This window comes from Brucella gallinifaecis, from assembly GCF_006476605.1.
Taxonomy (GTDB): Bacteria; Pseudomonadota; Alphaproteobacteria; order Rhizobiales; family Rhizobiaceae; genus Brucella; species Brucella gallinifaecis.
In genome coordinates, this window is record NZ_ML636804.1 from 230,500 (window position 1) to 345,842 (window position 115,343).

Here is a 115,343-nt window from a genome sequence, read left to right on the forward strand (position 1 = left end):
ACATTTTGATGTGTGCAGGTCAGGCCGGAGAGATACCACAATACTGGCACCGGACCATCCTTTGCCTGTGGTGGCATGAAAACAGCAAAACTCATGTCGCATTGAGTGGTTTCGCTTTTATGGCGATAGACGCCTTGCGTTCCACCAAAGCATTTTGCAGTCGAAATTGTTTCCATGATTGATCATGACTCCCGGAATAGCTTAACCAAGGGCTACAGCGACATTGACCGTTGCAGCCACAAGGACAGTGTTGAAGAAGAATGACACGACGCTGTGCAAAAGCGTCACCTTTCGCATTGCGGTTGTGGTCACATTGGTGTCGGATGTTTGTGCGGTCATACCGATGATGAAAGCATAATAGGCAAAATCCCAGCCAGAGGGTTGCGGCGTTTCGGGAAATGCAAATCCACCGCGTACAGGGCTGGCATGTGCCGGATCCTTTCCGGCCGGCTCTGTTGGCTGCCAGTATAAATGCGCGTAGTGGATTGCTGTCATCATGTGAATAGTGCACCAGCCAAGTGGCACCGAAGTGAGCGTGACGATGAGGGCAATCAGGCTGGCTTCCGGTTTTTGATTGATCAGTACAAACAGCGATATGATCGCAACCAAAACGGTGGCAAATGTCACCAGAAAGATGATCCATGCCGGCTCATCCGCTGTGGCTGCATGTTTCTTGAGAAAGGCTGCGGTCAGCTTCGGCAAGGCACAAAGCGCCAGGATCAGATAGATCAGAAAAAAACAGTTTGCTCCGATGACCGGGGCAAGCTGTCTGTCCAGAAACCAGGCTAGAATGAAACCCAATGCACCGCCAATGGCTGCGATATAAAACGACATATGGCGGTGCAATAAAAACATCTGGTAGCACTTTCTTGCGGATCTGACCCTAGGCGGATTCTAAGCGCATATCGACATGCGGGATACCATCTTCGAGATATTCATCCGAAATGACGACAAAACCGAATGCGCCATAAAATTTTTGCAAATGGCTTTGTGCATTCAGTTCAATGGCAATGCCCGGAAAGTGGTCTTGCGCAAAAGCAACCGCCTCTTTCATGATGCGATGACCAAGTTTGTAACCCCGATAATCAGCGCTCACGACAACCCGCCCGATCTTCGCCGGCTTGCCATCCGCTTCCGGTGGCAGAACCCGCAGACTTGCTGCAAGTTCCTCACCATCCAGAACGCGCAATTGAAACGCATGATAATCCTTGCCGTCGATTTCCGGGTAGGCGCAATTCTGCTCGACCACGAAAACATCCACACGCAGCTTCAATATTGCATAAAGTGCGCGTGGGGTCAGCTTGTCGAACTCATCCCAATGGGAAATGAAAAGCTTTTCGCTCATCAGTAGACAATCACCGAACGGATTGATTTTCCTTCATGCATCAGGTCGAAAGCCGTGTTGATTTCATCAAGCGGCATGGTGTGGGTGATCAGGCTGTCGATGTCGATCTTGCCTTCCATATACCAGTCAACGATTTTTGGCACATCGGTACGACCGCGTGCGCCACCAAAGGCCGTGCCTTTCCAGACGCGCCCGGTGACAAGCTGGAATGGGCGTGTGGCAATTTCCTTGCCTGCTTCAGCAACCCCGATGATGATCGATTCACCCCATCCGCGATGGCAGCATTCCAGTGCCTGACGCATGACATCGGTATTGCCTGTGGCATCGAATGAATAATCCGCACCGCCATCGGTCAGGTCCTGAATGGCCTGAACCACCTTGTCATTGCCCACTTCGCGCGGGTTGATGAAGTCGGTCATGCCGAATTTCTTTGCCATTTCCACCTTGGATGGATTGATGTCCACACCGATGATCTTGTCAGCGCCAACCATGCGTGCGCCCTGAATGACATTAAGACCAATGCCGCCAAGACCAAACACCACGACATTGGAACCCGGGCGAACCTTGGCTGTATAAATAACTGCGCCAATACCCGTGGTCACACCGCAGCCGATATAGCAGATCTTGTCGAAAGGCGCGTCTTCGCGGACCTTGGCGACAGCAATTTCCGGCAGAACGGTGAAGTTGGAGAAGGTCGAGCAGCCCATATAATGGAACACCTCGCCCCCATCACATGAGAAGCGCGATGTATTGTCGGGCATCAGGCCTTGCCCCTGTGTCGCGCGGATCGAGGTGCAAAGGTTTGAGCGCTGTGACAGGCAGGTTTTGCACTGGCGGCATTCCGGCGTGTAAAGCGGGATCACATGATCACCCGGCTTGACCGATGTCACACCGGCACCCACTTCGCGCACAATACCAGCCCCTTCATGGCCGAGAATGGCGGGAAACTTGCCTTCAGAATCAAGGCCTGAAAGCGTATAGGCATCGGTGTGGCAAACGCCGGTCGCCATGATTTCGACCAGCACTTCGCCAGCACGTGGGCCGCCGATTTCAACGGTTTCGATAGTGAGCGGCTTTTTTGCCTCCCAGGCAACGGCTGCGCGTGACTTCATGTTTGCAATCCTTTTTTCCGTGCGCCCTATTTCAGATAGGTGCGCAAAATCCGCATGATTTCGTCGATTTGTGTATCGGGATCAGCCACTGCATTTTGCGCTATGGTCTCACGGGCCATTGTTTCACGGGCTTGCCCGCGATTTTGACTGAATGTCTCGCGAAAATGGCTCTCCAGCACTTCCGCCATCAATCCGTTGGCAGCCCCCCGCAAGGCGGCAATCTGCTGCAACAAGGCAGCACATTCCGTGCCTGCTTCCACCGCGCGTTCCAGAGCTTCAGCCTGACCCTTGATGCGTTTTAGTCGCGTCAGGGCGCGTTTTTTATCTTCCGGTGAGTGCGGCATGAAATCTCCCGATTTTCACAAAACCTATATACTCTGGGGGAGTATGTCAATTGCTCATAAAATAGCTTTTTTCAGAATGCTATTCTCTCTCAATGTCAAAACGAGAATGGATCATATCTGCTCCTGTGTGATAAGCAGCAGAGATAATGCCTCAACCACGGACACTCTTTTGACGCGCTTGCCCGATCTTCCCGTTACCCGCATATTGCCGGAGCTTGATGCCGCCATGAACGCGCATGCCAGTGCTGTTCTGGTTGCGCCTCCCGGTGCGGGTAAGACAACGCTGGTGCCGCTGCATTTTTTGCACGCGGACTGGCGGGGGAACGGCATGATCGTGCTGCTTGAGCCGCGTCGCTTGGCAGCGCGTGCGGCTGCACGGCGTATGGCGCAATTGCTTGATGAAGAGCCCGGCGAAACGGTCGGCTATCGCATGCGCCTTGAAAGCAGGGTTTCGGCCAAAACCAGAATCCTTGTCGTCACCGAGGGCGTTTTTACGCGTATGATCCTTGATGATCCTGATCTCAAGGGTGTTGCCGCGGTTTTATTCGATGAGTTTCATGAGCGCAGTCTTGATGCCGATTTTGGTCTGGCGCTGGCGCTTGATGTGCAGTCAGTCCTGCGCGATGATCTCAAAATCCTTGTCATGTCGGCAACGCTTGACGGCGCACGTGTCGCTTCACTTTTAGGCGATGCGCCGGTTGTTAAAAGTGAAGGCCGTGCCTTTCCCGTCGATATTCGCTATCGCGAACGCAAAGCCGACCAACCTATCGAAGATGCGATGGCAGGCGCCATTCGCGAGGCTCTGGCCGATGAAACCGGCAGTATTCTCGCTTTTCTCCCCGGTCAGGGCGAGATCGAACGCACAGCACGCATGCTGGAAAGCTTTCTGCCTGCCAATATCATTCTGGCTCCGCTTTATGGTGCAATGGAGGGCAGTGCACAGGATGCGGCGATCAAACCCGCAATGTCGGGCCACCGCAAGGTGGTGCTGGCGACATCGATTGCCGAAACGTCCCTTACCATTGATGGGGTAAGAGTGGTGATTGATTCAGGTCTTGCGCGTCTGCCAAAGTATGAACCCGCCACTGGCCTCACGCGCCTTGAAACCGTACGAACATCACGCGCCAGCGCTGATCAGCGTGCCGGTCGCGCTGGTCGTACAGAGCCGGGCATTGCCATTCGCCTCTGGCATCAGGGACAGACCGCAGCACTCCCTGCCTTTTCACCACCGGAAATTCTGGAAGCCGACCTCTCTGGTCTTGTGCTGGATGCAGCCGCATGGGGTGTGACAGATCCCGCAACATTGCCACTGCTCGACGCGCCACCGGCGCCGGCCCTGAAAGAGGCCAAAGCGCTGCTTATCCGGCTTGGTGCGCTTGATGATGCAGGGCGTTTGACCGCAGATGGCGAGCTCATGCGCTCACTGGCACTCCCTGCACGACTTGGCGCCATGGTGGCAGAGGCTGGTAAACGCGGCGAGGCTTTGCGGGCGGCAGAGCTGGCCATGCTTTTGACGGAGCGTGGTCTGGGTGGCAATGATATTGATCTCGACATGCGCATGTCACGCTTTCGCAATGACCGCTCTGATCGTGCGCAACGCGCCAGAAATCTTGCAAAACGTCTGAGCGCCAATGTGCCGAACAAAGGCCCGGCAGCCGGCTCTTCTATCGGCCGTATGCTGATTGATGCTTATCCCGACCGTATCGCCAAGGCGCGTGGCATAACGGGACAATTTCTGCTGGCCAATGGTCGCGGCGGCGAGCTTGACCCTGCTGTCAGTCTCAGCCGTGCGCCATGGCTGGTGGTGACTGACATGTCGGGCAAAGCGGGCAGGGCGCGTATTCTGTCTGCGGCGGAAGTGACGGAGACGGAAATCCGTGCAGCTCTGGGTACGAGAATAAAAAGCGGACGGCAGGTTGTTTATGATGCTGAAAAAAACGCATTGCGTGCGCGTGAAGCGGTGCGGATCGGTGCGATTGCTCTTTCAGAAAAGCCATTGGCCGCACCTTCAGGGGTGAGCGCCGATGAAGGTGTGATTGCGGCCGTGCGCGAACATGGTCTGCAAATCCTGCCATGGGGCAAGGATACGCAAATCCTGCGCCGTCGTCTGGGCTGGCTTTATCGTGGCCTTGGTGATCCGTGGTCGGCCATGGATGATGATACTCTCATTGAACGCCTTGATGACTGGCTTTTGCCCTTTCTTAACGGCGAAGCGCAACTTGACCGCATCCCGGCCCATGCGCTTAAAAATGGCCTGATGAGCCTTGTACCTTTTGATATGCAACGAAGCGTCGAAAAACTGGCGCCAACACATTTTACCGTTCCGACCGGCTCCCATATCCCGATCCGCTATGATGCAGAGGAACCAGTCCTTGCGGTGCGTGTGCAGGAGCTTTTTGGCCTCGACACGCATCCGGCAATCGCCAATGGCAATGTGCCGCTTTTGCTGGAATTACTGTCACCCGCCCATCGTCCAATTCAAATCACGCGCGATTTGCCTAAGTTTTGGCAAGGCTCATGGGCTGATGTGCGCTCTGATATGCGTGGGCGTTATCCGCGTCATGTCTGGCCTGAAGATCCGGTGAATGCGCAAGCGACACGCAGGGCCAAACCGCGCGGTACATAATTGCCTGCGACGGGATGACACAGTTTTTCTTGCATTAAGCCTGCACCTTGGCACATAAGGGGCCAACAGGGGTGATCATGCACGCAGAATTTGACAATCGCGCTTCCAATCTTTCACGCAGACCGCGCCTCACCACATTGGTGCGCCTGCGCTGGCTGGCCATTGCCGGGCAGACGGCAGCCGTCATGTTTGTGGCGCTTTATCTGCAATTCAGCTTCTCGATCAGTATTTGTCTTGCGCTGATTTCAGCCTCCGCATGGCTCAATCTCTATCTCGCCTTTCATTTTCCAAACAATCACCGGCTGAACCCTGATGCTGCAAGTCTGGTTCTGGCTTTTGACATTCTGCAATTGGCAGGTCTGCTTTATCTGACGGGTGGCGTGCAGAACCCATTTATCATTTTGATGATTGCGCCGGTTATCATTTCTGCGACCTCACTTTCAGTCCGGCACACGCTGGGACTAGCTTTGCTGGCCGTGTTCTGCACCTCGTTTTTGATATTCTATCACCTGCCTTTGCCATGGTATCCTGGTGAGACGCTGGTGCTGCCCTTCCTTTTTGTGGTGGGCATCTGGTGCGCGATTATCTCGGCTTTGGGTTTTACCGGTGTTTATGCCTATCGTATCGCCGAGGAAACGCGCCAGCTCGGAGACGCTTTGACCGCGACCGAATTGATTTTGCAGCGCGAACAGCATTTGACTGCCCTTGATGGGCTTGCTGCTGCCGCCGCGCATGAGCTTGGCACACCGCTTGCGACCATCACGCTGGTGGTCAAGGAAATGCAGCGCACTTATGCAAAAAAGCCCGATAGCGATCCTGCACTGGCAGAAGATATTGCGCTGTTGCAATCTCAGGCCGCGCGTTGCCGTGAAATCCTGCAACGCCTGACCAGTCTTTCTTCTGAAAATGAAGAACATATGTCGCGTCTTCCATTCTCGTCGCTGGTTGAGGAGGTGATTGAACCGCATCGTAATTTTGGTGTTGTGCTTGATGTAGTAAAAATGGAAGGCCCAAAGCCTGAGCCGGTTGTGCGGCGTAATCCGGGCCTGCTTTATGGTCTTGGAAATTTGATCGAAAATGCCGTCGATTTTGCGCGTAATGAGGTCTGTGTGACATGGGGCTGGACCGACACCACGGTCTCGGTAACGATCCAGGATGATGGTGAAGGCTTCAAGCCGGAGGTTCTTGACCGAATCGGTGAGCCTTATATGACCAGTCGCGATAACGCTCATAATGGCGGTGGCGGACTGGGTCTGGGTCTTTTTATCGCAAAAACCTTGCTTGAGCGCTCAGGCGCGCAGATCAGTTTTAAAAATCGTAAAAATCCGGGGCAGGGGGCTGAGGTCAAAGTGGTTTGGCCTCGATCAGCATTCACTGTAAGATAATGAATACATTCGATAATCTTCGATATTTATTTGATCTTTGCTTTGCAGTGACGCAAATTTAATGCAACTCTTTCACAGGGTTAATTGTAAAAATTCTTTGCAAATACAGGCGTTTGTCCTGTCTTGATTTATTATTTTTTGCTTGGATTGCTTCAATAATTCAATGGCTATTTGACTTTTTGACGCAGGGGTATCAATAAAGAAACAAAAATTCAGGCAGGAAGCACCCATGGAAGACTTGAAGCAGGAAGACACCGAAGCCATTGGCAACGATCCGACCCTCCTTCTGGTTGATGATGACAAGCCATTCTTGCAGCGTCTTGCCCGTGCCATGGAAGGGCGCGGGTTTCAGGTGACGACTGCGGAATCGGTTGAAGAAGGCATCGCCGCTGCAAAACTCGCAGCCCCCGCTTATGCGGTGGTGGATATGCGCCTTGGTGACGGAAACGGCCTTGATGTGATCGAAGCCATTCGTGCCCGTCGCACTGATACCCGTGCCATTGTACTTACCGGTTATGGAAATATTGCAACTGCTGTAAATGCGGTAAAGCTTGGTGCGATTGATTATCTGTCCAAGCCAGCCGATGCGGATGAGGTCTTTGCAGCGCTTACCCGGCGTCCGGGCGAAAAGGTTGCACCACCGGAAAATCCGATGTCTGCCGATCGTGTTCGCTGGGAACACATTCAGCGGGTTTATGAAATGTGCGAACGCAATGTTTCCGAAACTGCACGTCGGCTCAATATGCATCGGCGTACCTTGCAGCGAATTCTGGCAAAGCGTGCTCCCCGTTAGTCAATGGGGCTAGTCAATGCACTAGTCAATATTTGCTTCGGGTATCTCCAGTCCTGCAAGTTCTGCAATTGTAAGTCGTGCGGCGCTTACTCGTGCAAAGCGCAGCATCAGTGCTTTGCGGGTTGCACCGGGAAGTTTGTGTTCGGGTGCATCACGCAATATTTCCGCGCCATAACCATCCGATAAAATGAATCCGCAATCTTTCGGGAAGATATCGCTTGGCACTGTTGGATGGGTGGCAAAGAACAGCCTGTCGCAATGGTTGCGATAGTCCGGCCATTTGCGATCAGCCTTCCAGTCCTCGATTGAAGATTTGATTTCGACAATCCAGATTTCGCCTTTGCGACTGACGGCAATCAGGTCCGCACGCCTTCCCGAAGCCAGGGACAATTCAGGCAAGACGGCCAGTTCCATTTTCAGAAACAGACGTTGCACACCGCGACGAACAAGCATCGCATTTTCGGATTGCCGTCCGTCAAAAAGTGGATGGGTTTGTTTTGGAATCACAATTGGCATTTGTACATTTTGTGCAGGAAAATTGCCCGAAACAACCGCCAAAAGCCGCAAAACCTGCGGCTAATCTGGCGCAATATTATGGTAGTGATGGCAATAAAGTGGCCAAATAATGTCTTTTTCAATTTACGGTTAACGAGTGGTTAATAATACTCCCTCATCTTTGTGAGTGAACGAGCGATTCGCTCTTGCCGATGGCCCATTCCAATCCGGGGAAAATATATGAAGTCTCGCGTCTTGCAGCTAACCTCAGCCCTTCTTCTTGCCGGTGCACTAGCTGGTTGTTCTACAGTCGGAGGGACTTTCTATACTGCATCCTATTCTTCAGTTCGTGATGCCGGTTATACGATTCCAGCTATTCCGAATGAGAAAATCCCGCAGCAATATCGCCGTCAGATCGTCAAGTACAAGACCAGTGAAACGCCCGGTACAATCATCGTCGAAACAGGCGAAAAGTTTCTCTATCTCGTCCTGCCGGATGGTAGGGCCATGCGTTATGGCATTGGTGTGGGGCGCGAAGGTTTTGGCTGGAGCGGGACGGCACGGGTTGCGATGAAACGTGAATGGCCGACCTGGACGCCGCCGGCAGCCATGATCAGACGCCAGCCGGAACTGGCAAAATATCGCAATGGTATGGGTCCCGGTCTCAAAAACCCGCTCGGTGCACGTGCCCTTTATCTCTATAACAAGGGTGGAGATACCGGTTATCGCATCCACGGGACGCCGGAATGGTGGTCTATCGGTAAGGCCATGTCATCGGGCTGCGTGCGTATGATGAATCAGGATATTCTTGATTTGTATGAACGCACGGAGAAGGGCGCAAAGGTTATTGTTCGATAATAAAAAATAGACTGGCACGGGATTTGAAATTAATTTCGTGCCAATTCTGAACTAATATTATATTGTAGTAATTCAATTTATTTCGTTTTTTATTGTAATTCAATTAAGTAAATATAAGATGAGATAATATCTTTTCTGCCATCTGTTTGAATTACTATTTCGATTAATATTTTATTATGAATTTTCGTATGCATTCTTCCAATTGAATTGAATGATAATTATATTAATTATGAAATAATGCATATGATTTACTGTTAGTAGTTTTATATATTTTATATTAGTTATTTATTATATGCTAATATAAATGATATTTCAAAACATTGTGATTACACGCTTTGATTTTTTTAACTATTGGTCTATTTATTAATACCAGAAAATAGCTTTTTATATAAGGTGGTTGTAATATAATGGAAGTATTGCTTCGCTATGTCCGTGGTGGAAAGTTTTTCATCTCTAAAGTGGTTGCCAATCTTTCAAATGATCTGCAAAGTTTCAATAAATGGCGGGGCGGGCGTGTTATCAAGTCCAGGGGCCGTGTTGTAAGCTTTGCGTCACATATTGCATTTTGTTTGCTGATGCTGATGGCGCCCGCATCGGGCGAAGCGCTCTACTGGGATGCGAATAAAAGTGATCCGGGTACTGGCGGTAGCGGTGTCTGGAATCTGAGTAATTCCTTTTGGAGTGCGAGTAGTGATGGTGTCTCGGGTCCTTATGCTTCATGGGATAATGCAGGGCTAAACACGGCAGTATTTGGCGGAGTTGCAGGGACTGTTACTGTTGGTGGCAGTGTAACTGCCGGTGGCCTTGATTTTGAAACGACAGGATATTCGCTAACCGGTGGCACAATAACACTGGCCGGTGGCACGCCTGCAATTTCGGCAGCCAGAAATACTGTAGCGACAATAGGTTCTGTCATTGCAGGTTCGTCTGGTGTAACGCTTGATGGATTGGGAACAGTTTATTTCACTGGCGCCAATACATTTACCGGAGATATATTCCTGCAATCAGGTATTTTTCAGGCCAAAAATAGTTCAGCATTTGGTAATGCATCAAATATTTTAAGGGTTAAGGGAGATTCAACTTTAAGGGTTGATGAAAACTCGCCGACCAGATCTGTTATTGTTGATAATGATGTAGATTTACTGCTTACAGGAAATGGTACTGGATCTTTACAGTATAGTGGTGGAGGAAATATTTCTTTAACCACTGGTGTCAGGATGACGAATGACGCCAATAATTATACTGGAAGCACGGCTTTTAAAGGCCAGAACAATGGTACTGCCAGTATTTATTTCTCATCAGTTCGTAATTTGGGGGAGGCGAGCGCATTAGGCGCTCCAACTACTGTTGAAAATGGAACGATTGAATTTTCAGGCGGCTCCCAATATTCAGATCGTATTTTTTATACTGGTAGTGGCGATAGTTCAAATCGCAACTGGGTGTTTGCTGGGTCCACGCTTCGCCGGTTTACCAATCAGGGTACTGGAACGCTTAAAATAACGGGAGATATACTTCTTAACCGTAGCACAAATTTTGACTCAACAAATAATGGAGCCGGATTTGAGCTTCTTGGTGTTATTAGTGGTGGAGAATCTGCAGAATTAGGATTGGCACCTTCATCTGGCGGTACTATTGTACTTGGCTATAATAATACATATGCTGGAAAAACAAATATTACCAATGGAACGGTTATTGTCTCATCTCTCGCCAATACTGGTTCCGCAAGCTCGCTTGGAGCAGGATCTTCGGTCGTTTTAACTGGTAGTACTCTGTCATATACCGGAAGCGGGAGTTCAACAGATCGCAATTGGGATATTTCCAATGGTACTGTTCTGTCCAGTGGGACGGGCGGAGTAACATTGACCGGTAATGTTGTTCTGTCGACATCAGGGGGAAAACAAGGTCTGGAACTTGGCGGCAGTTTCACTGGCGTGAATACAATTTCAGGCGTGATGAGTGGCGCTGGTACGATTACGACGAGCGGTTCCGGTACCTGGGAATTCAGCGGGTCGAGTACGCGAACCGGTAATGTTGATATCAAGAGCGGGGTGCTTCGGCTGGGAAGTGCTTCAGGGCTTGGTACTGTCAACAATCTGACTGTAACTGGCGGTACTCTGGACCTGAATAACTATGATTTGACATCTGGTACTCTATCGGGCGGCAACAGCACTATCTCGCTTGGATCGGGCACGTTAACAACAGATTCCTCGGCAGCGTCTACTTATTCTGGTTCTATTACCGGAACGGGTGGTTTTGCAAAACTGGGTCAGGGAACCTTAACTCTGACTGGCGAGAATACATATACCGGTAGGACAACGATTTCCGGTGGAACTCTGGCTCTTGATTTTTCTGCTGCAGCTGCGCCGCAATCCAACATATTATCCCCTTCAACATCGGTTTTCCTTGATTCCGCAGGGTTGAGAATCATCGGTGGGACTCAGGCGGGAAGTCAGACTTTTGCTTCTGTAGATATCGTAGCTGGGTCTAATTTGATTGAATCAACCCTGGGTACAGGCGGTTCAATGGCCGTCAATTTGGGTGCGATAAATTATACGTCAGGTGTCGTTAATTTCGTCATGCCTGCCAATGGTAGTTTTCATACGTCGAATCCTGATGGCAAATTGGGTGGCTGGGCGATGATTGATAGCACTGACTACGCCAAAGTGGTGAATGGTGTGATCGTACCCTTTGATGAGACAGATTATTCATTGAAGGATAATGCGGCAATCTGGCAGACAGGCGATATAGTAAGCGATTCAGGTGGTGATCCCAATACGCCATTTTACGGTACGGTCGGAAGTTCTGTTACGCTGCAAGGGCTACAATATACGGCTGCGGCGGCATCAACCGTCACAATAGCCAATGGCCAGACACTGGGTGTTGATGGCTCGATCATGGTCAGTTCAAATGTTGGTAACAAGGCGCTCAGGATAACGGGTGGCCAAGTGACCGGCGGAACGGCGAATGTTTTTGGTGTTCAACACAACAGCACAGGTACTTTTACTGTCAGCTCAACCATTGTGGACAATGGCAATCCCGTTGAATTTGTCAAATCCGGTACCGGCAAGGTTATACTTGGGGCGAGCAATACCTATACTGGTGCGACGACGGTTGGTAAGGGTACACTATCCGTCAGCACTATCGGCAATGGCGGCGTTGCGAGTAGTATTGGTGCTTCCTCAGCGGACCCTGAAAATTTACGCATCCAGAATGCAACTCTCGAATATACAGGTAATTCCGCCCAGACTGACCGTGGCATAACACTGGTCGAAGTGACCGGGCAGCCAAGCAATATTTCTGTAACGAAGGCTGCTGAAAATTTAACTTTGAGCGGAAAAATACTGGGTGAAGGAGATGCTTCTCTTAGTAAGCTTGGTGCAGGGCGCCTGACGATATTGGGGACAGAAAATGATTATTCTGGCCCTACGATTGTCAAGGCTGGAACTCTCGATGTCATGAGCATCAAGAATGGGGGCGAGGTAAGCAGTATCGGATCCTCAAGCGGAGATTCTGATAAGCTTGTTCTTGCTGGTGGTACCTTAAATTATAGTGGTGGTACTGCGTCCTCAAATAGAGGTTTTACGCTAGAGGCTAACTCAACATTTGGCGTATCAGACAGCGCTAGTACCTTGACAATGAGCGGCCGCGTTGTGGGGAGTGGCCGCTTAACAAAAAGCGGCAGCGGCACTTTGGTTCTATCGGGAACCAATAGTTTCACGGGCGGCAGTGAGGTTGCAGCCGGAATCTTGCGTGCTGGCGCGGTGAATGCTTTGGGAACCGGCGCCCTTAAAGTCGATGCCGGTGCAACTGCTGATCTGGCCAATTATAATAATACGGTTCAAAATCTGAATGGTGCCGGTGAAGTTAAACTGGGTTCAGCGACCCTGACGGTTCAGGCTCATGGAACCTTTACGGGAAGCATTAGCGGCTCTGGTGGCTTGCGTGCAAATGGCAATACGCTGACCTTATCGGGCTGTAACAGCAGCTATACGGGCGCCACGCTGATTGCAAATGGCACTCTTTCCACTGACTGTCTCAAGAATGGCGGAGAGGCGAGCGGTATAGGTGCGTCATCCGCTGCCGCGAATAATTTGCGTCTCGAAAATGGCACGCTTATCTATACGGGTGGCAGTGTCGATACTGACAGAGGTCTCTCACTCACCGGAAATAACAGCACTATTTCGGTTGCAGATATCAACACAGTGCTGGAGTTTAAAGGAACGATTGTCAGCAATGTTCCAACTTCCGGAAATCTCGTGAAGCTGGGTGATGGTACGCTCGTACTCTCTGGCAATAATCAATATGGTGGCTCGACCTATGTGCGTGGTGGTACTGTGCGTGCCGGGTCCACGTCAGCTTTTGGCAATAGCTCCGGTGGCCTCTTTATGGATAGGGCGAATGGCATTGCTGATTTGAATGGTTTCAGCAATGCTGTTGGTTATCTTAGCGGCGGCTCCACGTTAGAGCAAACTGGTAATATATCGCTGGGAACGGCAACGCTGACCATTAGTGATGGTCGTGGTCAAACCTATGCGGGCATGATTTCAGGCGCTGGCGGGGTTGAAAAGGCAGGCGTTGGATCGCAGACACTGACTGGTCTGAACAGTTACACTGGCTCAACCGTGCTGACGGGTGGCGTGCTGATTGTTGATACGATCAGGGATGGAGGCAGCAACAGTTCAATTGGCGCCTCTGGTGCACAGGCCGGCAATCTCACGCTCAATGGCGGCGAACTGTCTTATATTGGTGATGGCGACACGACGGATCGTCTTTTCACACTTGGTAAATCAAGCGCGATCTCGTCTTCTGGTACAGGAGCGCTGGTATTCAACAATACTGCAAGCATGGCTTTTATCAGCCCGGATACTTCAGGCACGCTTACGCTGGCGGGGAGCAATCAGGACAGCAACATTTTTGGAATTAAAATTTCCGATAATGGGACAGCACAGACGTCATTAATAAAAGACGGCAGCGGAGTCTGGAATGTTGCAAACGCGGCCAATAGCTATACCGGTTCGACTTCGATTGAAGAAGGCACGTTGCAGGTTACAAAAATTGCAGATGGTGGTCTGGCGAGCAGCCTTGGATCATCCTCCAGTGATGCTTCAAATCTGATCATCCAGGATGGCGGCATATTGAGCTATGTCGGTTCCGGTGACACGACCAATCGTCGGTTTTCCCTTGGGGCCGGGATAACGAGCATTGATTCATCCGGGTCTGGTGCGCTGGTCTTTTCCAACGATGCCGCCGTTGAAATGCTGAATTCAGGCCAGCCACATATTTTTGTTCTCAAAGGATCAAATACGGGTAAAAACACGATGGCTGCCGCTGTCACTGATTCAGGGGCAGGCGTTACATCGCTTATCAAGAATGATAGCGGCACCTGGGTTCTGACGGGGCAGAACACCTATTCCGGTGTCACAACTATCAATGATGGTGATCTCGTTGTTGGTGATGGTGGAACAACGGGCAAGCTGGGCACGGGCGCAATAACCGTAACCCTTGCGACTTCAAGGCTTTCGATTAATCACAGTAATACGGTGACGATTGAAGGGGCGCTGGCTGGTGATGGCGAGCTTGCTCAGATTGGAACGGGAATGACCGTTCTGACATCGAGCGATAATTCAATTGGCAATACAATTATCACTGCCGGTGAACTGGATGTTGCCGGAAAACTGGAAACGGACAGTTTTCAGTTGAGCGGAAATTCTACGCTGAGCGTCACCGGCACGGTTGAAGATAGAACCGGTGGCACGACACTCGTTTCAAGTGCAGGCGGTAACAGCACCATTAACGTTGCGAAAAATGGTATGTTGCGTGCGCATGGTGATCTTGGTGATGGATCAAATACTGTCAATTTGAGCGGCACACTTGATACAGGGACTGATACCAGGCTGACCCTTGGGTCAAATGACGACAAGCTTGTTCTCAATGATGGTTATGTTGTTACTGGCGAAGGCATTGACGGGGGCTCTGGCAACCACGATGTGCTTGAGGTGAACACCACTGTGGGCCAAACGCTCGCAGGAGCGCAGTTTATAAATTTCGATGACTTGCAGAAGAATGGTAGCGGAACGCTCACTCTCACTGGAACTCATGCCTATGCGGAGGGTGTGAGTGTCAATGCAGGCACATTGCAGATTGGCACGGGTACAACGGCGACAACACTTGATGCTGATATCAAAAACAGCAGCATTGTTGATTTCGCGCTCGATAATAATTTTTCCTATTCGGGCGATATTTCCGGAACCGGAACGGTTCAAAAGACCGGAACGGGTATCACAACACTTTCCGGCACGAATAGCTATGAAGGTGATACAGAGGTTCTCGCAGGTACATTGCTGATCGATGGAGATCAAACGGGTGCCACCGGGCAGACGGTTGTTCACGATCTTGCAACGATTGGCGGCAGCGGAACCATTGGCGGTGATGTTGAGATCCAGAATGGCGGCACAATTGATGCCGGTTTCACAGGTACTCAAACCAACACCTTGACGATCAATGGCAAGCTTGCACTCAACCAGAATTCCAATATCCATTATAATCTGGGCGACAAGGATGCCATTGGTGGGCCTCTTAACAATCTGATAGACGTCAAGGGCGGCCTTATTCTCGATGGCAAGCTTACTGTCACACAGACGCCCGGCGGCGTGTTCGACTTCGGTGTTTATCGCCTGATCAATTATCAAGGCACATTGACTGACAATAGGCTTGAAACAGGCAATGCCAATTACGCTATTCAGACGGCGATCGCCAATCAGATCAATCTGGTGAATTCTGATGGTCTGACGCTGAGTTTCTGGGACGGTGATGCCGGTCCTCATGCCAATGGCACTGTTAATGGCGGCAATGGCACCTGGCGTGTATCGGGCGACAGCAACTGGACTGATGCAGATGGAAATTACAGCGCAGCCTTTGCCAATGGCTCGGCGGCAATTTTCCAGGGAACCGCTGGCACTGTCATCGTCGATGACGGAAATGGTCAGGTTGAAGTCAAAGGCATTCAATTTGCAGTCGATGGCTATGTGGTGCAGGGTGACAGCCTTGCTCTGGCAGAGGCATCCAACATAATTAAAGTTGGCGATGGCTCTGCTGCTGGAGCAGGCTATACGGCAACAATCAATTCCGTGATTTCTGGTACGGGAGCACTGGAAAAGACGGAAACGGGCACGCTTGTTCTGGGTGGTGCAAACACCTATCAGGGCGGCACGAAAATCAGTGCTGGTGTGCTTGCCATAGCCAGCGATAATAATCTTGGTGCCAGCGCTGGCGAGATAACGCTGAATGGCGGCACCTTGCGTACGACCTCCAATATGACAACGGCGCGTGCCACATCCATTCTTGCCACAGGCGGTACAATTGATACTGCTGGTGATCTTGAGATCAGCGGAACTGTTTCAGGTGCAGGTACGCTGACCAAAACGGGTTCGGGGACGCTCACCCTGAGCGGTTACAACGACTATGCCGGTACCATTATCAATGGCGGTGCGGTATCGGTTTCGGCAGATGATAATCTCGGTATCGCAACCGGTAGCGTCATTATAAACGGCGGTACGCTGCAAGCTGCGACGGCATTTTCCTCTGCACGGTCTGCTGTTTTGAATGCACAGGGCGGGACATTCCAGACGGATGGGTCTCTTAGCTGGTCTGGCGTGGTTTCGGGTGCAGGCGCTCTGACCAAGAGTGGAGCCGATGCGCTGATATTAACCGCTGAGAACACTTATATGGGTGGCACCACCATTGATGCAGGTCGCTTGCAGATTGGTAATGGCGGCAATACCGGCATGATTAATGGCAATGTCATCAATAATGGCGTCTTTGCCTTCGACCGGCTTGATGATGTGACCTTCAGCGGTGCTGTTATGGGAACTGGATCATTCGAGAAGTCTGGTGGGGGAGCGCTTACACTGACTGCCACGAACAGCTATACGGGCAATACAGACGTTTTAAATGGTGCACTCTATATTGATGGCAATCAGGCACTTGCAACGGGCGATACAACTGTAAAGGCTGGTGCAGCGCTCGGTGGTACGGGCACTATTGGCGGGAATGTATATATTGAAGCCAATGCGACGCTCACCCCGGGCGATGCCGGTGATAAACCGGGCACATTGACGATTAACGGCAATCTCGTTCTTGATGCTGCCTCAAGTCTTGATTATCGGTTTGGACAGCATGATGTGGTTGGTGGTGCCTATAATGACCTGACCATCGTGCGTGGCGATCTGACATTGGCTGGTCAGATCAATGTAACTGAAACAGTTGGTGGTGACTTTGGTGCGGGTACTTATCGCGTCATAAGCTACGAAGGTACGCTGACTGATCATACGCTCTCCACAACATCTCCAACCTATGTCATCCAGACGGCGGACAAGGGTGAAGTCAATCTTGTTCGTGGTGCAGATGGTATTCGCAACTTCTGGGATGGTGGAAGTTCTTCAGCTGTGAATAACAATACCGTTGATGGCGGCGCTGGTATCTGGAGTCTGGATGCTGCAAACACGAACTGGACGGACACAGACGGCATATTCAATGGCGCTTATGATAGCGGTCAGAATGCCTTCTTTGGTGGAACAGCCGGAGTGGTGACTGTTGATGAAACCGCAGGTGATATTGTGGTTGGCGATATGCAGTTCTCCACCTCTAACTATGTGGTTGAAGGGGACAAGATCGAACTTGGCAACGCGCAAACCAATCTGCGTGTTGGTGATGGAACGGCTCAAAGTTCCGGGTACAAGACAACAATCAAATCTGCTTTGACGGGCGACAGCACGCTTGTGAAGAATGATCTGGGTACACTTATTCTTGAGGGTGCAAACACCTATACGGGTGGAACGATCATCAGAAATGGTGTGCTTCAGATTTCTTCTGATGGAAATCTGGGTGCAGCAGGGACGCTTTTGACCTTTGATAGCGGCACGCTGATTAATACGGGCGAGATGACCTCCGACCGTCAGATCAATCTGATCACCAGGGGCAACTTCAACACAAATGCAGATTTGGCATTGAGTGGTGTCATTGACGGTGCTGGAGGTCTTACCAAGAATGGTGCCGGCGCTCTGACCTTGTTTGGAGACAATGCCTATAAGGGTGCTACGAGTGTTAGTGCCGGCTCTCTATGGGTGAATGGCGATCAGTCGGCAGCAATGGGTTCTGTTCAGGTTTCGACTGGCGCGATTTTAGGCGGTTCCGGTACAATAGGTGGCAATGTTGATATCGCTGATGGCGGAACGCTTCAGGCTGGTGCTGCTGCTGATCAGGTCGGTACTCTGACAATTGGTGGCAATCTTGTCCTTGGGCATGACGCGAGCGTAAATTTCAAGCTGGGCTCAGCCAATGACGTTGGCAGTGCACTCAATGACCGGATTATCGTCAAGGGCGATATTACTCTGGACGGTATGCTCAATGTCAGTGTCAGCGATGGCGGCACATTTGGGGCGGGTGTCTATCGTCTGTTTGACTATGACGGAAAACGCTATGGTCCCGGCTTCACTCTCGGCAGCATGCCAACGGGTGATGCTTTTGTGCAGACCTCAGTCGATCATCAGGTCAATCTCGTTTCAACGAATGGACTGGTGCTCAATTACTGGAATGGCAATGCGCAGGATCGTCAGGCAAACACGGTCAATGGCGGCAGTGGGGTCTGGCAGTCGCATTACGGCAATGATAACTGGACGGATGCTGATGCGCTTGTCGATGCGCCGTTCACCGACAATTCTTTTGCTGTGTTCCAGGGCAAGGCAGGCACAGTCACCGTGGATAATTCCACTGGTCAGGTTCAGGTCAGCGGTATCCAGTTTATGACCGATGGATATCTGGTAAACGGAGATCGCATCGAACTGACAGGAAACCCGACGATCCGGGTTGGTGACGGCACCAGCTCAGGCGCTTCCACAACGGCTGAAATTGCATCACAATTGTTTGGTGACACGCATCTGGTGAAGGATGATAATGGAACCCTGATCCTGAGTGGCGACAATAGCTATAAGGGCGGCACGCAAATCAAGGCCGGTACATTGGCGGTTTCCAAAGACAGCAATCTCGGTGCTGCTGCTGGGGATGTCTCGCTCACGGGTGGTAATTTGCGTGTGCTTTCAAGCTTTGAGAGTGATCGAAAGCTCAATGTGATCAATAGCGGTGGCATTTCGGTTGATGAGGCTGCGACCCTTGGCTGGAATGGCGAAATTTCTGGCTCCGGCACTTTTGACAAGTCCGGCAAGGGAACATTCACTGTCAAATCCAACAATGAAAACTTCATGGGAACGCTTGCAGTTAATCAGGGTGCTCTTGAAGTCGATGGTGCGCTTTGCGGTATTGTCAATGTCAATTCCGGTGGCCGTCTTCAGGGAACAGGTTCGGTATGCAGCGTCAATAATTTCGATGGCGGTATTGTTGGTCCCGGCAACTCGATCGGAACCCTGACTGTTCTGGGCAATTATGTCGGTGCAGGCGGCACAGTTGAGATTGAAACCGTGCTCGGTGATGATAATTCTTCAACTGATGTGCTCAAGGTTCTGGGCAATACATCCGGTAACAGCAATGTCAGGGTTGTGAATATTGGTGGCACTGGCGGCCAGACCGTCAATGGCATCAAGATCATTGATATTGCAGGCGCTTCGGATGGCGATTTCAAACTGGTTGGCGATTATGTCTTTCAGGGTGATCAGGCTGTTATTGGCGGTGCCTATGCTTACCGTCTTTACAAAAACGGTATTGATAGCCCGACTGATGGGGACTGGTATCTGCGTTCAGCTCTGATTGATCCGACTGATCCCACGAATCCAGTCGATCCGACCACACCGCTTTATGCGCCGACCACACCGCTTTATGAAACCTATGCTCAGGTCTTGCAGCGTTTCAATACGCTTGGAACCTATCAGCAGCGCACGGCAAACCGTCGTTGGACGGATAATATGGGTGGCGTAGAGAGCGCTGGTAAACAAGATCGTCAGAACGGCCATGCTATCTGGGCACGTATCGAAGCCTCGCATACGAAATATGCGGCCCATGACAGTACAACAGGCACCAGACATGATGATACGCTCTGGCGTATACAGTCAGGCATGGATGGCCTTTTTTATGGAGGCGCAGATGGTACGCTTGTCGGTTCGCTCATCGCAAATTTCGGTACGGTCTCGTCCGATGTCTATTCGGATTTTGGTTCCGGGACGATCAGCACAACCGGTTTTGGTATCGGGGCCACAGCCACCTGGTATGGTGATAACGGCCTGTATATTGATGCGCAGACTGGCATCAATTGGTATATGAGCGATCTGGAATCTGCGAGAACTGGCACTGAGCTTGTTAATAACAATAATGGCTATGGTTTTGCAGCCAGCCTTGAAGTGGGCAAAAATATTGCAATCGATGAGCATTGGAGCATTACGCCACAGGCGCAACTCTCCTATTCACAAGTCGATTTCAGCAGCTTTGGTGATCGTTACGGTTCAAAAATCTCGTTAAATCGCGCCAATAATCTGGTGGGCAGACTGGGTGTCTCGGCAAATTACAGCGATCAGTGGGCTGATCAAAAAGGCCGTGCGATCAAATCGACCATTTATGCAGCCGGTAATTTTTACTATGATTTTGTCGGTGGAACACGGGTTTCGGTTGCGGATGTATCTTTCGCAAATACGAATGCTCCGCTCTGGGCCGGTGTTGGCATTGGTGGGTCATTGAATTGGGCTGATGGTCAATATTCGCTTTATGGAGAGGTCACGACGCAAACCAGTGTCGAAGACTTCTGGAAGAGCAATAGCCTTGGCGTGAAAACCGGTTTCCTGGTGCATTGGTAAGAATAGAAAAAAGAGCGCATCCCGAAAAGTGGGAGCCGGTTTTCGGCAAAGATGCGCGTTAGAATAAAAAAGAGCGCCGATCTGGTTCTGTCAGATCGGCGCTCTGCTGTTAGATAAGCCTATCTTATATCTGTTCGACCTGCTGCACTTCCGGCACAAAATGGCGCAGAAGGTTTTGAATGCCGTGCTTGAGCGTTGCGGTCGATGACGGACAGCCAGAGCAGGCACCCTTCATGTGCAAAAACACCGTACCGTTTTCAAAGCCGCGGAATGTGATGTCGCCACCGTCCTGAGCCACAGCCGGGCGAACGCGGGTTTCGATCAGTTCCTTGATGGTTTCAACGATTTCGACATCGGCTTCATCGAAAAATTCTTCTTCACCATGGTCGTCACCTGCGCTGGCGGCAGAATTACCCGCCATAACATCGGCGCCCGACATGAAATGTTCCATGATCGTGCCAAGAATAGCAGGCTTCAAATGCTGCCATTCACCGTCTTCTTTGGTGACAGTGATAAAATCAAAGCCAAAGAAAACGCCGGTTACACCGGGAACAGCAAACAGTTTTGCGGCCAGTGGCGATGTATTGCCAGCACTTGCTGCATCGCGGAAATCCGCAGTCCCCTCGGGCATGACGACCTTGCCCGGCAGAAATTTCAGGGTTGCCGGGTTCGGCGTAGTCTCGGTCTGGATGAACATATCCGTTCTCCGCTTTAAATATCGTAAGCTTTTGTTAAGCAGGGATGCGCATTAAAGCAAGCCTCATCATAGGGGCCGCTTGCATGTTAAGATCAATATAGGGTGATTATGTCACCGCATCAATGTCGGCATCCGAAAGCCCGGCGGGGATGACGGTCACAGGAATCTGGAATTGGGCGCGATTGGCCAGAGATTGTACGAGAGGGCCGGGCCCTTCATTGCCGGAGCCTGCTGCAAGCACCAGAATTGCAATGTCCTGATCATCATCGATGAGGCTCGACAGTTCTTCTGTGATGCGCCCTTCACGAATGATCAGTTCAGGGTCTATGCCCTGTTGCGCACGTATAATGGCCGCGAATTTTTCGAGCGTGGAACGTGCACGTTCTTCGGCTTCTATACGCATGATTTCGCCAACGCCCAGGATTTGCTGAAAATCAGAATTGTCGATGACAAAAAGCAGAACCAGTGCACCATTTGAATTTTTGGCGCGGCGCGCGGCATAGGCAACGGCGCGCCCACATTCCGGCGTTTCGTCAATCACGGCAAGAAATTTGCGGCGGTGTCCGGCTTCCCGGCTAAGTCGTTTTGATACCATGGCGATAATGTGGCATTGCGAAGCACTGCCCGCAAGCGGGCAGTGCAGGAATTTTTGACAGGTCTAGTCTTGCAACCAGCCGATAATGTCACGCACATGACGCATATTGGCCTCAGCAATCGTGCTTGCGCGTTCGCCGCCATCTTTGAGCACATTGTCAATATAGGCCGGATCAGCCACCAGACGGCGCATTTCATGGGTAATTGGCGATAGTTTTGAAACTGCAAGATCAGCAAGGGCTGATTTGAATTCGGAGAACTGGCGTCCGCCGAATTCGCTTAAGATTTCTTCCTTCGATTTTGATGAAAGCGCTGCATAAATGCCGACGAGATTGTCGGCTTCCGGGCGACCGTTCAACCCATCGACTTCGGAAGGCAGACCATCGGAATCGGTTTTTGCCTTGCGGATCTTCTTGTTGATGGTGTCTTCATCGTCGATCAGATTGATGCGTGACAGGTCTGATGGGTCTGATTTCGACATTTTCTTGGTGCCGTCACGCAATGACATGATGCGCATGGCAGGGCCGGAAATCATCGGCTCGGTCAATGGGAAGAAACCTGAAACCTGTTCGTCACCCACCTGCATATCCACGCCGATGCCAAGTGAGGCAATCCGCTCGGAATAGTCATTGTTGAATTTCTGCGCAATGTCGCGCGTCAGTTCCAGATGCTGTTTCTGGTCTTCGCCGACAGGCACATGGGTTGCGCGATATAGAAGAATGTCGGCAGCCATCAGGCTCGGATAGGCGAAAAGACCGAGCGAGGCATTTTCGCGGTCCTTGCCAGCCTTGTCCTTGAACTGCGTCATGCGGCTCATCCAGCCGATACGCGCCACACAGTTGAACACCCATGCAAGTTCTGCATGTTGCATCACGCGGCTTTGGTTAAAGACGATGCTGCGTTTGGGGTCGATGCCTGCAGCGAGAAATGCAGCCGTTACTTCGCGCGTGGACTGCATCAGCTCGAGCGGATCAGGCGAGACAGTCAAGGCATGCATATCGACAACGCAATAAATGCATTCCTGCGTTTCCTGAACCTCTACCCACCGCTTGATGGCACCCAGATAATTGCCGAGGTGAAGATTTCCGGTCGGCTGAACGCCGGAGAAGACAAGCGGCTTGAACGTGCTCATGATGTTATCCTGATGTTGGCCTTTGCCGGTGGAGAGCAAAGGGTCTTTATTTGATGCGGTGTTTTCGCAGACGCATGGCTGCCTTTCAAGAGCAATTATATTTTGCTCTCCGGCTCTTTTTTCACGGCCCCACGCTTGATCCCGCGACGGATCATGGCCGTGTTTGCACCGCCAAGGCCAAAGGCCAGTGCAAAATAGACGACCATGGCTACGATCACCATAATAGACAAGGTTCCGGCACGCACACCAAAAGATGCTGCTGACGAAAGCTCATATGCAAAATAGCCCATGGCAAAATGAATGCCGGCAGCCATGATTGCGGCTGCAATCAGCAGGCGCGGGATGCGGGTCAGCAAGGCAATGTCATTGCCCCAGTGTCTGCGCTTGACGAGCGTTGCAAACAGCAAAGCTGCATTGACCCAGCCCGCTGTGATTTCTGCAATGGCAATGCCAGTTGGTCCCATGCGCGAGAAGAGTATCAGCGCCAGCGTTATATTCACAGCAACCGAAATTGCAGCGAAGATCATTGGCGTTCGCGTGTCTTCACGGGCAAAAAAACCGGGAAGGAAGGCTTTGATCAGCACATAGGCAGGTAGACCGATACCATAAATCGCCAGAATGCCGGAAACAACGATTGTTGATTGAGCACTGAACTGCCCGCGTTCAAATAGCAGTCGCACAATCGGTTCCGACATGACCAGAAGGGCAGCGGCTGCGGGAAGGGTGAGAAACAGCGTGAACTCGACCGAGCGGTTTTGCAGGTTCGATGCTTCCTGCATATGCCCGCCGCGTAAAGCGCGTGAGAGTTCGGGCAGCAGCACGGTCGCAACCGCAATCCCCACCACACCAAGAGGAAGCTGGTAAATGCGGTCGGCATAGACGAGCGAGGAAACAGCCCCCTCCATACCGGAGGCAATATTGGTATTGATCAGCAGATTGATTTGCGTGATGCCGCCGGTGATTGCGGCTGGAAATGCCAGAATGAGCAGGCGTTTGACGCCGGGTGTCAAACGCGGGCGGCGGAAGCTGATCTTGATGCCTGCAACGCGCACGTCGATCCAGACGATAGCGAGCTGCACCAGACCTGCGGCCATCACCCCCCATGAAAGCACATAGCCGACTTCAAGCGCGTCATAGCCCTGCCACCATGCAAAAGCCAGAACAGCAATCAGGATAATATTGAGAAACACCGGCGCAATCGCCGCTGCAAAATAGCGATGCAGCGAATTGAGCATGCCTGCCATCATCGAAGCCAGTGACATACAGGCGAGATAGGGGAACATGATGATCGCGAGCCGCACGGTATTGTCGAATTTTACCGGATCATCGGTAAAGCCCGGCGCAATCACCGTGCGCACGATAAAGGGCATGGAAAGTTCCATGGCAATGGTGATGAAAAGCAGGACCGTAAAAAGAACGCCGAACACTTCTTCAGAAAAACGGCGTGCTCCATCAAGGCCGTTCTTTTCGATCTCACCCGAAAACAGCGGGACAAAGGCAGTATTGAACGCGCCTTCGGCAAACAGCCTGCGAAATGTGTTTGGAAAACGGAAAGCCGCATTGAATGCATCTGCAACCGGACCGGTGCCAAGCGCTGCCGCCATGAACATTTCACGCGTGAAGCCGAAAATACGGCTCATCAGCGTGCCAGATGCAACAGTTGCGAATTTTTTGACCAAACTCATAGTCTTGAAATACCTGTATTATGCAGTTGCGCGGCCATTGGCTTTTGCAACATTTTCGCCACCCAGCAGGCCCAGAAGCTTGCGCCTGATATTGCCCTGCCGGGTTGCGTTTGAAATCTTGTGTCCTACGAGATCGGTGACGTAGAAACTGTCGATCACTTTTTCTCCGAAGGTTGTGATATGTGCAGAAGCAATATCCAGTGACAAGTCGGAAATAAGGCCGGTCAGTTCTGACAAAAGGCCGGGACGATCAAGGCCTTCCACTTCGATGACCGTAAATTTGTCAGAAAGTGTGTTGTTGATTTCCACGCGCGGCTCCACTTTGAAAGCCTTTGCACCACGCTTGGGCTTGGTCCGTCTGGCAAGAACATCCGGCAGATGCGCTTTGCCTGACAGCACATCTTCGATCACCTTGCCCACACGTTCAGCGCGGCGGCGCTCGTCTTCGTCGGTGTCGAATTCGCGATTGATCAGGATCGTATCAAGGGCACGTCCATCACCTGTGGTGAAAATCTGCGCATCGACAATATTGCCGCCAGCAGCCGCACATGCCCCGGTGATGATTGATAAAAGCCGGGGATGATCGGGGGCAAGCACGGTAATTTCCGTCACGGCTTCAAATGTATGTGGTTTGGCCATGGTCGCCAATGCACGGCCATTGCGATCAGCTTCGCGGATGAAATGCGCATGGCGAAGCTGGTCCTCAAGGCTGACGGTGAGGAAATAATTGGTGTAATGCAGACCAAGATAGGCGTCACGTTCGGCTTGCGGCCAGTCGTTCAGCTTTTCAGCCAGCGCTTCGCGTGCCTGCCGGTCGCGATCAGCGCGTGGCAGTTTGGAGAAACCACCTGTGAGCACCAGTTCCGTTTCGTAGTAAAGCGTGCGCAGAAGCTGGCCTTTCCAGCCGTTCCACACGCCGGGACCAACCCCCTTGATATCGCAGACCGTCAGGATGAGCAGAAGCTTCAGCCGCTCCATGGTCTGTACCGTATCGGCAAAATCGACGATTGTTTTGCGGTCGTTCAAATCGCGTGACTGGGCAACCATGCTCATGGTCAGATGTTCACGCACCAGCCATTCGACGGTTTTGGTTTCTGAAGGCGAAAGGCCGAAACGCGGGCAAAGCTTTCTGGCAATACGTGCGCCTGCAATCGAATGATCTTCAGGCCGCCCTTTGGCAATGTCATGCAAAAGCATGGCGACATAAAGCAGGTTGCGGTCGCGTTTAAGGGTGGAGATCAGCTGGTTGGCCAGTGGATGTTCATTATCCAGCTCGCCATGCTCAATTTCGGAAAGCACCGCAATACAGCGCAAAAGATGCTCATCAACCGTGTAGTGATGATACATGTTGAACTGCATCATCGCGACGATTTTACCGAAATCGGGGATGAATTTACCAAGCACGCCCGATTCATTCATGCGGCGTAAAATGAGTTCGGGATTGCGCGGTGATGTCAGCACTTCCAGAAACAGCTTGTTGGCTTCCGGGTTTTCGCGCAGCTCTGCATTGATCAGTTTCAGCGAGCGGGTGAGCTGTTGCATCGCATCGGGGTGAAACTCCAGCCCCAGCCTGTCTGCCAGGTGAAAAATACGGATGATATTGACCGGATCGCGTTTGAACACATCTGCGTCGGCAATATTGATGCGATGATTTTCCGAGATAAAATCACTGCTTCCGGCAAGCTTGCGCTTGCGGTTGGAAAAGGTCAGAAAAATACGATTAAAGCCCGGCACATGCTTGGCCTGCTCTTCTTCGAGCGCCGCACAAAGAATGCGCGTCAGATCGCCCACGTCTTTTGCGACGAGGAAGTAGTGCTTCATGAAGCGCTCGACATAGTTCTGGCCGGGATGCGCTGTATATCCCAGACGCTGCGCGATTTCCGGCTGTATGTCGAAGGACAGGCGCTCTTCGGCCTTCAGCGTTGCAAAATGCATGTGGCAGCGCACAGCCCAGAGAAAATCTTCGGCCTTGTTGAAAAGCTTCAGTTCTGCGCGTGACAATACGCCAAGCTTGACCAGCTCTTCCTTGCTTTTGACGCGGTAGAAATATTTGGCAATCCAGAACAGCGTATGCAGATCACGCTGGCCACCTTTGCCTTCCTTGACATTCGGCTCGACCAGATAGCGGGTTTCGCCCGCTTTTTTGTGGCGGTTATCACGCTCGGCAAGTTTGGCCTGAATGAATTCAGGACCGGTATTCATCACCACTTCTTCGTCAAAACGCGTGACAAGCGCATTGAACAGATCACGATTGCCGATGATGAAACGCGCATCGAGAAGTGCGGTACGGATTGTCATATCTTCGCGCGAAAGGCGGATGCATTCATCGATATTGCGCGTGGAATGCCCGACTTTCAGCCCCATATCCCAGAGCATATAGAGCATATATTCTGCGACCTGCTCGCCCCATGGGGTTTGCTTATAGGGCAGCAGAAACAAAAGATCGATGTCGGATCCGGGTGCAAGTCCGCCGCGGCCATAGCCGCCTACGGCCACAATCGCCATATTTTCGGCTTTTGATGGATTGAGCGCCGGATAGGCTTTGGTGCTGGCAAATTCAAACAATATGCTGATCAATGTATCCATCAGATAAGACAGCCGCCGCACACAAAGCGTACCGCCGCCATCTTTCATCAGCATGTTTTCCGCATTGTCGCGGCCACGGGCAAGCGCGTCTTTGAGCGCATGCAAAACCACCTTGCGAACAGGCTGGCTTGTATAGTTTTCGTCGGCTGAATCCGCCAGCTCGTTGATCTTGCGGCGCAGCGTTTCGGGATTGACGATGTCTTCAAGCTTCAGGTCGTGTGCGCTCATGCGGCTTGTATGTCCGGCGTGTTGGGAAAAGACTGACGGAACTATCCTATAGCCGGTTTTAAATTGTATGAATATACCAACGCTTGTCGCGGAAAAGTGGTCCCGGTTTTCGGGTAACGACAAGCGCATAAAAAGAAATGGCCGGGGGTTTCCCGGCCTTTAGCATTTTCAGTTACCGGCATTATAGGCCGCGATTGCAGCCATATTGACGATATCGGTATCTTTTGCGCCGATGCTGACGATCTGTGCCGGTTTGTCGAGACCGACCAGCAATGGACCGATAATGGTTGCACCACCCAGTTCCTGAAGCATATCGGCGGCAATGGATGCAGAGTGATTATCCGGCGTCACGATAACATTGGCCGGACCCGACAGGCGGATGAAAGGATAACGCTCCATCAGCTTTGGATTAAGAGCCACATCGGCACTCATTTCACCGTCAAATTCGAAATCGACATGGCGGGTATGGAGGATACGGACTGCATCCTGAATGAGGGCCGAGCTTTCGCCGACCATATGGCCGAATGTTGAAAAGGCTGTGAGTGCAACGCGCGGCACATAGCCCATGCGGCGTGCCATGCTTGCTGCTTCAACAGCAATATCTGCAAGCTCTTCAGCTGTTGGCTTTTCATGAACGGCAGTGTCGGCGATGAACACGGTACGGCCACGGCACAGCGCAATGGAAACACCGACCAGACGATGCCCCGGCTTTGAATCGATCACACGACGCACATCCTCAAGGCCGGTTGCGTAGTTGCGTGTTATGCCCGTCACCATGCCATCCGCATCGCCAAGCGCCACCATACAGGCCGCAAAATGATTGCGGTCATTGTTGATCAGGCGATGGCAATCGCGTGCCAGATAGCCTTTGCGTTGCAGCTTCTCATAGAGATAATCGGCATAGGCTGTGTTGCGGCTCGAAAGACGGGCATTGATCACTTCAATGCCGGGCCGGTTGAGATCAAGACCCGCTTCCTTGGCCGTTTCTGCCACGCGCTCTTCGCGGCCCACCAGAATGGCTGTGCCGAGCCCCTGATTGACGTATGAAACAGCCGCACGCATGGTTGGCTCTTCTTCGCCTTCGGCAAAGACGATGCGCTTTGGCTGACGGCGCACCCGCTCATAAATTCCGCGCAACGTGGACGCAATCGGATCACGACGCGCAAGCAGTTCGCGCTTATAGCCTTCAATATCGTCAATCGCCCGACCGGCGACACCTGTTTCCATGGCCGCCTTGGCAACGGCTGCGGAAACAGTTGCCAGCAAACGCGGATCGAATGGCACTGGAATTATATATTGCGGACCAAAACGCGGGCGGCTGCCCTGATAGGCGGCAACCACATCATCAGGCACATCTTCACGCGCCAGTTCTGCAATGGCATAGACGGCTGCAATCTTCATCTCGTCATTGATCGTGGTCGCACGTACATCGAGCGCACCACGGAAAATATACGGGAAACCGAGAACATTATTGACCTGATTTGGATAATCCGAGCGTCCGGTGGCAACGATTGCATCATCACGCACTTCGGCCACATCTTCCGGTGTGACTTCCGGGTCTGGATTGGCCATGGCGAAAATGATCGGATTGGGCGCCATGGAGCGCACCATTTCCTTGGTCAGCGCACCTTTTGCTGAAACGCCAAAGAAAATATCGGCATCTTTCATCGCGTCTTCGAGCGTGCGCTTGGATGTCTTGATGGCATGCGCCGACTTCCACTGGTTCATGCCCTCGCCGCGGCCCTGATACACCACACCCTTGGTATCGCAGAGTGTGACGTTTTCCGATGGAAAACCTATAGCTTTGATGAGTTCAATACAGGCAATGCCTGCCGAACCTGCACCATTGCACACAAGCTTGGTATTTTTGATGTCGCGCCCTGTCAGATGCAGCGCATTGATCATGCCTGCTGCGGCAATGATTGCTGTACCATGCTGGTCATCATGAAAAACCGGAATATCCATCACTTCGCGCAAGCGCTGTTCGATGATGAAGCAATCCGGCGCCTTGATGTCTTCGAGATTAATACCGCCAAAGGATGGGCCGAGATAGCGTACCGCGCCGATGAATTCTTCAATATCAGTCGTATCGATTTCAAGATCGATGGAATCCACATCCGCAAAGCGCTTGAACAGCACCGCCTTGCCTTCCATGACGGGCTTTGAAGCCAGTGCGCCGAGATTACCAAGCCCCAGAATAGCCGTGCCGTTGGAAATGACCGCAACCAGATTGCCCTTGGCTGTATAATCATAGGCAGCGGCAGGGTTGTCAGCGATTGCCTTGACCGGTACAGCCACACCAGGCGAATAGGCTAGCGACAGGTCGTGCTGCGTGGTCATCGGCTTGGTGGGATTGATTTCCAGCTTGCCCGGGCGACCGTGGGCGTGAAAGTCGAGCGCTTCCTTCTCACTGGCTGTGGGTGTGCGTTCTGGCGTGTTGCCCTTCGGCGTCGAGACTGGCATGTTCCCTCCGGTTTCTTCTGCGGGACAAATTCGATAGCGCCAGTCCCGGGAAGTGTAAACAGCGCATTTTGGAATAGATATTGATCCTCAAAAGCATGGTATTATTCATATTGTGTCTTTAAATGGATTTAAATCGCAATAAATGAAGGTTTGGCATGGAAGCGAAGGTCGAAGAGAAACAGTTGGAGGCGGGAGAAAATACCACGCAGGAAACCGTTATTCGCCTCACCCCCATGATGGAACAATATATCGAGATCAAAGCTGCGAATGTTGATTCGCTGCTTTTTTATCGCATGGGCGATTTTTATGAGCTGTTTTTTGATGATGCGGTCGAGGCTTCAAAAGCATTAGGCATCACATTGACCAAGCGCGGCAAGCATCTGGGTGATGATATTCCGATGTGCGGCGTGCCGGTTCATGCCTCCGATGATTATCTGCAAAGGCTGATCGCCAAAGGCTATCGCGTTGCGGTCTGTGAACAGATCGAAGACCCTGCGGAGGCCAAAAAGCGCGGCTCGAAATCGGTGGTTCGCCGCGACGTGATCCGGCTGGTGACACCCGGCACCATTACCGAAGAGAAATTGCTTGATCCGTCAGAGGCCAATTATCTGATGGCGCTTGGCCGCACCAAAGGTGATGGTGCATTGGCGCTCGCATGGATCGATATTTCGACGGGTACTTTTCGCGTGTCGGAAACCACCGAAGACCGGCTTTTTGCCGATGTTGCCCGTGTTGACCCGCGTGAACTGATCGTGGCGGATACGGCATTTCATGATGTTGATCTGCGCCCGATCTTTGATCTGATCGGCAAGGCGGTCATTCCGCAGCCTGCAACCCTGTTTGACAGTGCTGCGGCTGAAAATCGTATCCAGCGCTATTTCAATGTTTCAACACTGGATGGTTTTGGTCAGTTCAGCCGGTCTGAACTTTCGGCCATTTCCGGTGCCATTGCCTATATCGAAAAGACGCAGATTGCCGAGCGGCCGCCTTTGATGCGGCCTGAACGCGAGCAGGAAGGCGGAACGATTTTCATCGATCCTGCCACCCGCGCCAGTCTTGAACTGACCCGCACCATGTCGGGTAATCGTGAGGGCAGCCTGCTCAAAGCCATTGATCGTACAGTCACGGGTGGTGGTGCGCGGCTTCTTGCCGAGCGTCTGACGGCACCTCTGACCGACCCTAAGGCGATTGCGGAGCGTCTTGATGCTGTTTCATGGTTTTTGAGCGAGCAGTCTTTGTGCGAAGGGCTGCGGCTGGAACTTAAAGGCGTGCCGGATATGCCGCGTGCATTGTCGCGTCTGGCAGTCGGTCGTGGCGGTCCGCGTGATCTGGGTGCTTTGCAGCGTGGCTTTGAAGCGGCCAATGGCATTGCATCGCTTCTTGAAGGCGCATTTCTGCCCGATGAGCTGGCTCAATCCCTGGAAGCAATCGAGAGATTGCCGTCGGGCTTTGCAGCCCATATTGATCGCGCACTTGCTGACGAAATGCCTTTGCTAAAGCGTGATGGCGGGTTTGTTCGCGAAGGCTATAATAGCGAACTCGATGAAATGCGTGCACTTCGTGATCAGTCACGCCGTGTCATTGCCGGGCTTCAGGCGGATTATATCGAGGAAACCGGCATTAAAACGCTGAAAATCAAGCATAATAATGTGCTTGGTTATTTCATCGAAGTCACCGCCAATAATTCAGGCGCGATGACTGATACCGATCAAGCCAAAGGCCGGTTCATTCATCGGCAGACCATGGCCAATGCCATGCGTTTCACCACCACCGAACTGGCGGAACTGGAGAGCAAGATCGCCAATGCCGCCGATCGTGCGCTTTCCATTGAATTGGCAATTTTTGAGGAATTGACTGCAGAAGCGGTTCACCACGCCGATAGCATCCGTGCTGCCGCTGCTGCCCTTTCTGTCTTTGATGTTTCTGCTGCTCTTGCCGTGCTTGCCGAAGAGCAGGGCTATTGCCGTCCGCTGGTTGATGACAGCCTGTCGTTCAACATCGTCGCCGGTCGTCATCCGGTGGTGGAGCAGGCATTGCGCCGTCAGGCTGCCAATCCGTTTGTCGCCAATGATTGCGATCTTTCACCGCAAACAGATGGTGGAAATGGCGCAATCTGGCTGCTGACTGGCCCGAATATGGGGGGTAAATCGACCTTCCTGCGCCAGAATGCACTGATTGCGATTTTGGCGCAGATGGGATCATTTGTCCCGGCAGGCGCGGCGAAAATCGGGGTGGTGGACAGGCTTTTCAGCCGTGTCGGTGCGTCAGATGATTTGGCGCGTGGGCGTTCGACCTTCATGGTGGAAATGGTTGAAACAGCCGCCATTCTCAATCAGGCAGGCGAGCGTTCATTGGTCATTCTCGATGAGATCGGTCGTGGAACGGCAACTTTTGACGGGCTGTCCATTGCCTGGGCAGCGGTCGAATATCTGCATGAGAAAAACCGTTGCCGCGCATTATTCGCAACGCATTTTCATGAAATGACGGCGCTTTCTGAAAAGCTCGACCGTTTGTCAAATGTGACGATGCGGGTCAAGGAATGGGACAATGATGTTGTCTTCCTGCATGAAGTGGCCAAGGGTGCGGCTGACCGGTCCTATGGTGTGCAGGTTGCGCGTCTGGCAGGGTTGCCAGAGGCTGTCGTCAATCGTGCACGTGATGTGCTGCATCAGCTTGAAGCCGGCGAAACCTCCGGCAAGGCTGACAGGTTGATTGATGACCTGCCGCTGTTTTCAGTCGTGCTGCAACAGGAAAAGCCAAAGCCGCAAGCGAGTGTAAAAGACAGTGAATTGTCGAAGGCGGTTGCCGAAATAAGCCCGGATGAGCTGACGCCGCGTGAGGCGCTTGAGCTGATTTATAAGCTTAAAGAACTGGCGGGCAGGGCGTAAGGGCACAGCCCAGTCTGTTTGAGATTCTGGTTATGGTATGCAGAAAAGCGCCATTTGCAGGCCACCAGAACCAGAATATCTACAGACTAGACGAAGCGGTTAGCGTCCGCCCCGTAATACGTGATGTAGCGGCTGGAAATTCGTTCGATCGGCAGGATGATAAACACATCCGTGGTGCCGAAAGCCTCATCGATCACAGCGCCATCACCGATCATCGCGCCAAGGCGTAAGTAACCCTTCACCAGTGGCGGCATGGAGAACAGCGCAACTCTTGTATTGATTGCTTCCTTTGGCATCAGGTCCATGGACTGATAGCGATGCGGGAGCGCACGCACATCCCAATCCGGTGTTGCACGGCAATTCTGATGCAGGAACGAAAGCCCGAGCGCATGGGCTGCAGGCACGGCACCATGGAATGACGCACAGCCAAACATCACATCAATCGAATGGCGGCGGCAATAGGCCCATGCCCCCTGCCAGAGCAGCTCGACGGTCCGCTTGGAACGGTATTCCGCCTTCACGCAGGAGCGGCCAAGTTCGAGAAGCTTCAGATCAGGACGCGAAAGCGCCAGACGCTGCACATCATATTCATCTGCCGAATAAAAGCCGAGGGCTTTTTCAGCCTGTTCGCTGCGCATCAAACGATAGGTGCCGACAATCTGCTTGTGCTCAGGCACAGCCAGCGCGGTATCGTAAACCAGAAGGTGATCGCAAATCGCATCGAAGCGGTCGGCATCTTTCAATTCAAATTCTTCGATGCTTTCCTTGCGGGCGCCCATTTCTTCAAAGAAGACACGAAACCGCAATTCCTGTGCCGCTTCAATTGCGTCACGGGAGTTGGCAAGTCTTACTTCAAGCGACCCGATGCGCCCCAGAACAATAGGATCGCCTCCAGCTGCGAAGAGTGTCTTTTGTGCGTCTATGCCCGACATAATCGTATCATCAATGATTTGCTGGCTCATTCCAAGCAGTGTTGACATGATGATAGGCTCCTGATCCCGTTTTCACGCATTTCTGAATGCTCTGCTCAAGCAACGGGTGATTTGTTCCGTTTATGCCAAAGCAATAGGCTATCAGTGCTACGCGAGGATGACAGAAGCATGTCACCATTGTGTCAATTGGGTTGGTCTGAACTTATCCCCTTCAAAAAACTGTTAAAATTAATATGCAAACTATGACAAAGAATTTGTGCGATCAAGAGCTTCAGCAGGGCTATTTAATAGGGTTCTAATGCATGGCCTTTTCACGTCGCCAGCCCAGAAATTCTTCCAGAATGATCAGTGCAGCACCAATAGTGATGAAGGTGTCAGCCAGATTGAAAACGGCAAATGACCACGCAGGCAGGTGGAAGAGGATATAATCAACCACATAGCCATTCATCACGCGGTCGATGAGATTGCCGATGGCGCCACCCACCACAAGCGCAAAACCATAGCGGGCAAAGATACGATTGACCGGGTTTGTCCACCACAGATAAAGTACGAAAACAATAACTGCTGCGGTGATCGCAACCAGTCCCCAGTCATGCAGCCATGCCAGCATCGAGAAGGCAATGCCTTCATTATGGGTGCGGAACAGCGCGAGAAACGGCAGAATATCAATTTGCTGGCCGTAGCCCATGCGGGTTTCGACCAGATATTTGATGCCCTGATCAAGAATCACAGCGATAATGACAACGAGAAACGACGACATAACCGCATGGCGCTTCATCCGCTGGACCTTTCATCAAGAGTGAGTGCTTCACGGCGAATTTCATAAAGCATGACGCCGGTAGCAATCGCGAGATTAAGCGAATCAGCCCGGCCCGCCTGCGGAATACGCGCAAGCTTGTCACAGCTTTCGGCCAGATTATCCGGCAGCCCCTGCTGCTCATTGCCCATCATGAGGATGACCGGCTTTTTGGCATAGGGAATGGTGCGATAATCAACAGCACCTTTAAGATGTGTGCCAACCAGAAGCCCGGAAAAACCTTTTCGCCAGTTGAGAAAATCCGTTTCCGTTGCCTTATAGAGTGGCATCGAGAAAACCGATCCCATGGTAGCGCGAACGGTTTCCAAAGAATAGGGGTCGGTGGTGTCGCCGATCAGGATCACGCCTTTGGCACCAACCGCATCAGCAGTGCGGATGACCGTGCCCAGATTGCCCGGATCGCGCACACGATCAAGGGCGATGTAAACATCATTGCCCTTTGGCCTGAGATCTGAAAGCGGCTGATATTGCTGTTCAAAAACGCCAACCACCATCTGCGGATTATCGCGTCTTGTGATGGCAGCCATGATTTTTTCGGTGACTTCCAGCACCAGTCCGCCCTTGGCAAATGTACGGGCCGCAACCTGCTCGACCATCTTGTTGCCCTTGGCCGACTTGGCAAATACCAGTGTCCTGATGCGCCAGTCCTGCTCAAAGGCATCAATCACGAGTTTCAGACCTTCGGCCAGAAATACGCCCTGCTGATCGCGATATTTTTTCAGCGCCAGCGAACGCAGGTCTTTGACAATCGGATTGGTCAGGCTGGTGACTTCCTTTACCTGACCCACGCGTGACCCGCTCTGATTATTGCCGCTTCTGGAGATTTCGTCGTTTCGGCTCATTTTGCTACCCAGCGGCTGAACATGGAAGTGGAAAGTGCACGTTTTGAGGCACGTTCGCGAAGAATAAGTTCGCCCGATTCGACCGTTCCGCCAAGGCCCGTGAAACGGTCGCGGACCAGCTCGTGAATGGCGAAGAAGGAAGCGCGGATCGAATAGGCGGTCAGAATGACAGCCAAAGCTTTTGGCGAAAGAATTGCGCGACACGTATCGACCATTGCTGGCAGATGCTCGAACAATTGCCAGACTTCACCGTTCGGACCACGGCCATAGGCGGGCGGGTCAAGCAGGATAATGTCATAGCTGTTTCCGCGGCGCTCTTCACGGGCCACGAATTTCATCGCATCTTCGCAGATCCAGCGGATTGGCTTGTCGGAAAGTCCGGCCATTTCCTGATTTTCACGCGCCCAGACGATTGATTTTTTGGAAGCATCAACATGGGTGACTTCGGCACCTGCCCTTGCAGCTACAAGAGAGGCAACCCCTGTATAGCCGAACAGATTGAGCACTTTCACGCTACGGCCTGATTGCGCTGCATCACGGATGAGCCTGTCCATATAGGACCAGTGCGCTGCCTGTTCCGGGAAAACACCGACATGGCGGAACGAGGTGAAACGGCCATGAAATGCAATGCCGTCATGCTGCATATGCCATGTTTCGCCCAGCGTTTCACCCTGCGGAATTTTTGGAAACGCCCAGCGTCCCATGCCTTCTTCATCGGTATTGCCGGTAAAGACTGCATCGGCCTTGTCCCATTCGCTTTTTGCAAGACTTGGGAGCCAGATGGCCTGACCTTCCGGGCGGATGATGCGATAGGGACCATATTGTTCGAGCTTGAGACCATCGCCACTGTCGAGCAAGGCATAATCATCCGACGGCGCAGTTTCGAGAATAACCGGCGCATGCTCGTCGGGACGCTCACCATCATAGGCTTTGATTATGCGTTGAGGGGCCGCAATTTGCTTTTCTTCAGCCAGTTTTTGAGGTGCTTTGGCAAATTGCGGACGCGGCTTTTTGAAGAACGAGCCTTTGTCGTCAGGCTTGTTTCCCTGTCTTGCAACTGAGCGCGGTTCCTCATGTCTAGCGCGGCCTGAACCGCGCTGCTCTTTACCGCCTGTTGGCTTTTTGCCTTTTCCTTTTGGCGCCTTCACCCGAAACTCCGTAAATTATTTAGGGGTTAGGTATGGCAAATGAACTCAGAACGAAAGTGAAAAAACAAAAAGTCGCAATCAGACCTTGGTGAGAGGACCGGAAGCATGGCGTTTTTCGGCAGTTTCTGCCCGATCGAGAAGCTGCGAGGTTTCCTTTTTATATGCACGATTGCGGCGGCGATGCTTGCCCTGCGCCAGCCATGTGACAGCAGCGCCGATCAGGGCGCCAAGAATAAGCGCACCAAACAGCCATATGAACAGCGGAGCCTGATAGGTCAGCGCCGGATTTCCGGGGTTGAATGGGTCAATCGTCAGGCCAATCGATTGACGATTGGCCACCGACAGGGCGATCAGGATAATCGCCAGCGGTACAAAAATGACAATTGTTACAATGCGTTTTGCAGCCATGACGGATCAGATAGCACCGTTGAGACGGTCGCGCAGTTCCTTACCCGTCTTGAAGAAAGGCACCCACTTTTCTTCAACTTCCACCGTGTCGCCGGTACGTGGATTGCGTCCGCTGCGGGCAGGGCGGTTTTTCACCGAAAATGCACCAAAACCACGAAGCTCGACGCGGTTTCCCTCGGCAAGGGCATTGGTGATTTCGTCAAAAACCGCGCCAACGATGTTTTCGACATCGCGTTGGAAAAGATGTGGATTGCGGCTGGCAATAATCTGAACGAGTTCCGATTTTATCACGGCTTTAAACCCCTGTGGTTTGTTGTCCGATGAAAGGACTGAAATTATTTGCCGGGTTTGGCGCCCGGCGTTCCGTCAACGTGCCAAACGGAGAGAAGTCCGTCAAGGAAGATACGATCTTTTGCGATCTCATTCAGTAATCCATTGGCTTCCTGAGGCAAGCCCAGAAATTTTGCACCGGCATGAATAATGAGATCGCGCAGGGAAAAACCGGTCTCGCTGCTGACCGGTTTCCATTCCAGTTTTGGCAGATCCTTTGAAATACCCTTGGATGTCAGCCACGCAACAGCTTCTTCTTCTCCGCCAAGTCCATCGATCAGCTTTTTCTCAAGCGCCTGACGCCCGGTAAAGACAGCGCCATTGGCAAGTGCAAGCGCTTCTTCATGCGTGAAAGAACGGCGCTCCTGCACAATTCCGACAAACCAGTCATAGGAATCCATGATCATGCTGCGGATCATGGCCTTGGCTTCCTCGCTGGCCGGGCTGAAATAATTCGGCTCTGCCTTGAGTGGTGAAGATTTGATGGTTTCAATCTTCACACCGACCGTATCGAGCAGTTTAGAAAGATCGGGATACTGAAACAAGACGCCGATTGAACCAACAATAGACGCCTGATGTGCGATGATATGATCCGACCCGCTGGCAATCATATAGCCGGCAGAGGCTGCCAACGTGCCAACCTGCGTCACGACGGGCTTCTTTTTGGCAATCTTACGAACGGCTTCATAAATGGTTTCGCCGCCGACCGTGGTGCCGCCGGGAGAATCAACAATGAGGATTACGGCTTTGACTGCATCATCATCTGCAATTTTGTTAAGGCGCTTGAGAAGTTCTTCATTTTCAAAAATGGTGCCTTCTATGCGCACTTTCGCAACATGGGATGCCGCAAAATCCGGGCCACGCATGGAATAGAAAGTGATTGCGGCGATCAATCCTGCCAGTAGAAGCAGAAATGCGACCCGCCATATGGTGAGCTTTCTGCGCAGTTTGCGTCTTTCGATCAGCGCTTCGGCATCTTGAGCCATTCGGTCCATCCAGTTTTAAAAATACTATCAATATAGCGCATGTATGAACTGGAATGGTGCTGCGCGGCAAGTACTTTGCACAATTTGCTGCCATGAAGAGGCTGCTATAACAAAATACAAACATGTGTTAACAAGGATTTGATCGAGAAAGTGTTTTTCTGAAAACCCGAAAAAAGGGCCTTTTTTCCGGTTTTTCTGGCTGTTGCAGCAATTTTGCATGGCAGGTGCGATGTTATGTGTCGTATATTCGTCTTGAGTGTCAGGCTAATGCACCCCAAATAAAACATATTGGTCTTAAATAGCTGGGGCCTCAAATAACTTGAACCTCAAACAGCTTGGGCTGATTGCAGTAGCTCTGGATGAAAATATCAGGCGATAATATTCATTCAGGAAGATTTGTTAAACGCTTTGGCAATATAGCCAGATTTGATGATGTAGAGTAACCAAAGAAGACCATGAGCGCTGACACACCACATATTCATGTTTCGCAGGGCGTGGCCATTTCGGCTTCCGCTGGCGCTGGCATGCATTTTGGAGCGTCTGAAAAGGCGGCGTCTATGTTTAGGGCCGCGCAGCGCCATTCTGTGCGGGTGCGTGTGCTCAAAACCGCCTTGCCTGTTGCAGCTATCATGGTTGGAGCTGTGTTTTCATGGTATACATTTCTTGCCACTCCATCTGCGCCGGTTAAAGTCGAGGTGAATAATGGCGGCGAGAGCGGGAAGCTTGTTATGAGCAATCCGCAGCTCAACGGCTATACCAAGGATAATCGCCCCTATTCAATGATTGCGGCAAAAGCCGTGCAGGACGCCAAAAACAGCGGTTCGATTGCGCTGGAAGGCATTTCGGCGCAATTGCCAGTCGGTGACAAGGGAAGCGCAAAAATTGAAGCAACCTCCGGCGTTTACGATAATGCGAATGGCCGTTTGCAACTTGATAAGGATTTTACTGTTACCACCGACGAAGGCCTGCATGCCGTGATGAGCAATGCGGATGTTAATCTGAAAAGCGGACAGGTAACAACAGATAAGCCTGTTGATATTCGCAATGGCAGCACACAGATCAGTGCCCAGAGCATGCAGATCAAAGAAAGTGGCAAGGTTGTCATCTTTGAGGATAAGGTGCATGTCGTTATTGACGGTGATACAGTTTCAGGTGAAAAAAAGCCTGAAAATGATCGTGCTGGATAAGTGCTGAAAAGCAGCGCAGCTTTTTGTTGCGCTTTTTGGCTGATGGCTATTTGTTTTATACGCAGTCAGATATTCCTGTCTGGCTGCATTATGTTTAGGGTCCAGACCCTTGGATCAAGGTCAGTTTCCGACCTGATCTGTGACTGACCTTTGCCTGAACTTTGGTTATGAGAGGTTGATCGACTTTTCAGAACCGTTTATGCGTCAGGTGATTATAGATTGCGCTGGACCTGACCCCGAGGTGGGGTCTTTGGGGGAAGTACAAGCGATGGAACGCGAGACGGGCACGATGAACAAAAGCATGAAGACTCGCATTTTGCGGATGGGATTTGCAGCTTTGGCGCTTGGTCTCGTTGTTGCACCGGTTTCTGCGATGGCTCAGGATAGCCAGCAGGTTCCATTTGGCAGCCTCAAGCTTTCCGATGGCAAAAATCCAATCAAGATTGATGCAGACAAGCTTGAAATGCTCGACAAGGAAGGCAAGGCCATTTTCACCGGCAATGTTTCCGTCGTGCAGGGCGATGCGCTGTTGAAAACGGGCAAGATGATTGTCTTTTATAACAAGGATGCCCAAGGCGAGGATGGTAAACCCGCTGGCGGCACTGCGGGCTTGAGTGGCGCAGGCATTGATCGCCTTGAAATCAGCGGCAAGGTTTATCTGAAATCCGGCACCCAGGTTGCGACCGGCGATACGGGCACTTATGACGGCAAAAGCCAGGTCATGGTGTTGCATGGCCAGAAAGTCGTCATGACCGATGGTGATAATGTGGCCACCGGCTGCAAGCTGACCGCCAATATGGGGACGGGCAAGGCTTTTCTTGAAAGCTGCAAGGGCCAGAGCAATGGCCAGAGCAAGGGTCGTGTATCAATCATCATGTCGCCCAAGGACCAACAGCAGGGCGGTGCCGCGCCCAAGTCGAAATAATCGGAGCGCGGGTGGGATTGTTCTGGAACAGGAAAACCGACGAGCCGCAGGCCGTCTCTGAAAGTGCTGCTTCATCAGCCGTCGATGGTATGATGCCGTCGCAACCGGGCAAGGAAACACGCCTTAAGGGAACTCTGGTGGCACGTGGGCTTTGCAAGAGCTATCGTGGACGGCAGGTCGTCAATGGCGTTTCATTTGGTGTGCGTGCTGGCGAAGCTGTCGGTATTCTCGGGCCAAATGGTGCCGGCAAAACAACCTGTTTCTATATGGTGACTGGACTTGTTCCGGCTGATGCCGGTTCGATTGAAATTGATGGTTTTGATGTAACCTCCATGCCGATGTATCGTCGCTCACGGCTTGGTATTGGTTATCTGCCGCAGGAAGCTTCGATTTTTCGTGGCCTGTCGGTTGAAAATAACATCAAGGCCGTGCTGGAAGTGGTCGAAAAGGACCGCAAGAAGCGTGCAATGGAACTTGATGCGCTTCTTGAAGAATTTCATATTTCGCATCTGCGCAAGGCGGCTGCAATTTCGCTTTCAGGTGGTGAGCGTCGCCGTCTCGAAATTGCCCGTGCGCTGGCCTCACGCCCCAATTTCATGCTGCTTGATGAACCTTTTGCAGGCGTTGATCCAATTGCGGTTTCTGATATTCAGCAACTTGTCCGTCATTTGACCAGCCGCGGTATCGGGGTTTTGATCACGGATCATAATGTGCGCGAGACGCTTGGCCTGATTGATCGCGCCTATATTATTCACGCAGGTCAGGTGTTGACCCATGGCCGCCCGGCTGAAATTGTTGCCAATCCTGACGTGCGCAGGCTTTATCTTGGTGATCAGTTTACGCTCTGATCATCTCAGCTTTCTAGGTCCTGACCCTGAAGAGCCGGCAACCGCTTTTCTTTTTTTCTGAATATTTCGCGACGGCTGTTTCAAGAGCCGCGTCTTTTTTGCGACTCTTTTCCTCTTTTATGAGAAAAATGCACATTCAGAATTGACAAGCAAGGTTCATACCAGTTTTGATATCCTGCTCGCCCTAATTGAAAATAATTTAGAATCATGCGGCGTGCCAGCTCAATTGCTGTCGGGGAAATGGGGGATACATACCGAATGGCTCTGTCGCCAAAGCTTGATTTTCGTCAATCGCAATCGCTGGTGATGACGCCGCAATTGATGCAGTCCATCAAGCTGTTGCAGATGACGCATATCGAGCTGGAGCAATTTATCGACATTGAGATCGAGAAAAATCCGCTTCTGGACAGGGTCGAAGCCGCAAATGATGACTTTGCTGAGATTGAAACGGCTGGTGATAGCAGTGAAGTGGTAGAATCCTCGTCGGATGAGGACTGGTTCAAGACAGATACCGTTACTGACGCACAAAATCTTTCATCGACTTTTGACAGTTCATTGGAAAATATTTTTCCCGATGATCCCGGCAGATCAGACAATGCCGGTACGATGCTCGACCCTCAGTGGAAAACGACAGGGGGAGAGAGTTCCGGTGTCGGGGGCAGCTATGATATTGATCAGCTCACCGCAAGTCGTCCGTCTTTGAGCGCGCATATTGCCGAGCAGATTGCCTTGTCATTCAGCGACACAGCAGATCGTTTTATCGCCACTGCGCTTGCCGATGCACTGGATGAAAGCGGCTATCTGCGTGCTGATACATCATTGCTTGCACAAAACATGGGCGTTGAGACCGCCCATGTCGAGCGTGTGTTGCAAGAGGTTCAGACCTTTGATCCGGCGGGTATTTTTGCCCGTGATCTTCGCGAATGTCTGGCGATCCAGCTTCGTCTGAAAGATCGCTATGATCCGGCCATGGCTGCATTGATCGACAATCTTGAATTATTGGCACGAAGGGATTTTGTAACACTTAAAAAACTGTGCGGCGTCGATCAATCCGATCTTCTTGATATGCTTGGTGAAATAAGGGCGCTTGACCCCAAGCCCGCTACGCAGTTCGAAGTAATGGTTGCTGATGTGATCACGCCTGATGTGCTGGTATCTTCTGCAAGCGATGGCGGCTGGGCGATTGAGCTTAATCCCGAGGCGATGCCACGATTGATCGTGAATAACGAATATTATGCGCAAGTCAGCCCTTCGGTGAAGGCGGAGGAAAAAGCTTTTCTGTCTGACTGCATGCAATCGGCCAGCTGGCTGGTGCGCAGTCTTGATCAGCGGGCACGAACGATTCTCAAAGTTGCACAGGAGATCGTGCGGCAGCAGGATGGTTTTTTGCGCGATGGCGTCACTTGTCTCAAACCGCTGAATTTACGCATGGTTGCAGATGCGGTCGGAATGCATGAATCAACCATCAGCCGCGTGACAGCCAACAAGTTCATGGCAACATCGCGTGGGGTGTTTGAACTGCGTTATTTCTTCAATGCCTCTATCGCCTCGTCTGAGGGCGGCGATGCGCATTCATCGGAAAGTGTGCGACATCGTATTCGTCAGATGATCGACGCGGAAAAATCTGATGATGTCCTGTCAGATGATGCAATTGTCGACGCGCTGAAAAAAGACGGTGTCGATATTGCACGCAGGACCGTCGCGAAATACAGGGAATCAATGAATATTGCTTCATCAGTCCAGCGCCGGCGTGAGAAAAAAGCCAGGCTGGCTGCTCGCTGATTATGAAAATGGCTGTCAAAAGCTGTGATTGACATTTTACGTTTTGGTCAATAGAAGCCCGACCTTCGTTGCGATGTGCAACAGGCAGTGCTTTGACGGGGTATTTCGACACTTTTCCCGATAGCATGAGATGTGGATGAAATAAGCGCAGGATGAAAGCAAATTTGATGTTGGTTCACTTTGCGCTTCGCTCACCATATGGTTAAACTGCGTCCTGTTGTGTAACGCAAATGAGGTGTACCAAATGACTCTGCGTGTATCTGGAAAGCATATGGACGTCGGTGAAGCTTTTACGACCCGGATCATTGATCGGGTTAATGAGGCAGTCGGCAAATATTTTGATCATGGCTTTTCCGGGCAGGTAACGGTCACCAAGTCCGGATCGCGCTATAGTGCGGATTGCACCTTGCATCTCGATAGTGGTGCCACTCTTCAGAGCACCGGAGAAGCGCAGGACCCGCAATTGGCATTCGATGCGGCGGCTGACAAGATTGAAACCCGGTTGCGCCGTTACAAGCGCCGCCTGAAATCGCGTCCGGCCACTGCACCAAATGCGATCTATGATGATGTGGCATATCGTGTTATGGCACCGCTTCCGGAAGAAGAGGAGGACCTTCCGGTTGATTACGCGCCGACTATCGTTGCGGAATCATCTGTTGCTCTTCGCACCCTTTCGGTGGCGTCGGCAGTTGTGGAACTTGACCTGATAGAAAATCCGGTTCTGGTATTCCGCAATGCAGGCAATGATGAAGTTAATATCGTCTACCGTCGTGCGGACGGAAATATTGGCTGGGTCGATCCATCGACAGTGACCCGCCAGTCTGCGCCACGGGCCTGACGGCAAACCTGAAGCGCACGCAGTGGATGCTGTCGTGCGCTTCCCTAAACCGGGTCTTGAGTGGCCTGATTGAAGAAGGAACGGAGAGAATGGATCTTAGTGATCTTATTCAGCCAGGGGCGATTATCCCTGCGTTGAAAGCCAGCTCCAAAAAACAGCTTTTGCAGATTTTGTCTGAAAAGGCTGCGGAACTGACCGGTCTCCCTGAGCGTGAAGTTTTTGAAACGATTCTTCAGCGCGAACGCCTTGGCTCAACCGGTGTCGGTAATGGCGTTGCCATTCCACATGGTAAGCTTACGAGTATTGATAAGATTGCCGGAATTTTTGCGCGCCTGGAAACGCCAGTGGATTTTGAAGCACTGGATGATCAGCCTGTTGATCTTGTTTTCCTGCTTCTGGCACCGGAAAATGCAGGCGCTGACCACCTGAAAGCATTGTCGCGGATTGCACGTATGCTGCGCGATGCGGATACGCTCGCCAAGCTGCGTGGTACCCATGATGCGCAGGCTCTTTATTCATTTTTGAAAGAACAGCCGGCGACTAACGCTGCCTGAAGCAAAGTTGAAATGAGAAAGGCCGCCGTTTCGGGGAGAACGGCGGCCTTTCTTTTACCTGTTCAAGCAGGGAAGCACTGTCACTGTAGCGTCACTGTGCGCAACTCATGTTCATGTGCGCCCTGCAAGGCCGTGGCCCGCACATCGGAGAGCACAATCGGTTCGCCATTTGCGCCAAACAGGGCCCATAGCTCAAGGCCGGGTGCAATGGGGGGAAGAGCAGGGAAGGTGCGGGAAAGGTCATCAGACCTGATCTTGCGCACATAAGCCAGTTCACCTTCACCCAGATGCGCGAATTCATGATCAGTGAGAATATGTCTGTTCATAATTGTAGCCTCCGTTCTAGTGTGGTGGATTTGAAGTTTCTATCAGTAACATGGCATCCACGTTTAGGAACTTCAAATCCGTAAACCACACTAGATTCAATAATTTGCTAGTGTGGCTTTGAATCTGAAATTCGATCAAAGCCCTGCTCCAAAGTGATGCGAATTTCAGATTCGCCACACTGGTGGCATATCATTTGCGATCATGGCGCTTAAGAGCTTAATAAATTCCTATAGCAATTCTTATCTGAACCCAGGCTGAACCGGGATCAGTCCTTGACCGCTATATTGATACGTTTGATCAGCCGTTCCGGTTCAGGCCGATCAAGATCGATTGCCAGAAGGCCGTTTTTCAGATCGCAGGCAATTACCCGCATGCCATCAGCCAGAACAAAAACACGCTGAAACTGACGCGCAGCAATGCCGCGATGCAGAAATTCACGTTCAGTATCATCGGTCTGGCGTCCACGGATAACAAGCTGATTGTTTTCCGTCATGACTTCGAGGTCGTCGCTGGCAAAACCCGCAACAGCAAGCGTGATGCGCAGGCGTTCAGAGCCTGTTTCGCCGTGTAAACGCTCGATATTATAGGGCGGGTAGCCCTCACCAGATTTGGCAATCCGTTCCAGTGTCTTTTCCATTGTATCGAATCCGAGCAATAGCGGGCTCGAAAACGGTGTCATTCGTGTCATTGCATCAGTCCTTATCGAAGCGACCGGTTATGGAAAGAACCCTTGCGGCGTATCTTTCACTCAACTGATATGGCTTGTGAAAAGCCCAACTTCAAGAGCCGAAACCCGATTCCTGTCACGACATCATAAATCAGACGGGAGGCAGGCAAAAGCCGTCAACCTATGTGGAAATGCTCTCGCTGCGTCAAGCTGTGGCCTGTTTTTGGGAGATTGAGCCAGCTATAGATGGCAAAATGGAAAGCGCAAAAATAAAATCACCCGTACATATTGCATCAACCGCCCGTCGTCCGCGCTGCGTGGCTGGTACGCTTTACACAGCGGATGAGATTCACGAAATTTTCCGGCGTTTTTCTATTTTGCGTCCTGAACCCAAAGGTGAGCTGGAGCATGTGAATGCTTTCACATTGCTGGTGGCGGTGGTTTTGTCGGCACAGGCAACCGATGCGGGCGTCAACAAGGCGACACGTGCATTGTTTGCCATTGCCGATACGCCGCAAAAAATGCTCGCCCTCGGTGAGGAGAAGCTCGGTCATTATATCCGCACCATCGGCCTTTGGCGCAATAAGGCCAAGAATGTCATTCTTCTGTCAGAAGCACTGATCAGGGATCATGGCGGCGAAGTTCCTGATGATCTTGATGCGCTGGTAAAATTGCCGGGCGTTGGCCGCAAGACTGCCAATGTGGTGCTGAGCATGGCTTTTGGTCATTCGACCATGGCGGTCGATACCCATGTTTTACGCATCGGCAACCGTATGGGGCTTGCGCCGGGCAAGACACCGGAAGCGGTTGAAGCCATTCTCATGCGGGTGATTCCGAAGGAATATCTGTTTCACGCTCATCACTGGCTCATTTTGCATGGGCGCTATACCTGCAAAGCGCGCAAGCCTGAATGCGAAAAATGCGTGGTGGCCGATATTTGCAAATTTCCGGGCAAAACCTGCGATGTTCCGGCAGCGCTCATTCCATTACCGCCGCAATTTTAGAACTTCACGCTGCGAAATCGCTTTATGCAGGTGGATCATCAGCGCGGCTGCAAACAGTGGTGTCAGCAGATTGACGATCGGGATTGCCAGAAACCCTGCAATCAGCAGTCCTGCAAGAAATATTGTGACACCATATTGTGAGCGCAGCGCTTTGGCATCCGCTTCCGGGCGATAGCGCATTGCGGCAAATTCAAAAAATTCCCGGCCAAGCAGATAGGCATTGATCACGAAAAAGGCGATCAGATTGATCCCGGGTATGAACAGCAGAAACAGGGCTACGATATTGCCGAGAATGACCACGCCTAAAAATTTGAGCGATACCACAATGGAGCGCCCAAGCGGAAGAGGCGTCCCTTGCGGCTCGCCGGGATAATCTTCGCGTTCGACCACATCGGCAACGTCATCAAGGAAAATACCGGCTACAAGCGCTGTGACAGGCGCAATCATCAGTGCCAGAACCAAAGCCAGCCCAAGTCCTGCAACAATGGCAGCGATGATACCCAGCCATCCAGCCCATTCGGGCATGCCGGGCAGGATCTGCTCCATCCATGGCCATGCAAAAGTAAAAAATACTTGTCGGATCGCCACCCAGAACCCGATCAGCAGCAAGAGCGTCAGACCAAGCGTTTTCCATAGAACCGAGCGAAATTCCGGTGTCGGAAGGCGCTTTAGAGCTTTTAATGCTGCTTCAAGGATCATTTAATCCACCTTTCGCAATCTCACAGCACCAAAATAGGGATACAATCCCGGCTTCGCAATATCCCCCCTATAGGTTTAACAGGGTGGTCAAAGCTCTTGCAAAGCGTTAAACCCGCCCCACATTGCTGTCGTCAGTTCCTGTTTGAAAAACTCAGGCAATGTATGGCAACAGATCAAAGGGGAGCCCATACCGGACCATGGCTACATTCGACGTTCTTTGTATTGGCAATGCCATTGTCGATATTATTTCACGCACTGATGACGCATTTCTCGAAACAAACGGCATTATCAAAGGGGCCATGAACCTGATTGATAGCGACCGGGCTGAATTGCTCTATAGCCGCATCAAGGGGCAGGTCACAGAAATCTCGGGCGGCAGCGCAGGCAATACGGCAGCAGGCATTGCAAGCCTTGGCGGGCGTTCTGCTTATTTTGGCAAGGTGGCAACCGATCATCTGGGGCGCGTATTTGCGCATGATATTCGCGCACAGGGCGTTGCCTTTGATACCCGTCCGCTGGAGAATGGCTCGCCAACGGCGCGTTCAATGATTTTTGTGACAGAAGACGGTGAACGCTCAATGAACACATATCTGGGCGCCTGCGTAGAGCTGGGACCGGAAGATGTTGAGAGTTCCAAGGTGGCTGATGCGAAAGTTACCTATTTTGAAGGCTATTTGTGGGATCCGCCACGGGCCAAGGAGGCGATTGTTCTGGCTTCCAAAATCGCCCATGAACATGGCCGCAAGGTTGCGATGACCCTGTCTGATCCGTTCTGTGTGGATCGTTACCGCGATGAGTTTCTGAATCTTATGCGTGGGCAAACGGTCGATATTGTTTTTGCAAATGAAGACGAAGCCAAGTCGCTCTATCAGACAAAGAGTTTTGATGAAGCAATTGATGCGATCCGTAAGGATTGCCCGCTGGCAATTATCACCCGATCTGAAAAAGGGGCGGTGGTCATCACGCCTGAGCAGATGATTGAAGTACCGGCGATTGAGATTGAAGAACTGATCGATACGACCGGCGCTGGTGATCTTTATGCAGCAGGGTTCCTCTATGGTTATACCCATGAGCGTTCGCTGGAGGATTGTGCGCGTCTTGGATCGCTTGCAGCCGGTATGATCATTCAGCAGATCGGTCCGCGTCCTCTGGTTGATCTCAAGATTGTGGCAACACAGGCCAAACTTATCTGATTATTCATCAGGTCTGACAATCCGGTCGCGCTTGAGCTCATCCTCGGTGCGACCGGGGCGACTTTTATAAACCGGTAGGTTCCAGCCGAAATAAAGAGCACCGCCACGCACGATAAAGGCGGTTAGCGCTGAAGCAAGTGCTGCAAATAGCGGGTCAATCCCGATGCTGGCCAGCACGACATAAAGACATGCACCGGCAAGGGCGGCACTGACATAGATCTCGCGCCGCATCAGCACAGATGGTTCACCTGCCACCATATCGCGTAAGATTCCGCCAAGTGTTGCCGTGAAAATTCCGGTAACAATTGCCACCGATGGGCCGAAGCCGAGCGCCAGTCCCTTGGCTGCCCCCACGACGGTATAGGCGGACATACCGATGGCGTCACACCACAGCAGAAGCCGGTAGCGTGATTCAACCAGATGGGCTGTAAAATAGACAATGACGGCGGCTGATGTACCAGCCAGCAGATAAAACGGCTCAATCACCCAGAACACAGGTGCGCCCAGAAGCAGATCGCGGATCGTACCGCCACCGATTCCGGTAATATTGGCAAGAAAGATAAAGCCGATAATATCAAGCTGGCGGCGTGAAGCAGCAAGAGCACCGGTCGCAGCAAAGATAAAAACGCCTGCGAAATTGGCAAAATCAAAAATTGTCATTCATGCTTCCCAGCTCTTTTGTCGATATTCGGCTGTATAGCGACAAAAAGAAAGAGCGGCGATGAATCCGCCGCTCTTTCTCTTGAATTGTCTTGAGCAAAGATGATGCTTATGCATCACCCTCAGGTGCCGCTTCTGTTGCAGCCTTTGGCCCACCTTTTGAAACGCCAACCATAGCCGGACGCAACACACGTTCACCGATGGCAAAGCCTGCCTGCACAACCTGCACAACCGTATTATTCGGCAATTCCGTATTGGGAACCTCGAACATTGCTTGATGGAAGTTCGGGTCGAATTTTTCACCTTCAGGATCAAGCTTGGTCACGCCATGGCGTTCCAATGCCTGTAACATGGCCCGTTCGGTCATTTCCACGCCTTCGGCCAGTGATTTGAGGTTGGTGTCGCTTTCCAGCGCATCTGCCGGAATTGCCTCTTGTGCACGGCGCAGATTGTCGGAAACCGAGAGCATGTCACGTGCAAAATTGGTTACGGCATAGGTACGTGCATCCTGAACATCGCGCTGGGTGCGCTTGCGCAGGTTTTCCATTTCAGCAACCAGACGCAGCATCTGGTCTTTCAGTTCTGCATTGTCGGCTTCCAGGGCAGCAATTGTATTTGCAGCGAGATTTTCGGAATCAACATCGTCTTCTTCGACCTCGGCGCGAGCCTCCGCCTTACGACTTTTCAGAAAATCGTCGGCAGCACGCTTCAGCGCATCACGATCACGTGGATTGTTGATATCGCGCTGCTCAAGATCGGGGGTTTCCGGTGTGTTTTTTTCATCAGCCATTTTATCTCTTCCGTCTTGAAGTATGTTTAGGCCGGATATCGAGTTTCGCGGCGTTAAAATCAAGGTCTAATTTGTTGGCCTTGTTAAGACTGACAACTTAACGCAACAATCGCGACACGATTTGTGCGGTATAATCGACCATTGGCACGATACGCGCATAATTAAGACGTGTCGGACCAATCACGCCAAGCGCACCAACCACCCTTTGTTCGCTGTCCCGATAGGGGGCCACCACCAGTGATGAGCCGGAAAGCGAAAACAGTTTATTTTCCGAACCGATAAAAATGCGCACACCAGAACCCGATTCGGCCAGATCAAGAAGCTGGATCATGCCATTTTTGGTTTCAAGATCATCAAACAGATGGCGCAGGCGCTCAATATCTTCCTGTGCATGAATATTCTCAAGCAGATTGGCGCGACCACGCACAATCAACCGTGCCGGCTGATCGGATCCGGCACCACTCCACACTGCAATGCCTTGCTCGACAAGTTCCTGCGAGAGCTGATCAAGCTCCTGCCGGGTTTCCTGCGAGAGCTTTTCCAGCTCCGATTTTGCTTCTGAGAGCGTGTGGCCGTGAATATGCGCATTGAGGAAGTTTGAGGCTTCGACAAGTTGTGAGGCCGAGATTCCGGCAGGCAGATTGATGACACGGTTTTCCACATCGCCATTTTGCATCACCAGAACGGCAAGCGCCCGGGTTGGTTCAAGCCGCACGAATTCAATATGTTTGAGCGCACCTTCAGCCTTGGTTGCAAGCACCAGTCCTGCGCCACGCGAAAGGCCGGACAGAACCTGACTGGCCTCGGTCAGCACGCTCTCAACAGAATTGTTTGCGCCTGCCGAACGCACCTGGGCTTCAATGGATGAGCGTTCATCGGATCGCAGATCGCCAACTTCCATGAATGCATCGACAAAGAAGCGCAGGCCAATTTGCGTTGGAAGACGACCGGCAGAAATATGCGGGGCGTAAATGAGGCCGAGTTGTTCCAGATCGCTCATCACATTACGAATGGTTGCGGGCGAAAGGCTGTGCGGCAGCAAACGCGACAGATTGCGCGAACCGACCGGGTCGCCTTCATTGAGGTAGTTGTCAACGATCAGCCTGAAAATATCCCGCGATCGCTGATCGAGCGAATTAAGCAGTTGATGTTCCGGTGACTTGATCATGATCTTGCTGCGAACCCTCTGAATTGCATAGTATAAATATAAGCGAGCAAGCCGGGGCGTCAAAGGCTTTGCGCAAATCTTTGAGAGTTCTCTCAACATCTCTCTTCAATGATTATACGAAATTCCTTTCCATTCCAGCATGACCAGCCTAAAAAGCCGCAACGAAAATTGAATTGAGGAAATACCATGCGTCCATCCAAGCGCGTTGCTGACGAAATGCGTGCCGTCTCTTTTGAGCGCGGCGTCTCCAAACATGCGGAAGGCTCTTGCCTTGTGAAGTTCGGCGATACCCATGTTCTTTGCACGGCAAGCCTGGAGGAAAAGGTTCCGGGCTGGATGCGCAATTCGGGCAAGGGCTGGGTTACGGCAGAATATGGCATGTTGCCACGTTCGACCGGCGATCGTATGCGCCGTGAAGCCGCCGCAGGCAAGCAGGGTGGGCGCACACAGGAAATCCAGCGTCTGATTGGCCGCTCATTACGAGCTGTCGTTGATCTTCAGGCATTGGGTGAATTTCAGATTACGGTAGATTGTGATGTTATTCAGGCTGATGGCGGCACGCGCACTGCCGCAATTACCGGTGGCTGGGTCGCGCTTTATGATTGCCTGCGCTGGATGGAAGCACGTCAGATGATCCGCTTTGAGAAAGTGCTCAAAGATCATATTGCCGCAATTTCCTGCGGTATTTATGAAGGTCAGCCTGTGCTTGATCTTGATTATGCAGAGGATTCAGCTGCTGAAACCGACAGTAATTTCGTGATGACCGGCAAGGGCGGCATTGTCGAAATTCAGGGCACCGCCGAAGGCGCACCGTTTTCGGAAGAAGAGTTTGCAGCTCTTATGAAGCTTGCACGCAGCGGCATCAATCAGCTGGTCGAGTTGCAGAAAGCCGTACTTGCCTGATTATTAAAGCATAGTCATGCCGAATGACGGCACGGTCAAATGATAACATGGCCGATTAACAGCAGGAAAGAACAATGCGGGTGCTTGAAAAGGGTAAACTCATCGTTGCATCGCACAATGCAGGCAAATTGCGCGAATTCGATGGGCTGATTGCGCCGTTTGGCTTTGAGGTGAGTTCTGTTGCCGCTCTCGGTCTGCCGGAACCGGAAGAAACCGGCACGACATTTGAGCAGAATGCTTATATCAAGGCGCTGGCGGCAGCCGAAGCCACAGGTTTGCCTTCGCTGTCTGATGACTCCGGCGTGATGGTTGATGCGCTGGATGGTGATCCGGGCGTTTACACGGCGGATTGGGCTGAGACCGAAGACGGCACCCGCGATTTTAATATGGCGATGCAAAAGGTGGAAGATCTTTTGCAGGCAAAAGCTGCGACAACGCCGGATCAGCGAAAGGCGCGTTTTGTTTCGGTGATCTGCCTTGCATGGCCGGATGGTGAAGCACAATATTATCGCGGCGAAGTGGAAGGCACATTGGTCTGGCCTCCACGGGGCGATATTGGTTTTGGTTATGACCCGGTTTTCAAGCCGCAGGGTTATGAAAAAACCTTTGGCGAAATGACTGCCGATGAAAAACACGGCTGGAAACCGGGGGAAGCGTCTGCACTTTCGCATCGTGCGCGTGCCTTCAAGCTTTTTGCTGAAAAGGCACTCGGTGTTGTTTCGGATACGCCCGAATGAACCATCACTTTTCTCCATCTGCTGATATTTTGCCGATTGCACGAGCGGATGGAGCTAGCGCGATTTCAATCGCGCGGACAGATGCAGAGAGTGCATTCGGAGTCTATGTGCATTGGCCGTTTTGTCTCGCCAAATGCCCCTATTGCGATTTTAACAGCCATGTACGGCATCAGCCGGTTGATCAGGAGCGTTTTGCGCACGCATTCAACCGCGAGATGGACACGCTGCGCGAGCGCACCGGATCACGCATAGTCACCAGCATCTTTTTGGGCGGCGGTACACCATCGCTGATGCAGCCCTCGACGGTTGGCAGTCTGCTTGATGGCATTGCCTCACGCTGGTCTGTGGCGCCTGACATTGAAGTGACACTGGAAGCCAATCCGACAAGCGTGGAAGCTGATCGTTTTCGCGGCTATCGTGCGGCGGGTGTCAACCGTGTTTCGCTCGGTATTCAGGCGCTGAACGCTCCTGATCTGCGACGTCTCGGGCGTATGCATTCGGTTGATGAGGCCAAGGCTGCAATCCGGCTTGCGCGTGAGATTTTCCCGCGGCTTTCGTTTGATCTCATCTATGCGCGGCCCGATCAGACCATTGAAGCCTGGCGCGACGAGTTGAAAGAAGCCATTGATCTGGCCGCCGATCACCTCTCGCTCTATCAATTGACGATTGAGGAAGGCACACAGTTCTATAATCTGTGGAAGGCTGGCAAACTGACCACACCTGAGCCTGATCATGCGGCGGCTCTTTATGAAGAAACGCAAAAGATCACGGCGCAACATGGTCTGCCTGCCTATGAAATTTCAAACCATGCAGTGCCGGGGCGCGAGTCGCAGCACAATCTGGTTTACTGGCGTTATGGGCAATATGTCGGCATTGGCCCGGGAGCGCATGGGCGTTTTGTTGAAAACGGCACGCGCACGGTCACAATGACCGAAAAACACCCGGAAACCTGGCTCGAAAAGGTTGAGACCAATGGCCATGGCATCATTGAAGAAGAATATCTCAATGGCAATCAGGAGGGCGATGAATTCCTGATGATGGGGCTGCGGCTGCGTGAAGGCATTGATCTTGCACGTTATCATCGGCTGACCGGCCATGATATTGATCGCAGGCGCCTTGAACGGCTGATTGCTTCAAACATGATTGAAAAGATGGATGGGACTTTCATCCGTGCGACGCCGGATGGTTCGCTGGTGCTTGATGCGCTGGTGGCTGATCTGGCGGCTTAGGAAAGATGTATGGCTGACTTTTTGGACGATCAGAAACGCGAATTTGTTGTTGGCGGCATCACTCAGCGTGCACGCCCGATCGAACCCGCGCTTTATATCGTCTCCACGCCTATCGGTAATCTTGGCGATATGACGCTGCGTGGGCTGGAGGTTCTTGCGAGTGCCGATATTGTGGCCTGTGAAGATACCCGCGTAACCCGTGTGCTGCTGGATCGTTATGGTATTATCCGCCGCCCGGTCAGCTATCACGAGCATAATGCTGCTGAAGCTGGCGCAAAGCTGATTGCAGCTTTGCAGTCTGGAAAAAGCGTGGCACTGGTGTCTGACGCAGGCACGCCGCTCGTGTCTGATCCGGGTTTCCGGCTTGTCGGAGAGGCCCGAGAGGCAGGCATTCGCGTTGTGCCGGTTCCGGGCGCGTCCGCACTTCTTGCAGCATTGGCAGCGTCCGGGCTTCCCACCGATGCTTTCATGTTTTGCGGCTTTTTGCCGGTCAAGCACGGTCAGAAAACCTCCAGGCTCGAAAGCCTCAAGAATATCGATGCAACGCTTGTGTTCTATGAATCGCCCAATCGTACGGCAACAACTCTTGCCGATATGGCCGCGGTGTTTGGCGATGCGCGCGAGGCAGCACTTTGCCGCGAACTGACCAAGGCCTATGAAACCATCGTCACCGCAACCCTGGGCGAGTTGAAACAACAATTTGACGGTGAAGATCGTATTCGCGGTGAAATCGTGCTGCTGGTTGGTCCGCCAACAGGTGAGGCCGGTCCGCAAAGTGAAGAAGACATCGACAAGCTGTTGCTTTCGCTCGCACAAGAATTGCCACCATCAAAAGCTGCAGGTGAGGCCGCAAAGATGACCGGCGAGCAAAAATCGGTGCTCTATCAGCGTCTGATGCAGTTAAAGGCGCAAGGCTGATGCGTGATTTCCGTGAAAAAAAGCGTATTGCTTTCTTTCGCGGACACAGCGCCGAGCGGCTGGCGGCTTTCGCGCTCATGCTCAAAGGTTATCGTATTATTGCACGCCGCTATCGCACGCGGCTGGGTGAAATTGATCTGATTGCCCGGCGCGGCAATCTCATTTTGATTGTTGAAGTTAAAGCACGGCCAAGCATAGAAGCCGCACAACTGGCCGTCACGCCGCAAGCGATGCGCCGGATCGAGGCGGCAGCCGATCTATGGCTGCAACGCCAGCCCGACCATGCAAAATTATCACTGCGCTTTGACCTCGTGGCTGTCCTGCCGCGTCGCTGGCCAAAGCATGTGGCCGCATTTTTTACCTCCGGCAATTACTTGTAAGTTTTTGTAAATCCTACAAAAATTATGGGATATAATTTAAGGCAAACAGGAATTAAAATCCTCAAAATGCCCTTTCAGAGGAAAAGTGATGCTCCGCGTGATTTTACCACGCAAGCCCGTTTCTTATAAAATTTTGCCAGTCCGGGAATAATAGCAGCAGTCTTAAAAAGGATACTGCTGTGGCTCTTGCGTCCCAACGACTTCTTGCTGATTTTCCTGCCTTCTTCCGTGTTTCGGGAGAAGTGGTGGTTATTATTGGTGGTGGCGAAGAAGCGCTTAACAAAGCGCGTCTTGTGGCGCAGACGTCGGCTCGTTTGCGTATTGTTGCGCCAGAGTTTGAACCCGCTCTGGCAGCTTTCATTGAAAGCCATGATGCAGAGCAGATTATTGCAGCTTTTGAACCAAAACATCTTGAAGGCGCGAAGCTGGTTTTCGTGGCAACCGGCAGCGAGCATCAGGATCGTGCGATTGCAGCGATTGCCAAAGCTGAGAGGATTCCGGTCAATGTTGTCGATCGTCCCGCTCTTTGCGATTTTTTGACCCCGGCTATCGTAAACCGTGCGCCGATTGCCATTGCCATTGGCACGGAAGGGGCGGCCCCCGTGCTGGCGCAGATGGTGCGTGCGCGTATTGATGCGGCCTTTTCGCCTCGCCTTGGCGATCTTGCGCATTATGCTGAAAGCTGGCGTGTGCGGGTCGAAAAACTTCTGCCCAAAGGTCTGGTGCGGCGCAGTTTTTGGCGTAGCTTCCTTTCCGGTTCTGTTGCGCGTTGCGTTGAAAACGGTGATCGCGAGCAAGCCGACAAGGCTGCAAATGAATTAATCGCACAATCACAGAATGCTGCTGGTTATGTCTGGCTGGTTGGTGCGGGTCCGGGTGCAGAAGACCTGCTGACTTTACGTGCGCATCGTGTGCTGATGGAAGCCGATGTGATCGTGCATGACGCATTGGTGCCGGAAAGTGTGATTGCCATGGGGCGTCGCGATGCAGAACGTCTTCCGGTCGGAAAGCGCAAGGGTTGCCATTCCAAAAGCCAGAACGAGATCAATGATCTGTTGGTGCAGCTTGGTCGTGATGGCAAGCGCGTGGTGCGTCTGAAAGCGGGCGATCCGCTGGTCTTTGGCCGCGCGGGTGAAGAAATGGCGGCATTGCGCTCTGCCGGCATTGGCTTTGAAATTGTGCCGGGCATCACGTCTGCTTTTGCAGCCGCTGCCGACATGGAACTGCCATTGACCCTGCGCGGTGTCGCATCTTCGCTGGTGTTTACGACGGGTCACGACATGGCAGGTGATGTGCTGCCCGGCTGGGCTAAACTTGCCGTCTCTGGTGCGACAATTGCCGTCTATATGGGATCAAGCGTTGCAGCCTCGGTTGCAAGCCGTCTGATATCTGCCGGTCTTCATCAAGATACGGCGGTCGCTGTTGTTGAAAATGCCAGCCGCAAGGACAAGCGGCTGTTTCATGGAACATTGAAAGATCTGCCATCGCTGCAAGAGCGCAAAGAGCTGGGCGGTCCGGTCATGGTCATTATCGGCGATGCCGTTGCAGGCGCCGCTATCGACAAGGCGCAGGCACTGGCGGTCAAACCGGTCCCTGTCGCGGCCTGAATCTGAGGAGTTTGGAAATGGTTGTAAAAGTTCTCACTGCAAACCGGCTCATCGATGGACAGGCTGTGTGGCTTGGCGCCGACGGATCATGGCAGGAAACCATTGATGGTGCGCTGGTTGCCCGCCATGCAGAGGCGGTAGCCGCACTCGAAGATGCGGGCAAGGTTGCAGCACAAGCCAATCTGGTGGTTGATGTCAATGTGATTGATGTCGAAGAGCGTGACGAAGGGCTTTATCCCATTCGCCTGCGCGAGCGCATCCGGCTCTCCGGCCCCACCATCATTACGCTTGGTCAACCGCATGGCTCCCAAAAGTGGGAACCGCCTTCGCGGGGAAATCAGTCCACTGGACTGATTTCTGATCCCGCTACGATAGGATAAAGCCAAGCGTGAAAAAAACCCTGAAGCAAGCTTCCTGATCTGAATATCGGAAATTACCATGTATCGTTATGATGAATTTGACCGCGATTTTGTTGCGGCCCGTGTTGCACAGTTCAAGGATCAGGTTGAGCGCCGTCTTTCAGGCGAATTGACGGAAGATCAGTTCAAACCGCTGCGGCTGATGAATGGTCTTTATCTGCAATTGCATGCCTATATGCTGCGTGTTGCAATTCCCTATGGCACATTATCGAGCCGCCAGCTGCGCAAGCTTGGCTCGATAGCCCGCGATTATGATCGGGGTTTTGCACATTTCACGACGCGGCAGAATGTTCAGTATAACTGGCCAGCCTTGAAAGATGTGCCACGCATTCTCGAAGAACTTGCTAGAGTCGAAATGCATGCAATCCAGACCTCGGGCAACTGCATTCGCAATGTGACTGCGGACCATTTTGCGGGTGCTGCCGCTGATGAGGTTGCCGATCCGCGTCCTTTGGCAGAAATTCTGCGTCAATGGTCGTCGCTGCACCCGGAATTTTCCTATCTGCCGCGCAAGTTCAAAATTGCGATTGTCGGTTCCGAGCATGACCGTGCAGCCATTCAGGTGCATGATATTGGCTTGCAGCTTAAAAAGAATGAAGCAGGCGAACTGGGTCTTGCCGTCTATATTGGCGGCGGGCAGGGGCGCACGCCGATGGTTGCGAAGAAAATCCGCGATTTTCTGCCGCTTGAGGATATGCTGACCTATGTGACGGCTATTGTGCGCGTTTATAATCTCTACGGACGTCGCGATAATAAATATAAGGCGCGGATCAAAATCCTCGTGCATGAAACCGGCGTCGAGCCGCTTGTCAAAGAGATTGATGCCGAGTGGGAGCAGATCCGTTACAGCGATCTTCAATTGCCGCAACGTGATATTGACGCGATTGAAAGCTATTTTCGCATGCCGGATTTGGTGCAACGCCCTGAAGGTTGGGAAATTCTGGCCGTAACGCAAAAAGCAGATAGCGATTTTGCCGCCTGGACCCGGCGCAATGTTACTGCGCATAAGAACCCGGATTATGCCGTTGTTACGATCTCGCTTAAACCAATTGGCGGTATTCCGGGTGATGCGAGTGCCGAGCAGATGGAACTGGTGGCGGATATTGCGCAAACCTATTCTTTTGATGAAATCCGTGTCAGCCATGAACAGAATCTGGTTCTGCCCCATGTGGCCAAGGCCGATCTTCCGGCAGTCTATGATCTGCTGCAATCGGATGGGCTGGTGACGGCCAATGCAGGTCTGATCACCGATATTATCGCATGCCCCGGCCTTGATTATTGTGCACTCGCCAATGCACGTTCGATCCCGGTTGCGCAGCGTATTTCAGAGCGTTTCGGTGATCTTGAGCGCCAGCTTGAAATTGGCGATCTCAAGATCAAGATTTCCGGCTGCATCAACGCCTGCGGCCATCACCATGTCGGCCATATCGGTATTCTCGGCGTCGAGAAAAAGGGCGAGGAACTCTATCAGATCACGCTTGGTGGCTCGGCGGATGAGCATACAGCCATTGGTGATATTACGGGGCGCGGCTTTTCATCCGAGGATGTGGTCGATGCCATTGAAACGGTGGTTGATACCTATCTTGGCTTGCGCGAGAGCGAAGAGGAAAGCTTTATCAACGCCTATCGACGGGTCGGGATGGAGCCGTTTAAACGCGCTCTTTATGGCGAGGTCAGTCGTGTTGCCTGATATGGACCCCAATGCAGAAAAGCGTGCGCAAGCGCTGGCTCGCTTGCTGGAAGGAAGCCACGGGGCTTCCTCTGCGCAAGAGGTGATCGGGCTGAGCATTCGTGAGGTGTTTGAGGGGCGTATTGCACTCGTCTCATCCTTTGGTGCTGAATCGGCGATATTGCTGCATATGATTTCCGAGATTGATCCGGCGACACCGGTCTTGTTTCTTGATACGGGCAAGCATTTTCGCGCGACACTTGATTATCGACATGATCTTGTGGAACGGCTGGGGCTTCTTGATGTGCAGGATATTCTGCCGCTTGAAGAGAGTGTGAAAGCAGATGATCCGTTTGGTGCCTTGTCAATGACTGACAAGGATCGCTGCTGTTTCATCCGCAAGGTGGAGCCAATGGCGCGTGCAATTGCGCCTTATCGTGCGTGGATGACGGGAAGGAAGCAGTTTCAGGCCTCGACCCGTAATGCTTTGCCGGTTTTTGAATCGGTAGGTGCGCGTATACGTATCAATCCGCTTGCACGCATGAGTGCTGAGGATCTGCGCAGCTACGCGCGTCTACATGATCTTCCTGTTCATCCGCTGACGCAGCAGGGCTATCGCTCAATTGGCTGCATGCCCTGCACGCGACCAGTGAGCGAGGGGGAAGATCAACGTGCCGGACGCTGGGCGGGATCAGAAAAGACTGAATGCGGCATTCACCTGAGCGGACTTGCCGAAAGCTTAAAGAGCATCCCGAAAAGCGTGTAGCGGTTTTAGGGTAAAATGCGCGTGAAAAAAGTAATATGGGAGCTTTGGATCAGAAATGAGTGAAACCAGACTTTGGTCCGAGCAGGGCTTTCGTGAAGACGACTATGTCCTCGCGGATGATCTGGAAACAGCCGGTGACGCGCCGGCTATCATCATTCCTCTGGCTGTATGGCTGGGGCTTGATGAAGAGCTGCGCCGCGCTTCCAATCGTCGTATTGGTGTATCGGTAGCATCGGGCGAGAAGATCGAGCCTCTGCTTGAGCATCTCAACACTTTGCCGGTTATTGTTTTGGAGTTTCCAGCCTTCAATGATGGCCGCTCATATTCAAAGGCTGAAATTCTGCGTCGCGCAGGCTTTGAAGGAGAATTGCGGGCGGCAGGTGATGTGCTGATTGATCAGGCAGCACTGATGCTGCGTACGGGTTTTGACAGCCTGCAAGTGACCAACAAAGTCGCACAATCGCGCCTTGGCGAGAAGCGTCTGGTTGATACGCCCGGCTATTATCAGCCCGGTCGTGGATCGGTCACGCAGGAAGGCAGCTATGCCTGGCGGCGCGTAAAAGCGGGATGATCATTTTTTTGTGGTTTGTCTTGTCCGCTTGATGGGGTAGATACCCTCATCAATTTTTGGAGACGAGACGTGATCCGCCACATTGTTTTCTTTAGCGTCAAGCCAGGTCAGGACATCGATGTCGTGCGTAAGGGCCTGGAGCAGCTGGGCACTATTCCTTATTCAGACCTGTTTGAAGTCTTGCCAAATTCCAAGGTCGATCCGATGGGTAATGCGATTGATCTTGTCGTTTATGCCGAGTTCAAAGATGAGGAAGCGCTTTTCGCGTTCAAGAAACATCCGACCTATGATGCGACCACGCAATATGTGCGCCCGATGCGCGAATTGCGCTTTTCGGCAGATGTTGTAACGGATAAGGGCTGAGTTCAATCAAGCCGCGGTGGTGCCTGCAAGGGTAGGCCACCGAATAAATCCGGCTCAGGCGATGTTCTGGCGCGTTCGATATTGAGCAGGCGCAGCTTGGTTGCCGTGCCTCCGGCAGCCGAAAAGCCGCCCAGCTTGCCATTGGAACCTATCACCCGGTGGCAGGGGACGATAATCGGGAACGGGTTTTTGCCAAGTGCATAACCGACCGCCTGAGAAAGACCGATATTGCCTAGCCTGCGTGCGATTGCACCATAGGTGATTGTCTCGCCAGCTTTGAGTTGCAGCAGGATTTCATAGACCTGTCTGTTGAGGTCTGGCACCTGATCAAGTGCCAGCGGGGTCTGTGAAAAATCCGGGTTTCCGCCAGTGAGCAGCATATGCACCTTGCTAATGGCTTCGCTGACATAATCGGGAGCGTCGCTGGCATCATCAGTCGCTGAAGATATTTGCAAATCTGCAAAGCGCGATTGCAGTCGATAGCGCGTTTCGCTTTCATCCGCATCACCGATTTCCATGCCGATAATTTTATCCGCACGCCATGCGATCCCGCATGGGCCGATCACTGTATCAAATAGGGTGATGCCGGTTGAAGTCATAAATACGCATATAGCATAATTCTCAATAATTGCTGCGGATGGCGCAGCGAAATGGTTGAAGAACGATGAAAATAGTGATTGTGTGGAAATAGCCGCCATAAGCGTGACCATGGTCATGACATTATATGGCCAAATGACAGAGCGATACCTTCCGGGGCATGATTGTTGCGATCGGAACAAGGGAATTTAAATGGACGATTACGAACGCTATGCCACAGGGCTGATGATCGTTTTTGGTGCGCTGATCGTCGGTGCGCTGATGGCAGCCAATCTTTATCATGGCGACAAGCCGGGGTTTCTGTTCGCACTCGGTGCGGCAGTGGTTGCCTGGTTTTCTGCTTTTGCCGTGCTTTTCGATAAGCCACGTGTTTATGGTGTGATGATTGCTATCGCTATTGGCCTTGTTGCAGCATCAATAGGCGCTTTCGTCACCTGATCTTGCAAAATAGATTTATGAAACAGCCCCGGTTAATCCGGGGCTTTTGAGTTTAAATATAAGGTGAATAGCACTGACGGCGTGGGCCATAATTGGGCTGGAACGTATTGTCATAAGCCCGATATGAGCGATAACGGTTGTAGCACCAGCGCACATGCGCGTTGCTGCGTCGATATATCGGTGCTGCGCGATAGCGCGGCGGATGATGACGATAACGTGGAGGCGGACCCCATTTTCGATAATGTGGCCGGTAGTGAGGGCGATAACGCGGCGGATGGTGTCGCCAGCCACGTCGATCCTGACGGTAATCATGATATTGAACGGCCTCGACAGGCGCCTTTATACCATGCATGACAGCGGGTGTTATGCGTTTGGTTGGCTGTGCCGCACCTGCATTTGCTGCCATAGCAGTGACGCCTATAGCCAGTGACAGACATGCTGCGAAAAAGGATGATACAAGCCTTTTCATCAATTTTTCCTTTATAATTAAAGGGTTTATCTTCAATGTCACTGGCAATATCTTGATCGCCCATTGTGGCGGTCTGGTGGCTGGGGACACTCACTTTTTCTTCGCATTCGCAACACATCAGTGATGGCGCAAACAGTAATTGAAAACAAAGCATTATAATTGACATAAAGATATGTTTATGTCATTAAGTTGCTTTATGCGCCGCCTGTTCGTGAAGAGCGGATAAGTGTGCGTTAAACAAATTGGTAGCGCATTTCCACAAATAGGCTGAGCATTTTCAATGACTCAAAATAGACCGGAAATGCTCTGGAATACAGGCGGTAATCCCCCATGACGTCTTCTCTCGATAATCTTTTTGGTGCAACGGCAGCAAAGCCGGATGGCAGGCAAGTGCTGGCAGCACTGACAAAGGCCGCTCAAGAGCGCATTCTGATTCTCGACGGTGCCATGGGAACGCAGATTCAAGGGTTAGGCTTTCACGAAGAGCATTTTCGTGGGCAGCGTTTTGAAGCCTGTGATTGCCAGCTTCAGGGCAATAATGATCTTCTGACGCTCACCCAGCCAAAGGCGATTGAAGAAATTCATTATGCCTATGCCATGGCTGGCGCCGATATTCTCGAAACCAATACATTTTCTTCGACCACTATCGCGCAGGCCGATTATGGCATGGAGGATGCGGTCTATGAACTGAACCGTGATGGTGCGCGTCTTGCGCGGCGTGCTGCAATTCGTGCGCAGCAGAAAGACGGTCGCCGCCGCTTTGTTGCAGGCGCACTCGGACCGACAAACCGTACTGCGTCTTTGTCGCCGGATGTCAATAATCCCGGCTATCGTGCCGTTACATTTGATGATCTGCGCATTGCCTATGCCGAGCAGATTCGAGGCCTGATTGATGGCGGCTCCGACATTATTCTGATCGAAACCATCTTCGATACGCTGAACGCCAAGGCCGCAATTTTTGCAGCCGAAGAAGTGTTCACGGAAAAGGATGTGCATCTGCCGGTGATGATTTCCGGCACGATCACCGATCTTTCAGGTCGCACGCTTTCCGGTCAGACACCGACAGCTTTCTGGTATTCGTTGCGTCATGCAAGACCTTTTACGATTGGGCTTAACTGTGCGCTGGGTGCCAATGCAATGCGCGCACATCTGGCAGAAATAGCTGGCATTGCCGATACATTTGTCTGCGCCTATCCCAATGCCGGTCTTCCAAATGAATTTGGTCAGTATGACGAAAGCCCGGAAGCCATGGCTGCGCAGATCGAGGATTTTGCGCGTGAAGGTCTGGTGAATGTGGTGGGTGGCTGTTGCGGGTCAACGCCGGACCATATTCGTGCAATTGCTGCAGCGGTTGCCAAGCATCCGCCGCGCAAGCCGGTCAAGGTGCCGCCTTTGATGCGTCTGTCCGGTCTTGAGCCTTTCACGCTGACCAGAGATATTCCTTTTGTCAATGTTGGCGAACGCACCAATGTCACGGGATCGGCGCGTTTTCGCAAGTTGATCAAGGCTGGCGATTATTCGACAGCGCTTGATGTGGCGCGTGATCAGGTGGAAAACGGCGCACAGATCATCGACATCAATATGGATGAAGGCCTGATCGACAGCCAGAAAATCATGGTTGAATATCTCAATCTGATTGCGGCTGAGCCGGATATTGCGCGTGTGCCGGTGATGATCGACAGCTCCAAATGGGAGGTGATCGAGGCTGGTTTGAAATGCGTGCAGGGCAAGCCGATTGTCAATTCGATTTCGCTCAAAGAAGGCGAGGAAGCTTTCCTGCATCATGCGCGTCTGGTGCGTGCCTATGGTGCGGCGGTTGTCGTCATGGCCTTTGATGAGACCGGACAGGCCGATACAGAGCAGCGCAAGGTCGAAATATGTACCCGTGCTTACAAGATATTGACCGAACAGGTTGGTTTTCCGCCGGAAGATATCATCTTCGATCCGAACGTCTTTGCGGTCGCGACCGGCATTGACGAGCACAATAATTATGGCGTCGATTTTATTGAAGCGACGCGCCGCATTACCGAAACCTTGCCGCATGTGCATATTTCGGGCGGTGTCTCAAACCTGTCCTTCTCGTTCCGTGGCAATGAACCGGTGCGCGAAGCAATGCATGCTGTCTTCCTTTACCATGCCATTCAGGTTGGTATGGATATGGGTATCGTCAATGCCGGGCAATTGGCGGTTTATGACACAATCGACCCCGAACTGCGCGAAGCTTGCGAAGATGTGGTGCTGAACCGCCGTGATGACGCAACAGAACGGCTGCTCGAAATTGCGGAGCGTTTCCGCGACAGCGGCACAAAAGAAGCAAAGACACAGGATCTGAGCTGGCGTGAATGGCCGGTGGAACAGCGGCTTTCGCATGCGCTGGTCAATGGCATTACCGAATATATCGAAGCTGATACTGAAGAGGCGCGTCTTGTGGCTGAACGTCCGCTGCATGTCATTGAAGGCCCATTGATGGCCGGCATGAATGTGGTTGGTGATCTGTTTGGGTCGGGCAAGATGTTTTTGCCGCAGGTGGTGAAATCTGCCCGTGTGATGAAACAGGCTGTGGCGGTCCTTCTGCCTTATATGGAAGAAGAAAAGCGCCAGAATGGTGGAGAAGGCCGCCAGAGCGCTGGCAAAGTGCTGATGGCTACCGTTAAAGGCGACGTGCATGACATTGGCAAGAATATTGTTGGCGTTGTTCTTGCTTGCAACAATTACGAGATCATTGACCTTGGTGTGATGGTGCCGGCACAGAAAATTCTTGAAACGGCAAAGGCTGAAAATGTTGATGTGATTGGTCTGTCGGGACTTATCACGCCGTCGCTTGATGAGATGGTGCATGTGGCGGCTGAAATGGAGCGCGAAGGCTTCAATGTGCCCTTGCTGATTGGTGGTGCGACAACCAGCCGTGTGCATACAGCCGTAAAAATTCATCCGCGTTATGAGCGCGGGCAGGCGGTCTATGTGGTTGATGCCAGTCGTGCGGTGGGTGTGGTCTCCAATCTGCTGTCACCTGAAAACAAGGCGGATTATATAGAAGGCATCCGTGCTGAATATGCCAGGGTTGCAGCAGCCCATGCACGCAATGAAGCGGAAAAAAAGCGTCTGCCTTTGGCCCGTGCCCGCGAAAATGCCCATAAGCTTGACTGGGATGCCTATACGCCGCCAAAGCCGACATTCCTTGGCACGAAAACATTCGATAATTACGATCTTTCAGAGATTGCACGCTATATAGACTGGACACCATTCTTCCAGACATGGGAGATGAAAGGGCGCTTTCCGGCCATTCTCGACGATGAAAAACAGGGCGAGGCGGCGCGTGCTTTGTGGAATGATGCGCAGGCCATGCTTGCAAAGATCATAGAAGAGAAGTGGTTTGCACCACGTGCTGTTATCGGTTTCTGGCCTGCCAACACGGTGGGGGACGATATTCGCCTCTTTACCGATGAAAGCCGGAAAGAGGAGCTGGCGACTTTCTTCACGCTGCGTCAGCAATTATCAAAGCGTGATGGTCGTCCGAATGTCGCCATGTCTGATTTTGTAGCCCCGGCTGAGAGCGGCAAGCAGGATTATGTTGGCGGCTTTGTTGTTACGGCGGGTATTGAGGAGGTGGCAATTGCCGAGCGTTTTGAGCGGGCAAATGATGATTATTCGTCTATCCTCGTCAAGGCTTTGGCTGACCGCTTTGCAGAAGCTTTTGCAGAACTGATGCATCAGCGTGTGCGCAATGAGTTCTGGGGCTATGCACCGGGCGAAGATCTCACAAATGATGATCTGATCCATGAGCGTTATGCAGGTATCCGCCCGGCTCCGGGCTATCCGGCACAGCCGGACCATACGGAAAAGAAGACCCTGTTTGAATTGCTTGATGCAACCGCGCAAACGGGTGTTGAGCTGACAGAAAGCTATTCCATGTGGCCGGGGTCTTCCGTATCGGGCCTTTATATTGGTCATCCCGAGAGCTATTATTTTGGTGTCGCCAAGGTGGAGCGTGATCAGGTCGAGGATTATGCCAGCCGCAAGGGAATGCGCGTTGAGGAAGTCGAGCGCTGGCTTGGACCGATCCTCAATTACATTCCCGGCCAGACGCCGGAGCCGGTTGACGCGGCAGCCTGATCAAAATTATGGAATAAGTATAAGCCCCGCATTGCGGGGCTTATTTATTTAATGTTACTTAAACTTGAACTATTTTAAATAAGTATCAGTTTTGTGAAATTTATAAAACTATTGAAATCAATATATATGGATGATGTGTATTTTATATGTTATATAATACAGGTGGCTCACGGAATTGTGGTCGATAAATACATATGCGGGTTCCGGCGCCATAGAATCCTGAAAATTATTATTTGTTTGTCTGGTCGTTTATTCGACACAGAATGCACCTGTTTGATCAAAATTAGAATGCATCCCGGAACGTGTAAAACGGTTCTCGTATAAGGATGCATATTCAAACGAGGAATTAGAGCGCATCCCGAAAAGTGTGAAACGGTTTTCGGGCAAAGATGCGCGTCAAAACAAATATTTAGAGCGCTGATCTGATTCAATCAGAACGAAACGCGCTCTAACCGAATTATCTGGTTCATTGAAACAATAATAGGATTCCAGCTATGAAATGGGAAGATTTTTGTGAGACTGTCCAATCATTCGATAATGCAGAAATTTTGTTTGAACATATCAAGTCTTATGCGGCAGAGCTTGGTTTTGCCTATGTTTCCTATGCCATGTGCGTGCCGTCGCTGGATAGTGTCTCACGCTGGATACGCTTTGAAAATTTGCCTGAAGCCTGGCAACAGCATTATGCAGCAAAAAAATATCTTGAAATCGATCCCATTATGCGATGCGGGATAAACAGTATTGAACCACTTGTTTGGTCTGAGAAACTTTTTGCTGAAGCGCCACAGATTTGGCGCGATGCGCAGAAGTTTGGACTGCGTACCTGTATCACCCAGCCATGCTGGGCTGCGCAGGGCGTTTTTGGCATTCTTACATTTGCGCGTGATAAGCCAGCCTTGTCAGAAGGCGAGATTTCAATGTTGCGGCGCCAGATGCAGATTGTGACCAATCTTTTGCATTTGGCCATGTATGAGCATCTCGATGTTCCAAAAATCAATTGTGCGGCAGAAGTCAATCTCACACTGCGCGAGCGCGAAATCCTGCGCTGGACGAGTGAAGGCAAGACGGCCGAGATCATCGGCACAATCCTCAATATCTCGACCCGGACTGTGAATTTTCATATCAGCAACCTTCTCACCAAACTAGTTGCTGTTAACAAGGTGCAGGCCGTTGCCAAGGCGCGCACTTTTGGTTTTCTCTGATGGCTTTTATCCTTTGGCGGTTTGCTCCAAAGGACAATTTACTCCTCTGAAATTCGCTAAATACTACAAATTTAGTAGTATTTTCCGTAACTTGGCCAAAAAACGGACTTTTCAGTTTGGCGCAAGTTTGTTTCTGTTATCGCCTGAAAACAGGGATGTTTTCGCTTAACCCCGGCAGAATACGCGATAGCATACTTTTCCTTTTGAGCGGTCTTTCACGACAATGCGCATTGAGTGGTTTTCCAACGCCTGCGCCGGATCAAACCTCCCGTCAATATTCTTTTCGAGCTGGTTTCCGGGAGAAACAGACGTGCATCATGCATCCCTGAGTAAAAACCTGACGCATCTTGAGCGTCTGGAAGCAGAAGCAATTCATATTTTTCGCGAGGTTGCGGCAACATTTTCCAATCCGGTTATGCTTTATTCGGTGGGTAAGGATTCCTCCGTCATGCTGCATCTGGCGATGAAGGCTTTCTATCCGGCGCCGCCGCCTTTCCCTTTCCTGCATGTCGATACGACATGGAAATTCCGCGAGATGATCGAGTTTCGCGATGCGCAGGCCCGAGAAAAGGGCTTTGAGCTGCTGGTTCATATCAATGAAGATGGTGTGCGCGATGGCGTTGGTCCATTCACCCATGGCTCGAATGTCCATACCCATGTCATGAAGACGCTCGGGCTTAGACAGGCACTTGATAAATACAAATTTGATGCGGCCTTTGGCGGCGCACGACGTGATGAGGAAAAATCCCGCGCCAAGGAGCGTATTTTTTCGTTTCGCAATGCCCGGCATGGCTGGGACCCGAAGAACCAGCGCCCGGAAATGTGGAAAATCTATAATACCCGCGTTGCAAAAGGTGAATCTATCCGTGTGTTTCCACTTTCCAACTGGACCGAACTGGATATCTGGCAATATATTTTGCAGGAAAATATCCCGATTGTGCCGCTTTATTTTGCAGCCTCCCGTCCGGTGGTCGAACGCGATGGCATGTTGATCAAGCGCGATGATGACCGCATGATTCTTCGTCCCGGCGAGAAGGTGGAGGAACGGCTGGTGCGCTTTCGCACGCTTGGCTGCTATCCGTTGACGGGTGCCATTCAATCAAGCGCCAGCAATCTTTCTGATATTGTTGAAGAAATGCTGATCGCCCGCACCTCCGAGCGTCAGGGCCGTGCCATTGATCGTGATGAGGCAGGCTCGATGGAAAAGAAAAAGCGCGAGGGCTATTTCTGATGAATGCCATTTTGAAGCCTTCTGTTACCAGTGCTGCTGTGAGCGATTTTCTTGCCGATCAGGAACGCAAGACGATGCTCCGCTTTCTGACCTGTGGTTCGGTCGATGACGGAAAATCCACGCTGATCGGGCGTCTTCTCTATGACACCAAGCTGATCTTTGAGGACCAGCTTGCGACATTGAAAAACGACAGTCGCAAATTCGGCACCACTGATGATGATTTCGATTTTGCGCTGCTGGTCGATGGTCTGGAAGCCGAGCGCGAACAGGGCATCACCATTGATGTGGCCTATCGCTTTTTCTCGACACCGCGCCGCAAATTCATTGTGGCTGATACGCCGGGGCACGCGCAATATACGCGCAACATGGCGACTGGCGCGTCAACGGCAGACCTTGCAATCGTGCTGATTGATGCGCGTCAGGGTGTGCTGACACAGACGCGCCGCCACAGCTTTATCGCCTCGCTTTTGGGCATCCGGCATATTGTGGTGGCGGTCAACAAGATCGATCTGGTTGATTTCTCACAAGACACATTTGACCGGATCATTGCGGATTATATGGGTTTTGCCAGGGATCTGGGCTTTGCCAGCATTCAGGCCATTCCGCTGTCTGCCCGCTTTGGCGATAATGTCAGCAGTCTTTCGCCGCGTACCGATTGGTATAAGGGTCCATATTTGCTGGAACATCTGGAAAGCGTGCGTCTTGATACGGATGCTATCGGCAAGCCGTTTCGTTTTCCGGTGCAATATGTGAACCGGCCCAATCTTGATTTCCGCGGCTTTTCCGGCACGGTTGCATCGGGTTCTATTGCAAAGGGCGACAGGGTTGTGGTTGCCAAATCGGGCAAGCAATCAAGGATCAAACGTATCGCCACCTATGATGGCGATCTTCTGCGTGCAACCGAGGGTCAGGCGGTTACGCTTGTGCTCGAAGACGAGATCGAAGTCTCGCGCGGTAATATGCTGGTGGCGGCGGAAGCGCGGCCTGAAGTGGCGGACCGTTTCAGCGCCAATCTGGTCTGGTTTGGTGAGGAGGCCTTGCATCCGGGCCGTTCCTATCTGCTGCGCACCGAAACCGATCAGACGCCGGTGACAATCAGCGAGATAAAATATCGCACTGACGTCAATACATTTGCGCGTGAAGAAGCATCCCGGCTTGATTTGAATGAAGTCGGCCTTTGCTATCTTCAGACGGCAGATCAGATCGCGTTTGATCCCTATGCGGATAACCGCGCAACCGGCGCTTTTGTGCTGATTGACCGCCTCACCAATGCGACCATTGCTGCCGGCATGATTGAAAGCGCATTGCGTCAGGCGAGCAATGTGCATTTGCAGGCTTTCGACCTCGACAAGCAGACACGTGCCGCGCAAAAATTTCAAAAACCGGCGGTGCTCTGGTTCACGGGCCTGTCCGCATCCGGCAAATCCACAATCGCCAACCGGCTCGAACAGCGACTTCACGCGTTAGGCAAACACACCTATCTGCTGGATGGCGATAATATCCGCCATGGTCTCAACAGTGATCTTGGCTTTTCTGATGCAGACCGGGCCGAGAATATCCGGCGCGTTGGCGAGGTGGCGGGACTTATGGCTGATGCCGGGCTGATCACGCTTGTATCCTTCATTTCGCCATTTCGCGCTGAACGTGAGCGTGTGCGCTCGCGTCTTCCCGAGGGTGAGTTTATCGAAATATTTGTCGATACGCCGATTGAGGAATGCATGGCACGTGATCCCAAAGGGCTTTATGCACAAGCGCTTCGCGGTGAGATCAAGGCCTTTACCGGTATTGATTCGCCTTATGAAGCTCCCCTTTCGCCGGAACTGCATCTTCATACCGCAGGACGCGACATTGACGCGCTTGTCGCGGAGGTAGAAAACTATCTCACAGAGCGTGGTATTATCGGCAGCTATGGCAGTGATTCCTGGTCGATTTGAAAAATGATAACAGCAACCTATCCAATAGCCGATCCAAGCGGCAAAGCCTTGCTTGCAACGCTTGAAGATACCGTGCTTGAGGCCGGTCGTGTCATCATGCGGTATTATGTGGATGGCTGTGCGGTCTATTCCAAGGAAGACCACTCGCCAGTAACGCAAGCAGATCAGGCAGCAGAAGCAATAATTCTCGCAGCCCTTGCAGCGATCGCGCCGGATATTCCGGTGGTCGCTGAAGAGGAAGCTGCCGCAGGCCGATTGCCAACCCGTCTGGGGCGGCATTTTTTTCTGGTTGATCCGCTTGATGGCACGCGGGAGTTTTTACTGCGTAATGGCGATTTTACAGTCAATATTGCGCTGATCGAGGATGGGATTCCGGTGTTGGGGCTGGTTTATGCGCCAGCGCGTAACCTGCTTTATGTGGGGGATCGTGAAGCTGCGCAGGAAGTGGCAACATCTGCCGATCATCAGATCACAAGCCGGCGTCCGATTACAGCCCGCATTGCGCCGCCTGAAAAGGTCGTGGTGTGCAGCCGCTCCCACCTTACGCCTGAAACAGAGAAATTCCTGAAACGCAATCACAGCGGCAAATGCGTTTCGGTGGGGTCATCGCTTAAATTCTGCATGATTGCGCGTGGTGAGGCAGATTTATATCCGCGTTTTGGCCCAACGATGGAGTGGGATACAGCAGCAGGGGATGCCGTTTTGCGTGCAGCCGGCGGTATGACCACGACACTCGACGCAAAGCCAATAATCTATGGTGCACGCTTTGATAGCACTGTTAAAGGCTTTTCCAATCCGGAATTTGTGGCTTTCGGAGCAGGAGAAGTGCCTGTTTTTGCATAGATAAGCCAGCTAACCAGCTGATAAGAAAAAATAGCTGAAAAAATCAGGATGTTCCTCTTGCGGGTTCAAAAGAGCGGCGCTATAAGCCGCTCACAGCCGGTTCATAGAGTCTCGGTTTTGTGGTCGCGGAGCGTAGCGCAGCCTGGTAGCGCACCTGATTTGGGATCAGGGGGTCGGAGGTTCGAATCCTCTCGCTCCGACCATTTTCTCCACAAATAATGAAAAAGCGCTCGCTTTGTCAGGCGAGAATCTTTGCTCTATATAATTTTAATTTGATCAGTTCTTCTCCGTGTCAATAATGGGTCCTGACCCTAAATGATGGACGGAGAACATATGATTATGCCTGTTTTGTCATCAGGCGGTTGCTTTCTTTTGCAAAACAACGAAATTACCAACCTGTTGTTAGAATAATTCCATATCGGGAACACCATGCAGCTTACCCCACGTCACAATGCAATTCTGGACATCGCGCGTCGACAGGGGCAGGTGCTGGTGGATGATCTGGCCGTTGCTTTCGATGTAACGCCGCAGACCGTACGCAAGGATCTCAATGACCTTTGCAAGGCGCGATTGCTGCGCCGTATCCATGGTGGTGCGCTTTATCCGTCTGGCGTTGAAAATATGGAATATGAAGCACGTCGCCGGATTGCAGCCCATGAGAAAGAACTGATCGGCCGGGCGGCAGCCGCAATGATTCCTGATGGTGCGTCACTGTTTATCAATATCGGCACAACCACCGAAGCTGTCAGCCATGCACTGGTTGACCATAATAATCTGATGGTGATCACCAACAATATCAATGTCGCCAATACGCTGCGCGTCTATCCTGAGATCGAAGTCATTATTGCAGGTGGTGTCGTGCGTGCGTCTGATGGCGGTATTGTTGGCGAGGCGGCGGTAGATTTCATCCGGCAGTTCAAGGTCGATTACGCAATCATTGGCGCTTCCGCAATGGATGAAGATGGCGCATTGCTTGATTTCGACTTTCGTGAAGTCAAGGTTGCACAGGCGATTATCGCAAATGCCCGCCATGTCATTCTGGTAAGCGACTCAACCAAGTTCGAGCGCACAGCCCCTGTGCGTCTTGGCCATATATCGCAGGTTCATACTTTTATCACCGATTACTGCCCATCACGGCAATTGCGCGATTATTGCCGTGAAAACGAGATCGGGCTGATTGAAACGGCAGCGGCTCATAATTCAGAAGAGAAAGAATTTTAGTTTCGTTCATTTTCGTTTTGCTTTCGTATGAAATAAATTATATTCGTTTGGTGTTTGAAGATGGTCTTCAGGATTCACCATGGCGCAGCATGAAATATTCGACATTTTCGTAATTGGTGGCGGCATCAATGGTTGCGGCATTGCACGCGATGCGGCTGGTCGCGGCTTTCGCGTTGGTCTTGCCGAGATGAATGATCTGGCAAGCGGCACCTCGTCCCGCGCGACCAAGCTTATTCATGGTGGTCTGCGCTATCTTGAGCATTATGAGTTTCGTCTGGTGCGCGAAGCATTGATGGAGCGCGAAGTGCTCTGGGCCAATGCTCCGCATATCATTCATCCCATGCGTTTTGTGCTGCCCTATCATAAAGGCGGTGTGCGTCCTGCATGGCTGCTGCGCCTTGGTCTGTTTCTTTATGACCATCTGGGCGGGCGTAAAAAACTGCCTGCCACTACCACGCTCAATATGCGCACTGATCCCGTCGCCGCACCGCTCAAGCCACTTTTTACCAAGGCTTTTGAATATTCGGATTGCTGGGTTGATGATGCACGATTTACAGTATTGAATGCGCGGGATGCTGCTGATCGCGGTGCGATGATCCGCACGCGCAGCAAGGTCGTCTCTGCCCGCCGTGATCATGCAGCCTGGACCATAACGCTCGAAAATATCGATACGGGTCTGCGCGAAGAGTTTCATTCGCGCCTGCTGGTCAATGCTGCCGGTCCATGGGCTGATAAGCTACTGCAAGATGTGGAAGGCGATCGCCAACTGCATAATGTGCGTCTGGTGCAGGGCAGCCATATTGTGGTGCGTAAAAAATTCTCCGATCCGCGTTCCTATTTCTTCCAGAATAATGACGGGCGCATTATTTTTGCTATTCCTTATGAGGATGATTTTACGCTGATTGGCACCACTGATCAGGACTATCAGGGCGATCCGGCCAAGGTGGCAATCACTGACAAGGAAACTGATTATCTCTGCGCTTGTGCCAGTGAATATTTTCGTGAGCCTGTAAGGATTGAAGATATTGTCTGGACCTATTCCGGTGTGCGTCCGCTGTATGATGACGGGGCAAGCAAGGCGCAGGAAGCAACCCGCGACTATGTGCTTAAAGATGATGCCCCGCAGGGAATGGCGCCATTGATTAATGTGTTTGGCGGCAAGCTGACCACATCGCGCAGGCTGGCCGAACATATGCTGGAAAAGATCGAGCATTACCTTGGCAAGAAAGCTGCGCCATGGACACATGCTGCCCCTTTGCCGGGTGGTGATTTTGAAGCAACGGCTTTTGAGAGTGAGCTTAAAAAGCTCAAAGCTGACTACCCGTTTTTAACAGCAGCGCATGCCCGTCGGCTGTTCAGGCTTTATGGAACCCGTGCACGTATTATACTTGGAAAATCCAGCTTATTATCTGATCTTGGCCAGCATTTTGGTGCGGATCTCTATGAGGCTGAACTGCGTTATCTCATGGCGCATGAATGGGCATATACAGCAGAAGACATTCTCTGGCGCCGGACCAAGCTTGGTCTTCGCATGAATGCGATAGAGGTTGCAGCTCTCACGGCTTTTATCGAAGCGTCCAAAGTCGCATAAGGGTGCGCTTGCAAGCAGCTCTATAAAAAGCCATTATATTCTTAGCAGGTGGTTTCCAGCCTTTCTGGGAGGAAAACATGGGTGCACCGCAAGACAGAATTCATGCTGATCGTATTCAGTCCGCGATAGATACGGGCGGTGCGGCTCGTTCAGCACTGATTGCTTCGTGGCGACGATCTTCCCGCCTTTACGGACTGGACCCTGCAGAAAACAGGTCGGTCCAGACGCTTTCCGATCGTGAGCTGCGCATGGCGCGTGAGCGTATGGAGCGTATCATCAGCATTGCACAGGCCAGCATGGATCGGCTTTATATGGCTGTGGGCGGTGTTGGCTGTTGTGTGCTTCTGGCGGATAGCGAAGGGGTGCCGGTCGAGCGCCGGGGGGCCGCGAGCGATGACGATACGTTTTATGACTGGGGTCTGTGGACGGGTGCAGTCTGGAGCGAAGCAGTTGAAGGAACCAACGGAATCGGTACCTGTCTTGCCGAACAGCGGGCGCTGACCATCCATCGGGATCAGCATTTTCACACGCGCAATATCGGTCTTTCCTGTACCGTGGCTCCCATTCATGATCATCAGGGGCGCTTGATGGCTGCCCTTGATGTCTCGTCCTGTCGCAGTGATTTGACCGAAGCCTTCGCCCAGCTTATCTCGGTTGCGGTTATTGATGCTGCACGCCGCATCGAGGCTGAGAATTTCCGGCAGGCTTTTCCCGATGCGCGCATTATGCTGGCACCGGGTGCTGACAGAACAGGTGGTGCACTGATTGCGGTTGATAAGGATGACCTTGTCATTGGTGCGACGCGGGCGGCCCGCCTTTCGCTGGATTTGACCGATGAAGCGCTTGCGACAGCACTTCCCGCCGCGGATATTCTTGGCTGGAACGCCGACCCGCGTGAAGAGATGGCAGTTTCTGAACGAAGTGTCATTCTGCGTGCCATTGCCCGCGCCGATGGCAATGTGTCGTCGGCTGCCAGGCTTTTGGGCATCAGCCGGGCAACGCTTCATCGCAAGCTTAATCGCCTGAAAATTATCAGACCCAATTAGTTTTTCGAATGTGTCTCATTATTGAGACACATTGATGTCGCATATTATCAAGCGCTGGATGACTCCTCCCAAGAGCCGCGCCACATTATGTCTGAAACGCCGTTGGAGCGGCGTTGAATCCTGGGAGGAATGTCATGAACAAGGTTGAATTTCATCGCTCTGTAAAGCCGGAGTTTGCCAAACGCTATGGCAATTTCATCGGCGGTAAATGGGTGGAACCCAAATCAGGCCGCTATTTTGAAAACACATCTCCTGTGAATGGTCAGGTGCTCTGCGAAGTGGCGCGTTCGGAAGCGGCTGATGTTGAGGCAGCACTTGATGCGGCGCATGCAGCCAAGGACGCATGGGGCAAGACAAGCCCGGCGGAACGCGCTGTAATTCTCAACAAGATTGCAGACCGTATTGAAGAAAATCTGCCTAAACTGGCGGCAGCCGAAACATGGGACAATGGCAAGCCGATCCGCGAAACAACCAATGCCGATCTGCCGCTGGCGATTGACCATTTCCGCTATTTTGCCGGTGCCATTCGTGCACAGGAAGGCGGCATTTCCGAGATCGATCATGATACGGTTGCCTATCATTTTCATGAACCACTTGGCGTTGTCGGTCAGATCATCCCGTGGAATTTCCCGCTTTTGATGGCTGTGTGGAAACTGGCTCCAGCGCTTGCCGCCGGTAATTGCGTGGTGTTGAAGCCTGCTGAACAGACGCCGGCCTCGATCCTTGTTCTGATGGAAGTGATTGGCGATCTTCTGCCGGCAGGCGTACTCAATGTGGTCAATGGTTTTGGCCTTGAAGCAGGCAAGCCGCTGGCATCCAGTCCGCGCATTGCAAAAATCGCCTTTACCGGTGAAACGACGACCGGTCGCCTGATCATGCAATATGCCAGCCAGAACCTTATTCCGGTGACGCTGGAACTGGGTGGCAAGTCGCCCAATATCTTCTTCTCCGATGTGATGGCTGAAGATGATGACTATCTGGACAAGGCAATCGAAGGCTTTGTCATGTTCGCATTCAATCAGGGCGAAGTCTGTACCTGCCCAAGCCGTGCACTGATCCATGAAAAAATCTATGACAAATTCATGGAACGGGCATTGAAGCGTGTTGAGGCTATCGTTCAGGGTGATCCGCTTGATCCGGCCACCATGGTTGGTGCGCAGGCATCGGGCGAGCAGCTCGAAAAAATCCTGAGCTATATCGATATTGGCAGGCAGGAAGGCGCAGAAGTGCTGACCGGTGGTGAGCGCAATGCGCTGGCGGGTGATCTTGCCGGCGGTTATTATGTCAAGCCAACCGTATTCAAGGGCACCAACAAGATGCGGATTTTCCAGGAGGAAATTTTCGGTCCTGTTGTTTCGGTTACGACCTTCAAGGATGATGCCGAAGCACTCGCCATTGCCAATGACACGCTTTACGGTCTTGGTGCCGGTGTCTGGACCCGTGACGGCACACGCGCCTATCGCTTTGGCCGGGCTATTCAGGCGGGTCGCGTCTGGACCAATTGCTATCATGCCTATCCGGCCCATGCGGCATTTGGTGGCTACAAGCAGTCCGGTATCGGTCGCGAAAACCACCTCACAATGCTCGACCATTATCAGCAGACCAAGAATATGCTGGTGAGCTATAGCCCGAAGAAGCTTGGTTTCTTCTAAAAAAACAAAGTGCCCTGCGGAATTTTTCCGCGGGGCGCGGGCGCGCACGTGCGTGCGCTGTTCGGGCAATTTTACAGATTTTTACGGCGCTAAAAAAATCACACAGATGCCGTTGCCCTGTTTCCTCCCGGGAAAGGGTCGGGTTGGCGGGGTATGAACCTTGTTCGCCCGACCCATAAATCAGAAAGGAATATACCATGGCTAAAACTATGAAGGCTGCTGTCGTACGCGAATTTGGCAAGCCATTGACCATTGATGAAGTGCCGATTCCGGTGCCGGGTGACGGCCAGATCCAGGTGGCAATTCATGCATCCGGCGTGTGCCATACCGATCTTCATGCTGCCGAAGGTGACTGGCCGGTCAAGCCCAATCCGCCCTTCATTCCGGGCCATGAAGGTGTTGGTTTTGTTTCGGCAGTTGGTCGTGGTGTCAAGCATGTGAAGGAAGGCGACCGCGTCGGTGTTCCATGGCTTTACACGGCTTGCGGTCATTGCGTGCATTGTCTGGGCGGTTGGGAAACCCTTTGCGAAGAGCAGCTTAATACCGGCTATTCCATCAATGGTGGCTTTGCAGATTATGTTGTTGCTGATCCGAATTTCGTGGGCCACCTGCCAAAGAATATCGCTTTTAACGAGATTGCCCCGATCCTGTGCGCGGGTGTTACGGTCTATAAGGGTCTGAAGGTCACAGATACCAAGCCGGGCGATTGGGTGGTGATTTCCGGCATTGGCGGTCTGGGTCATATGGCGGTGCAATATGCAAAAGCCATGGGGCTGAATGTTGCAGCCGTTGATATTGATGACAAGAAACTCGACCTTGCCCGTAAGCTTGGTGCGACAGTTACCGTCAATGCAAAGACGCATAATGATCCGGCAGCCTATATCAAGAAAGAAACCGATGGCGGTGCGCAGGGCGTGCTGGTGACGGCTGTCTCGCCAAAGGCTTTTGAACAGGCAATTGGCATGGCTGCACGCGGCGGCACGATTGCCTTGAATGGTTTGCCAGCGGGTGAGTTTCCGCTTTCGATCTTCAATATGGTGTTGAACGGCGTCACGGTTCGCGGCTCCATTGTTGGAACGCGCCTTGATTTGCAGGAGTCGATTGATTTTGCCGCAGACGGCAAGGTCAAGGCAACGATCCGCACCGACAAGATTGACAATATCAATACGATCTTTGACGAAATGCGTGCAGGCCAGATCGAAGGCCGCGTCGTGATGGACCTGACGCAGTAATGCGGTGATAATGATTATATAAAGACATTAGAGCGCTGATCAGATCGAAATGCGCTCTAATGGGAGGAGGAACCATGCCGCAAGTCTCTCAACAACAGCAGGTTACAGCAACCGATGCCGCACTTGAGCTGATTGCTGAATTGCAGGCTGAATATGGTCCGATTATGTTTCACCAGTCGGGCGGTTGTTGCGATGGTTCATCGCCAATGTGCTATCCTCAGGGTGATTTATTACTGTCTGACACGGATGTAAAACTGGGCGAAATCGGCGGTGCGCCGTTTTATATCAGCGGTCTTCAATATGAAGCCTGGAAGCATACCGAACTCATTATCGATGTTGTGCCCGGACGTGGCGGTATGTTCTCGCTTGATAATGGTCGCGAAAAGCGCTTTCTCACCCGTTCAAGGATATGTTTGATTTAATTCTTTGCGTTCATTCGCAAAGCAGCTACTAAATCATGCATATCATTGGGGAGAGAGTGCATAACGGCCATGGCCGCATCCAATAAAAGAGCGACAATCCATGATGTGGCACGGCTGGCTGGCGTGTCTATCAAGACAGTTTCGCGTGTTTTTAATGACGAACCGAATGTGCGCGATGCAATCCGCGAAAAGGTGAAGGCGGCGGGCGCAGAGTTGCGCTATCGCCCCAATGCCGCAGCGCGTAATCTGGTTGAGCGCCGCTCGCATCTGATTGGGCTATTCTTTGAAAATCCAAGCCAGAGCTATGTCACCGAATTACAGATCGGTGCATTGGACCGGCTGCGCGATACGCGATACCGGCTTTTGATCTTTCCGGTTGAAAACCGGGCGGATATACGCGGCTCACTGATTGAGACGGCTCATGCATCCGGTCTTGACGGAATTATCGTGTCACCGCCAATGTCGGACGACCCGGAGATTTTGCAGGAGCTGATTGCATCTGCAATGCCATTTACCCGTGTGGCAGGTGATTTTGGCGTGCATCCCACTGACAGTATTGCGATTGATGATGAAAAAGCAGTTTGCGATCTCATGCAATATTTGCTCGATCTGGGGCATCGCAAAATTGCGATTGTCATTGGTGATCTGACGCATCGCTCGGCGCAGTTACGCCTTGAAGCCTATCGCAACATGCTGGCTCAGGCTGGCATTGCGCATAATCCCGATTACGAGTTTGAGGGCGGCTACAGTTTTGAAAGCGGATTGGCTGCAGGCCGAAAACTTTTGTCGCTGGAAAACAGGCCGACGGCTGTTTTTGCATCCAATGATGATATGGCGGCGGCAGTTCTTCAGATCGCTTATGATTATAAAATCGCTGTTCCGAATGATTTGACCATTGTCGGGTTTGATGACAGTGCGGTTTCGCGCATGGTTTCGCCACAGATTACCACCGTGCATCAGCCGATCCGCGAAATGACCTATGATGCCGTTGATATGTTGCTCAGCCAGATAGATACCGGTGAAGCATCCCCATCGCGGCATATTGATTACAAGCTGATTATCCGGCAATCATCGGGCCGTGTGGAGAGTTGAAAACAGGCCGGTTTCCCGGCCTGTTTTTATGGCAAGTCCAGTCCTTTGGTCAGCTCCAGCGCCTGTCGCTCAAACAGGCGGCGATAGATACCGTCTGGCTTGCGGATCAGTGCATCATGATCGCCTTCTTCCAGAATTTCACCCCTGTCGAAAACCAGAAGCCGGTCAAGCGCACGAACCGTTGAAAGCCGATGCGCAATGACAAGTGTGGTACGACCGATCATCAGCCGTTCCATCGCCTGCTGGATCAAGACTTCCGATTCTGAATCAAGGCTCGATGTTGCCTCATCCAGAATGAGAATTGGTGCATCAGCCAGAAAAGCACGGGCAATTGCCACGCGCTGACGTTCACCACCCGAAAGCTTCACCCCGCGTTCGCCGACAAGCGTTGCATAGCCCTTTGGCAGACGCATGATGAAGTCATGCGCACTGGCAAGCTTTGCAGCCTCTTCGATCTCCACCTGTGTTGCGCCGGGGCGGGCATAGGCGATGTTCTCGGCCAATGTCCGGTGGAACAGGATCGGCTCCTGTTGCACAATGGCAATCTGCGATCTGAGAGATGCCTGCGTGACTTCGGCAATGTTCTGCCCGTCGATTTTAATCGCACCGTCACTGACATCATAAAGCCGCTGGGTCAGCTTGACGAATGTCGTTTTGCCCGAACCCGAATGACCAACCAGACCAACCCGTTCACCGGCTTCGATCCTGACTGAGAAGTCGCGATAAAGTGGTGTCTCATGGCTGCCATAATGGAAGGTGACTTTATCGAAAATAATCTCGCCATTGCCAATTCTGATTGCGCCTGCGCCCTCCTTGTCGGCAATGCCATAAGGCTCGGCTTCGATCTGAACCAGCTCTTCCATATCATTGACCGAACGCTGAAGGTTGCGGATATGCATACCCACATCGCGCAGATAACCCTGCAACATGAAGAAGGCTGTCAGAACAAAGGTAATGTCACCCGCGGTCGCCTTGCCCTGGCTCCACAGATAAAGCGCAAAGCCAATCACCACACCGCGCATCACCAGCAGGTTCACACCCTGAATAAAGCCATTGAGCGTGCCGATCAGCCATGTGCGGCGTGTGCGCGAGCGCCATTTGGTAACAACCCTTGCAAGACGTCCATCTTCACGGGCCTCAGCGCCGAATGCCTTGACAACTGCATTGCACGAAATGGCATCGGCCAGAGCGCCGCCAAGCCGTGTATCCCAGCTGTTGGCGAGCGTTGCCGCTGGCGCAACAGAGCCAAGCGAAATCACAATTGTGCAGACAATGAACAGCACCGAGCCGATGGCAACCAGCAGGCCCATCATCGGCCAGTACCATGCGAGAAGTGCGACCGAGCCAAGCAGCATCAGGATTGACGGCAGCAACGCAAGCAACAGCGTGTCATTGAGCAGATCAAGTGCCCACATGCCACGCGAAACCTTGCGCACCGTCGATCCGGCAAAGGCATTGGCATGCCAGTCCGTTGAAAAGCGCTGGAGCTTGTGAAACGAACTGGCCGCCATGTCGCTCATGATCTTCAGCGTGAAGTCCGTGATGACATAGAAGGTCAGTTGTCGCGTGATCAGCGCAACCGCACCAAGCACGAGCAGGATGATCAGCGCGTGAATGGCGGCATTCCACGCATCATTCTGGCCCAGCGAAATTGCATCGACAAGCTTGCCCGAATAAAGGGGGGTGAGAACATCTGCGGCTGTTGCAAGCAGCATGCCGATTATCAGCAGTGTCAGCCGCACTGGCTGACTTCGCCAATGGATGAAGGTGTAGCCGAGGACTTTGCGGAACGCAGGCCCGCGGAAATCCAAACGAAACCGGGTCATATGAACAATACCAGCCCGCAAAAACGGATTCTGGTTCCTTTAAAATATTTCCGGCAAAAGTCCGAAACCGCATTGCATCGGACAATGTGCGAAAATGAAGACAAAACAAGCAGCCTGATAAAGCTGCGGCAAATTTGGAAGTGTTCAGGAATATGCCCTTTTGGGGAGGGCGGTGAGGCTTCAGCCTCTTGTAGGGACCAAGAATTTAAAGCTTGGAAGCGCCCGCATTAACACCGGGCACCGACGGAAATGGATAGACACGCATCTCATACCTCTTGCCAGTGTTTCAGATGGATGCACATTAAATGAGCAAATCTGTTTGCCAAGGGGCAAAATGCAGAAGTGCGATTTCATTTTATCGACTGTGGCAAAAATGTTGTCTTACGGTTTTTTCGGCCATGCCGCCAGCTTGCGCGAAAAATACGAGATTATCCCATGTAAAAGCATGGTGAAGACTGCCAGTACAAAAAGGCTTGCAAACATCAGATCGACCTTGGCGCGACCGTTTGCCAGCAGCATCAGATAGCCAAGTCCTTTGGATGCGCCCACCCATTCGCCAACCACAGCGCCGATGGGTGCATAGACGGCAGCCAGACTTAAACCCGAAGCAAGCGAGGGGAAGGCCGCAGGGATTCGCACCCGGAACAGGATTTGCATGCGTTTTGCGCCGAGATTTTCAGCCGCATTGATCAGCGTCTGATCGGTACGCTGCATGCCATCCAGAAAGGTGGAAGCGACCGGAAAAAAGATCATCAGAATGGTGACGGCAATTTTTGATGCCGGTCCATAGCCGAGCCACAAGGTCAGTATCGGAGCAAGCGCAAATATCGGGATCGCCTGAGAGAACACCATCATCGGCATGACCAGCCTTTGTGCAAGCGGTGACATCATCAGGCTGATTGCTGTCAGCATGCCAATGGCAGAGCCGAGAAACAGCCCGGCCAGCACCTCGCCAAAGGTCACGACGGCATTGTCAGCAATCAGTTGCGCATTGGTGATGAGCGAAAGCAGAACATCAAGCGGGCCGGGCAGGATGAAGCGCGGCATCTGCCAGATGCTCACCACAGTCTGCCATAGTATCAGCACCACAATCGCCGACAGAACCCCGTCGGCGATGCGTTTTTTGCGAGAGCGGGAACTCATGCGCCTTTAAGGCCTCCCTTTAGGCCCATTGACCAGAAATTTGCCTCAAGCCTGCTTGCGGTTGCAAAAATCTGGCAGAGTTTTGGCCAGCGCGGGCTGTTCTCGAAATCGGCGCCGATGCGGTTTTGTGCCGCCTGATCAAAAAGCCTGCCGACCGTGTGGCACATCTGTTGAAAATCAGCGCCTGCATAGGTGTCTATCCACTCCTGATAGGGCGTACCGGCTTTCGCGGTGGCTGCAAGATTGGTTCCGATCTCGCCATAGCCATGTGCGCAGGGAACAAGGGCTGTCAGCAGGTCGAGAAAATCCCCCGCTTGTCCGCAATCGAGCACATAGCGCGTATAGGCGAGATTTTCCGGCTCTTCTTTTGTGTTATAAAGAGCCTCTTCGTTAATGCCTTCGCGTGCGCAAATGCCCACATGCAGCGGCAGTTCCGTGACAGTCAGCCCATGCATGATTTCGGCACAAAGCCGTGTTTCCTGAAGACTGCCGGCTTTCACAACACCCAGTGCAAAGGCACGCGCATAGTGATGCAGATAAACATAATCCTGGGCAAGATAATGCAGGAATGCAGCTTTTGGCAGCGTGCCATCGCCAAGCCTGCGTACAAATTCATGATCAATATAGGGCGTCCAGTCAGCAAGTGTTGCAGCACGCAGGCGCGTGAATAATTCGGAGGAATAAAGCATGTTGCTCATGACTTGTTTCCTTCAGCATTTACATCAATGGCTAGTTTTTCGACCGGCAGGATCGAAGGCACAAGGCCGTTTTCCTTGAGGTAAGCTTCATAGCGGCTCCAGCGTCCATGATCGAGGCTAGCGGGTGCGCGTGAAAACCGGGCAACTGTGTCTTTCCATGCACGCTGGTTCAGCGCGTCATTGAGTTCAGAACTGTAGGATGCAAACAATTCGTAGCTTTGCTCTGGATGATTGACGATATATTGCGCAGCCTTTTCAGTGGCTGCGAGAAAACGCGAAATCCGTTCTTTTTCATGCGCATTGAGCTTGTTTGAATTGGCGACATAAACCAGCTCGTCATAGACAGGCACGCCTTCTTCCTCGACGAAGAAACATTTGCCAGCCACCCCTTCAACAGCCATTTGATTAAGCTCGATGTTGCGATAGGCACCCATTACCGCATCGACCTGCTTTGACATCAAAGCGGGTGCAAGGGAGAAATTCACATTGATCAGCTCAACATCTGCGATTTGCACGCCGTGATTGCCAAGAATTGTTTGGAGCAAAACTTCTTCAACGCCTGCAACCGAAAAGCCGATCTTCTTGCCTTTGAGATCGGCGATTGAATTAACCGAACCATCATCGCGTACCATCAGGCAATTGAGGGGAGAATCCACCAAAGTACCGACGCGGATCAGCGGAATATCGGCATGAACATCAAGATGCACCTGCTGCTGATAGGAAATTGCCAGATCAGCCTGTCCTGCCGCAACCATTTTGGGCGGCACGGATGCATCCGCAGGTGCAATGATTTCCACATCAAGACCCGCATCTTTAAAGTAACCGAGCTTGTCGGCCACGATGATCGGCCCGTGATCGGGGTTTACATACCAGTCGAGTATGAGCTTGAATTGATCCTTTGCCTGTGCTGCCTGAGCTGACATCAGGGCAAACGAAGCCGTGGCGCTGAAAAGCGCTGCAAAAATCAGTTTTTTCAATGTTTCCTCCGGTTAGAGCGCATCCCGAAAAGTGTGAAGCGGTTTTCGGACAAAGATGCGCGTTAAAACAAATACTGAGCCTACTTTACATAGGGGCGTGTAATTTCGATCCATTGCCGTATACGGGCTTGCGGGTCGGGATTGAGAGTGATGTCGGTGACGACGGATACAATGTCGGCACCTGCTTTAAAGACGCCCGGCGTGCGCTCCACATTCATGCCGCCAATGCCAACAAGCGGAATGTCGCCAAGAGCAGACTTCCATTGGCTGACGCGCTCCAGCCCCTGTTCATGCCATTTCATCTTTTTGAGAATGGTCGGATAGACAGGACCAAGCGCGATATAGGCTGGCTTTAGCGCAAGAGCGCGATCAAGTTCAGCCTCATCATGGCTGGATATACCAAGCTTCAAACCACTCGCCTTAATCGCATCAAGATCGGCATCATCAAGGTCTTCCTGACCGAGATGAATGAAATCACAGCCTTCCTCAATCGCCAGTTTCCAGTAGTCATTGACGATGAGCTGGCAATCATGTTCGGCACAAATTTCGTGGGCTGCGCGGATTTCTGCACGCAATTCAGTGCCATTTTTGTCCTTGATGCGCAATTGCACGAGCTTGATGCCGAGCGGCACCATACGTTCACACCAGCTGGCGCTGTCAAAGATCGGGTAGAACGGATCAAGGGCCATTACACAAATGCCTTTCCGATGAGGGGAGTGGAGGGGGCTGCCATATCGCGGGCTTCAATCGGGTCGGCTTCATAGGCAATCCGACCAGCTCTAACAGCAAGCGAAAAAGCGCGGGCGATAGTGGCTGGATTACCCGCTTTGGCAACGGCGGTGTTGATAAGCACAGCATCAAAGCCGAGTTCCATGGCGCTTGCAGCGTGCGATGGCACACCAATACCTGCATCCACCACCAGCGGAATATCGGGGAAATGTGCACGCATGGTTTTAAGCGCATAGGGATTGTTGAGGCCGCGGCCTGAGCCAATCGGCGCACCCCATGGCATCAGTACCTTACAGCCTGCTTCGATGAGTTTTTCGGCCACCACCAGATCGTCATTCATATAGGGGAAGACTTCAAAACCCTCATCACAGAGAATGGTTGCGGCTTCCACCAGTCCGAAAGGATCGGGCTGCAATGTGTCGTGATCGCCGATGACTTCAAGCTTGATCCAGTTTGTACCGAAAATCTCACGTGCCATTTTTGCCGTGGTAACAGCCTCGCGTGCTGTATGGCAGCCGGCAGTATTGGGCAAAACCGATACGCCAAGCGCTTTGATGAGTGTCCAGAAATCCTGTCCTGCACGCATGTTTCCGCTCTCGCGCCGGAGCGAAACCGTGACGATTTCCGTGCTTGACGAACGGACACTGTCAGCGAGAATAGAGGGTGATGGATATTGAGCCGTTCCCAAAAGCAAGCGGCTTTCAAAGGTTTTTCCGTAAAATTCCAGCATCTCAGCCTCCCTGCATCGGTGCGAGCACTTCGATGCGGTCGCCGTCCTGGATCAATGTTTCCTCGCGTTCGTCGCCAGCAATGAATTCGCCATTAAGTGCGGTTGCCACCACCGCTTCATCAAGCTCGATTTCTGCAAGCAGGGCTGAAAGATTGCGGCTCCCGGTCTTAAAGGCTTCGCCATTTAAAACGATGTTCATACCAGTTCCTCCAGAAATTCGGACTTTTGTTCGGCTTCTGTTGCTGCTGCAACCGCCATGCGTGCAACCGCAGGCGAGAGCAGAAAGCCGTGCCGGTAAAGCCCGTTGACATAGATGGTTTGGCCGCGTTTACGCACGCGCGGCAGATTATCGGGGAAGGCGGGGCGAGCATCAACGCCGGTTTCGAGGATTTCTGCCTCGCCAAAACCCGGATGCAGCGCATAGGCAGCACTCAGCATTTCCAATGTTGAGCGAACGCTGATGCTGCCCCGTTCATCGCTTTCGATCATGGTCGCGCCGATCATATGAATGCCATCACCGCGTGGCACGATGTAAAGTGGAATACGCGGATGCAGCAGGCGCACAGGGCGCGAAAGATTGATGTCGCGCGAGCGGACAATAAGCATTTCACCCTTGACACCGCGCAGATCCGCTAGCTGATCGCGTGCTGCAAGGCCGCGTGCATCGACGGTGATATCAGCGTCGATTTTTACATCTTTCGCATCCTGCCCCAGTTGAAAGACCACGCCTTTTTGTTGCAACCGTTCGGCAAGCTCAATGAGTGTTTCGCGCGGACTGAGATGGCCTTCATCTGCGAAAAAAAGCCCCTGCCGGAACCGTCCTGCAAGGTCTGGTTCCAGCGCATCGATCTGTGCCTGATCAATGGTGTCGAAAGCTTGCGTGCGCCGGGCAAAGCGGCGCAGTTCGCTCATATCGCGTGTATGGGATATAACGAGTGTTCCCTTGCGCTTGACGGTTGAAACATGCCGCTCCCACCAGTCAATCGCTTGCTTTCCAAGCCTGACCACCGGCTCTTCAGCACTCTCGCCTTCGCACCATGGCGCAAGCATTCCACCTGCAAACCAGGAGCAGCAGCCAGCGCCGATTACAGTGCTTTTGGCAATCACGGTGACAGCATGGCCCTGGTCGTTAAATTCTGCGGCACAGGCAAGGCCAGCAACGCCTGCACCGATAATGGTCACACGCATTAAAGTGCCTCCCACAGATTATGAAAATGATGCACGGGGCCATGGCCGCTGCCAATCTGAAGACTATCTGCCGAGCGGATAGCCGCTTGCAGATAGGCATGGGCATCGTGCAGCGCCTGTTGAAGCGACAGGCCTTTGCCAAGCCCTGCGGCAATGGCCGAAGAGAGTGTGCAGCCGGTGCCATGGGTGTTTTTGGTGTAGATACGCGGTGCTTCAAGACGCAATGTCGGCAGGTCGCGCCGGATGAGAAGGTCTGTGCAGGTGTCGCCTTCTGCATGCCCGCCTTTCATCAATACGGCTTTCGCGCCAAGCTCGAGCAATGCGCGTCCTTGCTCCTCCACCTCATCATCATTGTGCGCGACAGCACAATTGAGCAGGCAGGCAGCTTCAGGCCGGTTTGGGGTCAGCAGGCTTGCAAGCGGAAGTAAACTGTTGCGCAATGTCGAAATTGCAGTCTCGCTGAGCAGCCTGTCGCCTGATTTCGCCACCATCACCGGATCAAGAACAACCGGTCCTGAGAAATGGGCAAGGCCTTTTGCGATTGCCAGAATAGTTTCCGGCACCGATACCATGCCGATCTTGACCGAGGCCACATTGAGATCGCTGAACACGGCATCGATCTGTGCGCCAACAATTTCGGGCGGAACATCATGAACCGCTTTAACGGCCAATGTGTTCTGCGCTGTGATTGCCGTGATCACGCTTGCGCCATAGACGTTGAGCGCTGAAAAACTTTTGAGATCAGCCTGAATGCCCGCACCGCCGCCGCTGTCGGAACCGGCAATGGTCACGCAAATCGGCACCGATACATTATGATTGATGCTTGCATCTGTTCGGGAGAGGTCTTGTCTCAAGTCCATCATGTCGTCTCTCATTCCGAACGGAAAATTGAGACGTCATGAACTTGCTTTTGGGGCTTTGCCCCATGGAGGATGGTTTCCTCCTTGTTCGCGACGCGCCAAACTCCGTTCCCTACGCAGGTATTACCCGGATCAGGTTCAATGGGTTAACGCGATCAGCGTCTCTCAGCCTCTGATGAGGCACCCCAACGAATTTTGTGCCTTAGGCATAGGCCGGAACGCGGTGGCGGTCAAGCGGACTGTTTTATGGAGCGCGTTTTATGGAAAATGAGTAATAAATTTATAGAGTACCCAATTTTTATATTATATTTTAGATGAGGGTGCATTAATCAAGTTAAGAAAAATGTCGTCCTGTTGCAGACGATTTATCTGATTCTTGGGAACGATTCTCTTGTGGGGACGGGGAGTTGCGGATCGGGTTCAGTCTGATGAGGGAACAAAGATGACGAAGCGAGAAGCCCGGCAGGCTTACGCGGGTAATCTGGATGTGCGGATATCTGATGAGGATTTTCGTATTCTGTTTACAACACATCCCACACCAATGTGGGTTTATGATCCTGAAACATTACGTTTTGTCGTGATGAATGAAGCTGCTTATGCGCTTTATGGTTATTCGCCGGATGAAGTGCAGCGCATGACGGTACTTGATATTCGTCCACATAGTGAGCGGGAGCGAATGCTCGAAGCCGTGCGCGACAAAAGCGATCTTGAATGCCCCGGACAATGGCAACATCTCAAAGCCAATGGCGATATTATTGAGGTTGTAACCTATGGACGACAAGTTCTTTTCAAGGGAAAACAGGCTATTCTTGCCATTGTGCAGGATCTGACTGAACTCGTCCGGATTACGCGGCAAGCCAATCACACCCAGTCTCTGCTTGATGGTCTGATTAACAATATGCCTCTGGGCGTTTTCGTTAAAGATATGCATGATGATGGCCGTTATGTTCTTTATAATCATGCGGCTGCGGCGATCGGAGGCTATGCGGTCGATCAGGTCATAGGCTCTCTTGATACAGAGATTTTTCCCCGGGAAGAAGCCAAGCTCCTCATGCGGCAGGATCAGTTGGCGATGCATCAAGGCAATGTGCTCACGATTGAACGCGACATTCGGTTTGTTGATGATACGTCGCGCAGGATGCGAATTATCAAACGTCCCATTCCACCTGTTGATGGTTCACTGCCGCGCTATCTGATTGGTATCATTGAAGATGTTACCGAACGCCGCCAGACTGAACAACGCATGATGCATATTGCCATGCATGACAGTCTGACTGATCTGCCCAATCGGGTTTATTTTTCGCAATATATCGAAGGCACTTTAAAAAAGGACGAAAATACACCGGCATTCGCCCTGCTTTATCTCGATATTGACCATTTCAAGACGATCAATGACAGCAGGGGACATCAGATTGGTGATCAATTACTGCAACAGGTAGCTGAACGTTTAAAGGGGTTGATGAGTGCTGATCAGTTTCTCGCTCGTCTGGGTGGCGATGAGTTTGCCATCATTTATCGCAGCGATATGATTTCCCAGATCGCGATGTTTGCGGATCGGCTTTTGTCGGCGTTTCAGGACCCTTTTGAATTGGGTGAAACGACTGAATATATATCATGCAGCATAGGCATTGCTCAGGCGCCGCTTCATGGTGAATGTACGGATGTGTTGATGCGCAATGCTGATCTCGCACTTTATGCAGCCAAGGCCAGTGGCCGGCGGACATTCAGTTTTTACAAGCATTCCTTGCGCTTGGCGGTCGAAAAGCGTCATGTCATGACAGCCGATTTGCGCATTGCTTTGGCATCGCAGCAATTTGAGTTGCACTATCAGCCGATTTTCAATTTGCAGACTGGTCGCATATCCGGTTTTGAAGCTTTGCTGCGTTGGCAGCATCCAGAATTGGGGCAGGTTTCTCCTTCCGAGTTTATTCCTGTTGCGGAAGAGGCTGGCCTGATCGGACCCATTGGTGACTGGGTGCTCATGCAGGCCTGTCGCGAGGCTGCAAACTGGCCCTATGGCATCAAGGTATCTGTTAATTTGTCATCGGCGCAGTTCAGCCAGACGAAGTTGCTTGCCTCGGTTACAGAAGCGCTTGCAGAGGCCGCGCTCTCTCCTGAACGTCTCGAACTGGAAATCACGGAATCGGTTTTCCTGCAAAACAGCAAGCACAATATTGAATTGCTCTTTGAGCTGCGTCGCCTGGGTGTGCGTATTGCGATGGATGATTTTGGAACCGGCTATTCATCATTGAGCTATTTGTGTTCATTTCCGTTTGACAAGATCAAGGTTGATCGCAGCTTTGTGTCGGGCATTGAGGCTGATGCACGTGATCTTGCGATCATTCAGGCTGTTGCTACCCTTGGCGCAGGTTTCAGGATCATCACGACGGCTGAAGGCGTGGAAACCCTGCAGCAGCTTGAATGTCTGCGAGAGCAGAATTTTGGCGAGGTGCAGGGTTTTCTGATGGGGCGGCCAATGCCGGCAGACAAGGTGGCTGAGTTTATCGAGACGCGCTGCGGGTCAATTCTTGGGATGATAGAGCCGTCAAATTAATGGGGCCTGATAATGGGCCTGATAATGGGCTTGATTCTGGACTTGACCTTCCAACGATGGGAAGCGCTATCTATCATGTAATTCATGATAACACCCTTCAAAAAAGGGTTGAAAGGAATTGCCTTGAATAAGCCTTTAAAAGAGCACAAGCCTGCAGGATCTGAAACCGCCAGTTTTGCCATTCCTGTTGAAGGGATGAGCTGTGCATCCTGTGTGTCCTCCGTTGAGAAGGCAGTTGCAAAAGTGCCGGGCGTGGAAAAGGTTTCGGTTAATCTTGCAACCGAGCGTGCCGATATTACCTTCAAGTCATCCCCTGATATACCGGCTGTCATCGATGCAATTCGCAAAGCTGGCTATGATGTAGCATCAGGCAATGCTGATCTTGCCATTGAGGGGATGAGCTGTGCGTCCTGTGTCAGCAATGTCGAAAAAGCGTTGCATACGGTTGCGGGTGTATCCCGCGCCAGCGTCAATCTTGCAACCGAGCGTGCGCATGTTGAATTTGCAGGGCCGGTTGATGTCGGGGATTTGATCAAGGCAGTCGAAAAAGCTGGCTATGAAGCCCATGCACTCGATGAAACGCGCAATGATGCCAGACAGGAAACGCAATCCGAAAAACGCGATGCGGAAGCCATTGAGCTGAAAAAGAATGTGATCCTCGCAGCCGTTCTCACGCTGCCCGTGTTCATCCTTGAGATGGGATCACACCTCATTCCCGCCATGCATATGTTTATCATGGAAACAATCGGCATGCAGAACAGCTGGTATTTCCAGTTTGTGCTGACCACGCTTGTGCTTTTTGGTCCCGGTATGCGCTTTTTCAAGAAAGGCATTCCTGCACTTTTACGCGCAACACCGGATATGAATTCGCTGGTGGTTGTCGGTACAACGGCTGCATGGGGTTTTTCGGTTGTTGCTACTTTCTGGCCTTATATTCTGCCCGATGGCACTGCCAATGTTTATTTTGAAGCAGCAGCCGTGATCGTGACACTGATCCTGATTGGCCGTTATCTGGAAGCGCGTGCCAAGGGGCGTACATCGGCTGCAATCAGCCGTCTTGTGGGGTTGCAGGCAAAGTCTGCACGGGTGGTTCGTAATGGTGAAACGCTGGATGTGCCGCTTGAAGATGTGCGCACTGGCGACATCGTTCAGGTGCGCCCGGGCGAAAAAGTGCCGGTTGATGGTGTGGTGATCGAAGGCTCATCCTATGTGGATGAATCGATGATTACCGGTGAGCCGGTGCCTGTTGCCAAGGAAGAGGGCGCGGAAGTTGTCGGTGGTACGATCAACAAGACCGGTGCCTTCACCTTCCGTGCCACCAAGGTTGGCCGCGATATGGTTATCTCGCAGATTGTGCGGATGGTTGAGGATGCACAGGCCGACAAGCTGCCCATTCAGGCTAAAGTCGACAAAGTGACGGGCTGGTTCGTGCCGGCGGTTCTGGCTGCAGCACTTATCACATTTATTGTGTGGCTGATCATCGGCGGTACGGCCATGATGGGCTATGCACTGGTCAATGCGATTGCCGTTGTCATCATCGCTTGCCCCTGTGCGATGGGACTTGCAACGCCGACCTCTATCATGGTTGGCACGGGACGCGCTGCTGAATTTGGCGTGCTGTTCCGCCGTGGTGATGCGCTGCAAACCTTGCGCGATGCATCGGTCATTGCGGTTGACAAGACCGGGACCCTCACGCAGGGCAAGCCTGCTTTGGCACATTTTGCGGTCGTTGATGGTATTGATCAAGATGAAGCGCTGGCGCTGGTTGCCGCAGTGGAAGTCCGTTCAGAACATCCGATTGCCGATGCGATCGTGACTGCCGCAAAGGAAAAAGGTCTCAGGCTCGGTGACATATCGGCATTTGAATCTGTGCCGGGCTTTGGACTTAAAGCCCGGGTTGCCGGTCATGAGGTTGCTATTGGCGCAGATCGTTACATGCACAAGCTTGGGCTTGATGTCGCCGCCTTTGCCGATGATGCCAGCCGTCTGGGTGACGAAGGTCAGACACCGCTTTATGCAGCCATTGATGGCAAGCTGGCTGCAATCATTACGGTCGCTGATCCGATGAAGGAAACAACACCTGCGGCAATCGCTGCCATGCATGATCAGGGTTTGAAAGTTGCAATGATCACCGGCGATAACCGCCGCACCGCACAGGCAATAGCAAAACGCCTTGGCATTGATGAGGTGGTTGCGGAAGTGCTTCCCGAAGGCAAGGTCGAAGCCTTGAAACGTCTGGCCGCTGGCGGCAAACGCATTGCCTTTGTGGGGGACGGTATCAATGATGCGCCTGCACTGGCTGCTGCCGATGTTGGCATTGCCATTGGTACGGGCACCGATATTGCAATTGAAAGTGCCGACGTGGTGCTGATGTCGGGCGATCTGCGCGGTGTGGTCAACGCCATTGCAATTTCCAAGGCCACGATTCGGAATATCAGCGAAAACCTGTTCTGGGCATTTGCTTATAATGTGGCATTGATCCCGGTTGCAGCCGGTGTTCTATATCCCTTTACCGGAACGCTTTTGTCTCCGGTACTGGCGGCAGGGGCAATGGCGCTTTCGAGTATTTTTGTTCTCAGCAATGCACTTAGATTGCGGGTTTTCAAAAGCCCAATGGCTTGAAACATCACCCCGGGCCTGACCCCAGGGTGCTGACCTTAAATATCGGCGGCTTTTTAGCTGCCGATATTTCTTTTGTTTTTTAATAAGAATCTCTCTGGATTTTTCATTTTGCCGCCTATTTTATTGAGCAGGCAATGCGGTGTTGCGTGCAAGGTCTTTTGCTGCAACACTCCCACCCAAATCAGGAATACCTCGAACTTGACTTGAACCATACAGCGTTCATCAATCGTCGGCCAAAATGCGGCGAGATCGCAGTCACAGCCTCAGAGCGGCGCTGTAAATATTTATTCTAATGCGCATCTTTGTCCGAAAACCGTTCCACACTTTTCGGGATGCGCTTTAAAGGGGAATATCTTGCTTGTTTCTCTGACGTCACTCATTTTGTTATTGATTGGTTTGGGGCTGGGTGCTGCGGGCATCTACCTTGTCACGCTGGGCGGCAGCTGGTTTTTCGCCATCGCTGCCATTGGCTTTTTGCTGGCCGGCATTTTCCTTTTCAAAAGAAGCGCCATTGCGCTGTGGATTTATGCGCTCATCATTCTCGGCTCGCTCGGCTGGGCGATCTCTGAAGTTGGTTTCGACTGGTGGGGACTGGGTTCAACAGGCGGCGTCATTGTCCTGATTGGTCTGTGGCTTCTGACACCATGGATCAGAAAACCGCTCAAGGGCGGTGGCTTGCCCCTTTCAGTCGCGATCATTGCTGCTCTGGTGGTTGCGGGCTACTCCATGACGCAGGATCCGTGGAATATTTCGGGCGATCTGCCCACCGATAAAGTGGCGGCAACGCCGGACCTTGGCGGTAATGTTCCCGATGGTGAATGGCATCAATATGGCCGCACACCTTATGGTCAGCGTTATTCACCATTAGCGCAGATAACCCCGGATAATGTTTCCAAGCTTCAGGTCGCATGGCAATATCAGACCGGCGATGTGAAACAGCCACAAGATGTAGGCGAAACCACCTATCAGGTGACGCCGCTTAAAATTGGCGATTCACTTTATCTTTGCACACCGCATAACTGGGCCATTGCGCTTGATGCTGCCACGGGTAAGGAAAAGTGGAAATTTGATCCCAAGGTTGGTTTCAATACGGACCGCCAGCACCAGACCTGTCGTGGCGTGAGCTACTGGAAAGATACAACTGCAACCGCCGGCGCCAAGTGTTCGGAACGGGTTTATCTGCCGACATCTGATGCACGGTTGATTGCGCTTGATACGCAGACAGGTGAAATCTGCACCGATTTTGCCAATGCCGGCACGCTCGATCTCGGCCATGGCATGAAATATAACCCCGCTGGTTATTATTATTCGACTTCGCCACCAGCCGTCGTTGGTGACAAGATTATCGTCGGTGGCGCGGTTAATGATAATTATTCGACACAGGAACAGTCGGGTGTTATCCGTGCTTTTGATATTCGCAGCGGCGATCTTTTGTGGAACTGGGATTCAGGCAACCCGGATGTTACAACACCGCTGCCGGAAGGCGAATATTACACGACCAATTCGCCAAATAGCTGGTCAGTGTCGAGTGTTGATGAAGGCCTTGGCCTGATTTTCATTCCGCTTGGCAATCAGGTGCCGGATCAGCTTGGCATGGGCCGCAGTGATCATGTTGAGAAATATTCGTCCTCCATCGTGGCGCTGGATGTGAATACGGGGCAAGTCAAATGGGTGCGCCAGACGGTGCATCATGATTTGTGGGATATGGATGTTCCGGCACAGCCTGTTTTGCTGGACATTAATGGCATACCGGCACTGGTCGGGCCGACCAAGCAGGGCGATATTTATGTGCTTGATCGCCGCACCGGTGAGCCGATTATCCCGGTTCGAGAAATCCCAGCGCCAACGGGTGCTATCCCTGAAGATTACACAGCTCCCACGCAGCCGATTTCTGATCTGACATTCAGTCCTGCGCCGCTGACCGAAAGCAGCATGTGGGGTGTGACCCTGTTTGATCAGCTCGCATGCCGTATTGCTTTCCGCAAGCATTTCTATGAGGGACGCTACACGCCGCCTTCGCTGAAAGGCACCATTGTCTATCCGGGTAATTTCGGTGTTTTCAACTGGGGCAGTGTGGCCGTTGATCCGGTGCGTCAGGTGATGTTCGGCATGCCGACCTATCTGGCTTTCACATCAAAGCTTGTCCCCCGTGCCGATATTCCACCACGCGGTCAGGATGAGAAGGGCAGCGAGCAGGGCCTTAACCGCAATGACGGTGCGCCTTATGGTGTCTTCATGGGACCATTCGTCAGTCCGCTTGGCATACCATGCCAGACGCCGCCATGGGGCTTTGTTGCTGGTGTTGATCTGCGCACAGGCAAGATTGCCTATAAGCATCGCAATGGCACTATTGAGGATATGGCCCCGGTTCCCCTGCCGCTCAAAGTTGGCGTTCCGGGCATTGGTGGACCAATGATCACCGCCGGTGGCGTTGTGTTCCTTGGTGCGGCTGTGGATGATTATCTGCGCGCTTACGACCTCACCAATGGCAAAGTGCTCTGGGAAGCACGCCTGCCTGCGGGTGGTCAGTCTACGCCAATGACCTATACGGTCGGTGAGCAGCAATTTGTTCTGATGGTTGCAGGTGGTCATGGTTCGGTGGGCACCAAGCCCGGCGATTATGTGATCGCCTATACGCTGCCTCAATAACAGGCTTTGACCAATAAAAACGTCGGGGATTTCCTGGCGTTTTTATATTTTAGCGTGAAGTAATTCGCCTTTTCGCGGCACGCCTTGATGATCTTGCTCAGCATTATTTCTGGCAAGCTCATGGATGATCGGACAATCTGGCCGATCATCGCCATGGCAATTATGCGCCAGATGACGCAATGTATCGGCCATGTTTTGCAATTGCTTCATCTTGGCTTCGAGTTCTTCAACATGAGCGAGCGCAACCTTCTTCACATCTGAGGATGCGCGGTTACGGTCCTGCCAGAGTGTGAGCAGTGCTTTGATCTTATCGACGGAGAAGCCAAGGTCACGGCTTGAGCGGATGAAACGCAGTGTTTCGACATCTTTTTGTGTATAGACGCGATAGCCGGAGCTGGTTCTGTCAGCCGGTTTGATCAGCCCAATGGTTTCATAATGGCGGATCATCTTCGCCGAGATGCCCGATGCGGTCGCTGCCTGCCCGATATTCATTTCGTTCCTCTCATCCTGTCCTTTACGCATGTAGGAAGAGAGAACGACTATTCAAAGAGATTTTCGCCGGAAACTCCGGCGAAAACTTCAATTCTCATAACAATCAGGCAGTGAAATCGTTCTGGGTGCCGTGTGCTTCAATCGCCTGTGCAAGGCGCTGTAACGCATGAACATAAGCTGCCGAACGAACGGTTACATTGTGCTCTTTGGCGTGGTTCCAGATGGCACGGCCTTCGCGTTCCATGATGCTTTTCAGGCGATCATGGATTTCTTCAAGCGTCCAGTAATATCCTTGACGGTTCTGTACCCATTCAAAATAGGAAACCGTCACGCCGCCAGCATTGGCCAGAATGTCCGGCAGAACGATAACGCCATTTTTCACAAGGATTTCGTCAGCTTCGGGTGTTACAGGACCGTTTGCCAGTTCCAAAATCAGCTTTGCCTTGATGGAAGCCGCATTATCGGCATCAATCATGTTTTCCATGGCGCTTGGGACGAGAACATCGCATTCGGCAGCAACCAGCTCATCGGGTGTAATGGCTTCATGGCCATTTTTACCAGCGGTGGAAACAACCGATTTATTATTTGCCTTGGCTTCCAGCAGCGCATCGAGATCAAGACCTTTGGCGCAATAAACAGCACCGGCTGAATCGGATACGGCAACGATCTTGTGGTCGTCACTTGCCATAAGCTTTGCGATGAACTGACCGGCATTGCCAAAGCCCTGAACCGCAACACGAAGCTGTGAGGCAAGACCAAGGTCTTGCGACAGATGACGCACCAGATAAAAACCGCCACGTGCAGTCGCGTCGTTGCGGCCAAGCGAACCGCCCAGAGCCAGTGGCTTGCCGGTAATGACAGCCGGTGAAGACTGGCCGACGATCTGTGAATATTCGTCTGCCATCCAGCCCATGATCATGGAATTGGTGTAAACATCGGGTGCAGGAATGTCGCGATCCGGGCCGATAATGCTGGAGAAAGCCTGAATATAGGCACGGGACAGACGCTCAAGCTCAGCTTTTGAAAGCTGGCGCGGGTCAACCTGAATGGCTCCCTTGCCGCCGCCATAAGGCAGGTTCATGACCGCGCATTTAAATGTCATCCAGAAGGCAAGCGTTTCGACTTCTTCTGCCGTTGCTTCCGGGTGGTAGCGAATGCCGCCCTTGGTCGGTCCACGGGTGTCGTCATAGCGGCAGCGCCATGCAAGAAAGGATTTACGCGAACCGTCATCCATGCGGATCATCAGCCGCACTTTCATCGTCTCACGGGCGTATTTCAGTTTTTCGATAACATCCGGATCAATATTGATGTGGTTTGCTGCTTCATCAAGACGAATGAGTGCACTTTCAAGTAGATTTTCCCTAGTCACGAAATCACCTTTCTTGCGCTTAAGTGTTTTTAAATACGATTTTGCGCAAGCCTGCGTAGCTCTTTACGCAATAAAAGGAAAGAGAAAAGGACAACATTATTGTCCTATTTTGTAAAAACGTTTTGGATTTGTTCCAATATCAACCGGCGGCAATATTATATCTGTAAGACAGCTTTACCGATCAAGCGCATGATGTCGCGAAATGGTGTCGATGTCGTATTTGTGCTGTGTTTTGACGCAAGCCTGCTGTCCATAAGTTGCCCGACTCAATACAAATATCATTGAAGATTTTTCGTGCGCCACATGGGGCATGAACCCTAAGACTGGTGGTTTGATATGTCCCGCTTTTCGTTCGCTTCTATCATTGGCAATGCATTGTCCGGCAACAGGAACTGGAAGCCGCAATGGCCAAATGCCGAGCCGAAGGCCGAGTATGATGTGATCATTGTCGGCGCCGGTGGGCATGGTCTTGGTGCCGCCTATTACCTCGCCAAGGAACACGGCATTACCAATGTCGCGGTCATTGAAAAAGGCTGGCTTGGCGGTGGCAATACGGGACGTAACACCACCATCATCCGCTCCAACTATCTTTATGATGAGAGTGCACATCTTTATGAGCATTCGATGAAGCTGTGGGAGGGGCTTAGTCAGGATCTCAATTACAACGTCATGTTCTCGCAGCGCGGCGTGATGATGCTGGCGCATACGGTGCATGATGTGCAGAGCTTCAAGCGTCATATTCATGCCAACCGGTTGAATGGCATTGATAATGAATGGATGACCAAAGAGCAGGCCAAGGCATATTGTCCGCCGCTCGATATTTCACCCAATGCCCGCTATCCGGTTGTTGGCGCGACCTTGCAGCGGCGCGGTGGTGTGGCCCGCCATGATGCGGTTGCCTGGGGCTATGCGCGTGGCGCAACCGAGCGTGGCGTGGATATTATCCAGAATTGTCCGGTAACGGGCATTCGTCGCGATGCTTCGGGGCGCGTAACGGGTGTTGAAACCCCTCGCGGCTTTATCAAGGCGAAAAAAGTGGCCGTGTCGGCTGCTGGCAGTACGTCGATTGTCATGGATATGGCCGGCGTGCGGATGCCGCTTGAGAGCTTCCCGCTACAGGCACTTGTGTCTGAACCGGTGAAGCCGGTTGTTCCATGCGTTATCATGTCGAACAGCGTTCACGCCTATATCAGCCAGTCTGACAAGGGCGAACTGGTCATTGGTTCGGGTACTGATCAGTACACATCTTACAGCCAGCGCGGTGGTCTGCCGCTGATTGAACATACACTGGCGGCGATTTGCGAAATCTTCCCGATCTTCACCCGCATGCGCATGCTGCGCAAATGGGGCGGTATTGTTGATGTGACGCCGGACCGCTCGCCAATCATCGGCAAGACGCCGGTTCCCGGACTTTATGTCAATTGCGGCTGGGGCACGGGTGGCTTCAAGGCAACGCCGGGTTCGGCCAATGTCTTTGCCCACACTATCGCACGGGACGAACCGCACTGGATCAATGCGCCGTTCACGTTGGAACGTTTTGCGACTGGTCGCCTGATCGACGAAGCGGCTGCTGCCGCGGTTGCGCATTAGAGAATAGGGGAACCCAAAAATGCTTTTAATCCGTTGCCCTTATTGCGAAATGGAACGCCCCGAGCTGGAATTTGCCTATGCGGGTGAAGCGCATATTGCGCGTCCTGCCGATCCATCGCAGCTTTCCGACGAAGAATGGCGTGATTTTCTGTTCACACGTTCCAATCCCCGCGGCACGCATTATGAGCGCTGGCGGCATATCAATGGCTGTGGGCGCTTCTTTAATGCGGTGCGTGATACGGTGAGTGACAAATTCGTCACGACCTATAAGGCCGGTGAACCCCGTCCTGCTCTGGCAGAAACTCCGGCTGCGGAGACGAAATAATGACCGATATGCGCATTCATAACAAAGGCCGTGTCAACAAGGCCAAATCCGTAAGGTTCAGCTTCAACGGCAAGACCTATTCCGGCTTTGAAGGCGACACGCTGGCATCGGCCTTGCTTGCCAATGGCGAACATCTGGCCGGTCGTTCCTTTAAATATCATCGTCCGCGCGGCATTCTTTCTGCCGGTTCCGAAGAACCCAATGCATTGATGGGCGTTTCACGCGGACCGGGCCGCTATGAGCCGAACACCCGAGCAACGGTGCTGGAACTCTATGACGGCCTGAATGCGACAAGCCAGAACCATTGGCCCTCGCTGAAATATGATGTCGGCGCGATTAATGACGCGCTCTATATGTTCTTCTCGGCAGGCTTTTACTACAAGACCTTCATGTGGCCGAAAAGCTTCTGGAACAAGGTCTATGAACCTTTCATCCGCAATGCTGCCGGTCTTGGCAAATCGCCTTCCGAACCCGACCCGGACACCTATGCCAGCCGCTATGCCTTCTGCGATGTGCTGGTGGTGGGCGGCGGACCTGCCGGTCTGGCGAGCGCCTTAGAGGCCGCAAAGAGTGGTGCGAAGGTTATCCTCGTTGACGAGCAGGCGGAATTTGGCGGCTCGCTTCTCTCAGAACCAGAGCCGGTCATCAATGGCCGCGCAAGCTGGGATTGGCTCAATGAAACCATAGAAGCGCTCAAAACCAATCCGAATGTCACGCTTTTGCCGCGCACCACGGCAATAGGTTACTACCATCAGAACATGCTCGGCCTTTGCGAACGCCTGACCGATCATCAGTCAAGGCCAGCCACACATGCACCGCGTGAACGCATGTGGCATGTGCGTGCACGTCAGGTGGTGCTGGCGCAGGGTGCTATCGAAAAACCGCTGATCTTTGCAGGCAATGACCGGCCCGGTGTGATGCTGGCGTCTGCTGCCCGCACCTATCTTAATCGCTATGGCGTTAAGGTTGGCAATCAGGCTGTCGTTGTCACAAGCCACGACAGCGCATGGTTAGCCGCTTTCGATCTCGCAGTCGCAGGCGTCAAGGTTCCGGCTATTATCGATATACGCTCAAATGTTGCCGACAGCCTGATCAATCGCGCAAAAATGCTCGGTATTGAAACATTGATCGGCTGGACAGTGACGGATACCGGTGGCCGCCATCGTGTTTCAAAAGTGCGGGCCAATCCGGTTTCCAATGGTTCGGTCGGTGCTGCGCGGATGATTGCCTGTGATGTGGTTTTGATGTCGGGCGGGTGGAACCCGAGTGTTCATCTTTTCTCGCATACCAAAGGCTCGCTGGTTTGGGATGAGGCTCGCCAGATCTATCTGCCGGGCGAACGCACCGAAGAAAGCCGCTGTGCCGGTGCAGGCAATGGCAATTTCGATTTGCAAAGCGCTTTGCGTGAAGGTGCGCAAGCAGGTAATGATGCAGCCTCGGATGCCGGGCATAAGGCCAAAGTGTCGGAATATGCGGTTGCCGGTGATTTTGTCTGCGATGGTATGAGCGTGCGCGAACTGCCAACCGATCGCGACCCGGGCAAGGCCAAGGCTTTTATCGATTTCCAGAATGATGTGACCGCCAAGGATATTCGTCTGGCCGTGCGCGAGGGTTTCCACTCCATCGAGCATGTCAAGCGCTATACCACCAATGGCATGGCGACCGATCAGGGCAAGACCTCCAACATCAATGGTCTGGCGGTTGCAGCCGATGCTCTTAAACGCCCGACGCCACAGGTCGGGCTGACCACTTTCCGCCCGCCTTATACGCCGACGACTTTTGGTGCCTTTTGCGGTTATAATCGTGGGCCATTGTTTGATGTCACGCGCAAAACGCCAATTGATGCCTGGGCCGAGCAGCATGGCGCAGCTTTTGAGCCGGTCTCGCTATGGCGCCGTGCATGGTATTTTCCAAAAAATGGTGAAGACATGCATCAGGCAGTAGCGCGTGAATGTCGCGCTACACGTGAATCATTGGGCATGTTCGATGCTTCAACGCTCGGCAAGATCGAAGTGGTCGGCCCGGATGCGGCCGAATTTATGAACCGTATCTATACCAACCCATGGACGAAGCTTGGTATCGGGCGCTGCCGCTATGGTCTGATGCTTGGAGAAGACGGGTTCATCCGTGATGATGGTGTTGTCGGTCGCCTCGCGCAGGATCGCTTTCATGTTACGACCACAACCGGCGGTGCTGCAAGTGTGCTCAACATGATGGAGGATTATCTCCAGACCGAATGGCCGGAGCTGAAAGTCTGGCTGACTTCGACCACCGAACAATGGGCCGTGGTGGCAATCAATGGACCCAATGCACGTAAACTTATTGAGCCAATGGTGGAAGGTCTGGATCTTTCCAATGAAGCTTTCCCGCATATGTCGGTAGCGGAATGCAAATTCCTGGGCGTGCCTGCACGTTTGTTCCGCATGAGCTTTACCGGTGAACTGGGTTATGAAATCAATGTGCCTGCGCGATATGGCCTGTCGCTTTGGAAGGCGCTTTATGAAGCCGGGCAGCAATATGACATCACGCCTTACGGTACCGAAACCATGCATGTGCTGCGTGCTGAAAAAGGTTATATTATTGTCGGTCAGGATACAGACGGTACGCTAACGCCCGATGATGCAAGCCTTGGCTGGGCCATTGGCAAACAGAAGCCGGATTTCGTCGGCAAGCGTTCCTTAACGCGCCCGGATATGCTGAAATCAGATCGTAAGCATCTTGTGGGTCTGCTCACCCGTGATCCTAAACTGGTGCTGGAAGAAGGCGCACAGATTGTCGCCGATCCAGAACAGGCCGTGCCAATGACCATGCTTGGCCATGTGACCTCGTCTTATTGGAGTGAAGCCCTTGGCCGCTCTATCGCGCTTGCTGTGGTATCAGGCGGCAAGACCCGCATGGGTGAAACGCTTTATATGCCGATGCCGGATGGTAGCGTGCATGAAGCTATTGTTTCGGGCATGGTCTTTTATGACCCTGACGGTACAAGGCTTAACGGATAAGGAATTGAACCATGCTTGTTGAAACAAAACCTTATTCGAACCGCAAGGTCGTCATTCGCGGTCGTCTGGAAATCCACCCGGCTGATGATGCCGCCCGCTTCATCCTGCGCATTGATGTTTCAAAGCTCAAAAAGGCTGAAAAGGCGCTGGGTGCGAAAATCCCGGCAAGGATAGGCGATGTGATACGTACGGACGATATTGCCGTTGCCTGCCTTGGGCCGGACGAATGGTATGTCTGGGCCGATGAAAGCAAAGGTGTCGCGATTCTACAGGCTTTCGCAAAGCTCTATGAAACTGAGCCGCACAGCCTGACGGAGGTCAGCCACCGTGAAACCGGTATTGATATTTCCGGCCCGAAAGCTGAATGGTTGCTCAATGCCGGATCACCGATCAATCTCTCTGCAATGCAGCATCCGGGTGCGGCCCGCACCATCTTCGATCATGCCCAGATCATTTTATTGAAATGGGATGAGGACCATTACCGCATCGAAGTCTGGAACTCGTTCGCTGATCACGTCTGGGCCTTGCTGCAACAGGCGAGCGTCGAGGTAGAGCTATCGATCTGATTGATCCAGTTTATGTGTAAAAACGCCGCCCGATGGGGCGGCGTTTTTGTTTTTTAAACCTATTTTCTTTCTTGCCTTGCTTAAATCCATATGTGAAGATTATATTTACATAAGAAATTCACGAGGAGGATATTTCGCGATGCCGGAAAGCGAATTGCCGCTTAGCGCACTTGTCGTTGTCGATATGAGTCAGTTTCTGTCACGGTCGTATTGCCCGTTGCTGCGTATCAATGGTCCGCGTCCAAAAATAGCGCCTGTCGCATCGCGTATTGGTGAAAACAGCCAGCAGATTCGTGAGGAATTCGGTTTATGAGCACGATCCGGCTTAAGGGCATGACGTGGAGCCATCCACGCGGTTATGATCCGATGGTGGCAGCTGCGCAACAATGGTTGCACGACAAGGGCGTCGAGATTGAGTGGGAAAAGCGATCATTGCAGGATTTCGAGACATTTCCGGTCAAAGAACTGGCACGTAATTTCGATATGATTGTAATCGACCATCCGCATGTCGGCCAGATTACCAAGGAAGGCTGCCTGTTGCCGCTTGATGAGGTTGGTCGCGAAAAGGAATTTGCAGCACTTGCTGAAGGCTCGGTCGGGCAATCCTTCCCGAGCTATAACTGGCAGGGGCGGCAATGGGCATTTCCGCTGGATGCTGCAACACAGGTGCAGGCATGGCGCCCTGATCTGATGGATAAGCCTGTAACCTCATGGGGTGAAGTGCTGCGTCTTGCCCGTGCTGGCAAAGTGCTGCTGCCATTGCGCCCGCCACATTCACTGATGAGCTTCTATACACTTGCTGCCAATGCCGGAACGCCTTGTGCGGTCGAGGGAGATTTGATCTCAATCGAAGATGGCGCACAGGCTTTTGAACAATTGCGCGAGATTGCTTCACTGGTAAAACCTGAATGTTTCGGCCTGGACCCGATTGCTGCTTTTGAGGAAATGGCAAAACCGGACTCAGAAACTGCATGTTCACCGCTGATTTATGGTTATGTGAATTATGCCATGCCCGGTTTCCGCGATCATCTGATCCGCTTTGCTGATATTCCAGCAGGGGCGGCGGATGTTGCGGGTTCTGCTCTGGGCGGGACGGGTATTGCAGTTTCTGCTTTCAGCAAACATCCTGAAGAAGCGAAAGATTTTGCTTATTGGATTGCAAGCGGGGAGGTGCAGAAAGGACTTTATGCCACCTCAAATGGTCAGCCTGGACATGCAGATGCATGGGAGGATGATGACGTGAATGCTGCAACCTCCGGCTTTTATCGCGATACACGTGCAACGCTGGAAGGTGCGTGGGTGCGACCCCGTCATGATGGCTATATGCCGTTTCAGGAAGCAGCATCTGACCGTATCAACAAGGGCTTGCTGAATAATGAGAAGGCGGAAGATGTCATCGCTGACCTCAACCGGCTTTTTCGTGAAAGCTTTTAGAGCATAATCCAACCTTCGTTCAACGAGGATCGATAAGATTATGCTTCAGGTAAAGGGTTTTTAGAGCGCCAATCTGGCTCAATCAGGTCCAAAAGTGCTCTATAAAATGATAATGCTGGCGAGTTAATCACCAGCATTATCGAGAAATTACAGCTTCCAGATGCGGGTTGCATTTCTGGATAGAAGCAGTGCTTTTTCGTCTTCGCTGCACCCTTCGAGAAGAGCATGGGTTGTTGCTACCCATGTTGAAAGTCCGGCGTCAACATTGGTTGCCAAAGTGCAGACCGGCCAGTCGCTGCCCCAGACAATCCGCTCCCAGCCGAATGAGCGGATCACATGCTCCACATAGGGGCGTATTGTGTCTGCGGTCCAGCTTTTTGGCTCGGCATAGGCGACGACACCAGAGATTTTGGCAATGACATTCTCGCGCTTTGCAATCTCGCTGATGCCCTTTTGCCATTCTTGCAGCGCAGCTGATTTGATGTCCGGCACACCGCAGTGATCAAGCACGAATTGCATATCCGGTGCGAGATCGGCAAGCGCTATGGCCTTGTCAATCTGATGCGGGAATGTGCATAGATCAAAGGTGAGACCAGTGCCTTGCAGTCGTTTTATATTTTCCCGAAATAACGGCTTTTCAGAAAGGTCGTCTGATACCACATGCAGCACGCGGCGAAAGCCTTTCACAAAAGGATTGCCGCATTGCAGTTCAAGATATTCGGCAAAACCGGGTGCTTCCGGGCGGCAGGAGGCGATAGCGCCTTTAATGAAACCACCATTGGCCACTGCTATGTTCTGAATGTGGTTTGTTTCTGCCTCAATGCTATCGGCAGCGACGTCAACTTCCATGTGCAATGCCGCTTCGATGCCACAACGCTCTGCCTGTTGTTTGTAGCTGTCAAACAGGAAGTTGCGGTTAAGCGCTGGCGCATCGGCAAGCCATGGATAATTGAGGGCATTTTTGTCAATAAGATGCAGATGGGTATCGATAATCATAGAAAACTTCCTCCGGCATTATAGTTTCAAAAAAGAAGAGAGTTTTCAAATAAGAATTTATTTTTCACTCTTAATCAGGGGCGCCAATATCTGATCCGACCAGTTTTGACAGATCCTTGACGGTTTTTTGCAGCAGATTGATCGATTCTGTGATGTCGGGGGCATTGGTTGAATTAACAAGAGTGACATAGGGGCAGGTGAGCGCTGCAATACATGTGCCATCCGGTCCGAGAATCGGTGCTGAAAGATTATAGACGCCAGCCACCTGCGCACTTGGCATTATTTCATAGCCGCGTTCGTGGATTTGGTCGAGCCGTTCATAGAAGCTCTCATCAAGCTTCACGCTATCGCTGCCTTTTACATATTCGGCGATCATTATTTTGCGTTCTTCGGGTGAGCGAAAAGCCAGAAGAATATGGCCGGAACCTGTGTCAAACAGGCTGATATGTGAACCGACCCGGATCGAGATACCCCAGTAATCCGGCGCCTCCTGCTGCGCGATCACCACGACAGAACCGCGGTCAAATACGGCAAGCTGGTTGGCCTGTTTCGAGCGATCAGCGAGTTCACGCATGAAAGGGGTTGCAAAAGAGGCAAGCCTGCGCACCGGCGCATGCAGATGCGCAAGTCCGAACAGTTTGAGTGTGAGTGAATAGCGGTCGCCTTCCAGCTTGGTGACATAGCCGCGTTTCACCAGCCGGTCGAGCATCCGGTAAAATTCGTTGGGGCTGCGGTCAAGATGTTTGGCAATCTCGGCCTGGCTCAGGCCACCATCAACGCTGGCCAGCAATTCGAGAATATCCAGTCCCTTGTCCAGCGCCGGAGCGCGATAGCGATCATCTGTTTCCAAACTGGTTCCCTTCATGAATATCGAATTTCATATACGAACATTGCGATTGATGAAAGTCATGCGCTTAGAGCGCGTTTCACTCCGATCAGATCATGCTCTAATGCAATCACTTTGACACCTAAAACGCCTTGACCCTTTGTGAATATTATGTTTGCATATAAATAATAAATTCACAATTGGTATCAGGCATGGGAGATGCCGCCATGAGGAGGAAGAGCATGAGGAATTTCACGCCATCTGTGCTGGCAGGATCGGTTCTGCTTGCATATGGCATGGTTTCTGCGGGGGGTGGCAAGGCTTCCGGGTCAGTTTGAAGCGTCATAATCAATGCCAGACTGCCCGGCCAGACCGCCCGGTGATTAACCCTGTTGCATTTTCTTATGGCTATGACCGGCTTCGCTTCGTGCACCCGCTGCATATTGGCGATACAATCTGCACATATGTAACAATCACACAAAAGAAGATGACCCGAAACGGACAAATATGGGCCGCGTGACTGAGCGGTGCGAAGTGCTTAATCAGCAGGATGAAGTGGTGCTGGCTTGCGACCATATCCTGCTTGTTGAACGGAAGGCATGAATATGACGATACGATTTGATGGAAAAACCGCGCTGGTGACGGCGGCAGCTCAGGGCATTGGCCGCGCCAGTGCGCTGGCTTTTGCGCAGGCGGGTGCCAAGGTCTATGCGACCGACATCAACGAAACAGCACTCAAAGACCTCGAAGGCGTTTCGGGCATTATAACTCGCAAGCTCAATGTGCTTGACGAGGCGGAAGTGAAGGCCGCGGTTGCTGAAATTGGTCAGGTCGATATCCTGTTCAACTGCGCAGGCGTTGTGCATGGCGGCTCTATTCTGGAAATGAAGGACGAAGACCTCGACTTCGCTATCAATCTCAACGTCAAGGCAATGATTCGCACAATCCGTGCAGTGCTGCCGGGCATGCTGGAGCGCAAGGATGGCGCTATCGTCAATATGGCGTCCGTTGCTTCAAGCGTCAAAGGCGTGCCGAACCGTTTTGCCTATGGCGTCACCAAGGCGGCGGTCATTGGTCTGACCAAGGCAGTTGCTGCTGACTATGTTGCCAAGGGCATTCGCTGTAATGCTATCTGCCCCGGTACGGTTGAAAGCCCGTCATTGCAGGATCGCTTGCGTGCGCAGGGTGATTATGAAGAACAGCGTGCGGCTTTCATCGCGCGTCAGCCCATTGGCCGTATTGGTCAGCCGGAAGAAATTGCCGATCTCGCGGTCTATCTCGCGGGTGCGACCTATACTACAGGTCAGGCTTATAACATTGATGGCGGCTGGACAATTTAAGTTCGCTGCCGAAAATCCCCACAAGGAGTAAACTCATGAAATTTCTTCGCTATGGTGCAACCGGTCAGGAAAAGCCGGGCCTTCTCGATGCCGACGGCAATATCCGTGATCTCTCTGCCCATGTCAGCGATCTGTCAGGTGCTGCTCTTAGCCCTGAAGCGCTTGCCAGGCTTGGTGCACTGGATATTAATGCGCTGCCAAAGGTTGAAGGCAACCCGCGCCTTGGACCTTGCGTTGCAGGCACCGGCAAGTTCATCTGTATCGGCCTCAACTATGCTGATCACGCAGCAGAATCGGGCATGGCTGTACCAGCTGAGCCAGTGATTTTCATGAAGGCAACCTCGGCTATTGTTGGCCCGAATGATGATCTGCTCATCCCGCGTGGTTCGGAAAAGACCGACTGGGAAGTCGAACTTGGTATCGTTATCGGCAAGAGCGCGAAATATGTTTCGGAAGATGACGCGCTTGATTATGTTGCAGGTTATTGCACGCTTCATGATGTTTCGGAACGCGCTTTCCAGATCGAGCGTGCCGGTCAGTGGACCAAGGGCAAATCTTGCGATACATTCGGTCCAACTGGCCCATGGCTGGTGACAAAAGACGAAGTTGCTGATCCGCAGAACCTCAAAATGTGGCTCAAGCTCAATGGTGAAACCATGCAGGACGGTTCGACCAAAACCATGGTCTATGGCGTGCGTCATCTGGTGTCCTATCTTTCGCAGTTCATGTCCTTGCAGCCGGGCGATATCATCTCCACCGGTACGCCTCCCGGCGTTGGCATGGGCATGAAGCCACCGCGTTATCTCAAGGCAGGCGACGTTGTCGAATTGGGCATCGAAGGTCTTGGTACGCAGAAGCAGAACGTACGCGCTGATATCTAAGGCGAAATGAATCATGACGAAAATCACTGATCTGCGCGTCTTTGATCTGCGCTTCCCGACTTCGCAAAGTCTGGACGGATCGGACGCGATGAACCCGGACCCGGATTATTCGGCAGCCTATGTCATCCTCGATACGGATGACGAAACCCTGAAGGGCCATGGCCTCACCTTCACCATTGGCCGCGGCAATGACATCTGTTGTCAGGCCATTCTTGCCATGCGTCATCTCGTGGTCGGCGTCGATCTTGATGTCGTCCGCAAGGCTCCCGGCAAGTTCTGGCGCCATTTGACGAGCGATAGCCAGTTGCGCTGGATCGGCCCTGAAAAGGGTGCCATGCATCTGGCAACCGGTGCCGTTGTCAATGCTTTTTGGGACCTGCTAGCAAAGCAGTCGGGCAAGCCGGTCTGGCGTCTGGTATCGGAACTTTCGGCAGAAGAAATCGCGGATATTGTCGATTATCGCTATCTGACTGATGTGCTGACCCGCGATGAGGCTGTTGAAATTCTGCGCAAAGCAGAAAGCGGCAAGGCAGAGCGGATCGCTCAACTCGAAGCCGGGGGCTATCCTTGCTACACGACTTCGGCTGGCTGGCTGGGCTATGACGATGACAAGCTGCGCCGCCTGTGTCAGGAAGCCATTGATGAAGGCTTCAATCACGTCAAGATGAAGGTTGGCCGCGATCTCGAAGACGATATTCGCCGTCTTACCATTGCGCGTGAAGTGATCGGCCCGGATCGTTATCTGATGATCGACGCCAATCAGGTCTGGGAAGTTGATCAGGCAATCGAGTGGGTCAACAAGCTTGCCTTCTCAAAGCCGTTTTTCATTGAAGAACCAACCAGCCCGGACGATGTTGCCGGTCATCGCAAGATCCGCGAAGCCATTGGTGATGTGAAGGTTGCCACCGGCGAAATGTGCCAGAACCGCATCATGTTCAAACAGTTCATTGCGGAAGGCGCTATCGACATCGTTCAGATCGATAGTTGCCGCATGGGTGGCCTGAATGAAGTTCTGGCCGTGCTGCTGATTGCTGCAAAATATAACAAGCCGGTCTGGCCTCATGCAGGCGGTGTTGGCTTGTGCGAATATGTGCAGCATCTCTCGATGATCGATTATGTGGCTGTTTCCGGCACCATGGATGGTCGTGTGATCGAATATGTCGATCATCTGCACGAGCATTTCATTGAGCCATGTATCATCAAGGATGCGGCCTATATGCCGCCATCTCTGCCGGGCTTCTCGATTGAAATGAAGCCGCAGTCGATTGCGGATTATACATTCAAGGGTTAAAAGCAAGACCCCGGCCCAATCAAACAGGCCGGGGTCTTTTTTGAATGTCTGTAATCAGCACAGATAGCCAGTCTCACCCAAAAGATAATCCATTTTTAAGCGCATTCTTAAGTATTATTCCTTTACAAAAAGAGTGTTGCGTGGAGTGGCTGCGCAGTTTTTTTTGGGAAGAGTTGATGATGAAAAAAGCAATCTGGGCGCTTGGCGTTTCTGTTCTTCTGGCAACAACCGCTTCCGGTTCTGCGCAGGTGAGTGCTGAAGTTGGTGTGCTTTCCTGTGATGTTTCGGCTGGCATTGGTTTGATTATCGAGCAGAAGCAGAAAGTCAGCTGCACCTTGTCGAATGGGAATGGTCAGACCCAGAATTATAACGGATCAATTGACCAATATGGTCTTGAACTGGGTGCAACAACCGGTGGCCAGATGACATGGACAGTTCTTGCGGCAACCACAACGGTTGAGCCGGGTGCACTTGCTGGCACTTATGCTGGTGCAGAAGCAGATGCAAGCCTTGGTCTTGGCGCTGGCGTTCAGGTGCTGGTTGGCGGAACCGGTCAGGCGTTCACGCTTCAGCCTCTGGCGGTTGACACCGAAAAGGGTACAGCCCTTTCCGCTGGTGTTGAGACATTGACCCTGGAATATGTTCAGCAATAAGCCTGAATTTTTGTAACCCATAAAAGCGCACCGGATCAGTGGTGCGCTTTTTATGATCGAAAACAGGTGGTCAGGTTTTCTGCCAGTTTAGAATGCTATTGTGCTGCCAGCCATTCTCATGCAGCTAGGGTGTATCGCTTTTGAAGCATGGCCAGCCAATGCAAAGATAAAAGCTGAAACGCCAGCTTGCAGGAACCTCGAAAACTTGTTTCATGGCGTCGGGGTCAAGAATGGAAACCATTCCGACACCAAGGCCCAGAGAACGGGCCGCAAGATTGAGGTTTTGCACAGCCATCGCAGTGCTTTGCTCAACAGTTGAGACCATGGTTTGCCGGCCAAGCCCGTGGCCCTCTACGGGATCATTTTCTGTGAAAATTGCCAGTTGCACCGGAGCGGTGCGAATAGCTTCCAGCTTTAGTTTTGCATATTGATCGGCACGCGCTCCATCATAAAGACAGCCTGCCTGCTGGTTCGCTATCTCAAACAGATCATGGACGGCTTTACGCTTTTCAAGGCTTTCGACCTGAAAGACCCGCCATGGCCGCGAATTGCCGACAGAGGGGGCATAATCCATCGCGATACGCAATTGATCGAGCAGATTGTCTGGAACGGGATCTGTCAGGAAATGTCTTACGTCTCGTCGCCAACGCATCATGTTGAAAAGCACAGTCTGGTCAGCAGAGGAGAATTTCATAAAACCTCAAGGCATAAGATTGCGATGCAACAGATCTGAATTCTATTACGATGCTCTTATGGAGAAAAGTGGTGCCCGGAGACGGATTTGAACCGCCGACACGCGGATTTTCAATCCGCTGCTCTACCAACTGAGCTATCCGGGCATCCTTGCAGTGATTTCTCACTTGGTGGCGGTGTTGGTGTCCGCCGGAAGTGGGTGCGTTATAGCATTAAATTTCGTGCTGTCCAGCACCCGATTGTATTTTTTATAATATTTCTCACAAACTTGCTAAGCTACCGTTTTGATTGTGGAAATAACAAGCAGGAAAATGTCAGTTGTCGTTTTCTTCCTCTTCTTCGATCGGTTTTCCGGCAATGACATAGCTTCCTGAAAGCCAACGATTGAGATCGATGCTTTTGCAGCGCGGCGAACAGAATGGATAATTGTCGCGAACTGACGGCTTGCCGCATTCAGGGCAGGGGCGTGTTGGGCGCAAAGGGGTTACACGAGCGTCCGGCGCAGTTGAGATATCTTTCTTGTCCGTCATGTAATCTTAGACCTTGCCACTTTCCCAGTTGGCATAGACTGGATAATTGCCATCCGCCAGCAGGTTTACAACTTCCTGCAAGGGAAGGCCGACCACATTGGTGTAAGAGCCGACCAGCTTGACCACAAAGCTCCCGGCAAGCCCCTGAATGGCATAGCCGCCAGCCTTGCCGCGCCATTCGCCGGAAGCGAGGTAAGCATCAATCTGTTTGCGCGTCAGCCGTTCAAAACGCAGGCGCGTCTCAACAAGGGTCTGACGCAGATTGCCATTGGGCAGGATCAGGCAAACGCCGGTAAAAACCTTGTGGGTACGCCCCGACAAAAGGCGCAGGCATTCGCGTGCTTCATCCGTAATCTCAGCCTTGGGCAGAACACGTCTTCCCACAGCAACAACCGTATCGGCTGCAAGGATATAGGCATTGGCAAAATCCTGATCGCCTTTAAGCCTTTCCTGTGCGGCCTTGGCCTTTTCACGCGCAAGACGACGCGCGAGCGAACGCGGATGTTCCGCACGCTCAGGCGTTTCATCGATATCAGCCGGCTGAATATGATCCGGCTCAATGCCAACCTGCCCCAGAAGCTCGATCCTGCGGGGAGAGCCGGAGGCAAGAACCAGCTTGTGTTGCGCGTTCATAGACAACGGTTTTCCTGAAAAGCGGGTTGAATCTTACTTGAAGCGATAGGTAATACGGCCTTTGGTCAGGTCGTAAGGGGTCATTTCGACCAGCACCTTGTCGCCTGCGAGCACGCGGATGCGGTTTTTGCGCATACGGCCAGCAGTGTGGGCAATAATTTCATGTTCGTTTTCGAGCTTCACGCGGAACATTGCATTTGGCAGTAGTTCCGTAACAATACCCGGAAATTCGAGGACTTCTTCTTTCGCCATGCGATACCTGTAACTTTCTTTGATAGATTGACCCGAAACCGGGCCATGGCTTTAAATTTGGCCGGAACCTATATGATTAGACTGCATTTGTGAATAACCGAATTGGATTAGGGTCAGGACCCATTAATTTGATGAGAATGGCATCTGAAATGACAAGATATGCAAGGAGAGACGTGAGGACCGGGGTGGTTCCCCCGGTTGAGCGGCTCGACGCAGTAGATCGTCAAGTCATTTCGATGTCCGAAGGATGTGGTCCATCCGCCCGGCCTACTTCGTCGTAAAGTCTCGAAAATGAACGACATTTCCTTCGCCTTTTCTTCTCGTATCCGAACGGATGGCCTCACACCATTCCCGTCAAATTAATGGGTCCTGACCCTGGGCTTCAGGGCTGTTCATCCGGGGATAAACGCTGGGTGATTTGCCTCTTTAAACGGTCGCGCACATCACGATAGGCATTGATGATCTGCTCACGGCTGCCTGTGACAAGAGTCGGGTCGGGGGTTGGCCAATATTCCACATCGACCGAAAAACCGCGCATCCGTTCCAGCACTGTATGATGTGCAAGCGGTGTCAGAGTGATGATGAGGTCGAAATAACCATCTGCCAGTTCTTCCAGTTCGCGTGGTTGCCGGTCATCAAGTGACAGGCCTTCTTCATTGAGTACGGCATCGACAAAAGGATCGCGCTCGCCGCGTTGTACACCTGCCGACGCAATATACATGTTGGGTGGCAACAATTTTCTTGCAAGAAGCTCGGCAATGGGCGAGCGGATTGCATTTTTCCCGCAGACAAAAAGTATGGAACTTGGCCGTTTTGCGGCTTCAACATCCTCTGCGGCTGCATCTATATCCTCAATGGCCACCAGGATCAACCTCGCCAGTGCAGCACGCAGACGAGCGTGAAAAGACGCCGCGCAGTGGTGAAATCGACGTCGATCTTGCCATTCAGCCGGGTTTGCAGTACCTGCGATCCTTCATTATGCAGACCGCGCCGTCCCATATCGATTGCCTCGATCTTGCTGGGGCTGGCCGAACGGATCGCCTCGTAATAGCTTTCACACACTAAAAAATAGTCGCGCACCACCCGCCTGAGGGGAGTGAGTGAGAGAATATGTGTTGCAACCTCGTCGCCATTCTCGCGTGTAATAGAGAAAATAAGCCGCGATTCCATCAAAGACAGGCGCAGCTTGTATGGCCCGCCTGTCTTGTCACCGACTGGGTGAAAGCTGTTTTCTTCAATCAGATCAAAAATCGCAACAGCGCGTTCATGCTCGACATCGGGCGTCGAGCGGCCGATGGATTCATCCAGCTCGATGTCGATCAACCGGGCATTAGGAACGCCGACAGTCATGATTCCTCATAGATTAAGCCGGATGGCGACGGATTGCGCGTGGGCATCAAGGCCCTCAGCGCGGGCGATTTCGATGGCTGCCGGTCCGAGCGCACGCAACTGATCGGCGCCGAGTTTCAAAAGCGAGGTGCGCTTCATATAATCAAGCACCGACAGGCCGGACGAGAAGCGGGCCGAGCGTGCCGTGGGCAGAACATGGTTGCAGCCGCCGACATAATCACCGATGACTTCCGGCGTATAAGCGCCAATAAAGATCGAGCCGGCATTACGGATTTTTGGCAAAAGTGCTTCCGGGTCAGCTGTGGCGATTTCAAGATGCTCGGCAGCAATGCGGTTGGCCAGTGGAATGGCTGCATCAAAATCATCAACCAGAATGACCGCGCCAAAGTCGCGCCAGCTTGCGCTTGCAGTCTCTGCACGCGGCAAGGTCTTGAGCTGCCGCTCAACGGCTTCTTCGACAGATTTTGCGAAAGCCTCATCATCGGTCATCAGAATCGATTGTGCCGCCGTGTCATGTTCCGCCTGTGCAAGAATGTCAGCCGCCAGCCAGTCGGGATTGTTGTCCTTGTCGGCAATGACCAGCACTTCCGATGGTCCGGCAATCATGTCGATGCCGACTGTGCCAAACACGATGCGCTTGGCAGCGGCCACGAATGCATTGCCCGGACCCACGATCTTGGCAACAGGGGCAATCGTTTCCGTGCCATAGGCCAGTGCTGCAATGGCTTGTGCGCCACCAACACGGTAAATCTCTGAAACACCGGCAAGGCGGGCTGCCACCAGTACCAGCGGATTGAGATTGCCATCGGGCGAGGGCACAACCATGACAATGCGATCAACCCCTGCAACTTTTGCAGGAACGGCATTCATCAAGACCGAGCTTGGATAGCTTGCCGTACCCCCCGGAACATAGAGACCGACCGCTTCAATGGCCGTCCAGCGCGAACCCAGTTCAACGCCAAGCGCATCGGTATAGCGGTCATCTTTTGGCAGCTGACGCGCATGGTGTTTTTCAATACGCTCATGCGCCAGTTTCAGTGCTTGAATGGTCGAGGCAGGGGCCAGATCAAAAGCCGCGTCGATTTCAGCATCCGTGACACGAATGCCGGTTTTTGTCAGGTCAATACGGTCAAAACGCCGGGAATATTCAATCAGCGCAGCATCACCATCGCGGCGCACATGATCAACGATTTCGCGGGCTGCACGATCCACATCTTCGGAGACTTCGCGTTTGCCAGTCAGAAATGCTGCAAATTTCTGTTCAAAATCGGGATCGGATTGTCTAAGCGTCGTGACCACGCTGGTATTCCTTTAATTGTCGGTCTGGGCATGGCCCTTATGGTCTGTATAAGCGATTGTGGGCGCTGTCAG

General features: G+C 52.2%; 100 protein-coding genes, 2 tRNA genes, 1 pseudogene and 1 riboswitch (2 of these 104 only partly in view). Of the genes and pseudogenes, 53 read left to right on the forward strand and 50 right to left on the reverse strand.

Annotated elements, in window-relative coordinates:
* The 5 genes in view from fghA to FHY56_RS09405 are tightly spaced (at most 28 nt apart) and all read right to left on the reverse strand, a layout consistent with a single transcriptional unit that may run on beyond the window.
* A protein-coding gene (gene fghA, locus FHY56_RS09385) for an S-formylglutathione hydrolase (RefSeq protein ID WP_140904901.1) crosses the window boundary here: on the reverse strand, window positions 1–176 show its 5' portion. It extends 661 nt beyond the left edge of the window; the window shows 176 of its 837 coding nt (coding positions 1–176); it begins with the start codon at window positions 174–176; the stop codon falls past the left edge of the window.
* A gap of 25 nt (window positions 177–201) precedes the next feature.
* Complete coding sequence (locus FHY56_RS09390) at window positions 202–855, reverse strand: DUF1345 domain-containing protein (RefSeq protein WP_140904902.1); 654 nt, start codon at window positions 853–855, stop codon at window positions 202–204.
* Window positions 856–883: 28 nt separating this feature from the next.
* On the reverse strand, window positions 884–1,345 hold the full coding sequence (locus FHY56_RS09395) for a GNAT family N-acetyltransferase (protein WP_140904903.1): 462 nt from the start codon (window positions 1,343–1,345) through the stop codon (window positions 884–886).
* The gene (locus FHY56_RS09400) at window positions 1,345–2,457 is read right to left on the reverse strand and encodes an S-(hydroxymethyl)glutathione dehydrogenase/class III alcohol dehydrogenase (RefSeq protein ID WP_140904904.1); all 1,113 of its coding nucleotides are present in this window, start codon (window positions 2,455–2,457) and stop codon (window positions 1,345–1,347) included. The genes FHY56_RS09395 and FHY56_RS09400 overlap by 1 nt, the downstream gene beginning before the upstream one ends.
* Window positions 2,458–2,483: 26 nt before the next feature.
* Window positions 2,484–2,801, reverse strand: a complete 318-nt coding sequence (locus FHY56_RS09405; protein ID WP_140904905.1) for a metal/formaldehyde-sensitive transcriptional repressor — start codon at window positions 2,799–2,801, stop codon at window positions 2,484–2,486.
* A gap of 169 nt (window positions 2,802–2,970) precedes the next feature.
* Between FHY56_RS09405 and hrpB the strand changes: the two genes are divergently transcribed.
* The 3 genes from hrpB to regA all read left to right on the forward strand — a co-directional run bounded on the left by hrpB (window position 2,971) and on the right by regA (window position 7,605).
* Window positions 2,971–5,427, forward strand: coding sequence for an ATP-dependent helicase HrpB (gene hrpB, locus FHY56_RS09410; RefSeq protein WP_140904906.1), 2,457 nt, complete (start codon window positions 2,971–2,973; stop codon window positions 5,425–5,427).
* 77 nt (window positions 5,428–5,504) lie between these two features.
* Window positions 5,505–6,812 carry an ActS/PrrB/RegB family redox-sensitive histidine kinase gene (locus tag FHY56_RS09415; protein WP_140904907.1) on the forward strand — a complete coding sequence of 436 codons (1,308 nt, stop codon included), beginning with the start codon at window positions 5,505–5,507 and terminating at the stop codon, window positions 6,810–6,812.
* A 229-nt stretch (window positions 6,813–7,041) separates the two neighbouring features.
* Window positions 7,042–7,605, forward strand: coding sequence for a global response regulator transcription factor RegA (gene regA / locus FHY56_RS09425; RefSeq protein ID WP_140904909.1), 564 nt, complete (start codon window positions 7,042–7,044; stop codon window positions 7,603–7,605).
* 21 nt (window positions 7,606–7,626) lie between these two features.
* Here the strand turns inward: regA and FHY56_RS09430 are convergent, their stop codons facing one another.
* Window positions 7,627–8,121, reverse strand: a complete 495-nt coding sequence (locus tag FHY56_RS09430; protein WP_140904910.1) for an MmcB family DNA repair protein — start codon at window positions 8,119–8,121, stop codon at window positions 7,627–7,629.
* A 219-nt stretch (window positions 8,122–8,340) separates the two neighbouring features.
* Between FHY56_RS09430 and FHY56_RS09435 the strand changes: the two genes are divergently transcribed.
* Both FHY56_RS09435 and FHY56_RS09440 read left to right on the forward strand, forming a co-directional pair.
* Window positions 8,341–8,958 (forward strand): L,D-transpeptidase, encoded by a 618-nt coding sequence (locus tag FHY56_RS09435; RefSeq protein WP_140904911.1) that lies wholly within the window; start codon window positions 8,341–8,343, stop codon window positions 8,956–8,958.
* A gap of 407 nt (window positions 8,959–9,365) precedes the next feature.
* On the forward strand, window positions 9,366–20,753 hold the full coding sequence (locus tag FHY56_RS09440; RefSeq protein ID WP_140904912.1) for an autotransporter-associated beta strand repeat-containing protein: 11,388 nt from the start codon (window positions 9,366–9,368) through the stop codon (window positions 20,751–20,753).
* 124 nt (window positions 20,754–20,877) lie between these two features.
* Here the strand turns inward: FHY56_RS09440 and FHY56_RS09445 are convergent, their stop codons facing one another.
* The 6 genes from FHY56_RS09445 to FHY56_RS09470 form a co-directional block, all read right to left on the reverse strand.
* Window positions 20,878–21,450, reverse strand: coding sequence for a NifU family protein (locus FHY56_RS09445; RefSeq protein WP_140904913.1), 573 nt, complete (start codon window positions 21,448–21,450; stop codon window positions 20,878–20,880).
* 106 nt (window positions 21,451–21,556) lie between these two features.
* The gene (locus tag FHY56_RS09450; protein ID WP_140904914.1) at window positions 21,557–22,045 is read right to left on the reverse strand and encodes a universal stress protein; all 489 of its coding nucleotides are present in this window, start codon (window positions 22,043–22,045) and stop codon (window positions 21,557–21,559) included.
* Window positions 22,046–22,108: 63 nt separating this feature from the next.
* Window positions 22,109–23,176, reverse strand: coding sequence for a tryptophan--tRNA ligase (trpS, locus tag FHY56_RS09455; protein WP_140904915.1), 1,068 nt, complete (start codon window positions 23,174–23,176; stop codon window positions 22,109–22,111).
* 95 nt (window positions 23,177–23,271) lie between these two features.
* Window positions 23,272–24,861: a murein biosynthesis integral membrane protein MurJ gene (gene murJ / locus FHY56_RS09460; protein ID WP_140904916.1), complete on the reverse strand. Its 1,590-nt coding sequence runs from the start codon at window positions 24,859–24,861 to the stop codon at window positions 23,272–23,274.
* Window positions 24,862–24,879: 18 nt separating this feature from the next.
* Window positions 24,880–27,675: a [protein-PII] uridylyltransferase gene (locus FHY56_RS09465; protein ID WP_140904917.1), complete on the reverse strand. Its 2,796-nt coding sequence runs from the start codon at window positions 27,673–27,675 to the stop codon at window positions 24,880–24,882.
* Between the two features lie 168 nt (window positions 27,676–27,843).
* Window positions 27,844–30,138 carry an NADP-dependent malic enzyme gene (locus FHY56_RS09470; protein WP_140904918.1) on the reverse strand — a complete coding sequence of 765 codons (2,295 nt, stop codon included), beginning with the start codon at window positions 30,136–30,138 and terminating at the stop codon, window positions 27,844–27,846.
* A 155-nt stretch (window positions 30,139–30,293) separates the two neighbouring features.
* Between FHY56_RS09470 and mutS the strand changes: the two genes are divergently transcribed.
* Complete coding sequence (gene mutS / locus FHY56_RS09475) at window positions 30,294–33,026, forward strand: DNA mismatch repair protein MutS (protein ID WP_140904919.1); 2,733 nt, start codon at window positions 30,294–30,296, stop codon at window positions 33,024–33,026.
* A gap of 86 nt (window positions 33,027–33,112) precedes the next feature.
* Here the strand turns inward: mutS and FHY56_RS09480 are convergent, their stop codons facing one another.
* From FHY56_RS09480 to sppA, 7 genes are all read right to left on the reverse strand, one after another.
* Window positions 33,113–34,006: a l-ornithine N(alpha)-acyltransferase gene (locus FHY56_RS09480; protein ID WP_193556774.1), complete on the reverse strand. Its 894-nt coding sequence runs from the start codon at window positions 34,004–34,006 to the stop codon at window positions 33,113–33,115.
* Between the two features lie 247 nt (window positions 34,007–34,253).
* Complete coding sequence (gene lspA, locus FHY56_RS09485) at window positions 34,254–34,736, reverse strand: signal peptidase II (RefSeq protein ID WP_140904920.1); 483 nt, start codon at window positions 34,734–34,736, stop codon at window positions 34,254–34,256.
* Complete coding sequence (locus FHY56_RS09490) at window positions 34,733–35,617, reverse strand: TrmH family RNA methyltransferase (RefSeq protein WP_140904921.1); 885 nt, start codon at window positions 35,615–35,617, stop codon at window positions 34,733–34,735. The genes lspA and FHY56_RS09490 overlap by 4 nt, the downstream gene beginning before the upstream one ends.
* Window positions 35,614–36,765, reverse strand: coding sequence for a class I SAM-dependent methyltransferase (locus FHY56_RS09495; protein ID WP_140904922.1), 1,152 nt, complete (start codon window positions 36,763–36,765; stop codon window positions 35,614–35,616). Before FHY56_RS09495 ends, FHY56_RS09490 begins: the two co-directional genes overlap by 4 nt.
* Window positions 36,766–36,843: 78 nt before the next feature.
* A complete protein-coding gene (locus FHY56_RS09500) occupies window positions 36,844–37,173 on the reverse strand; it encodes a lipopolysaccharide assembly protein LapA domain-containing protein (RefSeq protein WP_140904923.1) in 330 nt (109 codons plus the stop codon).
* 6 nt (window positions 37,174–37,179) lie between these two features.
* The gene (locus FHY56_RS09505; RefSeq protein ID WP_140904924.1) at window positions 37,180–37,464 is read right to left on the reverse strand and encodes an integration host factor subunit beta; all 285 of its coding nucleotides are present in this window, start codon (window positions 37,462–37,464) and stop codon (window positions 37,180–37,182) included.
* A gap of 44 nt (window positions 37,465–37,508) precedes the next feature.
* Window positions 37,509–38,489 carry a signal peptide peptidase SppA gene (gene sppA, locus FHY56_RS09510; protein WP_140904925.1) on the reverse strand — a complete coding sequence of 327 codons (981 nt, stop codon included), beginning with the start codon at window positions 38,487–38,489 and terminating at the stop codon, window positions 37,509–37,511.
* 455 nt (window positions 38,490–38,944) lie between these two features.
* On the opposite strand from sppA, the gene lptC reads away from it, so the two are divergent.
* The 6 genes from lptC (at window position 38,945) to ptsN (ending at window position 44,623) form a co-directional block, all read left to right on the forward strand.
* Window positions 38,945–39,676 (forward strand): LPS export ABC transporter periplasmic protein LptC, encoded by a 732-nt coding sequence (lptC, locus tag FHY56_RS09515; RefSeq protein WP_140904926.1) that lies wholly within the window; start codon window positions 38,945–38,947, stop codon window positions 39,674–39,676.
* Between the two features lie 268 nt (window positions 39,677–39,944).
* Window positions 39,945–40,601, forward strand: coding sequence for an LptA/OstA family protein (locus FHY56_RS09520; protein WP_140904927.1), 657 nt, complete (start codon window positions 39,945–39,947; stop codon window positions 40,599–40,601).
* A gap of 11 nt (window positions 40,602–40,612) precedes the next feature.
* Window positions 40,613–41,449 carry an LPS export ABC transporter ATP-binding protein gene (gene lptB, locus FHY56_RS09525; RefSeq protein ID WP_140904928.1) on the forward strand — a complete coding sequence of 279 codons (837 nt, stop codon included), beginning with the start codon at window positions 40,613–40,615 and terminating at the stop codon, window positions 41,447–41,449.
* 258 nt (window positions 41,450–41,707) lie between these two features.
* Complete coding sequence (gene rpoN, locus FHY56_RS09530) at window positions 41,708–43,231, forward strand: RNA polymerase factor sigma-54 (RefSeq protein ID WP_140904929.1); 1,524 nt, start codon at window positions 41,708–41,710, stop codon at window positions 43,229–43,231.
* 244 nt (window positions 43,232–43,475) lie between these two features.
* Window positions 43,476–44,069 carry a ribosome hibernation-promoting factor, HPF/YfiA family gene (gene hpf, locus FHY56_RS09535; protein ID WP_140904930.1) on the forward strand — a complete coding sequence of 198 codons (594 nt, stop codon included), beginning with the start codon at window positions 43,476–43,478 and terminating at the stop codon, window positions 44,067–44,069.
* Between the two features lie 89 nt (window positions 44,070–44,158).
* On the forward strand, window positions 44,159–44,623 hold the full coding sequence (ptsN, locus tag FHY56_RS09540) for a PTS IIA-like nitrogen regulatory protein PtsN (protein ID WP_140904931.1): 465 nt from the start codon (window positions 44,159–44,161) through the stop codon (window positions 44,621–44,623).
* Window positions 44,624–44,703: 80 nt separating this feature from the next.
* Here the strand turns inward: ptsN and FHY56_RS09545 are convergent, their stop codons facing one another.
* Window positions 44,704–44,949 (reverse strand): BQ00720 family protein, encoded by a 246-nt coding sequence (locus FHY56_RS09545; protein ID WP_140904932.1) that lies wholly within the window; start codon window positions 44,947–44,949, stop codon window positions 44,704–44,706.
* Between the two features lie 266 nt (window positions 44,950–45,215).
* Window positions 45,216–45,638, reverse strand: coding sequence for an Hsp20 family protein (locus tag FHY56_RS09550; protein ID WP_140904933.1), 423 nt, complete (start codon window positions 45,636–45,638; stop codon window positions 45,216–45,218).
* A 233-nt stretch (window positions 45,639–45,871) separates the two neighbouring features.
* Between FHY56_RS09550 and nth the strand changes: the two genes are divergently transcribed.
* On the forward strand, window positions 45,872–46,621 hold the full coding sequence (nth, locus tag FHY56_RS09555) for an endonuclease III (RefSeq protein WP_140904934.1): 750 nt from the start codon (window positions 45,872–45,874) through the stop codon (window positions 46,619–46,621).
* Here the strand turns inward: nth and FHY56_RS09560 are convergent.
* Entirely contained in the window at window positions 46,604–47,320 is a 717-nt protein-coding gene (locus FHY56_RS09560; RefSeq protein WP_140904935.1) for a sulfate transporter family protein, read from the reverse strand. The genes nth and FHY56_RS09560 overlap by 18 nt on opposite strands.
* Window positions 47,321–47,517: 197 nt before the next feature.
* Here FHY56_RS09560 and FHY56_RS09565 point away from each other — a divergent pair, with 197 nt between their 5' ends.
* On the forward strand, window positions 47,518–48,513 hold the full coding sequence (locus tag FHY56_RS09565; RefSeq protein ID WP_140904936.1) for an adenosine kinase: 996 nt from the start codon (window positions 47,518–47,520) through the stop codon (window positions 48,511–48,513).
* On the opposite strand, the gene FHY56_RS09570 is transcribed toward FHY56_RS09565, so the two are convergent.
* From FHY56_RS09570 to hrcA, 3 genes are all read right to left on the reverse strand, one after another.
* Window positions 48,514–49,173 carry a trimeric intracellular cation channel family protein gene (locus FHY56_RS09570; RefSeq protein WP_140904937.1) on the reverse strand — a complete coding sequence of 220 codons (660 nt, stop codon included), beginning with the start codon at window positions 49,171–49,173 and terminating at the stop codon, window positions 48,514–48,516. It lies immediately after the preceding gene.
* A gap of 109 nt (window positions 49,174–49,282) precedes the next feature.
* The gene (gene grpE / locus FHY56_RS09575; RefSeq protein ID WP_140904938.1) at window positions 49,283–49,963 is read right to left on the reverse strand and encodes a nucleotide exchange factor GrpE; all 681 of its coding nucleotides are present in this window, start codon (window positions 49,961–49,963) and stop codon (window positions 49,283–49,285) included.
* 97 nt (window positions 49,964–50,060) lie between these two features.
* Window positions 50,061–51,131, reverse strand: a complete 1,071-nt coding sequence (gene hrcA / locus FHY56_RS09580) for a heat-inducible transcriptional repressor HrcA (protein WP_140904939.1) — start codon at window positions 51,129–51,131, stop codon at window positions 50,061–50,063.
* A gap of 186 nt (window positions 51,132–51,317) precedes the next feature.
* Between hrcA and rph the strand changes: the two genes are divergently transcribed.
* The 11 genes from rph (at window position 51,318) to FHY56_RS09635 (ending at window position 60,693) form a co-directional block, all read left to right on the forward strand.
* Window positions 51,318–52,034 carry a ribonuclease PH gene (gene rph / locus FHY56_RS09585; RefSeq protein ID WP_140904940.1) on the forward strand — a complete coding sequence of 239 codons (717 nt, stop codon included), beginning with the start codon at window positions 51,318–51,320 and terminating at the stop codon, window positions 52,032–52,034.
* Between the two features lie 74 nt (window positions 52,035–52,108).
* Complete coding sequence (rdgB, locus tag FHY56_RS09590; protein WP_140904941.1) at window positions 52,109–52,771, forward strand: RdgB/HAM1 family non-canonical purine NTP pyrophosphatase; 663 nt, start codon at window positions 52,109–52,111, stop codon at window positions 52,769–52,771.
* Window positions 52,768–54,000: a radical SAM family heme chaperone HemW gene (hemW, locus tag FHY56_RS09595; RefSeq protein ID WP_140904942.1), complete on the forward strand. Its 1,233-nt coding sequence runs from the start codon at window positions 52,768–52,770 to the stop codon at window positions 53,998–54,000. Before rdgB ends, hemW begins: the two co-directional genes overlap by 4 nt.
* A 9-nt stretch (window positions 54,001–54,009) precedes the next feature.
* On the forward strand, window positions 54,010–54,918 hold the full coding sequence (rsmI, locus tag FHY56_RS09600; RefSeq protein WP_140904943.1) for a 16S rRNA (cytidine(1402)-2'-O)-methyltransferase: 909 nt from the start codon (window positions 54,010–54,012) through the stop codon (window positions 54,916–54,918).
* Window positions 54,918–55,298 carry a YraN family protein gene (locus FHY56_RS09605; RefSeq protein ID WP_140904944.1) on the forward strand — a complete coding sequence of 127 codons (381 nt, stop codon included), beginning with the start codon at window positions 54,918–54,920 and terminating at the stop codon, window positions 55,296–55,298. The genes rsmI and FHY56_RS09605 overlap by 1 nt, the downstream gene beginning before the upstream one ends.
* Window positions 55,299–55,477: 179 nt before the next feature.
* Window positions 55,478–56,905 carry a siroheme synthase CysG gene (gene cysG, locus FHY56_RS09610; RefSeq protein WP_140904945.1) on the forward strand — a complete coding sequence of 476 codons (1,428 nt, stop codon included), beginning with the start codon at window positions 55,478–55,480 and terminating at the stop codon, window positions 56,903–56,905.
* 17 nt (window positions 56,906–56,922) lie between these two features.
* On the forward strand, window positions 56,923–57,285 hold the full coding sequence (locus FHY56_RS09615; protein ID WP_235889461.1) for a DUF2849 domain-containing protein: 363 nt from the start codon (window positions 56,923–56,925) through the stop codon (window positions 57,283–57,285).
* Between the two features lie 58 nt (window positions 57,286–57,343).
* Entirely contained in the window at window positions 57,344–59,014 is a 1,671-nt protein-coding gene (locus tag FHY56_RS09620; protein WP_140904946.1) for a nitrite/sulfite reductase, read from the forward strand.
* Window positions 59,004–59,759, forward strand: a complete 756-nt coding sequence (locus FHY56_RS09625; protein ID WP_193556777.1) for a phosphoadenylyl-sulfate reductase — start codon at window positions 59,004–59,006, stop codon at window positions 59,757–59,759. The genes FHY56_RS09620 and FHY56_RS09625 overlap by 11 nt, the downstream gene beginning before the upstream one ends.
* Before the next feature lie 55 nt (window positions 59,760–59,814).
* On the forward strand, window positions 59,815–60,330 hold the full coding sequence (locus tag FHY56_RS09630) for a DUF934 domain-containing protein (protein WP_140904947.1): 516 nt from the start codon (window positions 59,815–59,817) through the stop codon (window positions 60,328–60,330).
* A gap of 69 nt (window positions 60,331–60,399) precedes the next feature.
* Window positions 60,400–60,693 carry a Dabb family protein gene (locus FHY56_RS09635; RefSeq protein ID WP_140904948.1) on the forward strand — a complete coding sequence of 98 codons (294 nt, stop codon included), beginning with the start codon at window positions 60,400–60,402 and terminating at the stop codon, window positions 60,691–60,693.
* 2 nt (window positions 60,694–60,695) lie between these two features.
* On the opposite strand, the gene FHY56_RS09640 is transcribed toward FHY56_RS09635, so the two are convergent.
* Window positions 60,696–61,292 carry a methylated-DNA--[protein]-cysteine S-methyltransferase gene (locus FHY56_RS09640; protein WP_140905034.1) on the reverse strand — a complete coding sequence of 199 codons (597 nt, stop codon included), beginning with the start codon at window positions 61,290–61,292 and terminating at the stop codon, window positions 60,696–60,698.
* 190 nt (window positions 61,293–61,482) lie between these two features.
* Here FHY56_RS09640 and FHY56_RS09645 point away from each other — a divergent pair, with 190 nt between their 5' ends.
* Window positions 61,483–61,728 (forward strand): hypothetical protein, encoded by a 246-nt coding sequence (locus FHY56_RS09645; RefSeq protein WP_094578781.1) that lies wholly within the window; start codon window positions 61,483–61,485, stop codon window positions 61,726–61,728.
* Between the two features lie 52 nt (window positions 61,729–61,780).
* On the opposite strand, the gene FHY56_RS09650 is transcribed toward FHY56_RS09645, so the two are convergent.
* Window positions 61,781–62,197, reverse strand: a complete 417-nt coding sequence (locus FHY56_RS09650; protein ID WP_140904949.1) for a BA14K family protein — start codon at window positions 62,195–62,197, stop codon at window positions 61,781–61,783.
* 330 nt (window positions 62,198–62,527) lie between these two features.
* Between FHY56_RS09650 and metH the strand changes: the two genes are divergently transcribed.
* From metH to FHY56_RS09715, 13 genes are all read left to right on the forward strand, one after another.
* Entirely contained in the window at window positions 62,528–66,310 is a 3,783-nt protein-coding gene (gene metH, locus FHY56_RS09655; protein ID WP_140904950.1) for a methionine synthase, read from the forward strand.
* Window positions 66,311–66,804: 494 nt separating this feature from the next.
* Complete coding sequence (locus FHY56_RS09660) at window positions 66,805–67,512, forward strand: LuxR family transcriptional regulator (protein WP_140904951.1); 708 nt, start codon at window positions 66,805–66,807, stop codon at window positions 67,510–67,512.
* Window positions 67,513–67,822: 310 nt separating this feature from the next.
* On the forward strand, window positions 67,823–68,743 hold the full coding sequence (gene cysD, locus FHY56_RS09665; RefSeq protein ID WP_140904952.1) for a sulfate adenylyltransferase subunit CysD: 921 nt from the start codon (window positions 67,823–67,825) through the stop codon (window positions 68,741–68,743).
* Entirely contained in the window at window positions 68,743–70,677 is a 1,935-nt protein-coding gene (gene cysN, locus FHY56_RS09670) for a sulfate adenylyltransferase subunit CysN (RefSeq protein WP_140904953.1), read from the forward strand. Before cysD ends, cysN begins: the two co-directional genes overlap by 1 nt.
* 3 nt (window positions 70,678–70,680) lie before the next feature.
* Window positions 70,681–71,520, forward strand: a complete 840-nt coding sequence (cysQ, locus tag FHY56_RS09675; protein WP_140904954.1) for a 3'(2'),5'-bisphosphate nucleotidase CysQ — start codon at window positions 70,681–70,683, stop codon at window positions 71,518–71,520.
* 126 nt (window positions 71,521–71,646) lie between these two features.
* Window positions 71,647–71,723 (forward strand) — tRNA-Pro (locus FHY56_RS09680).
* A gap of 226 nt (window positions 71,724–71,949) precedes the next feature.
* The gene (locus tag FHY56_RS09685) at window positions 71,950–72,741 is read left to right on the forward strand and encodes a DeoR/GlpR family DNA-binding transcription regulator (RefSeq protein ID WP_140904955.1); all 792 of its coding nucleotides are present in this window, start codon (window positions 71,950–71,952) and stop codon (window positions 72,739–72,741) included.
* A 79-nt stretch (window positions 72,742–72,820) separates the two neighbouring features.
* A complete protein-coding gene (gene glpD / locus FHY56_RS09690) occupies window positions 72,821–74,332 on the forward strand; it encodes a glycerol-3-phosphate dehydrogenase (protein WP_140904956.1) in 1,512 nt (503 codons plus the stop codon).
* A 77-nt stretch (window positions 74,333–74,409) separates the two neighbouring features.
* The gene (locus tag FHY56_RS09695) at window positions 74,410–75,378 is read left to right on the forward strand and encodes a GAF domain-containing protein (RefSeq protein WP_140904957.1); all 969 of its coding nucleotides are present in this window, start codon (window positions 74,410–74,412) and stop codon (window positions 75,376–75,378) included.
* A 134-nt stretch (window positions 75,379–75,512) separates the two neighbouring features.
* Window positions 75,513–77,030 carry an aldehyde dehydrogenase gene (gene adh / locus FHY56_RS09700; protein ID WP_140904958.1) on the forward strand — a complete coding sequence of 506 codons (1,518 nt, stop codon included), beginning with the start codon at window positions 75,513–75,515 and terminating at the stop codon, window positions 77,028–77,030.
* A gap of 197 nt (window positions 77,031–77,227) precedes the next feature.
* Complete coding sequence (gene adhP / locus FHY56_RS09705; protein WP_140904959.1) at window positions 77,228–78,262, forward strand: alcohol dehydrogenase AdhP; 1,035 nt, start codon at window positions 77,228–77,230, stop codon at window positions 78,260–78,262.
* A 74-nt stretch (window positions 78,263–78,336) separates the two neighbouring features.
* Window positions 78,337–78,684, forward strand: a complete 348-nt coding sequence (locus FHY56_RS09710) for a DUF779 domain-containing protein (RefSeq protein ID WP_140904960.1) — start codon at window positions 78,337–78,339, stop codon at window positions 78,682–78,684.
* Window positions 78,685–78,753: 69 nt separating this feature from the next.
* Entirely contained in the window at window positions 78,754–79,776 is a 1,023-nt protein-coding gene (locus FHY56_RS09715; RefSeq protein WP_140904961.1) for a LacI family DNA-binding transcriptional regulator, read from the forward strand.
* A gap of 26 nt (window positions 79,777–79,802) precedes the next feature.
* Here FHY56_RS09715 and FHY56_RS09720 read toward each other — a convergent pair whose 3' ends face one another.
* From FHY56_RS09720 to thiD, 9 genes are all read right to left on the reverse strand, one after another.
* Entirely contained in the window at window positions 79,803–81,602 is a 1,800-nt protein-coding gene (locus FHY56_RS09720) for an ABC transporter ATP-binding protein (RefSeq protein WP_140904962.1), read from the reverse strand.
* Window positions 81,603–81,983: 381 nt separating this feature from the next.
* Window positions 81,984–82,745 (reverse strand): ABC transporter permease, encoded by a 762-nt coding sequence (locus tag FHY56_RS09725; RefSeq protein ID WP_140904963.1) that lies wholly within the window; start codon window positions 82,743–82,745, stop codon window positions 81,984–81,986.
* A complete protein-coding gene (gene tenA, locus FHY56_RS09730; RefSeq protein WP_140904964.1) occupies window positions 82,742–83,443 on the reverse strand; it encodes a thiaminase II in 702 nt (233 codons plus the stop codon). Before tenA ends, FHY56_RS09725 begins: the two co-directional genes overlap by 4 nt.
* Complete coding sequence (locus FHY56_RS09735; protein WP_140904965.1) at window positions 83,440–84,420, reverse strand: ABC transporter substrate-binding protein; 981 nt, start codon at window positions 84,418–84,420, stop codon at window positions 83,440–83,442. Before FHY56_RS09735 ends, tenA begins: the two co-directional genes overlap by 4 nt.
* Window positions 84,421–84,500: 80 nt before the next feature.
* On the reverse strand, window positions 84,501–85,109 hold the full coding sequence (locus FHY56_RS09740) for a thiamine phosphate synthase (RefSeq protein ID WP_140904966.1): 609 nt from the start codon (window positions 85,107–85,109) through the stop codon (window positions 84,501–84,503).
* Window positions 85,109–85,879 (reverse strand): thiazole synthase, encoded by a 771-nt coding sequence (locus tag FHY56_RS09745; protein WP_140904967.1) that lies wholly within the window; start codon window positions 85,877–85,879, stop codon window positions 85,109–85,111. The genes FHY56_RS09740 and FHY56_RS09745 overlap by 1 nt, the downstream gene beginning before the upstream one ends.
* Before the next feature lies 1 nt (window position 85,880).
* Window positions 85,881–86,078, reverse strand: a complete 198-nt coding sequence (gene thiS / locus FHY56_RS09750; protein WP_140904968.1) for a sulfur carrier protein ThiS — start codon at window positions 86,076–86,078, stop codon at window positions 85,881–85,883.
* A complete protein-coding gene (gene thiO / locus FHY56_RS09755; protein ID WP_140904969.1) occupies window positions 86,075–87,067 on the reverse strand; it encodes a glycine oxidase ThiO in 993 nt (330 codons plus the stop codon). Before thiO ends, thiS begins: the two co-directional genes overlap by 4 nt.
* Window positions 87,067–87,927: a bifunctional hydroxymethylpyrimidine kinase/phosphomethylpyrimidine kinase gene (thiD, locus tag FHY56_RS09760; protein ID WP_140905035.1), complete on the reverse strand. Its 861-nt coding sequence runs from the start codon at window positions 87,925–87,927 to the stop codon at window positions 87,067–87,069. Before thiD ends, thiO begins: the two co-directional genes overlap by 1 nt.
* 92 nt (window positions 87,928–88,019) lie before the next feature.
* Window positions 88,020–88,125, reverse strand: a riboswitch (TPP riboswitch).
* 244 nt (window positions 88,126–88,369) lie between these two features.
* Between thiD and FHY56_RS09765 the strand changes: the two genes are divergently transcribed.
* Both FHY56_RS09765 and FHY56_RS09770 read left to right on the forward strand, forming a co-directional pair.
* A complete protein-coding gene (locus tag FHY56_RS09765; RefSeq protein WP_140904970.1) occupies window positions 88,370–90,481 on the forward strand; it encodes a putative bifunctional diguanylate cyclase/phosphodiesterase in 2,112 nt (703 codons plus the stop codon).
* 123 nt (window positions 90,482–90,604) lie between these two features.
* Window positions 90,605–93,103 (forward strand): heavy metal translocating P-type ATPase, encoded by a 2,499-nt coding sequence (locus FHY56_RS09770; RefSeq protein WP_268898910.1) that lies wholly within the window; start codon window positions 90,605–90,607, stop codon window positions 93,101–93,103.
* Window positions 93,104–93,156: 53 nt separating this feature from the next.
* Here the strand turns inward: FHY56_RS09770 and FHY56_RS17780 are convergent, their stop codons facing one another.
* On the reverse strand, window positions 93,157–93,315 hold the full coding sequence (locus FHY56_RS17780; RefSeq protein ID WP_158447745.1) for a hypothetical protein: 159 nt from the start codon (window positions 93,313–93,315) through the stop codon (window positions 93,157–93,159).
* Window positions 93,316–93,457: 142 nt separating this feature from the next.
* On the opposite strand from FHY56_RS17780, the gene FHY56_RS09775 reads away from it, so the two are divergent.
* Window positions 93,458–95,752, forward strand: a complete 2,295-nt coding sequence (locus FHY56_RS09775; RefSeq protein WP_140904971.1) for a glucose/quinate/shikimate family membrane-bound PQQ-dependent dehydrogenase — start codon at window positions 93,458–93,460, stop codon at window positions 95,750–95,752.
* 42 nt (window positions 95,753–95,794) lie between these two features.
* Here the strand turns inward: FHY56_RS09775 and cueR are convergent, their stop codons facing one another.
* Both cueR and FHY56_RS09785 read right to left on the reverse strand, forming a co-directional pair.
* Window positions 95,795–96,244, reverse strand: a complete 450-nt coding sequence (gene cueR, locus FHY56_RS09780) for a Cu(I)-responsive transcriptional regulator (RefSeq protein WP_140904972.1) — start codon at window positions 96,242–96,244, stop codon at window positions 95,795–95,797.
* 103 nt (window positions 96,245–96,347) lie between these two features.
* Window positions 96,348–97,613, reverse strand: a complete 1,266-nt coding sequence (locus tag FHY56_RS09785; RefSeq protein ID WP_140904973.1) for a Glu/Leu/Phe/Val family dehydrogenase — start codon at window positions 97,611–97,613, stop codon at window positions 96,348–96,350.
* 336 nt (window positions 97,614–97,949) lie between these two features.
* On the opposite strand from FHY56_RS09785, the gene FHY56_RS09790 reads away from it, so the two are divergent.
* The 6 genes from FHY56_RS09790 (at window position 97,950) to FHY56_RS09810 (ending at window position 104,527) form a co-directional block, all read left to right on the forward strand.
* Window positions 97,950–99,203, forward strand: a complete 1,254-nt coding sequence (locus FHY56_RS09790; protein WP_140904974.1) for a sarcosine oxidase subunit beta family protein — start codon at window positions 97,950–97,952, stop codon at window positions 99,201–99,203.
* Between the two features lie 19 nt (window positions 99,204–99,222).
* The gene (locus FHY56_RS09795) at window positions 99,223–99,528 is read left to right on the forward strand and encodes a sarcosine oxidase subunit delta (RefSeq protein WP_140904975.1); all 306 of its coding nucleotides are present in this window, start codon (window positions 99,223–99,225) and stop codon (window positions 99,526–99,528) included.
* Window positions 99,528–102,527: a sarcosine oxidase subunit alpha gene (locus tag FHY56_RS09800; protein WP_140904976.1), complete on the forward strand. Its 3,000-nt coding sequence runs from the start codon at window positions 99,528–99,530 to the stop codon at window positions 102,525–102,527. The genes FHY56_RS09795 and FHY56_RS09800 overlap by 1 nt, the downstream gene beginning before the upstream one ends.
* A gap of 11 nt (window positions 102,528–102,538) precedes the next feature.
* Window positions 102,539–103,093 (forward strand): sarcosine oxidase subunit gamma, encoded by a 555-nt coding sequence (locus FHY56_RS09805; RefSeq protein WP_140904977.1) that lies wholly within the window; start codon window positions 102,539–102,541, stop codon window positions 103,091–103,093.
* 139 nt (window positions 103,094–103,232) lie between these two features.
* Entirely contained in the window at window positions 103,233–103,406 is a 174-nt protein-coding gene (locus FHY56_RS17915; protein WP_168927602.1) for a hypothetical protein, read from the forward strand.
* Complete coding sequence (locus tag FHY56_RS09810) at window positions 103,403–104,527, forward strand: extracellular solute-binding protein (RefSeq protein ID WP_140904978.1); 1,125 nt, start codon at window positions 103,403–103,405, stop codon at window positions 104,525–104,527. The genes FHY56_RS17915 and FHY56_RS09810 overlap by 4 nt, the downstream gene beginning before the upstream one ends.
* A gap of 147 nt (window positions 104,528–104,674) precedes the next feature.
* Here the strand turns inward: FHY56_RS09810 and FHY56_RS09815 are convergent, their stop codons facing one another.
* Complete coding sequence (locus tag FHY56_RS09815; protein ID WP_140904979.1) at window positions 104,675–105,523, reverse strand: amidohydrolase family protein; 849 nt, start codon at window positions 105,521–105,523, stop codon at window positions 104,675–104,677.
* 70 nt (window positions 105,524–105,593) lie between these two features.
* Complete coding sequence (locus FHY56_RS09820; protein ID WP_140904980.1) at window positions 105,594–106,388, reverse strand: IclR family transcriptional regulator; 795 nt, start codon at window positions 106,386–106,388, stop codon at window positions 105,594–105,596.
* Between the two features lie 340 nt (window positions 106,389–106,728).
* Between FHY56_RS09820 and FHY56_RS09825 the strand changes: the two are divergent.
* The 5 genes and pseudogenes from FHY56_RS09825 to FHY56_RS09845 form a co-directional block, all read left to right on the forward strand.
* Window positions 106,729–106,952 (forward strand): annotated as a pseudogene (locus tag FHY56_RS09825) (MaoC family dehydratase); the annotation flags it as partial.
* A 2-nt stretch (window positions 106,953–106,954) separates the two neighbouring features.
* The gene (locus FHY56_RS09830) at window positions 106,955–107,689 is read left to right on the forward strand and encodes an SDR family oxidoreductase (protein WP_140904981.1); all 735 of its coding nucleotides are present in this window, start codon (window positions 106,955–106,957) and stop codon (window positions 107,687–107,689) included.
* Between the two features lie 35 nt (window positions 107,690–107,724).
* Window positions 107,725–108,570 (forward strand): fumarylacetoacetate hydrolase family protein, encoded by an 846-nt coding sequence (locus FHY56_RS09835; RefSeq protein ID WP_140904982.1) that lies wholly within the window; start codon window positions 107,725–107,727, stop codon window positions 108,568–108,570.
* 13 nt (window positions 108,571–108,583) lie between these two features.
* Window positions 108,584–109,861, forward strand: coding sequence for an L-fuconate dehydratase (locus FHY56_RS09840; protein WP_140904983.1), 1,278 nt, complete (start codon window positions 108,584–108,586; stop codon window positions 109,859–109,861).
* A gap of 176 nt (window positions 109,862–110,037) precedes the next feature.
* Window positions 110,038–110,514 carry a DUF992 domain-containing protein gene (locus FHY56_RS09845; protein ID WP_158447746.1) on the forward strand — a complete coding sequence of 159 codons (477 nt, stop codon included), beginning with the start codon at window positions 110,038–110,040 and terminating at the stop codon, window positions 110,512–110,514.
* A gap of 124 nt (window positions 110,515–110,638) precedes the next feature.
* Here FHY56_RS09845 and bluB read toward each other — a convergent pair whose 3' ends face one another.
* The 9 genes from bluB to FHY56_RS09890 all read right to left on the reverse strand — a co-directional run.
* Complete coding sequence (gene bluB, locus FHY56_RS09850) at window positions 110,639–111,208, reverse strand: 5,6-dimethylbenzimidazole synthase (protein ID WP_140904985.1); 570 nt, start codon at window positions 111,206–111,208, stop codon at window positions 110,639–110,641.
* 69 nt (window positions 111,209–111,277) lie between these two features.
* Window positions 111,278–111,353: transfer RNA gene (locus tag FHY56_RS09855), tRNA-Phe, on the reverse strand.
* Window positions 111,354–111,521: 168 nt separating this feature from the next.
* On the reverse strand, window positions 111,522–111,737 hold the full coding sequence (gene yacG / locus FHY56_RS09860; RefSeq protein ID WP_140904986.1) for a DNA gyrase inhibitor YacG: 216 nt from the start codon (window positions 111,735–111,737) through the stop codon (window positions 111,522–111,524).
* 6 nt (window positions 111,738–111,743) lie between these two features.
* The gene (locus tag FHY56_RS09865; RefSeq protein ID WP_140904987.1) at window positions 111,744–112,370 is read right to left on the reverse strand and encodes a Maf-like protein; all 627 of its coding nucleotides are present in this window, start codon (window positions 112,368–112,370) and stop codon (window positions 111,744–111,746) included.
* Between the two features lie 33 nt (window positions 112,371–112,403).
* Window positions 112,404–112,622: a translation initiation factor IF-1 gene (gene infA, locus FHY56_RS09870; protein WP_140904988.1), complete on the reverse strand. Its 219-nt coding sequence runs from the start codon at window positions 112,620–112,622 to the stop codon at window positions 112,404–112,406.
* Window positions 112,623–113,004: 382 nt separating this feature from the next.
* Window positions 113,005–113,484 carry an arsenate-mycothiol transferase ArsC gene (locus FHY56_RS09875; RefSeq protein ID WP_235889462.1) on the reverse strand — a complete coding sequence of 160 codons (480 nt, stop codon included), beginning with the start codon at window positions 113,482–113,484 and terminating at the stop codon, window positions 113,005–113,007.
* Window positions 113,485–113,489: 5 nt separating this feature from the next.
* On the reverse strand, window positions 113,490–113,972 hold the full coding sequence (locus tag FHY56_RS09880) for a UPF0262 family protein (protein ID WP_140904989.1): 483 nt from the start codon (window positions 113,970–113,972) through the stop codon (window positions 113,490–113,492).
* Window positions 113,973–113,978: 6 nt separating this feature from the next.
* The gene (gene hisD, locus FHY56_RS09885) at window positions 113,979–115,271 is read right to left on the reverse strand and encodes a histidinol dehydrogenase (protein WP_140904990.1); all 1,293 of its coding nucleotides are present in this window, start codon (window positions 115,269–115,271) and stop codon (window positions 113,979–113,981) included.
* Window positions 115,272–115,339: 68 nt separating this feature from the next.
* Window positions 115,340–115,343, reverse strand: partial view of a DUF2948 family protein gene (locus tag FHY56_RS09890; RefSeq protein WP_140904991.1) — the end only. Its footprint extends 440 nt past the window's final position; 4 of the gene's 444 nt are visible here — the last part of the coding sequence; the start codon falls outside the window, past its right edge — the gene reads right to left on this strand; it ends in the stop codon at window positions 115,340–115,342.

Bases quoted from the DNA above. Each gene is read 5' to 3' on its own strand.
- FHY56_RS09390 (WP_140904902.1), bottom strand. From the start codon at position 855: ATGTTTTTATTGCACCGCCATATGTCGTTTTATATCGCAGCCATTGGC.
- FHY56_RS09395 (WP_140904903.1), bottom strand. From the start codon at position 1,345: ATGAGCGAAAAGCTTTTCATTTCCCATTGGGATGAGTTCGACAAGCTG.
- FHY56_RS09400 (WP_140904904.1), bottom strand. From the start codon at position 2,457: ATGAAGTCACGCGCAGCCGTTGCCTGGGAGGCAAAAAAGCCGCTCACT.
- FHY56_RS09405 (WP_140904905.1), bottom strand. From the start codon at position 2,801: ATGCCGCACTCACCGGAAGATAAAAAACGCGCCCTGACGCGACTAAAA.
- FHY56_RS09415 (WP_140904907.1), top strand. From the start codon at position 5,505: ATGCACGCAGAATTTGACAATCGCGCTTCCAATCTTTCACGCAGACCG.
- regA (WP_140904909.1), top strand. From the start codon at position 7,042: ATGGAAGACTTGAAGCAGGAAGACACCGAAGCCATTGGCAACGATCCG.
- FHY56_RS09430 (WP_140904910.1), bottom strand. From the start codon at position 8,121: ATGCCAATTGTGATTCCAAAACAAACCCATCCACTTTTTGACGGACGG.
- FHY56_RS09435 (WP_140904911.1), top strand. From the start codon at position 8,341: ATGAAGTCTCGCGTCTTGCAGCTAACCTCAGCCCTTCTTCTTGCCGGT.
- FHY56_RS09440 (WP_140904912.1), top strand. From the start codon at position 9,366: ATGGAAGTATTGCTTCGCTATGTCCGTGGTGGAAAGTTTTTCATCTCT.
- FHY56_RS09445 (WP_140904913.1), bottom strand. From the start codon at position 21,450: ATGTTCATCCAGACCGAGACTACGCCGAACCCGGCAACCCTGAAATTT.
- FHY56_RS09450 (WP_140904914.1), bottom strand. From the start codon at position 22,045: ATGGTATCAAAACGACTTAGCCGGGAAGCCGGACACCGCCGCAAATTT.
- trpS (WP_140904915.1), bottom strand. From the start codon at position 23,176: ATGAGCACGTTCAAGCCGCTTGTCTTCTCCGGCGTTCAGCCGACCGGA.
- murJ (WP_140904916.1), bottom strand. From the start codon at position 24,861: ATGAGTTTGGTCAAAAAATTCGCAACTGTTGCATCTGGCACGCTGATG.
- FHY56_RS09465 (WP_140904917.1), bottom strand. From the start codon at position 27,675: ATGAGCGCACACGACCTGAAGCTTGAAGACATCGTCAATCCCGAAACG.
- FHY56_RS09470 (WP_140904918.1), bottom strand. From the start codon at position 30,138: ATGCCAGTCTCGACGCCGAAGGGCAACACGCCAGAACGCACACCCACA.
- mutS (WP_140904919.1), top strand. From the start codon at position 30,294: ATGGAAGCGAAGGTCGAAGAGAAACAGTTGGAGGCGGGAGAAAATACC.
- FHY56_RS09480 (WP_193556774.1), bottom strand. From the start codon at position 34,006: ATGTCAACACTGCTTGGAATGAGCCAGCAAATCATTGATGATACGATT.
- lspA (WP_140904920.1), bottom strand. From the start codon at position 34,736: ATGAAGCGCCATGCGGTTATGTCGTCGTTTCTCGTTGTCATTATCGCT.
- FHY56_RS09490 (WP_140904921.1), bottom strand. From the start codon at position 35,617: ATGAGCCGAAACGACGAAATCTCCAGAAGCGGCAATAATCAGAGCGGG.
- FHY56_RS09500 (WP_140904923.1), bottom strand. From the start codon at position 37,173: ATGGCTGCAAAACGCATTGTAACAATTGTCATTTTTGTACCGCTGGCG.
- sppA (WP_140904925.1), bottom strand. From the start codon at position 38,489: ATGGCTCAAGATGCCGAAGCGCTGATCGAAAGACGCAAACTGCGCAGA.
- lptC (WP_140904926.1), top strand. From the start codon at position 38,945: ATGAGCGCTGACACACCACATATTCATGTTTCGCAGGGCGTGGCCATT.
- FHY56_RS09520 (WP_140904927.1), top strand. From the start codon at position 39,945: ATGGAACGCGAGACGGGCACGATGAACAAAAGCATGAAGACTCGCATT.
- rpoN (WP_140904929.1), top strand. From the start codon at position 41,708: ATGGCTCTGTCGCCAAAGCTTGATTTTCGTCAATCGCAATCGCTGGTG.
- hpf (WP_140904930.1), top strand. From the start codon at position 43,476: ATGACTCTGCGTGTATCTGGAAAGCATATGGACGTCGGTGAAGCTTTT.
- ptsN (WP_140904931.1), top strand. From the start codon at position 44,159: ATGGATCTTAGTGATCTTATTCAGCCAGGGGCGATTATCCCTGCGTTG.
- FHY56_RS09545 (WP_140904932.1), bottom strand. From the start codon at position 44,949: ATGAACAGACATATTCTCACTGATCATGAATTCGCGCATCTGGGTGAA.
- FHY56_RS09550 (WP_140904933.1), bottom strand. From the start codon at position 45,638: ATGACACGAATGACACCGTTTTCGAGCCCGCTATTGCTCGGATTCGAT.
- nth (WP_140904934.1), top strand. From the start codon at position 45,872: ATGGAAAGCGCAAAAATAAAATCACCCGTACATATTGCATCAACCGCC.
- FHY56_RS09560 (WP_140904935.1), bottom strand. From the start codon at position 47,320: ATGATCCTTGAAGCAGCATTAAAAGCTCTAAAGCGCCTTCCGACACCG.
- FHY56_RS09565 (WP_140904936.1), top strand. From the start codon at position 47,518: ATGGCTACATTCGACGTTCTTTGTATTGGCAATGCCATTGTCGATATT.
- FHY56_RS09570 (WP_140904937.1), bottom strand. From the start codon at position 49,173: ATGACAATTTTTGATTTTGCCAATTTCGCAGGCGTTTTTATCTTTGCT.
- grpE (WP_140904938.1), bottom strand. From the start codon at position 49,963: ATGGCTGATGAAAAAAACACACCGGAAACCCCCGATCTTGAGCAGCGC.
- hrcA (WP_140904939.1), bottom strand. From the start codon at position 51,131: ATGATCAAGTCACCGGAACATCAACTGCTTAATTCGCTCGATCAGCGA.
- rph (WP_140904940.1), top strand. From the start codon at position 51,318: ATGCGTCCATCCAAGCGCGTTGCTGACGAAATGCGTGCCGTCTCTTTT.
- rdgB (WP_140904941.1), top strand. From the start codon at position 52,109: ATGCGGGTGCTTGAAAAGGGTAAACTCATCGTTGCATCGCACAATGCA.
- hemW (WP_140904942.1), top strand. From the start codon at position 52,768: ATGAACCATCACTTTTCTCCATCTGCTGATATTTTGCCGATTGCACGA.
- rsmI (WP_140904943.1), top strand. From the start codon at position 54,010: ATGGCTGACTTTTTGGACGATCAGAAACGCGAATTTGTTGTTGGCGGC.
- FHY56_RS09605 (WP_140904944.1), top strand. From the start codon at position 54,918: ATGCGTGATTTCCGTGAAAAAAAGCGTATTGCTTTCTTTCGCGGACAC.
- FHY56_RS09615 (WP_235889461.1), top strand. From the start codon at position 56,923: ATGGTTGTAAAAGTTCTCACTGCAAACCGGCTCATCGATGGACAGGCT.
- FHY56_RS09620 (WP_140904946.1), top strand. From the start codon at position 57,344: ATGTATCGTTATGATGAATTTGACCGCGATTTTGTTGCGGCCCGTGTT.
- FHY56_RS09630 (WP_140904947.1), top strand. From the start codon at position 59,815: ATGAGTGAAACCAGACTTTGGTCCGAGCAGGGCTTTCGTGAAGACGAC.
- FHY56_RS09640 (WP_140905034.1), bottom strand. From the start codon at position 61,292: ATGACTTCAACCGGCATCACCCTATTTGATACAGTGATCGGCCCATGC.
- FHY56_RS09645 (WP_094578781.1), top strand. From the start codon at position 61,483: ATGGACGATTACGAACGCTATGCCACAGGGCTGATGATCGTTTTTGGT.
- FHY56_RS09650 (WP_140904949.1), bottom strand. From the start codon at position 62,197: ATGAAAAGGCTTGTATCATCCTTTTTCGCAGCATGTCTGTCACTGGCT.
- metH (WP_140904950.1), top strand. From the start codon at position 62,528: ATGACGTCTTCTCTCGATAATCTTTTTGGTGCAACGGCAGCAAAGCCG.
- FHY56_RS09660 (WP_140904951.1), top strand. From the start codon at position 66,805: ATGAAATGGGAAGATTTTTGTGAGACTGTCCAATCATTCGATAATGCA.
- cysN (WP_140904953.1), top strand. From the start codon at position 68,743: ATGAATGCCATTTTGAAGCCTTCTGTTACCAGTGCTGCTGTGAGCGAT.
- cysQ (WP_140904954.1), top strand. From the start codon at position 70,681: ATGATAACAGCAACCTATCCAATAGCCGATCCAAGCGGCAAAGCCTTG.
- FHY56_RS09685 (WP_140904955.1), top strand. From the start codon at position 71,950: ATGCAGCTTACCCCACGTCACAATGCAATTCTGGACATCGCGCGTCGA.
- glpD (WP_140904956.1), top strand. From the start codon at position 72,821: ATGGCGCAGCATGAAATATTCGACATTTTCGTAATTGGTGGCGGCATC.
- FHY56_RS09695 (WP_140904957.1), top strand. From the start codon at position 74,410: ATGGGTGCACCGCAAGACAGAATTCATGCTGATCGTATTCAGTCCGCG.
- adh (WP_140904958.1), top strand. From the start codon at position 75,513: ATGAACAAGGTTGAATTTCATCGCTCTGTAAAGCCGGAGTTTGCCAAA.
- adhP (WP_140904959.1), top strand. From the start codon at position 77,228: ATGGCTAAAACTATGAAGGCTGCTGTCGTACGCGAATTTGGCAAGCCA.
- FHY56_RS09710 (WP_140904960.1), top strand. From the start codon at position 78,337: ATGCCGCAAGTCTCTCAACAACAGCAGGTTACAGCAACCGATGCCGCA.
- FHY56_RS09715 (WP_140904961.1), top strand. From the start codon at position 78,754: ATGGCCGCATCCAATAAAAGAGCGACAATCCATGATGTGGCACGGCTG.
- FHY56_RS09720 (WP_140904962.1), bottom strand. From the start codon at position 81,602: ATGACCCGGTTTCGTTTGGATTTCCGCGGGCCTGCGTTCCGCAAAGTC.
- FHY56_RS09725 (WP_140904963.1), bottom strand. From the start codon at position 82,745: ATGAGTTCCCGCTCTCGCAAAAAACGCATCGCCGACGGGGTTCTGTCG.
- tenA (WP_140904964.1), bottom strand. From the start codon at position 83,443: ATGAGCAACATGCTTTATTCCTCCGAATTATTCACGCGCCTGCGTGCT.
- FHY56_RS09740 (WP_140904966.1), bottom strand. From the start codon at position 85,109: ATGGCCCTTGATCCGTTCTACCCGATCTTTGACAGCGCCAGCTGGTGT.
- FHY56_RS09745 (WP_140904967.1), bottom strand. From the start codon at position 85,879: ATGCTGGAATTTTACGGAAAAACCTTTGAAAGCCGCTTGCTTTTGGGA.
- thiS (WP_140904968.1), bottom strand. From the start codon at position 86,078: ATGAACATCGTTTTAAATGGCGAAGCCTTTAAGACCGGGAGCCGCAAT.
- thiO (WP_140904969.1), bottom strand. From the start codon at position 87,067: ATGCGTGTGACCATTATCGGTGCAGGCGTTGCTGGCCTTGCCTGTGCC.
- thiD (WP_140905035.1), bottom strand. From the start codon at position 87,927: ATGGACTTGAGACAAGACCTCTCCCGAACAGATGCAAGCATCAATCAT.
- FHY56_RS09765 (WP_140904970.1), top strand. From the start codon at position 88,370: ATGACGAAGCGAGAAGCCCGGCAGGCTTACGCGGGTAATCTGGATGTG.
- FHY56_RS17780 (WP_158447745.1), bottom strand. From the start codon at position 93,315: ATGGTTCAAGTCAAGTTCGAGGTATTCCTGATTTGGGTGGGAGTGTTG.
- cueR (WP_140904972.1), bottom strand. From the start codon at position 96,244: ATGAATATCGGGCAGGCAGCGACCGCATCGGGCATCTCGGCGAAGATG.
- FHY56_RS09790 (WP_140904974.1), top strand. From the start codon at position 97,950: ATGTCCCGCTTTTCGTTCGCTTCTATCATTGGCAATGCATTGTCCGGC.
- FHY56_RS09795 (WP_140904975.1), top strand. From the start codon at position 99,223: ATGCTTTTAATCCGTTGCCCTTATTGCGAAATGGAACGCCCCGAGCTG.
- FHY56_RS09800 (WP_140904976.1), top strand. From the start codon at position 99,528: ATGACCGATATGCGCATTCATAACAAAGGCCGTGTCAACAAGGCCAAA.
- FHY56_RS09805 (WP_140904977.1), top strand. From the start codon at position 102,539: ATGCTTGTTGAAACAAAACCTTATTCGAACCGCAAGGTCGTCATTCGC.
- FHY56_RS17915 (WP_168927602.1), top strand. From the start codon at position 103,233: ATGCCGGAAAGCGAATTGCCGCTTAGCGCACTTGTCGTTGTCGATATG.
- FHY56_RS09810 (WP_140904978.1), top strand. From the start codon at position 103,403: ATGAGCACGATCCGGCTTAAGGGCATGACGTGGAGCCATCCACGCGGT.
- FHY56_RS09815 (WP_140904979.1), bottom strand. From the start codon at position 105,523: ATGATTATCGATACCCATCTGCATCTTATTGACAAAAATGCCCTCAAT.
- FHY56_RS09820 (WP_140904980.1), bottom strand. From the start codon at position 106,388: ATGAAGGGAACCAGTTTGGAAACAGATGATCGCTATCGCGCTCCGGCG.
- FHY56_RS09830 (WP_140904981.1), top strand. From the start codon at position 106,955: ATGACGATACGATTTGATGGAAAAACCGCGCTGGTGACGGCGGCAGCT.
- FHY56_RS09835 (WP_140904982.1), top strand. From the start codon at position 107,725: ATGAAATTTCTTCGCTATGGTGCAACCGGTCAGGAAAAGCCGGGCCTT.
- FHY56_RS09840 (WP_140904983.1), top strand. From the start codon at position 108,584: ATGACGAAAATCACTGATCTGCGCGTCTTTGATCTGCGCTTCCCGACT.
- FHY56_RS09845 (WP_158447746.1), top strand. From the start codon at position 110,038: ATGATGAAAAAAGCAATCTGGGCGCTTGGCGTTTCTGTTCTTCTGGCA.
- bluB (WP_140904985.1), bottom strand. From the start codon at position 111,208: ATGAAATTCTCCTCTGCTGACCAGACTGTGCTTTTCAACATGATGCGT.
- yacG (WP_140904986.1), bottom strand. From the start codon at position 111,737: ATGACGGACAAGAAAGATATCTCAACTGCGCCGGACGCTCGTGTAACC.
- FHY56_RS09865 (WP_140904987.1), bottom strand. From the start codon at position 112,370: ATGAACGCGCAACACAAGCTGGTTCTTGCCTCCGGCTCTCCCCGCAGG.
- infA (WP_140904988.1), bottom strand. From the start codon at position 112,622: ATGGCGAAAGAAGAAGTCCTCGAATTTCCGGGTATTGTTACGGAACTA.
- FHY56_RS09880 (WP_140904989.1), bottom strand. From the start codon at position 113,972: ATGACTGTCGGCGTTCCTAATGCCCGGTTGATCGACATCGAGCTGGAT.